Origin of the sequence: Panacagrimonas sp. (assembly GCF_965216805.1) — a bacterium.
In the GTDB taxonomy this organism is placed as follows: Bacteria; Pseudomonadota; Gammaproteobacteria; order Nevskiales; family Nevskiaceae; genus Panacagrimonas.
The window spans coordinates 2665215-2775904 of sequence record NZ_CBDCGN010000002.1; the positions used below are offsets into that span (position 1 = coordinate 2665215).

At 65.4% G+C, this 110690-nt stretch carries 115 protein-coding genes, 1 tRNA gene and 1 pseudogene (2 of these 117 cut by a window edge); 48 read left to right on the top strand and 69 right to left on the bottom strand.

All coding sequences use genetic code 11. The annotated features are described in order from the left end of the window. Both ACOOHP_RS12565 and ACOOHP_RS12570 read left to right on the top strand, forming a co-directional pair. Positions 1–76, top strand: partial view of an AMP-binding protein gene (locus tag ACOOHP_RS12565; protein ID WP_420466985.1) — the 3' portion only. Its footprint begins 1574 nt before the window's first position; 76 of the gene's 1650 nt are visible here — the last part of the coding sequence; its start codon lies off the left edge, out of view; its stop codon occupies positions 74–76. Positions 77–83: 7 nt separating this feature from the next. Further along, the gene (locus tag ACOOHP_RS12570; protein WP_420466764.1) at positions 84–698 is read left to right on the top strand and encodes a class I SAM-dependent methyltransferase; all 615 of its coding nucleotides are present in this window, start codon (positions 84–86) and stop codon (positions 696–698) included. Between the two features lie 15 nt (positions 699–713). On the opposite strand, the gene ACOOHP_RS12575 is transcribed toward ACOOHP_RS12570, so the two are convergent. From ACOOHP_RS12575 to ACOOHP_RS12640, 14 genes are all read right to left on the bottom strand, one after another. Further along, positions 714–2480, bottom strand: a complete 1767-nt coding sequence (locus ACOOHP_RS12575) for an SLC13 family permease (RefSeq protein WP_420466765.1) — start codon at positions 2478–2480, stop codon at positions 714–716. 15 nt (positions 2481–2495) lie between these two features. Next, positions 2496–4232 carry a phosphoenolpyruvate--protein phosphotransferase gene (gene ptsP, locus ACOOHP_RS12580; protein WP_420466766.1) on the bottom strand — a complete coding sequence of 579 codons (1737 nt, stop codon included), beginning with the start codon at positions 4230–4232 and terminating at the stop codon, positions 2496–2498. A gap of 85 nt (positions 4233–4317) precedes the next feature. Then, positions 4318–4584, bottom strand: coding sequence for an HPr family phosphocarrier protein (locus ACOOHP_RS12585; RefSeq protein WP_420466767.1), 267 nt, complete (start codon positions 4582–4584; stop codon positions 4318–4320). 131 nt (positions 4585–4715) lie between these two features. Next, the gene (locus ACOOHP_RS12590; RefSeq protein WP_420466768.1) at positions 4716–5105 is read right to left on the bottom strand and encodes a PTS sugar transporter subunit IIA; all 390 of its coding nucleotides are present in this window, start codon (positions 5103–5105) and stop codon (positions 4716–4718) included. A 103-nt stretch (positions 5106–5208) separates the two neighbouring features. Then, positions 5209–6069, bottom strand: coding sequence for an RNase adapter RapZ (rapZ, locus tag ACOOHP_RS12595; protein ID WP_420466769.1), 861 nt, complete (start codon positions 6067–6069; stop codon positions 5209–5211). Beyond that, complete coding sequence (locus tag ACOOHP_RS12600) at positions 6066–6638, bottom strand: hypothetical protein (RefSeq protein ID WP_420466770.1); 573 nt, start codon at positions 6636–6638, stop codon at positions 6066–6068. Before ACOOHP_RS12600 ends, rapZ begins: the two co-directional genes overlap by 4 nt. 13 nt (positions 6639–6651) lie before the next feature. After that, complete coding sequence (gene ptsN / locus ACOOHP_RS12605) at positions 6652–7116, bottom strand: PTS IIA-like nitrogen regulatory protein PtsN (RefSeq protein ID WP_420466771.1); 465 nt, start codon at positions 7114–7116, stop codon at positions 6652–6654. Positions 7117–7214: 98 nt separating this feature from the next. Next, positions 7215–7538 (bottom strand): ribosome hibernation-promoting factor, HPF/YfiA family, encoded by a 324-nt coding sequence (hpf, locus tag ACOOHP_RS12610; protein ID WP_420466772.1) that lies wholly within the window; start codon positions 7536–7538, stop codon positions 7215–7217. A 72-nt stretch (positions 7539–7610) separates the two neighbouring features. Continuing rightward, the gene (locus tag ACOOHP_RS12615) at positions 7611–9071 is read right to left on the bottom strand and encodes an RNA polymerase factor sigma-54 (RefSeq protein WP_420466773.1); all 1461 of its coding nucleotides are present in this window, start codon (positions 9069–9071) and stop codon (positions 7611–7613) included. A 137-nt stretch (positions 9072–9208) separates the two neighbouring features. Continuing rightward, complete coding sequence (gene lptB / locus ACOOHP_RS12620; RefSeq protein ID WP_420466774.1) at positions 9209–9940, bottom strand: LPS export ABC transporter ATP-binding protein; 732 nt, start codon at positions 9938–9940, stop codon at positions 9209–9211. Beyond that, the gene (lptA, locus tag ACOOHP_RS12625; RefSeq protein ID WP_420466775.1) at positions 9937–10533 is read right to left on the bottom strand and encodes a lipopolysaccharide transport periplasmic protein LptA; all 597 of its coding nucleotides are present in this window, start codon (positions 10531–10533) and stop codon (positions 9937–9939) included. Before lptA ends, lptB begins: the two co-directional genes overlap by 4 nt. Next, positions 10520–11071 (bottom strand): LPS export ABC transporter periplasmic protein LptC, encoded by a 552-nt coding sequence (gene lptC, locus ACOOHP_RS12630; RefSeq protein WP_420466776.1) that lies wholly within the window; start codon positions 11069–11071, stop codon positions 10520–10522. Before lptC ends, lptA begins: the two co-directional genes overlap by 14 nt. Continuing rightward, the gene (locus tag ACOOHP_RS12635; protein ID WP_420466777.1) at positions 11068–11583 is read right to left on the bottom strand and encodes a KdsC family phosphatase; all 516 of its coding nucleotides are present in this window, start codon (positions 11581–11583) and stop codon (positions 11068–11070) included. Before ACOOHP_RS12635 ends, lptC begins: the two co-directional genes overlap by 4 nt. Positions 11584–11629: 46 nt before the next feature. Then, entirely contained in the window at positions 11630–12604 is a 975-nt protein-coding gene (locus ACOOHP_RS12640) for a KpsF/GutQ family sugar-phosphate isomerase (RefSeq protein WP_420466778.1), read from the bottom strand. A gap of 98 nt (positions 12605–12702) precedes the next feature. Here ACOOHP_RS12640 and ACOOHP_RS12645 point away from each other — a divergent pair, with 98 nt between their 5' ends. Together ACOOHP_RS12645 and ACOOHP_RS12650 are read left to right on the top strand one after the other, a co-directional pair. Further along, the gene (locus tag ACOOHP_RS12645) at positions 12703–13440 is read left to right on the top strand and encodes an SIR2 family NAD-dependent protein deacylase (protein ID WP_420466779.1); all 738 of its coding nucleotides are present in this window, start codon (positions 12703–12705) and stop codon (positions 13438–13440) included. 66 nt (positions 13441–13506) lie between these two features. Then, positions 13507–14001: a nitroreductase family deazaflavin-dependent oxidoreductase gene (locus ACOOHP_RS12650; RefSeq protein ID WP_420466780.1), complete on the top strand. Its 495-nt coding sequence runs from the start codon at positions 13507–13509 to the stop codon at positions 13999–14001. On the opposite strand, the gene cofD is transcribed toward ACOOHP_RS12650, so the two are convergent. The 11 genes from cofD to ACOOHP_RS12705 all read right to left on the bottom strand — a co-directional run bounded on the left by cofD (position 13988) and on the right by ACOOHP_RS12705 (position 27025). After that, entirely contained in the window at positions 13988–14986 is a 999-nt protein-coding gene (cofD, locus tag ACOOHP_RS12655) for a 2-phospho-L-lactate transferase (protein WP_420466781.1), read from the bottom strand. The two genes, ACOOHP_RS12650 and cofD, sit on opposite strands and share 14 nt — an antisense overlap. Then, complete coding sequence (gene cofE / locus ACOOHP_RS12660; RefSeq protein ID WP_420466782.1) at positions 14983–15768, bottom strand: coenzyme F420-0:L-glutamate ligase; 786 nt, start codon at positions 15766–15768, stop codon at positions 14983–14985. Before cofE ends, cofD begins: the two co-directional genes overlap by 4 nt. Beyond that, a complete protein-coding gene (gene cofH, locus ACOOHP_RS12665; protein ID WP_420466783.1) occupies positions 15765–18191 on the bottom strand; it encodes a 5-amino-6-(D-ribitylamino)uracil--L-tyrosine 4-hydroxyphenyl transferase CofH in 2427 nt (808 codons plus the stop codon). Before cofH ends, cofE begins: the two co-directional genes overlap by 4 nt. Further along, positions 18188–18838: a 2-phospho-L-lactate guanylyltransferase gene (cofC, locus tag ACOOHP_RS12670; RefSeq protein ID WP_420466784.1), complete on the bottom strand. Its 651-nt coding sequence runs from the start codon at positions 18836–18838 to the stop codon at positions 18188–18190. The genes cofH and cofC overlap by 4 nt, the downstream gene beginning before the upstream one ends. A 4-nt stretch (positions 18839–18842) precedes the next feature. Then, positions 18843–19820 carry a phosphogluconate dehydrogenase (NAD(+)-dependent, decarboxylating) gene (gene gnd / locus ACOOHP_RS12675; protein ID WP_420466785.1) on the bottom strand — a complete coding sequence of 326 codons (978 nt, stop codon included), beginning with the start codon at positions 19818–19820 and terminating at the stop codon, positions 18843–18845. 85 nt (positions 19821–19905) lie between these two features. Further along, positions 19906–20622: a 6-phosphogluconolactonase gene (gene pgl / locus ACOOHP_RS12680; RefSeq protein WP_420466986.1), complete on the bottom strand. Its 717-nt coding sequence runs from the start codon at positions 20620–20622 to the stop codon at positions 19906–19908. 5 nt (positions 20623–20627) lie between these two features. Continuing rightward, positions 20628–21638 carry a glucose-6-phosphate dehydrogenase (coenzyme-F420) gene (gene fgd / locus ACOOHP_RS12685; protein WP_420466786.1) on the bottom strand — a complete coding sequence of 337 codons (1011 nt, stop codon included), beginning with the start codon at positions 21636–21638 and terminating at the stop codon, positions 20628–20630. A gap of 76 nt (positions 21639–21714) precedes the next feature. Then, positions 21715–22686 (bottom strand): LLM class flavin-dependent oxidoreductase, encoded by a 972-nt coding sequence (locus ACOOHP_RS12690; RefSeq protein WP_420466787.1) that lies wholly within the window; start codon positions 22684–22686, stop codon positions 21715–21717. A 161-nt stretch (positions 22687–22847) separates the two neighbouring features. After that, positions 22848–24497 (bottom strand): flavin-containing monooxygenase, encoded by a 1650-nt coding sequence (locus ACOOHP_RS12695; RefSeq protein WP_420466788.1) that lies wholly within the window; start codon positions 24495–24497, stop codon positions 22848–22850. A gap of 57 nt (positions 24498–24554) precedes the next feature. Next, the gene (locus ACOOHP_RS12700; protein ID WP_420466789.1) at positions 24555–25577 is read right to left on the bottom strand and encodes an LLM class flavin-dependent oxidoreductase; all 1023 of its coding nucleotides are present in this window, start codon (positions 25575–25577) and stop codon (positions 24555–24557) included. A gap of 188 nt (positions 25578–25765) precedes the next feature. Then, a complete protein-coding gene (locus ACOOHP_RS12705; RefSeq protein ID WP_420466790.1) occupies positions 25766–27025 on the bottom strand; it encodes an LLM class flavin-dependent oxidoreductase in 1260 nt (419 codons plus the stop codon). Between ACOOHP_RS12705 and ACOOHP_RS12710 the strand changes: the two genes are divergently transcribed. Then, the gene (locus tag ACOOHP_RS12710) at positions 27015–27494 is read left to right on the top strand and encodes a nitroreductase family deazaflavin-dependent oxidoreductase (protein ID WP_420466987.1); all 480 of its coding nucleotides are present in this window, start codon (positions 27015–27017) and stop codon (positions 27492–27494) included. The genes ACOOHP_RS12705 and ACOOHP_RS12710 overlap by 11 nt on opposite strands. Positions 27495–27515: 21 nt before the next feature. On the opposite strand, the gene ACOOHP_RS12715 is transcribed toward ACOOHP_RS12710, so the two are convergent. Further along, positions 27516–28982, bottom strand: a complete 1467-nt coding sequence (locus ACOOHP_RS12715) for a cryptochrome/photolyase family protein (RefSeq protein ID WP_420466791.1) — start codon at positions 28980–28982, stop codon at positions 27516–27518. Between the two features lie 67 nt (positions 28983–29049). Between ACOOHP_RS12715 and ACOOHP_RS12720 the strand changes: the two genes are divergently transcribed. From ACOOHP_RS12720 to ACOOHP_RS12745, 6 genes are all read left to right on the top strand, one after another. Then, positions 29050–29964 (top strand): ABC transporter ATP-binding protein, encoded by a 915-nt coding sequence (locus ACOOHP_RS12720; RefSeq protein ID WP_420466792.1) that lies wholly within the window; start codon positions 29050–29052, stop codon positions 29962–29964. A gap of 46 nt (positions 29965–30010) precedes the next feature. After that, positions 30011–30778 carry an ABC transporter permease gene (locus ACOOHP_RS12725; RefSeq protein WP_420466793.1) on the top strand — a complete coding sequence of 256 codons (768 nt, stop codon included), beginning with the start codon at positions 30011–30013 and terminating at the stop codon, positions 30776–30778. A 31-nt stretch (positions 30779–30809) separates the two neighbouring features. Further along, positions 30810–31028 (top strand): BolA family protein, encoded by a 219-nt coding sequence (locus ACOOHP_RS12730; protein ID WP_420466794.1) that lies wholly within the window; start codon positions 30810–30812, stop codon positions 31026–31028. 82 nt (positions 31029–31110) lie between these two features. Further along, positions 31111–32379 carry a UDP-N-acetylglucosamine 1-carboxyvinyltransferase gene (gene murA / locus ACOOHP_RS12735; protein ID WP_420466795.1) on the top strand — a complete coding sequence of 423 codons (1269 nt, stop codon included), beginning with the start codon at positions 31111–31113 and terminating at the stop codon, positions 32377–32379. A 20-nt stretch (positions 32380–32399) separates the two neighbouring features. Next, positions 32400–32954 carry an antibiotic biosynthesis monooxygenase gene (locus ACOOHP_RS12740; protein WP_420466796.1) on the top strand — a complete coding sequence of 185 codons (555 nt, stop codon included), beginning with the start codon at positions 32400–32402 and terminating at the stop codon, positions 32952–32954. Positions 32955–33074: 120 nt separating this feature from the next. Next, positions 33075–33320, top strand: coding sequence for a hypothetical protein (locus ACOOHP_RS12745; protein WP_420466797.1), 246 nt, complete (start codon positions 33075–33077; stop codon positions 33318–33320). A 47-nt stretch (positions 33321–33367) separates the two neighbouring features. On the opposite strand, the gene ACOOHP_RS12750 is transcribed toward ACOOHP_RS12745, so the two are convergent. Beyond that, positions 33368–33829: a nuclear transport factor 2 family protein gene (locus tag ACOOHP_RS12750; RefSeq protein ID WP_420466798.1), complete on the bottom strand. Its 462-nt coding sequence runs from the start codon at positions 33827–33829 to the stop codon at positions 33368–33370. 138 nt (positions 33830–33967) lie between these two features. After that, entirely contained in the window at positions 33968–35005 is a 1038-nt protein-coding gene (locus ACOOHP_RS12755) for an NAD(P)/FAD-dependent oxidoreductase (protein ID WP_420466799.1), read from the bottom strand. Positions 35006–35123: 118 nt separating this feature from the next. Here ACOOHP_RS12755 and ACOOHP_RS12760 point away from each other — a divergent pair, with 118 nt between their 5' ends. The 6 genes from ACOOHP_RS12760 to ACOOHP_RS12785 all read left to right on the top strand — a co-directional run bounded on the left by ACOOHP_RS12760 (position 35124) and on the right by ACOOHP_RS12785 (position 42480). Then, complete coding sequence (locus tag ACOOHP_RS12760; protein WP_420466800.1) at positions 35124–35714, top strand: GspH/FimT family pseudopilin; 591 nt, start codon at positions 35124–35126, stop codon at positions 35712–35714. Continuing rightward, entirely contained in the window at positions 35711–36334 is a 624-nt protein-coding gene (gene pilV, locus ACOOHP_RS12765) for a type IV pilus modification protein PilV (RefSeq protein ID WP_420466801.1), read from the top strand. Before ACOOHP_RS12760 ends, pilV begins: the two co-directional genes overlap by 4 nt. A gap of 25 nt (positions 36335–36359) precedes the next feature. Beyond that, entirely contained in the window at positions 36360–37502 is a 1143-nt protein-coding gene (locus tag ACOOHP_RS12770) for a PilW family protein (RefSeq protein WP_420466802.1), read from the top strand. Further along, on the top strand, positions 37499–38110 hold the full coding sequence (locus ACOOHP_RS12775; RefSeq protein WP_420466803.1) for a pilus assembly PilX family protein: 612 nt from the start codon (positions 37499–37501) through the stop codon (positions 38108–38110). The genes ACOOHP_RS12770 and ACOOHP_RS12775 overlap by 4 nt, the downstream gene beginning before the upstream one ends. Before the next feature lie 3 nt (positions 38111–38113). After that, complete coding sequence (locus tag ACOOHP_RS12780; protein ID WP_420466804.1) at positions 38114–41830, top strand: pilus assembly protein; 3717 nt, start codon at positions 38114–38116, stop codon at positions 41828–41830. 164 nt (positions 41831–41994) lie between these two features. Continuing rightward, the gene (locus tag ACOOHP_RS12785; RefSeq protein ID WP_420466805.1) at positions 41995–42480 is read left to right on the top strand and encodes a type IV pilin protein; all 486 of its coding nucleotides are present in this window, start codon (positions 41995–41997) and stop codon (positions 42478–42480) included. An 88-nt stretch (positions 42481–42568) separates the two neighbouring features. On the opposite strand, the gene lpxB is transcribed toward ACOOHP_RS12785, so the two are convergent. Further along, the gene (lpxB, locus tag ACOOHP_RS12790; protein WP_420466806.1) at positions 42569–43729 is read right to left on the bottom strand and encodes a lipid-A-disaccharide synthase; all 1161 of its coding nucleotides are present in this window, start codon (positions 43727–43729) and stop codon (positions 42569–42571) included. Positions 43730–43904: 175 nt separating this feature from the next. On the opposite strand from lpxB, the gene ACOOHP_RS12795 reads away from it, so the two are divergent. Both ACOOHP_RS12795 and ACOOHP_RS12800 read left to right on the top strand, forming a co-directional pair. Then, positions 43905–45029: an efflux RND transporter periplasmic adaptor subunit gene (locus ACOOHP_RS12795; RefSeq protein ID WP_420466807.1), complete on the top strand. Its 1125-nt coding sequence runs from the start codon at positions 43905–43907 to the stop codon at positions 45027–45029. Positions 45030–45190: 161 nt separating this feature from the next. Beyond that, entirely contained in the window at positions 45191–46531 is a 1341-nt protein-coding gene (locus ACOOHP_RS12800; protein ID WP_420466808.1) for a DUF1329 domain-containing protein, read from the top strand. Positions 46532–46744: 213 nt separating this feature from the next. On the opposite strand, the pseudogene ACOOHP_RS12805 reads toward ACOOHP_RS12800, so the two are convergent. From ACOOHP_RS12805 to ACOOHP_RS12815, 3 genes and pseudogenes are all read right to left on the bottom strand, one after another. Further along, a pseudogene (locus ACOOHP_RS12805) lies at positions 46745–47365 on the bottom strand (DUF4394 domain-containing protein); the annotation flags it as partial. A gap of 68 nt (positions 47366–47433) precedes the next feature. Continuing rightward, complete coding sequence (locus ACOOHP_RS12810) at positions 47434–48783, bottom strand: DUF4394 domain-containing protein (RefSeq protein ID WP_420466809.1); 1350 nt, start codon at positions 48781–48783, stop codon at positions 47434–47436. 76 nt (positions 48784–48859) lie between these two features. Then, complete coding sequence (locus ACOOHP_RS12815; protein WP_420466810.1) at positions 48860–49258, bottom strand: glycosyltransferase; 399 nt, start codon at positions 49256–49258, stop codon at positions 48860–48862. Between the two features lie 234 nt (positions 49259–49492). Between ACOOHP_RS12815 and ACOOHP_RS12820 the strand changes: the two genes are divergently transcribed. The 4 genes from ACOOHP_RS12820 (at position 49493) to ACOOHP_RS12835 (ending at position 52564) form a co-directional block, all read left to right on the top strand. Then, a complete protein-coding gene (locus ACOOHP_RS12820; protein WP_420466811.1) occupies positions 49493–50101 on the top strand; it encodes a glycine zipper 2TM domain-containing protein in 609 nt (202 codons plus the stop codon). A gap of 122 nt (positions 50102–50223) precedes the next feature. Next, the gene (locus tag ACOOHP_RS12825; RefSeq protein ID WP_420466812.1) at positions 50224–50445 is read left to right on the top strand and encodes a hypothetical protein; all 222 of its coding nucleotides are present in this window, start codon (positions 50224–50226) and stop codon (positions 50443–50445) included. Positions 50446–50475: 30 nt separating this feature from the next. After that, positions 50476–51153: a response regulator gene (locus tag ACOOHP_RS12830; RefSeq protein WP_420466813.1), complete on the top strand. Its 678-nt coding sequence runs from the start codon at positions 50476–50478 to the stop codon at positions 51151–51153. Between the two features lie 85 nt (positions 51154–51238). Further along, entirely contained in the window at positions 51239–52564 is a 1326-nt protein-coding gene (locus ACOOHP_RS12835) for an ATP-binding protein (protein WP_420466814.1), read from the top strand. A 21-nt stretch (positions 52565–52585) separates the two neighbouring features. Here the strand turns inward: ACOOHP_RS12835 and ACOOHP_RS12840 are convergent. From ACOOHP_RS12840 to ACOOHP_RS12925, 18 genes are all read right to left on the bottom strand, one after another. After that, positions 52586–52661: transfer RNA gene (locus ACOOHP_RS12840), tRNA-Lys, on the bottom strand. A gap of 71 nt (positions 52662–52732) precedes the next feature. Then, on the bottom strand, positions 52733–53443 hold the full coding sequence (queC, locus tag ACOOHP_RS12845) for a 7-cyano-7-deazaguanine synthase QueC (RefSeq protein ID WP_420466815.1): 711 nt from the start codon (positions 53441–53443) through the stop codon (positions 52733–52735). Between the two features lie 18 nt (positions 53444–53461). Beyond that, positions 53462–54196 (bottom strand): 7-carboxy-7-deazaguanine synthase QueE, encoded by a 735-nt coding sequence (gene queE / locus ACOOHP_RS12850; RefSeq protein ID WP_420466816.1) that lies wholly within the window; start codon positions 54194–54196, stop codon positions 53462–53464. Continuing rightward, positions 54150–54965, bottom strand: a complete 816-nt coding sequence (gene ybgF, locus ACOOHP_RS12855; protein WP_420466817.1) for a tol-pal system protein YbgF — start codon at positions 54963–54965, stop codon at positions 54150–54152. The genes queE and ybgF overlap by 47 nt, the downstream gene beginning before the upstream one ends. Before the next feature lie 50 nt (positions 54966–55015). After that, a complete protein-coding gene (gene pal / locus ACOOHP_RS12860) occupies positions 55016–55555 on the bottom strand; it encodes a peptidoglycan-associated lipoprotein Pal (RefSeq protein ID WP_420466818.1) in 540 nt (179 codons plus the stop codon). Between the two features lie 45 nt (positions 55556–55600). Continuing rightward, positions 55601–56890, bottom strand: coding sequence for a Tol-Pal system beta propeller repeat protein TolB (gene tolB / locus ACOOHP_RS12865; RefSeq protein WP_420466819.1), 1290 nt, complete (start codon positions 56888–56890; stop codon positions 55601–55603). A gap of 100 nt (positions 56891–56990) precedes the next feature. Beyond that, entirely contained in the window at positions 56991–57893 is a 903-nt protein-coding gene (gene tolA / locus ACOOHP_RS12870; protein ID WP_420466820.1) for a cell envelope integrity protein TolA, read from the bottom strand. Positions 57894–57899: 6 nt separating this feature from the next. Further along, positions 57900–58322 carry a protein TolR gene (gene tolR / locus ACOOHP_RS12875; protein ID WP_420466821.1) on the bottom strand — a complete coding sequence of 141 codons (423 nt, stop codon included), beginning with the start codon at positions 58320–58322 and terminating at the stop codon, positions 57900–57902. Between the two features lie 46 nt (positions 58323–58368). Beyond that, on the bottom strand, positions 58369–59049 hold the full coding sequence (gene tolQ, locus ACOOHP_RS12880) for a protein TolQ (RefSeq protein ID WP_420466822.1): 681 nt from the start codon (positions 59047–59049) through the stop codon (positions 58369–58371). Between the two features lie 93 nt (positions 59050–59142). After that, positions 59143–59604 carry a tol-pal system-associated acyl-CoA thioesterase gene (gene ybgC, locus ACOOHP_RS12885; protein WP_420466823.1) on the bottom strand — a complete coding sequence of 154 codons (462 nt, stop codon included), beginning with the start codon at positions 59602–59604 and terminating at the stop codon, positions 59143–59145. Beyond that, positions 59601–60632: a Holliday junction branch migration DNA helicase RuvB gene (ruvB, locus tag ACOOHP_RS12890; protein WP_420466824.1), complete on the bottom strand. Its 1032-nt coding sequence runs from the start codon at positions 60630–60632 to the stop codon at positions 59601–59603. Before ruvB ends, ybgC begins: the two co-directional genes overlap by 4 nt. A gap of 4 nt (positions 60633–60636) precedes the next feature. Next, positions 60637–61230: a Holliday junction branch migration protein RuvA gene (gene ruvA / locus ACOOHP_RS12895; RefSeq protein WP_420466825.1), complete on the bottom strand. Its 594-nt coding sequence runs from the start codon at positions 61228–61230 to the stop codon at positions 60637–60639. Between the two features lie 5 nt (positions 61231–61235). Next, entirely contained in the window at positions 61236–61745 is a 510-nt protein-coding gene (gene ruvC, locus ACOOHP_RS12900) for a crossover junction endodeoxyribonuclease RuvC (RefSeq protein WP_420466988.1), read from the bottom strand. 5 nt (positions 61746–61750) lie between these two features. After that, positions 61751–62467, bottom strand: a complete 717-nt coding sequence (locus ACOOHP_RS12905; protein ID WP_420466826.1) for a YebC/PmpR family DNA-binding transcriptional regulator — start codon at positions 62465–62467, stop codon at positions 61751–61753. A 151-nt stretch (positions 62468–62618) separates the two neighbouring features. Beyond that, on the bottom strand, positions 62619–63206 hold the full coding sequence (locus tag ACOOHP_RS12910; protein WP_420466827.1) for a YfaZ family outer membrane protein: 588 nt from the start codon (positions 63204–63206) through the stop codon (positions 62619–62621). After that, positions 63203–64645, bottom strand: coding sequence for a dihydrolipoyl dehydrogenase (lpdA, locus tag ACOOHP_RS12915; RefSeq protein WP_420466828.1), 1443 nt, complete (start codon positions 64643–64645; stop codon positions 63203–63205). Before lpdA ends, ACOOHP_RS12910 begins: the two co-directional genes overlap by 4 nt. 270 nt (positions 64646–64915) lie before the next feature. Then, positions 64916–65785 carry a metal-dependent hydrolase gene (locus ACOOHP_RS12920; protein WP_420466829.1) on the bottom strand — a complete coding sequence of 290 codons (870 nt, stop codon included), beginning with the start codon at positions 65783–65785 and terminating at the stop codon, positions 64916–64918. Positions 65786–66028: 243 nt separating this feature from the next. Continuing rightward, complete coding sequence (locus ACOOHP_RS12925) at positions 66029–67045, bottom strand: AraC family transcriptional regulator ligand-binding domain-containing protein (RefSeq protein ID WP_420466830.1); 1017 nt, start codon at positions 67043–67045, stop codon at positions 66029–66031. An 80-nt stretch (positions 67046–67125) separates the two neighbouring features. Between ACOOHP_RS12925 and ACOOHP_RS12930 the strand changes: the two genes are divergently transcribed. Further along, positions 67126–68484, top strand: coding sequence for a cytochrome P450 (locus tag ACOOHP_RS12930; RefSeq protein ID WP_420466831.1), 1359 nt, complete (start codon positions 67126–67128; stop codon positions 68482–68484). Between the two features lie 365 nt (positions 68485–68849). On the opposite strand, the gene odhB is transcribed toward ACOOHP_RS12930, so the two are convergent. The 13 genes from odhB to ccmA all read right to left on the bottom strand — a co-directional run bounded on the left by odhB (position 68850) and on the right by ccmA (position 82168). Next, positions 68850–70061, bottom strand: coding sequence for a 2-oxoglutarate dehydrogenase complex dihydrolipoyllysine-residue succinyltransferase (gene odhB / locus ACOOHP_RS12935; RefSeq protein ID WP_420466832.1), 1212 nt, complete (start codon positions 70059–70061; stop codon positions 68850–68852). Positions 70062–70089: 28 nt separating this feature from the next. After that, on the bottom strand, positions 70090–72954 hold the full coding sequence (locus tag ACOOHP_RS12940) for a 2-oxoglutarate dehydrogenase E1 component (RefSeq protein WP_420466833.1): 2865 nt from the start codon (positions 72952–72954) through the stop codon (positions 70090–70092). Positions 72955–73041: 87 nt separating this feature from the next. After that, positions 73042–73947 (bottom strand): UTP--glucose-1-phosphate uridylyltransferase GalU, encoded by a 906-nt coding sequence (gene galU, locus ACOOHP_RS12945; RefSeq protein ID WP_420466834.1) that lies wholly within the window; start codon positions 73945–73947, stop codon positions 73042–73044. Between the two features lie 157 nt (positions 73948–74104). Beyond that, positions 74105–74959 (bottom strand): MaoC/PaaZ C-terminal domain-containing protein, encoded by an 855-nt coding sequence (locus ACOOHP_RS12950; protein ID WP_420466835.1) that lies wholly within the window; start codon positions 74957–74959, stop codon positions 74105–74107. Positions 74960–74996: 37 nt separating this feature from the next. Beyond that, positions 74997–76220, bottom strand: a complete 1224-nt coding sequence (gene ccmI, locus ACOOHP_RS12955) for a c-type cytochrome biogenesis protein CcmI (protein WP_420466836.1) — start codon at positions 76218–76220, stop codon at positions 74997–74999. After that, the gene (locus ACOOHP_RS12960; protein ID WP_420466837.1) at positions 76220–76675 is read right to left on the bottom strand and encodes a cytochrome c-type biogenesis protein; all 456 of its coding nucleotides are present in this window, start codon (positions 76673–76675) and stop codon (positions 76220–76222) included. The genes ccmI and ACOOHP_RS12960 overlap by 1 nt, the downstream gene beginning before the upstream one ends. Then, positions 76672–77196, bottom strand: coding sequence for a DsbE family thiol:disulfide interchange protein (locus ACOOHP_RS12965; protein ID WP_420466838.1), 525 nt, complete (start codon positions 77194–77196; stop codon positions 76672–76674). The genes ACOOHP_RS12960 and ACOOHP_RS12965 overlap by 4 nt, the downstream gene beginning before the upstream one ends. Beyond that, positions 77196–79178 (bottom strand): heme lyase CcmF/NrfE family subunit, encoded by a 1983-nt coding sequence (locus ACOOHP_RS12970; RefSeq protein ID WP_420466839.1) that lies wholly within the window; start codon positions 79176–79178, stop codon positions 77196–77198. The genes ACOOHP_RS12965 and ACOOHP_RS12970 overlap by 1 nt, the downstream gene beginning before the upstream one ends. Next, the gene (ccmE, locus tag ACOOHP_RS12975; RefSeq protein ID WP_420466840.1) at positions 79175–79771 is read right to left on the bottom strand and encodes a cytochrome c maturation protein CcmE; all 597 of its coding nucleotides are present in this window, start codon (positions 79769–79771) and stop codon (positions 79175–79177) included. Before ccmE ends, ACOOHP_RS12970 begins: the two co-directional genes overlap by 4 nt. Further along, positions 79768–79935, bottom strand: a complete 168-nt coding sequence (ccmD, locus tag ACOOHP_RS12980) for a heme exporter protein CcmD (RefSeq protein ID WP_420466841.1) — start codon at positions 79933–79935, stop codon at positions 79768–79770. The genes ccmE and ccmD overlap by 4 nt, the downstream gene beginning before the upstream one ends. 130 nt (positions 79936–80065) lie before the next feature. After that, positions 80066–80839, bottom strand: coding sequence for a heme ABC transporter permease CcmC (ccmC, locus tag ACOOHP_RS12985; RefSeq protein WP_420466842.1), 774 nt, complete (start codon positions 80837–80839; stop codon positions 80066–80068). A 2-nt stretch (positions 80840–80841) separates the two neighbouring features. After that, on the bottom strand, positions 80842–81510 hold the full coding sequence (ccmB, locus tag ACOOHP_RS12990) for a heme exporter protein CcmB (protein ID WP_420466843.1): 669 nt from the start codon (positions 81508–81510) through the stop codon (positions 80842–80844). A 73-nt stretch (positions 81511–81583) separates the two neighbouring features. Then, entirely contained in the window at positions 81584–82168 is a 585-nt protein-coding gene (gene ccmA / locus ACOOHP_RS12995; RefSeq protein WP_420466844.1) for a heme ABC exporter ATP-binding protein CcmA, read from the bottom strand. A gap of 238 nt (positions 82169–82406) precedes the next feature. Between ccmA and ACOOHP_RS13000 the strand changes: the two genes are divergently transcribed. The 6 genes from ACOOHP_RS13000 to ACOOHP_RS13025 all read left to right on the top strand — a co-directional run bounded on the left by ACOOHP_RS13000 (position 82407) and on the right by ACOOHP_RS13025 (position 87271). Next, positions 82407–83609 (top strand): tyrosine-type recombinase/integrase, encoded by a 1203-nt coding sequence (locus ACOOHP_RS13000; protein WP_420466845.1) that lies wholly within the window; start codon positions 82407–82409, stop codon positions 83607–83609. 139 nt (positions 83610–83748) lie between these two features. Next, positions 83749–84135: a type II toxin-antitoxin system RelE/ParE family toxin gene (locus ACOOHP_RS13005; RefSeq protein WP_420466846.1), complete on the top strand. Its 387-nt coding sequence runs from the start codon at positions 83749–83751 to the stop codon at positions 84133–84135. Then, positions 84116–84421 carry a helix-turn-helix domain-containing protein gene (locus ACOOHP_RS13010; protein WP_420466847.1) on the top strand — a complete coding sequence of 102 codons (306 nt, stop codon included), beginning with the start codon at positions 84116–84118 and terminating at the stop codon, positions 84419–84421. The genes ACOOHP_RS13005 and ACOOHP_RS13010 overlap by 20 nt, the downstream gene beginning before the upstream one ends. 15 nt (positions 84422–84436) lie before the next feature. Beyond that, entirely contained in the window at positions 84437–85255 is an 819-nt protein-coding gene (locus ACOOHP_RS13015; protein ID WP_420466848.1) for a TIGR02391 family protein, read from the top strand. A 13-nt stretch (positions 85256–85268) separates the two neighbouring features. Continuing rightward, positions 85269–86552, top strand: a complete 1284-nt coding sequence (locus ACOOHP_RS13020; protein WP_420466849.1) for a hypothetical protein — start codon at positions 85269–85271, stop codon at positions 86550–86552. Further along, positions 86549–87271: a hypothetical protein gene (locus ACOOHP_RS13025; RefSeq protein WP_420466850.1), complete on the top strand. Its 723-nt coding sequence runs from the start codon at positions 86549–86551 to the stop codon at positions 87269–87271. The genes ACOOHP_RS13020 and ACOOHP_RS13025 overlap by 4 nt, the downstream gene beginning before the upstream one ends. Here ACOOHP_RS13025 and ACOOHP_RS13030 read toward each other — a convergent pair. Further along, positions 87234–89882 (bottom strand): AAA family ATPase, encoded by a 2649-nt coding sequence (locus tag ACOOHP_RS13030; RefSeq protein WP_420466851.1) that lies wholly within the window; start codon positions 89880–89882, stop codon positions 87234–87236. The two genes, ACOOHP_RS13025 and ACOOHP_RS13030, sit on opposite strands and share 38 nt — an antisense overlap. Before the next feature lie 359 nt (positions 89883–90241). Here ACOOHP_RS13030 and radC point away from each other — a divergent pair, with 359 nt between their 5' ends. From radC to ACOOHP_RS13055, 5 genes are all read left to right on the top strand, one after another. Beyond that, positions 90242–90748, top strand: coding sequence for a RadC family protein (radC, locus tag ACOOHP_RS13035; protein WP_420466852.1), 507 nt, complete (start codon positions 90242–90244; stop codon positions 90746–90748). A 529-nt stretch (positions 90749–91277) separates the two neighbouring features. Next, complete coding sequence (locus ACOOHP_RS13040) at positions 91278–92105, top strand: DUF932 domain-containing protein (protein ID WP_420466853.1); 828 nt, start codon at positions 91278–91280, stop codon at positions 92103–92105. A gap of 69 nt (positions 92106–92174) precedes the next feature. Further along, a complete protein-coding gene (locus ACOOHP_RS13045; RefSeq protein ID WP_420466854.1) occupies positions 92175–94205 on the top strand; it encodes a ParB/RepB/Spo0J family partition protein in 2031 nt (676 codons plus the stop codon). A 702-nt stretch (positions 94206–94907) separates the two neighbouring features. Beyond that, positions 94908–95216 carry a DUF736 domain-containing protein gene (locus tag ACOOHP_RS13050; RefSeq protein WP_420466855.1) on the top strand — a complete coding sequence of 103 codons (309 nt, stop codon included), beginning with the start codon at positions 94908–94910 and terminating at the stop codon, positions 95214–95216. 295 nt (positions 95217–95511) lie between these two features. Next, a complete protein-coding gene (locus tag ACOOHP_RS13055) occupies positions 95512–96309 on the top strand; it encodes a hypothetical protein (RefSeq protein WP_420466856.1) in 798 nt (265 codons plus the stop codon). Between the two features lie 43 nt (positions 96310–96352). On the opposite strand, the gene ACOOHP_RS13060 is transcribed toward ACOOHP_RS13055, so the two are convergent. Both ACOOHP_RS13060 and ACOOHP_RS13065 read right to left on the bottom strand, forming a co-directional pair. Next, positions 96353–97393: an endonuclease/exonuclease/phosphatase family protein gene (locus tag ACOOHP_RS13060; RefSeq protein WP_420466857.1), complete on the bottom strand. Its 1041-nt coding sequence runs from the start codon at positions 97391–97393 to the stop codon at positions 96353–96355. 86 nt (positions 97394–97479) lie between these two features. After that, positions 97480–97788: a helix-turn-helix domain-containing protein gene (locus tag ACOOHP_RS13065; protein WP_420466858.1), complete on the bottom strand. Its 309-nt coding sequence runs from the start codon at positions 97786–97788 to the stop codon at positions 97480–97482. A gap of 347 nt (positions 97789–98135) precedes the next feature. Here ACOOHP_RS13065 and ACOOHP_RS13070 point away from each other — a divergent pair, with 347 nt between their 5' ends. The 4 genes from ACOOHP_RS13070 (at position 98136) to ACOOHP_RS13085 (ending at position 100842) form a co-directional block, all read left to right on the top strand. Further along, positions 98136–98483, top strand: a complete 348-nt coding sequence (locus ACOOHP_RS13070; RefSeq protein WP_420466859.1) for a DUF2958 domain-containing protein — start codon at positions 98136–98138, stop codon at positions 98481–98483. Positions 98484–98828: 345 nt separating this feature from the next. Then, positions 98829–99611: a DUF7011 domain-containing protein gene (locus tag ACOOHP_RS13075; RefSeq protein ID WP_420466860.1), complete on the top strand. Its 783-nt coding sequence runs from the start codon at positions 98829–98831 to the stop codon at positions 99609–99611. Positions 99612–99694: 83 nt separating this feature from the next. Further along, entirely contained in the window at positions 99695–99985 is a 291-nt protein-coding gene (locus ACOOHP_RS13080; RefSeq protein ID WP_420466861.1) for a helix-turn-helix transcriptional regulator, read from the top strand. 26 nt (positions 99986–100011) lie between these two features. After that, positions 100012–100842, top strand: a complete 831-nt coding sequence (locus ACOOHP_RS13085) for a replication initiator protein A (protein ID WP_420466862.1) — start codon at positions 100012–100014, stop codon at positions 100840–100842. Between the two features lie 265 nt (positions 100843–101107). On the opposite strand, the gene ACOOHP_RS13090 is transcribed toward ACOOHP_RS13085, so the two are convergent. Further along, positions 101108–102070, bottom strand: coding sequence for an IS5 family transposase (locus ACOOHP_RS13090; protein WP_420464632.1), 963 nt, complete (start codon positions 102068–102070; stop codon positions 101108–101110). A gap of 150 nt (positions 102071–102220) precedes the next feature. On the opposite strand from ACOOHP_RS13090, the gene parA reads away from it, so the two are divergent. The 9 genes from parA to folE all read left to right on the top strand — a co-directional run bounded on the left by parA (position 102221) and on the right by folE (position 109800). Further along, a complete protein-coding gene (gene parA, locus ACOOHP_RS13095) occupies positions 102221–102859 on the top strand; it encodes a ParA family partition ATPase (RefSeq protein ID WP_420466863.1) in 639 nt (212 codons plus the stop codon). Next, the gene (locus tag ACOOHP_RS13100; RefSeq protein ID WP_420466864.1) at positions 102856–103107 is read left to right on the top strand and encodes a chromosome partitioning protein ParB; all 252 of its coding nucleotides are present in this window, start codon (positions 102856–102858) and stop codon (positions 103105–103107) included. The genes parA and ACOOHP_RS13100 overlap by 4 nt, the downstream gene beginning before the upstream one ends. After that, complete coding sequence (locus ACOOHP_RS13105) at positions 103104–103637, top strand: DUF2840 domain-containing protein (protein ID WP_420466865.1); 534 nt, start codon at positions 103104–103106, stop codon at positions 103635–103637. Before ACOOHP_RS13100 ends, ACOOHP_RS13105 begins: the two co-directional genes overlap by 4 nt. Continuing rightward, positions 103634–104173 carry a S26 family signal peptidase gene (locus ACOOHP_RS13110; RefSeq protein WP_420466866.1) on the top strand — a complete coding sequence of 180 codons (540 nt, stop codon included), beginning with the start codon at positions 103634–103636 and terminating at the stop codon, positions 104171–104173. Before ACOOHP_RS13105 ends, ACOOHP_RS13110 begins: the two co-directional genes overlap by 4 nt. 400 nt (positions 104174–104573) lie before the next feature. Beyond that, positions 104574–106511, top strand: coding sequence for a DUF3363 domain-containing protein (locus tag ACOOHP_RS13115; protein WP_420466867.1), 1938 nt, complete (start codon positions 104574–104576; stop codon positions 106509–106511). Positions 106512–106820: 309 nt separating this feature from the next. Further along, positions 106821–108062: a CobW family GTP-binding protein gene (locus ACOOHP_RS13120; RefSeq protein WP_420466868.1), complete on the top strand. Its 1242-nt coding sequence runs from the start codon at positions 106821–106823 to the stop codon at positions 108060–108062. A gap of 94 nt (positions 108063–108156) precedes the next feature. Then, positions 108157–108561: a MerC domain-containing protein gene (locus ACOOHP_RS13125; RefSeq protein WP_420466869.1), complete on the top strand. Its 405-nt coding sequence runs from the start codon at positions 108157–108159 to the stop codon at positions 108559–108561. A 77-nt stretch (positions 108562–108638) separates the two neighbouring features. Then, on the top strand, positions 108639–109172 hold the full coding sequence (gene moaB, locus ACOOHP_RS13130; RefSeq protein WP_420466989.1) for a molybdenum cofactor biosynthesis protein B: 534 nt from the start codon (positions 108639–108641) through the stop codon (positions 109170–109172). Positions 109173–109200: 28 nt separating this feature from the next. Beyond that, on the top strand, positions 109201–109800 hold the full coding sequence (folE, locus tag ACOOHP_RS13135; RefSeq protein WP_420466870.1) for a GTP cyclohydrolase I FolE: 600 nt from the start codon (positions 109201–109203) through the stop codon (positions 109798–109800). A gap of 15 nt (positions 109801–109815) precedes the next feature. Here folE and ACOOHP_RS13140 read toward each other — a convergent pair whose 3' ends face one another. Next, positions 109816–110205, bottom strand: a complete 390-nt coding sequence (locus tag ACOOHP_RS13140; protein WP_420466871.1) for a nuclear transport factor 2 family protein — start codon at positions 110203–110205, stop codon at positions 109816–109818. 41 nt (positions 110206–110246) lie between these two features. Beyond that, positions 110247–110690, bottom strand: partial view of a PepSY domain-containing protein gene (locus ACOOHP_RS13145; protein WP_420466872.1) — the 3' portion only. It continues 1119 nt past the right edge of the window; 444 of the gene's 1563 nt are visible here — the last part of the coding sequence; its start codon lies beyond the right edge, outside the window; the stop codon is at positions 110247–110249.

Here is a 110690-nt window from a genome sequence, read left to right on the forward strand (position 1 = left end):
CGAGATCGAAAAACGCTACGCCAACCTGATCGAAACCGAGGCGGCGCAGCGCACGCCGTTCGGCTGGGAGGCCTGAATCTCCGGTGGCGAACTACGAGTTCACCGTCGACTGGTTCACCAACAAGGCCGGCGCATGGGCGCGGCTACTCGATCCGAATCCGCCCGGCAATGTGCTGGAGATCGGCTCCTGGGAAGGTCGGTCCTCCTGTTACATCGTGGACCGCTTCGCCGCCAAGCATCCGCTGCAGCTTTTCTGCGTCGATACCTGGGGCGGCGGGATCGAGCACGGCAGATGGACGATGTCGGAGGTCGAATCGCGCTTTGACCGCAATCTGGCCATTGCCGTGGAACAGGCACCTCATCCGGTCAGGTTGCGCAAGATCCGTTGCCATTCGGCCGCTGCTCTGGCGCAGCTCATCGTCGAGTTCGCCGAGCCGCCGTTCGATCTCATCTATGTCGACGGATCGCACCAGGCCCCGGATGTGTTGACCGACGCCGTACTCGCCTTCCGGCTGCTGCGGGTCGGCGGCGTGATGATCTTCGACGACTATCAATGGCGCATGAAACCGCCGCTTGGGGACAACCCGCTCACGCGTCCTCGCCCCGCAATCGATGCGTTTGCGCGCCTGTTCGCCGACAAGCTGCGTCGGCTGGAGTGTCATCCGCAGCAGTACGCCGTACGCAAGACGGAGGCCTGAGGGAGGCACCCACTCCTACAGCGCCCAGAACATCGGAATGGTCAGCGACGCCAGCACCGCCAGCATCAGGCTCAGCGGCAGACCCAGCGGCCAATAATCGCGAAAGCGATAACCACCGGGGCCCAACACCAGGGTGTTCGACTGGTGGCCGATGGGGGTCAGGAAGGCGCAGGATGCACCGACCGCCACCGCCATCAGCAACGGATCGGACTGCACCTCCAGACTCCTGCCCAGGCCCAGCGCGATCGGACACATCAGCACCGCTGCCGCGGCGTTGTTGACCACGTTGGACAGCAACATGGTCACCACGATCAGCGCACCGACCGCCAGCTCCGGCGGCAGGTCGCTCAGCGCCGTCGACATCGCACCGGCGACCGACGCCGCGCCGCCGCTGGTTTCCAGCGCCATGCCCACCGGGATCATCGCCGCCAGCAACACCACGATGGGCCACTCGATGCTCTGGTAGGCCTCGCGCGCGGACACCATGCCGGTCGCGGCCATGGTCAGCGCTGCTGCGCTCAGCGATACCTGCGCCGGCAGCAGGTCGGTCGCCGCCGCCGCCAGCGCCGCAACGAACAAGCCCAGCGCGAGCCCGAGCCGGGAAGGCGAGCCGATCTTGAGTTCGCGATCCGCCAGCGGCAGACAACCCAGGTTCTGCAGGGCCGTCGGCAGGGTTTCGCGGTCGCCTTCCAGCAGCACCACGTCGCCCGGTTCCAGCCGCAGATTGCCCAGCCGCGCATGCAGCCGCTGACCCTGGCGCGACACCGCCAGCAAATTCAGGCCGTGCCAGATCCGCAGGCCCAGCGAACGCGCCGACTGGCCGGCCATGCGCGAACCCGACTGCACCACCGCTTCGGCAAGATTGAGGTCGCCGGATTCCAGCAGGTCGCGGGTCGGATCGCCGCGCCCGGCCAGCTCGAAGCCGTGCTTCTCCACCACATTCTTGAGGTCTTCGGCGTCCGCCTCGACGATCACCATATCGCCGGACTCCAGGCGCTCGTAGCGAGAATGTCCCGGCACCCGCCGCTCGCCGCGCACCAAGCCGGCCACCCGCACGTCCTCGCCCAGCTCGTGTGCCAGTGAGCCGAGCGCCTTGCCGACCCAGCGATTGTCTTCGGGCAGGCGCAGCTCGGTCAGGTAATCCTGAATGGCCAATGCCTTGCCGCCGCCGTCGCCCTGTCCCTGCGGTATCAGCCGCCGCGCCAGCAGCGCCACCAGAACCACGCCTGCCACGGTCAGGATCAGGCCCACCGGAGCAAAGTCGAACATCGAGAACGGTTCGGCCCCTTCGCGCGCACGAAAGGACGACACGATGAGATTGGGCGGCGTGCCGATCAGCGTGATCAGCCCGCCGAGCAGGGATGCGAAGGCCAGGGGCATCAACACGTTCGAAGGCGAAGTTTGGCGTTCGCGCGCCATGCGCATGGCCACCGGCATCAGCAGCGCCAGCGCACCGACGTTGTTCATGAACGCGGACAACAACGCCACCACCGCGCCCAGCGACGCGACCTGAATCCACACCGGCTTGCCGACGCCGGACAGTCGGCTGGCGATCAGATCCACCACGCCGGCATTGGCCAGGCCGCGACTGATCACCAACACCGCGGCCACCGTGACCACTGCAGGATGGGCAAAGCCGTTGAAGGCTTCGCCCGGGGGCACCGCCCCCAGCAGCACCAGCGCCAGCAGTGCGGCCAGCGCGACGGCGTCGTAACGGAAGCGATCCCATACGAACAGGCCCAGCGTCGCCAGCAGCACCGCAAACACGGCGTACTCGAGCATGGCGGGGTATTCCGGCTAGGGTGCGTTCAGCGCCGGCAACAGGCGCTCGAAGGTGTCGAGATCGGTGGCCTGGAGCAGCTGCTCGACCTGCGCGCGCAGATCGTTCACGGTCGACTCGCGCACCGCGCGCTTGACCTCCAGCACGTTGGCCGGATGCATGGAGAACTCGGTCAGGCCCATGCCCAGCAGCAGTCGCGTATAGCGCACGTCGCCGGCCATCTCGCCGCACATGCCCACTTCGATGCCGGCGCGATTGCCGGCATCGATGGTCATGTGGATCAGGCGCAGCACCGCAGGGTGCAGCGGGTCGTACAGATAGTTCACCTCGTCGTCCACACGGTCGATGGCCAGGGTGTACTGGATCAGATCGTTGGTGCCGATGGAGAAGAAGTCCACTTCGCGCGCCAGCAGCGCCGCGGCGATCGCGGCGGCCGGCACTTCGATCATGATGCCCACCGGAATGTGCGGCGCCACAGCAAAGCCTTCGCGCTCCAGCTCCTCGCGACCGGCCGCGATCAGCAGCTTGGCCTGCCGCAGCTCGCTGAGCGACGAAATCATCGGCAGCATGATGCGCACCTGTCCGTGCGCCGAGGCGCGCAGCAATGCACGCACCTGCAGGCGGAACAACTCCGGTTCCTTCAGGCACAGGCGAATCGCTCGCAGACCCAGTGCCGGGTTGTTCGGCGTGGGACCTTGGCGCTGCCCCGAGTCCACCTGCTTGTCCGCGCCCAGATCCAGGGTGCGGATGGTGATGGGCCCTCTGACCGCCGACACCACGCGCGCATAGGCCGCGTATTGCTCGTCCTCGGTGGGCAGGTCCTTGCGATTCATGTAGAGGAACTCGGTGCGATACAGGCCCACTCCGGCGGCGCCGTTGGACTCGGCGTCCTGACCGTCTTCGGGCAGTTCGATATTGGCCTGCAGGCGCACCGACACCCCGTCACGCGATACCGCCGGCTTGTCGCGCAACAACTGCAGCAACTGCCGATCCTGTGCCTGCTGCAACCGACGCTGACGGTAATGCGCCTGTGCCTTGTCGTCCGGATCGGCCAGCACGTGACCGTTCTCGCCGTCGACGATGATCTGCTCGCCTTCGCGCAGCAGCTTGCGGGCGTTGTGCAGGCCCACCACCGCCGGAATCCCCAGGCTGCGGGCCAGGATGGCGGTGTGCGACAAAGGCCCGCCGTACTCGGTGACAAAGGCCTGTACCGCCTGCTGCGACAACAGAATGATATCGGCCGGCGTGATGTCGTCGGCGACGATCACCGCGGGCTCGCTCAGCGGCAGGTCCTGCCCCGGCAGCTTGCGTTCGGCCTTGGTCAGCACTCGCAGCACGCGGCTCACCACGTGCTCGATATCGTTCTGGCGTGTACGCAGGTAAGGATCTTCCATCTGCTCGAACACCGCGATCAGTGCATCGCGCGAGCGCCGCAGCGCCGCCTCGGCGTTGCAGCCCCGACTGCGGATGTTGGCGACGGTGGCATCGGTCAGCGAGCGGTCGTCCATCATCAGCAGATGGGTATCGATGAACGCGGCGATATCGCCCGGAGTGCCGACCGGAATGCGATCCCGGATCTCGCGCAGCTCGATCAGGGCCAGCCTCTGCGCCTGCTCGAAGCGTTCGACCTCTTCGTCGATTGCCTCCGGCGCAACCGCATACTCCACCACTTCCGGATCGCCGCCGTGCAGCTTCTGCACGCGCCCGATGGCGATCCCGCGAGAAACCCCGATGCCGGCGAGCCAGAGGGACATGGCAGGCTTCAGGCGTCGGGCCGCAGACGTTCGCCGACGCCTGAAGCCTGCGCAGCAAATATCCTCACGCCTGACGCCCGCAACCTCACGCTTCCTCCCCGAACCGCTCGGCGACCAGTTCGGCCAGTTCCTCCAGAGCTTGCGCGGCGTCGTCGCCTTCTGCCACCAAGGTGATCTGGCTGCCTTGCGCGGCGGCCAGCATCATCACGCCCATGATGGACTTCCCGCTTACCTCGCGGCCGTCCTTGCGCACGCGCACGTCGGCCTGGAACTTGCCGGCCAGGGTGACCAGCTTGGCCGCGGCGCGGGCGTGCAGGCCCAGACGGTTGACGATGTCGACGGTAAGTTCCATGGGCGGTTCCGACGTTGTGCGTTAGACCTTGGGCCTCGGACATCGGGCGATGCACGTCGCTGACGAGCGACCGGTGCAGACCGCTGGCGTCGGCGACCGACGCCGCCGTGTGCCGATAGCCCAGGCCGGCCTCACCGCGGACACCGGATAATGCCGCGCTGACCGCCTTCTACCGCAAGGGCAGCGATCTCGTCGGAGTTCGCTTGCGGGTAGTTGAACACGCGGATGAGCATCGGCAGATTGACCCCCGACACCACTGGCGTGCCATGCACCACGGCCAGCTTGTTGGCGATGTTGCTCGGCGTGGAGCCGAAGGCATCGGTCAGCAGCAACACGCCGTCGCCGCTGTCCAGCCGTTCGATCATCTTGCTGCCCTGGTTGATCAGCACGTCGTGGTTCTGCACCCGGCGCACCTCCAGGACATCGGCGGCCAGCGGCAGTGGCCCGATCATGTCGCGCATGCAATCGAGCAGGAAATGCCCGAGCTTGCCGTGGGTGACCAGCAGAACGCCGACACTCATGACCGCCGGTTTCCCATTGCCGCACGGGGATCGCCAACCCGGCAGACCGGGCACCGGCAGCACATGCTCAGCGCAAACCGGCAGATGGAAAGCGATAGCGGCCTCATGTCAGTTCTTTGTGTTTGACGATAACCGGGTCGAAGTGCCGGCGAAAATGCTCGGCCAGCCGCTCCACCAGATAGACACTGCGGTGCTGCCCGCCGGTACATCCGACACCGATGGTGACATAGGCCCGATCCTGCGCGCGGAATGCCGGCAGCCAGGGGTCGAGAAACGCCACGATGTCGGCGCGCATGCGTTGCACCGGTTCGCGCGTTTCCAGCCAGCGCATGACCGGTTCGTCGCGGCCCGACAGCTCGCGCAGGCCCGGACTCCAGTGCGGATTGGGCAGGCAGCGCACATCGAACAGGTAGTCGCAGCCACTGGGCACGCCGTTCTTGAAGCCGAACGACAGGAACAACAGGGCAAGCTTGCCGCGCGCCGCCTCCGGCAGGCGCTCCAGGATGGCCTCGCGCAGCTCGTGCAGATTCATCGTGGTGGTATCCAGCGGCTCGTCGGCAAGATCGGCGATCGGCGCCAGCAACGCGCGCTCGAGCTGGATCGCCTCAACCAGCGAGGTGTGATCGTCCACCAGCGGATGCGGCCGCCGGGTGTCGCCATAGCGGCGCAGGATTACCTCGTCCGATGCGGTGAGAAAGATCACCCGCACGTCCACGCCGCGCTTGCGCAGGCGCGCCAGGTGCTGCGGAAAGCGACGGATCTCCTGCGGCAGTTCGCGCGCGTCCACACCGATCGCCAGACGCTCGTAGCGCGCCGCGTCGGTGCGCGCGAGTAGGCGCGCGATCATCGGGCCGGTCAGCGCCAGCGGGATGTTGTCGATGCAGACGTAGCCGAGATCTTCGTATTGTTTGAGCGCAACGGTCTTGCCGGCACCGGACAGACCGCTGACGATGACCAGCTTCATGTTCGGCCCTGGATGGAACGCATCTGGCGCGCGACGAAATCGTCGGCGGCATCGTACCCGTCGCGCTTGAGCGTCTGGTCGCGACAGGCGGCTTCCGCCAGCGTGGCCAGGCTTTGCCCGGGGCGCACCGGCAGCGAAATTTCGGGAATCGGTTTGCCGCACACGAGGGTGTCGCGACGCCGGCCGTGCAGGCGGTCCGGCGGGTCGGCGTAGTCGCCGACGGCGTGCAGACGCAGGATCAGGTCCAGCGTCTTGGAGGCGCGCAGCGCTGGTTCGCCAAACATCCGCCCCACGTGCAGCACGCCCAGACCCCGCACCTCCAGAAAACCGTAGAGCAGCGGCGGGCAGCGACCCACCACTCGACCGTCTCCGGCGAGTTCGAACTCGGCGGCATCGTCGGCGACCAGACGGTGGCCGCGCGCGAGCATTTCCAGCGCCAGCTCGCTCTTGCCGACACCGCTGCGCCCAGCCAGCAGTACGCCCAGGCCGAAGATCTCGATCAGCACTCCGTGCAGGGTCACGCGTTCGGCGGGGATGTCGGTCACCGGTGGCCGCGCGGCCGCGGGCATCCCCCGGAGCGCCTCAGCGGCCCGCCGGCACGTATCCGGACAACAGCGCGTACAGCGCGGCGTTGTCGCCGCCAGCGCGCAGCTTGGCGCAGAAATCGTCGTCGGAGAACATCTCGGCCACCGCCGCCAGATGCTTGAGGTGCTGGTCGTTGGCGCTTTGCGGCACCAGCAGGCCGAAGATCAGGTCCACCGGATTGCCGTCGTGGGAGTCGTATTCCACCGGGTGCTTGAGCCGCATGAACGCGCCCACGCTGCGCTCGATGCCGGCGACCCGGCCGTGGGGAATCGCCACCCCATGCCCCAGACCTGTGCTACCGAGCTTTTCGCGCCCGGTCAGGCTGCTGAACACCTCGTGACTACCGAGATCGGCGGCACCGCTGGCCAGCAGGTTGGACAGTTCTTCGAGCGCCTTCTTCTTGCTGGTGACGGTCGTGCCGCTGACGACTCTTTCGGCACTGAGAATCTCGGTCAACTTCATCGGTGATCGCTCCGGATGATCGGCTGCCGAATTATGGAGTGTTTGCCAACAAAAAACCCCGCCACCAGGGTGACGGGGTTTTCGAGGACCGCTGCGGGTTACTGCAGCGTGCGCTTGACCGGCTGCTTCACATGATGGCTGCGCAGCTTGTCCTTGTGCCGGCGGGTCTGGCGATCGAGCTTGTCGATCAGCGCATCGATGGCCGCGTACATGTCGTCTTCGACCACCGCCTCGGCGTGGAGGTCGGCACCGCTGGCATGCACCGTGGCCTCGGCCTTGTGGCGCAGCTTTTCCACCGACAGGATGACGTCCGCATTGATCAGGTGATCGAAGTGACGCTCGATCCGCTTGATCTTCGACGTCACGTACTCGCGCAGCGGCGGCGTCAGATCGAGGTGATGCCCGGAGATGTTCAGATTCATCGCTTACTACCTCCTGTCATGGGACCTTGGCAGGTCCCGGGAAAAACCGGTACAGCCATTCGCAGAGAGCGCTCAGGCCACCGCCTTGCGTTCGTGTGAGGGGGGGATGTGCAGCGCCTCGCGATACTTGGCCACGGTGCGGCGCGCCACCTGGATGCCTTCTTTCAGCAAGAGTTCTGCCAGGGTCGAGTCCGACAACGGCCGCGCCGGGTCCTCGGCGCCGATCATGCGCTTGATCATGGCCTGGATGGCGGTGGCGGAGGCGACGCCGCCCTGGGTGGTGGCGACGTGGCTGGAGAAGAAGTACTTGAGCTCGTACAGACCCCGCGGGGTCAGCATGTACTTGTTCGCAGTGGCTCGCGACACGGTCGATTCGTGAATCCCCAATGTCTGTGCGACGTCCCTAAGGACCAGTGGCCGCATGGCCTCCTCCCCATATTCCAGAAACGCGCGCTGTTCTTCAACTATGCACTGCGACACACGCAGAATGGTTTCGTTCCGGGACTCCAGGCTATTGATGAAATAGCGCGCCTCCTGCAGATGCTGCTTGAGCTGGAGTTGGTCCTTGGACTGGTCGGCGCGCTTGATGAAGCCCTGGTAGCGGCCGTTGATGCGCAACTTGGGTGCGTGCTCGGGATTGAGTGCCACTTTCCAGCGACCGTTCTTCTTGGTCACGATGACGTCCGGCATCAGGTAGTCGGATTCGTGCGCCTGGAACGGCCGGCCGGGATGCGGCTGCAGGGTGCGGATCAGATCCAGACCCTGGCGGATGTCCTCCGGCGTCAGGCCGGTGATGCGCATGATCGCCGCCTCGTCCTGGCGCGCGACATGAATCAGCCCGCACTCGACGATCTCCAGCGCCGCCCAGCGACCGCAGCGCGAGCGCGGCATCTGGCGGACCTGCAAGGTCAGACATTCGGCCAGATCGCGCGCTGCCACGCCGGGCGGGTCGAATTCCTGCACCCGCGACAGCACCGCTTCCACCTGCGCCCGCGCCACCCCGGGGTCCTGCGCCAGGCGTTCGCAGATACCTTCCCAGTCCTCCAGATAACCGTCGGAATTGATGGCGTCGATCAGGAACGCTGCGACCAGCGCCTCGACCTCGCTGAACGTCGCCACCCGCGCCTGGCTCATCAGGTGGTCGTACAGGCTAGCGGCGGTGTGCAGGTTGGCCTGCAGAAAATCGTGCAGGCTGTCGTCGTCGGAGGACGAGGACGACGTACTGCTGGGCAGGTCGTCAAACACATCCCCCCAGTCGGCATCGACCGGCATGTCCTCGGGGATCGTCTCGTCGACCCGCACCTCTTCGAGCAGGCCGCTGTCGGCGGCGGCGGGTGCCTCCGGCGCCTCCATGGTCTCGGTGGAAGGCTCCAGCGGGTCCTGGTCCTGCTCCAGCATCAGGTTGGACTCCAGCGCCTGCTGGATCTCCATCTGCAGGTCCAGGCTGGACAGCTGCAGCAGGCGAATGGCCTGCTGCAGCGCGGGAGTCATGGTCAGGCCCAGGCCTTGACGCAAAGCCAGCGATTGCTTCATCGGGCGAGGTCAGGGCTTCGAATGAGTTCTCATGGCCCGATTCTATACGCCGGTACGACTCTTGCTTCAATAACCCGCAGTGTGCTGGACCATTCGGCGGGTGAACACCGCCGTCCACACTTCCGGCTGCGTTGCTGTTACAGCCGGAATTGCTCACCCAAGTAAACCTTGCGCACAGTTTCGTCCTGCAGCAAGGCCTGCGGCTGGCCCTCGGCGATCACCCGGCCCTCAGCCAGGATATAGGCGCGCTCGCACAAGGCCAGCGTCTCGCGCACGTTGTGGTCGGTGATGAGCACCCCGATGCCGCGGTCGCGCAGGTGATGAACGATGGTCTGGATATCGCCCACCGCAATCGGATCCACGCCGGCAAAGGGTTCATCCAGAAGAATAAATCTCGGATTCGCGGCCAGCGAACGGGCGATTTCCACGCGCCGGCGCTCGCCACCGGACAGGGATTCGCCGACGCCGTCGCGAATGTGCTCGATGTGCAGGTCGTGGAGCAGGCGCTCGCGCTCATCCTTGCGCCCCGCCGCGTTCAGGTCCGGCCGCAATTCGAGTATGGCGTCGACGTTCTGAGTCACCGTAAGCTTGCGGAAGATCGACGCTTCCTGCGGCAAGTAACCCAGCCCCAGGCGCGCCCGCGCGTGCATCGGCAGACGGGTGACGTCGCGACCGTCCAGTTCGATCTTGCCGCCATCGGCCGGCACCAGGCCCACGATCATGTAGAACGAGGTGGTCTTGCCAGCGCCATTGGGACCGAGCAGGCCGACGATCTCGCCGGCCCGCAACTGCACGCTGACCTCGCGCACCACGGTGCGCTTCTGGTAGCGCTTGACCAAGCTGCTGGCGGTAAGCAGAGAACCGCTCATGGTGACGACACGGGCGCGTCGGGCGCGTCATCCGGCGCCGGGGTGTCGTCGTTATCCTGGCGTGGTGGCGGCTGGATCACGATGCGGACCTGGCCGCCATGACCGCCGTCGGCCTGGATGCGCCGGTTGGCCACGTCGTAACGGATGCTCTGGCCGCGGATCTCGTCGCTACCGCGGGTCAACAAGGCGTCGCCGGTGATCTGCACGATCTCGATGCGGGTGTCGTAGGTGAGTTCCTGGGCCCGCGCCGACACCGGGCGTCGCGGTTCGCCCGCTTCGGGCGGCAGTCCGGCATGATCGAGCAGCGCCGGCGAGCCCTCCACCCGCGCTTCGAACTGGCCATCCTCGAACTGGCGCAGGTGCAAGCGCGTGCCTTGCAGCTTCAATTCGCCCGAGTCCAGCCGCACGTTGCCGGAGTACACCATGGCGCCGCCCTTCTGCCACTCCGCGCGGTCGGCCTCGATGGTGACCGGACCGGTCGGCCGCAGCGAGGCGACGCTGCCGTCCTGCGCCGCCAGCGGCCCGGCCAGCACGCCCGACGCGGCCAGCAGCCCCAGGCCCAGTCCGCGGGCCAGCCGTTCAGCGCGGGACATACCGAATCTCCACGTCATTGAGCAGATCGACCTGATTGGCACGCCCGGCCACGCGCATGCCGCGGCTGCGCCCCTGACGCAGGGTACCGAGCACTTCCACCTCAGCCTCGGTGGCCAGGGTCTCCTGCTGCGCATCGATCCACAGCTCGGGCGTGCGGAACTGCAGGGGCACCCCGTCGGGCCAGGCGCCCTGTCCTTCGACCCCTCCGCGCAGCTGCAGCCGCGTATCGCCGCCACCCGGGGCATAGCCTTCCGGGGCGGTTGCCCGCCACGGCGTACCTTCGCGGCCGGCGATGCTGACCTCGAACTCGCGCATGCGCGCCGAATCGTCGTCGTAGTAGTCGATGGCCGCCGCGCTACCCCGCAAGCGCAGCTCCCCCTCGCTGTCGAAGCTGCGCCACTGCGCGCCGCGCACTTCGTAGCGCGGCTTCTCGGCCGCGGCCAGGGTCGGCGACTGCTGCGTGGCAGGCTCCCGCAGCAAGGCGGCGACGATCAGGCCCAGGCCCAGCGCAAGCAGGACGTAATAGGCGCGATTCATGCTTGGCCCTGCGCGGCCAGGATCAGGTCCGCTGCCTCGCGGATGGCGCCATCGCCGCCGCCGTAACGGGTCACCAGATGTGCCGCTGCGAGCGCGCGCTCATGGGCGTCGGCGGGGGCCATCGCCAGACCCACCCGACGCAGCAGCGGCAGGTCGGGCACGTCGTCACCCATCATCGCGCACTGCTCGTCGTTGAGGCCGAGCGCATCGCGGATGCGCTCATAAGCCGGCAGCTTGGTCTCGGTGTCCAGCACGATGAAGCGCAGACCCAACCATTCCAGGCGCTTCTGCATCGCCGCCGACGGGCGGCCGGAAATCACTGCCACCTCGATGCCGTGGCGCATCAGCGCCTTCATCCCCCAGCCGTCGCGCACGTTGACTGCCTTGAGCTCCTCGCCGTCGGGGGTCAGGTACAGCTTGCAATCGGTCATGACGCCATCGATATCCAGGAACAGGCAGCGAATCCTGGCTGCCCGGCGCTGAATTTCGGCCGTATCGAGTTGCGCACTCATGACCCTCGCCTCACGCCGCGTTCGCGCAGCCCGCCCCATTCCGACATCAGACCACCCCCGCGCGCAGCAGATCGTTCATGTGCACCACGCCCTGCAGCACGCCCCGGTCGTCGGTCACCAGCAGTGCAAGCACCCGATGCTGTTCCATCATCTGCACCGCCTCGGCGGCGAGACGGTCGGGGCCGATGCGGCGGCCGCCGCGGGTCATGAGCGGATCGATCAAGGCCACCCGCACATCGACACCCTGGTCCAGGCTGCGGCGCAGGTCGCCATCGGTATAGATGCCGAGCACCTGGCCCTGCGCGTCGACCACCGCGGTCATGCCCAGGCCCTTGCGGCTCATCTCCAGCAGCGCCGCCGTCACCGGCGTGCCCGGCGCCACCGTCGGCATCTGCTCGCCGCTGCGCATGACGTCGCGGATTCTGAGCAACAGGCGACGGCCCAGCGCTCCGCCCGGATGCGACAGCGCGAAATCCTCCTGGGTGAAGCCACGCGCCTCCAGCAGAGCCACTGCCAGCGCGTCTCCCATCGCCAGGGTCGCGGTGGTGCTGGCCGTCGGCGCGAGGTTCAGCGGGCAGGCTTCCTTGTCCACCGACACGTCGAGGTGCACGGTCGCTGCCGTGGCCAGGGTGGAAGCCGGCTTGCCGGTCATCGCGATCAGTGGCGCGCCCATGCGCTTGAACAGGGGCAGCAGGGTCAGCACCTCGGGCGTTTCGCCGGAATTGCTGATCGCCAGCACCACGTCCTGGCGGGTGATCATGCCGAGATCGCCGTGACTGGCCTCACCCGGGTGCACGAAGAACGCCGGGGTGCCGGTGGAGGCCAGGGTGGCGGCGATCTTGCCGCCGACATGCCCGGACTTGCCCATGCCGGTGACGACCACGCGGCCGGTGCAGGCGAGCATGATCCGGCAGGCCCGGGAGAATCCGTCGTCGATGCGCGCGATCAGTGCCGACACCGCGTCGCGCTCGATCTCGAGCGTGCGGCGGCCCAGGGCGCGAAAATCGACGTCAGCGTTCATGACCTACAGACAAATCAGGGCGGGCGCGGGAGTATAAGCGCTGACGATGCCGGCCCCAGACCGGCACGTACGACACCTGAACCGGTGGAGGAGAGCCCTTGGAGACGATTCGACTCGATGACCACGCCCGCGTCGTGTTCTTCACCGGCGCGGGCCTGAGTGCGGAATCCGGCGTGCCCACGTATCGCGGTCGCGGCGGTGTCTGGAGCCAGTACCGCTGGGAGGAATATGCCTGCCAGCGCGCGTTCGATGCCGACCCCGCCAAAGTGCTGGACTTTCACGAGCTGCGCCGCGCCAGAGTGCTGAGCTGCTCGCCGCACGAGGGCCACCGCCATCTCGCAGCGTGGCAGATACGCCATCCGAATCTGCACGTCATCACCCAGAACATCGATGGGCTTATGCAAATGGCCGGCATTCAGGTCAGCGCCGAGTTGCACGGGTCACTGTGGCGGGTCCGCTGCCAACGCCATGGCGTCAGCGAAGACCTCGGCGGGGCCCCCTACCTCAACCGGCGTTGCCCGCAGTGCGATTCCTGGCTGCGACCGGACATCACCTGGTTCGAGGATCCGGTGTCCGGGCGCGTATTCGACCACGCGACGGAACTGGCCAGCCGGGCCGATCTGTTCGTGTCGGTAGGCACTTCCGGCGTGGTGTGGCCGGCGGCATCGATTCCCGAACGCGCTCGGCGCAACGGGGCACGGATGGTGGAGATCAACCCCGAATCCAACGAGGCCTCGCGCCTGTACGACACCTGCATTCGCGACAGCGCCGCCCACGCGATCCCGCGGGTGTTTCCGCTGGGGCCAAGCATCGGGGCGAACCCTGCAGCGGTCTGATTGCACGGCTCGTCGCCGTAAGATCGGACCACTCGCGCATCCGCGCCTCGCAGCAGGAGTAACCCCATGAGCGACGACCGCAGGCCGGAGCCTCCGATCCTGAGCGACTTCCACAAAAAGACCCGGCAGCACGTGGTCCCGGACTGGATCGTCGAGCATCTCAAGGAGTACGCCGAGGATCCGGAAAAGGCGCACCTGTGGGACGCCCGCGCCTTCGGCGGCTCCGAGCACACCCCGACACTGCTGCTGACGACCCGCGGCCGCAAGACCGGCCGGCTGCTGACCACGCCGCTGATCTATGGCGCAGACGACGGCCACTACATCGTTGTCGGTTCCAAGGGTGGCGCGCCGCAGAACCCGGGCTGGATGTTCAACCTCGAAGCCGACCCCAATGTCGAGGTGCAGGTCGTCAGGGACCGCTTTGCGGCCGTGGCCCGCGTCGCTTCCGGTGAGGAGCGCGAGCGGCTATGGGAGATGATGGCCGCCATCTATCCGCCCTACCGCGACTATCAGGCGCGCACCCCGCGCGAGATCCCGGTGGTGGTGCTCACCCGCAGGTGATACCGGACGTGATCTGGCGCGCCGACGACCTGCGTCCGTCGGTGCGCAGTTGTTCCAGGCACTGCAGGCAGGCACGCGCCAGCGCGCTGCGGCCGTCATCGTCGCGCATGACGGTGTGGGCGACCGCGAAGCGCGGATCGCCGGCGACCTGCGCCGCGTCGCATTCGTCGACGATCACACAGTCGACGAAATCTGAGTAAAGCTCGGCGATCACGGCGGCGCTCGGCTCGACCCCGAGTTCGCGCATGATCTTGGCGGTCGGGCCCTTGATGGCCTGGCCACCGACGATGGGTGACACCGCGATCACCGGCACGCGCGCCGCGCGCAGCGCAGCTCGCAGACCGCTCACCGCCAGCATCGGCGCCACGCTCAGATAGGGATTGGACGGGCACACGATAATCCCCGACAGCGCGGGATCCGCCAGTGCTTCGAGCACGCCTGGCGACGGCTGCGCCGCGGAGGCGCCCTCGAACTCCAACGACTTCAGCGCCGGCGCGCAGCGACGCCGCACGAAGTAGTCCTGGAAACCGAGTACGCCGTCACCGGCTGTATGCACGCGCGTCCGCAGCGGCGCGTCGGTCACCGGTACCACCCGCGTGGCCACGCCCAGTTGCTGCGCAATCGTCTGCGTGGCCTGGCTCAACGAACACCCCGCCGACAGCAACTGCCGGCGTAACAGGTGCACCGCGATGTCGCGATCACCCAGCAGGAACCAGCTCTCGGCGCCGAGCGCGCGCAATTCCTCCAGCGTGCCCCAGGTCTCGTCGGCACGCCCCCAGCCCTGCTCCCGATTGACCACGCCGGCCAGGGTGTACACGACCGTGTCCAGATCCGGGCAGATCGGCAGCCCCAGGTGCTCGAAGTCATCACCAACGTTCACCGCGACGGTCAACTTATCGGCCGGCAGCACGCTCGCCAGCCCCCAGGCGAGCCTGGCGCCACCGACGCCGCCGGACAGGGCGAGCACGCGGGACGGCGCCGTCATCGGAACAGGTCTTCCGCCAGAGGACGCACCAGGGCTCGCGCGCCCCGCGAGGTCGACAGAAAGCGGCGCGGGACCCCGCGCACCAGTGCCATCGGCCGGCCCTCGGCCGCCTCTCCCAGCATCATCGACGCGGTGGCGCATAACTGGTCGGCAATCGCCAGCTGCGTCACCTTCAGAACACGCCCGTGACGGTCGACGCCCCCGCGCAGATCCACCAGCGATTCGAGTCCGGCGCAGCCAATGCAGACGCCGCAGACACCCTGGCGCCACGGCCGTCCGAAGCTGTCGGCAATCAGCACCGCGATCTCCACACTGAAGCGCGCGCGAACGCCTTCCAGCAGCGCCTGCGCACTGCGGTCGGGGTCCACCGGCAGCAACAGGGCGCGCTGATCGCCGTCCGGAACATTGGACTGGTCGATGGCGGCGTTGGCGACGACGAAACCCAGGCGATGCCGCGCAATCAATACCCCGGGTGCCACCCGTACGATCTCGGTCGACTCGCGCAGCACCAGCTCGACCAGCCGCGGGTCCTTGCCGCAGCGCGCGGCAAGCGCGTTGGCCTCGCCGCTCGGTTCGACCGCCGTCAGGTTCACGAAGCGGTTCTCGGACTTGGAGACGATCTTCTGCGCGACCACCAGCACATCGCCGTCGGCGAGCGCACCTACCCCCTCGTTACCCGCGATCGCTGCTGCCAGCAGGGTTGCCAGATCATCGCCCGGTTGCACTTCCGGAAGCCCGGCCAGCGGCAGGAAGCTCAGCGCGCTCGACCGATCCGGGTTCACGCCGGGAGCGGCCGCCGCGGCAGCGCCGCGTTGCTCAGCTCATGCAGCGGCGCGGCGCGCCAGGCCACACCCGCGCGCGCTGGGTCGACCGCGCCATACAAGGTGTTGCGCTGACGCGACGGACGACCGATCCCGGCGGCCAGCGCCTCCATCTCCGCAGGCGCAAACTCCTGCCCGTGCGCCGCGCCGGCGGCGCGACTGATCGATTCGTTCATCAAGGTGCCGCCCAGGTCGTTGGCGCCGGCCTGCAGGCAGCGCTGCGCCCAGGGCGGCCCGAGCTTGACCCACGAGGCCTGGATGTTGGGAACCAGCGGGTGCAGCACCAGGCGCGCAACCGCGTGCATCAGGATGGCCTCGCGCAAGGTCGGTCCCTTGCGCGCCTGCCCGCGCAGGTACATCGGCGCTTCCATGTGCACGAACGGCAAGGGCACGAACTCGGTGAGGCCGCCAGTCTCCCGCTGCAGGCGGCGCAGGCGCAGCAGGTGCCGGGCCCAGTGCGCGTAACCCTCCACGTGGCCAAACATGATGGTGGAGGTCGTGCGCAGCCCGGCCCGGTGCGCCGCGCCGACCACCTGCAGCCAGCCTTGCGTGTCGAGCTTGTCCGGCGCGATCTGGCGGCGGATCCCGTCGTCCAGAATCTCGGCGGCGGTGCCGGGCAGCGAGCCCAGGCCCGCCTCGCGCAGCGCCTGCAGATAGTCGGGCAGCGACAGGCCCAGGGTGCGCGCACCGTGGCTGACCTCGAGCGGCGAAAACGCATGGACATGGATGTCCGGCACCGCCGCTTTCGCCGCACGGCAGATGTCGAGGTAGGTGCGACCGGTGAACGCGGGATGGATGCCACCCTGCATGCACACCTCGGTCGCGCCGCGATCCCAGGCCTCGCGCACGCGGCGCTGAATTTCGTCCAGGTCCACCAGGTAAGGCCGGCCCCGCAGATTCTCGTGCGCACGGCCCTTGGAGAACGCACAGAAGCTGCACTTGTACAGACACACGTTGGTGTAATTGATGTTGCGCACCACCGCGTAGGTCACGGTGTCGCCGACGCTGGCGGCGCGCAGCGCATCGGCAGCGGCGCATACCCGCGTGAAGTCGCCGCCGCGTGCGTCGAACAACTGCTCGATCTGGGCGGCGTCCGGCACGCGCCCTTCCAGGGTCTGCGTCACGATCCGCGCGATGGGCGATGCGAGACGCGGCACGGGCAGTGCCACATCGCGCAGGTCGTCATGATCGCCGAAGCCCGGAACGCCGGCCGCCCACTGGCCGACTCGGGCCAGCCCGGCACCGTCCGACAGTCGCAGGACCGCTGCGTGCAGCTCCGGTGCGATCCACGTTGTCTTGTCCTGCACGTAGCGCGGATACACCGTGAGCCTCTCGGCCAGCATCGACCCGGCGCGCTCGGTGTCGGCGGCCAGCCGTTCCAGATTCGGCCACGGCGCCTCCGGATTCACGTGGTCCGGCGTCAGCGGCGAAACCCCGCCCCAGTCGTTGATCCCGGCCTGTACCAGGTCCGCCAGGTCACCCGCATACAGATTGGGCGGCGCCTGCAGACTCATGCCGGGGCCGAAGATCAGCCGTGCCGCAGCGATGGTCCAGCACAACTCGTCCGCGCTGGGCTCCGGCGCCGCGTGCATGCGCGTGCCAGGCTTGGCGCGGAAGTTCTGCACGATGACTTCCTGCAGGTGGCCGTAGCGATCCGCCAACGCGCGCAGCGCCAGCAGCGATTCGATGCGCTCGCGGCGCGTCTCGCCGATGCCGATCAGGATGCCGGAGGTCATCGGCACCCTGGCCTCGCCCGCCAGTCGCAAGGTTTCCAGACGCCGCGCGGGCACCTTGTCGGGCGAGCCGAAGTGCGGGCCGCCGCGCTGGCACAGCCGTTCCGAGGCCGACTCCAGCATCAGCCCCATCGACGGCGCCACGCTGCGCAATCGTGCGAGGTCTGCGGCGGACAGCAGGCCGGCATTGAGATGCGGCAGCAGGCCGGTCTCCTTCACCACCCGCGCGGCGACGTATGCGAGGTAATCGAGGGTGCGCGCAAAGCCCAGTTCGGCCAGCGCTGTGCGCGCTCTGGCATAGCGCAGTTCCGGCTGATCACCGAGCGTGAACAACACTTCCTTGCAGCCCATCGCCGCACCAGCGCGTGCGATCTCCAGAACCTCGTCGGGCAACAGATAAGGCTTTTCCAGTCTTCGCGGCGTCTTGGCGAAGGTGCAGTAATGGCAGACGTCGCGGCACAACTGGGTGAGCGGAACAAAGACCTTGCGCGAATAGGTGACCACCGACCCCCAGCCGGCGTCGCGCAGCGTCGAAGCCTCTACTGCCAGTTCCCGCCAGTCGGCGACCTCGGTCAGCGCCAATGCCGCTTCGGACGACAGCGGTGCCGCAGGTGCGCGCGTGGTCGTCAGTGGGGGCACGGGCGCGTTCATGCGTGACCGTCCGCGAACAGCCGCGTAGGTGGGACATGTGAGCGCACGGTCGGTACAGCGCTCCTGCGCTGCAGCAGATGGTCCAGATCCGCCGGCAGGTCGATATCCAGCGCCAGTTCGTCGATCTGCACTACACAGCTCCTGAGCTTGGCCGCCTGCGCAGCAGCGAGATGGCGCTGGCAGCTGTCTGCGCCAAAACAAGGCGCGATCGCATCGGGAGGTGAGCACAGCAGCGCATTGGTGCCGACCCTGCACCGATCCGGCGCGATGACCACCTCATGTCCCTTCCCCGCCTCGATCATCGCCTCGACCGCACGCGGCGCGATCAGGGGCAGATCTCCCGCCACCATCAGCAGGCGGTCAAGGTTTCGGCGCTGCAACTGCGCGATGGCCGCGGCAAAGGCCTGCGCGGTACCGGCGTCGCACGGCTCGCGCAGGATCATCGCATCGAAGCCCTGCGCGAAGCGCGCCACTTCCTCGCTGGCGGTGACCACCGCGACCTGCGAAATACCCGATGTCTCCTGCAACGTCGTCAACACCCGCCGGGCCAGCTCGAAGAACAGCGCGCGTCGCTGCTCCGGCGACAGCGCCTGAGCCAATCGAGACTTGGCGGTATCCGGCGACTTCAGCGGCACGATGGCCCACATGCGCTCAGCCCTTGCTCTCGACGTGACCGCCGAACTTGTAGCGCATCGCTGACAGGACCTTCTCGGCGAAGGTGTGGTCCTGGCGCGAACGAAAGCGCGCGTAGAGCGCCGCTGTGAGCACTTCGGCCGGCACGGCTTCCTCGATCGCCGCCTGCACCGTCCAGCGGCCCTCGCCGGAGTCCTCGACGACGCCATCGAACCTCGACAGGGTCGGATTCTCGGCCAGCGCCTCGGCGGTCAGGTCCAGCAGCCACGACGACACCACGCTGCCACGACGCCACACTTCGGCGATGTCGGCAAGGTTCAGATCGTAGCGGCGGTTCTCGGGAATGCTGGCTTTCGACACGTTGCGCAGGATGTCGAAGCCTTCGGCGATCGCCTGCATCATGCCGTACTCGATGCCGTTGTGAATCATCTTGACGAAGTGGCCGGCACCCGCCGCACCGCAATACAGATAACCCTGCTCGGCGCGCGCATCGAGGCCCTCGCGACTCCCCGTTGCAGGGATGTCGCCGCGACCGGGCGCCAGCGCCTTGAAGATCGGATCCAGCCGCTCGAACGCGGGCCGGTCACCGCCGATCATCATGCAATAGCCGCGCTCCAGGCCATGGACGCCGCCACTGGTACCGACATCGAGATAGCGGATGCCACGCGCGGCGAGTTGTTCGGCGCGGCGCACGTCATCGTGAAAATGGCTGTTGCCGCCGTCGATCAGCGTGTCGCCCGCCTGCAGGCGCTGGGCCATCGCCTGCACGTGGGCCTCGGTGGTCGGTCCATGCGGCAGCATCAGCCACACCGCGCGGGGTGCGACGAGCGCAGCGACAAAGTCATCGAGATCGGTCGCGCCGGTGGCCCCCTCGCTGGCGATCCGGCTCACCGCGGCGGCATCGATGTCGAACACCACCGCGTCGTGACCGGCGCGCATCAGACGCCGCACGATATTGGCGCCCATGCGTCCCAGACCGATCATGCCGAGCTGCATTACCGCTCTCCTCCTGTGCTGGTCGTGGTGAGCATTATGGGTAGGGCTTTCGTCTGACGTGCTGGCATCGTGTTGCAAGCGCGGTTCAGGGCGAGGTCCATATCTCCAACGGTACTCGCGTCTGGCGCAGCAGCGCACGAATCGGCATGTCCTCGACCGCGCCCGCCCGCTGCGCCTCGCGCAGCACTGCCAGCTTGGCGTCTCCTTGCAGCGGCAACAGTATTCGCCGGCTTGCGGTCAGCCCGGCCAGGGTGAGACTCATGCGCGGATGAGGTGCCTGCGGTGGCCGCGGCGCTTGCACCGCCGCACATAAGGGACCGTCGTTGCGCAAGGCCAGATCCAGTTCCGGTGCATGTGGAAACAGCGAGGCCGTGTGGCCGTCCTCGCCCATGCCCAGCAGCACCAGGTCGAAAGGCAGCGCCAGCGCGCGCAGGTGTGCTTCGCAAGCCGCCTGCCCGGACTCCGGCGTGTCGGCCGCGTTCTTCAGGGGCAGGAAATGTGCGGCAGCGGCGGCGTCGCGCAGCAGATGTTCACGGATCAGACGCGCATTGCTGTCGGGGTGATCGACCGGCAGCCAGCGCTCGTCGACCTGGGTCACCGTGACCTGCGACCAGGGCAATTCGACCTCGGCCAGATGCTCGAACAGGCGCTTCGGCGAGCTGCCACCGGATACCGCCATCAGCGCAGTGCCGCGCTCGCTGACCGCGCGGCGCAGCTGGCCGGCGATGTCGTCGACCAGCGCAGCGAGCAGGCCGTCTGCGTCTGCGAAGTGCCGATCAGCGATGGCGTAAGGGCCGTCCACGACGGTCAACTGAACGCCTTGCGCAGCCGCGGACCCAGTTGCTCGCCGAACAGCCTGAGGAAACGCGCCTGATCCGGTCCGGGGGCATGAAAGACCAGGTGATTGAAACCGAGCTCGACATAGGCACGGACCTTGTCGACGACTTGATCGGCGTCGTCGCTGACGATCCAGCGCGAGGCCGCACGCTCGATCGGCAGTGCGTCGGCCAGTTGCTCCATCTCGCAGGGATCCTCGACGTTCATCTTTTCTTCCGGCGACAGCGACAACGGTGCCCAGAAGCGGGTGTCGTCGCGGGCGCGGGTGCGATCAGTGTCGAACGACAGCTTGATCTCGATCATGCGATCGATTCCGTCGTGCGGCTTGCCCGCTTTGGCCAGGCCCGCCTCGACATTCGGCAGCAGGGTGTCGGTGTAGAGCGTCCATGGCTTGCCGCTGGTGCAGATGAAACCTTGCGCGTGCTCGCCCGCGAGCCGGGCCATGTAGGGTCCGGCGCCGGCGATGTAGATCGGCACCGGTGTTTGCGGCCGGTCGTAGATGGTGGCCCTGTGGGTCTTGTAGAACTTGCCGTCATAGCTCAGGCGTTCCTCGCGCCAAAGTCGGCGGATCAGATCGACGGCTTCCTTGAATCTCGCTGTGCGTTCCGACTGCTCCGGCCAGGCCATGCCGCTGGAAGGCACTTCGTTGAGCGACTCGCCGGTACCGATGCCGAGCACCACGCGCTCCGGAAACAGCACGCCGAGCGTGCCGAAGGCCTGCGCCACGATCGAGGGGTGATAGCGGAAGGTCGGCGTCAGCACGCTGGTGCCGATCAGCACCCGCGACGTGGCGGCGCCCAGCGCGCCCAGCCAGGCCAGCGAGAACGGGGCGTGTCCGCCGGCGTGCCGCCAGGGCTGGAAGTGATCGCTGATCCATACCGAGTCGAATCCAGCAGCTTCTGCCTGCACCGCGTAGTCGAGCAGCGCCCGCGGACCGAACTGTTCGGCCGACGCCTTGTAGCCCAGCTTCAGGAATGTCATCGGAAGCGCGTGCGCCCGGAGTCGCGCGCACACCGCGTTGGCGGACTGAAACAGGCTTGAACTGGCTGCACCGGCATCACCCGTTCAGCATCCTGGCGAAGGCTTCTAGTTCGCGCGGAATGTCCGGCCCCGCAGGCTGAAACGCGATTTCCGTCGCGCCCTTTTCCTCCAGCGCCGCCATCCGTTCGCGCCAGGCCTCGCGGCTCATCGACATGTGGTTGCGCGCCAGCAGATCGCCGCTGATGTAGGGCCGGTCGCGATCGTTGACCCCCACCAAGTGGCCGTCGTGCATCGCCAGGTGTCGCCTGGTCTCGGGCACGGCGTCGTAGAGCTTCTTCCACTCCTCTCCACCCGGAATCTGATCGAGCATGCGGTGTTCAAGAAAGTAATGGAGCAACACGCTGCCGCCGTGTCCTGCCGCCGCCATCGCGCGTGCCGAGTCGGGTGATTCGCCGGGTTCCAGCACGGTGCCGAACAGCAGCACCACGCTCCAGTCAAATCCGGGCAAGGGTTCGAACACGCCGAACACGCCCTGCCCCAGTTCCTTGGCCGTAGCGGCGCCCTTGGGTCCGCCGGCAGCAATCACGAATGGCACCTCGATGGGCCGCCGCGCGCCGTAGCCTTCCCACTGCAGCATCCGCGTTATGGCGCCTTCCCACTCGACATCCTCGCCGCGCAACAGGCCGCGCAGCGCGACGATGTACTCCGACACGAAGCGCCAGGTCAGGGGGCGCTGGCCCATGCTCACACGCGCCGTGAAGCCTGACCCGATACCGACCACGACGCGATCCTGGCCCGCGGCCGACACCAGGGTCGCAATCGCCGCCGCCGTCACCATCGGATGACGCAGATGCGGCACCAGCACGCCGGTACCCAGCGAGATTCTTCGCGTGCGATCCGCCGCACGGCAGAGCTGCACCCAGACATCCGGGTACAGCGCCGGTGAATCGTAGAACCAGGCCCGCTCGTAGCCGAGTTCCTCGGCGATGCGCGCATGCTCCGGGCTGTGTTCGGACGTTGCAAATGCACAAGCCAGCTTCAGTGCCATGGCATGTCTCCTCTTTGGTGGCGGACCAGCCGGTCATTTGCCGGCGCGGCTTTCGAGTGTCGCGCCGACTCGGGACAAGGCCTATTCGGGCACACACCCTAGGGCGTTGCGAAGCGCCTGCTGCCCGACGCAAGTCGCGGTTGAGGTTCGATCCCAGCGACTCATGCGGCCGACGCCCGCCGCTGTGCCACAAAACAGCTGCGCTCGCGGGCGGCGGCATCGCAATGTTCGACGTACAGCGGAAAGCCGCCGAGAAACAGGGGCACTTCGCGCGGCTTGCCCGGCACATTGCCACCGACAAAGTAGTTGTTGCCCTGGGTGAACAAGGTCGACTCCGCGATGGAATTGTGCAGCGCAGTCCACTCGGCCACCGCTTCGGCGGTGGCCTCCACCAGATCATCGGCGTTCTCGCGGCCGTCGAGGAAGCGTTCGATCTGGTGGAATTGATACTGCGCGTTGAGCATCGGGTTATAGAACAGGGAGCCAGGTCCCGCGACCCAGAACAGGTTCGGATACCCGTGCGTCATCATGCCGAGAAAGGTGCGAACGCCATGCGCCCATTCGTCGACCAGCCGGCGCCCACCACGGCCGCGGATGTCGATGCGCGAGAACGCGCCGGTGCCGAAGTCGAAGCCGGTCGCGAAGATGATGACGTCCAGCGGAATCTCGCGCTCGCCGACCACGATGCCGCCGGCGGTGAAGCGGCGGATGGGTTCGGCACGCAGGTCGACGAGTTCCACGTTGGGCCGTTCCATCGCCTCGCAGTAGCCGGTGTCGCCCGCCAGGCGCTTGGTCAGTGCCGGTTCCTCCGCACGCGGCGTGAGCAATTCGGCAATCCTCGGATCGGAGACGCGGCTGCGGATCTTTTCCTTGAAGAACGCCTCCAGCGTGCGGTTGGCCGCCGGGTCGGTCAGCAGATCGGTGAAGGTGTAGTAGAAGCACAGCCCGCCGGAAGCCCAGCAATCCTCGTAGATGCGACGGCGCTCCTCATTGCTGACTTCCAGCGCCGAGCGCGTCACCGGCGGCGCCGGACGCGAGTGCAGGTGGGTGAATCCAATCGCCGAGACGCGTTCGGCTTCCCGTGTCGGCGCGTAGTCGGCTTTGATCTCGCGCGTTCGTTGCGCATCGGCCGGATGGTTGCGCAGCGGCACGGTGTAGACCGCGGTGCGCTGTAACACGCTCAGGTGCGCGGCCTGCTTCGCCACGATCGGCGTGATCTGCACCCCGGAGGCGCCCGTGCCGATCAGGCCGACGCGCTTGCCGGTGAAGTCGACCGGCTCCTTGGGCCAGCTCGAGCTGCGCAGTTGCAGTCCCTTGAAGTCATCCAGGCCTTCGAACTGCGGCCGGTAGGGTTGCGAGTAGGTCCCGGTGGCCATGATCAGCGTCCCGGCCCGAACCGTTTCGCCGCGGTCGGTGCTCAGCGTCCAGCAATGGCCGACATCGTCGAAGTGCGCCGATTCCACGCGCGTGCCGAACGTGAAGTGCGACCGCAGCCCGAAGCGGTCGCAGACGTGGTTGAGGTAACGCTCGACCTCGGGCTGCGAAGGATAGCGCTCGCTCCAGGTCCACTCCTGCTGCAGCTCCTCGGAAAACGAGTACGAGTACTCGAAGCCCTCGATATCGACCCGGCAGCCGGGGTACCGATTCCAGTACCACGCACCACCGACACTCGATCCGGCCTCGAACGCACGCACGCGCCAGCCGCGTTGCAGCGCGCGATGCACGGCATGGATGCCGGACACCCCCGCGCCCACCACCACCAGGTCAAGAAGCTTCTGCCCCCGTGATTCCGGTTGTGCGTCTGTCGTCATGATTTTTCTCCTCGGCCGAGTCTTGCGGTCAGAGCAAACCGTGATCCGGCCGTCGACTCACTTCGTCTGGAAGCTGGGCATCACTTCCCTGGCAAACAGTTCCAGCGCGCGTGTAGTCTTGGCCGGATCGGCGCCCGGCATCTGCGTGCCCATGACGAAGTGCGTGCAGTCGTACTCGCCGCGGAACTTCTCCAGCTTGCGTGCGACCTGGTCCGGCGTCCCGATCATCATGCCTTCGGCATAGGGTGAATGGCGGATCTGGTCGGGCGGCGGAATCTGGCTCATCGCCGCATCGCCTTCGGCATCATTGGCCTCGGAGAGCCACACGCCGTAGAGCCTGAGCATGTGGTGCATATGGGGCGCGACTTCCGCCCAGGCCTGATCTTCGGTCGGCGCGGTATAGACCATGCGCAGTTGCGCGACGTTGAAGTCCTTCGGATCGCGACCTGCTTCCTTCAGTGCCTTGCGGTAGAACGGTGCCGGGTCCGGTCCGAGGGTCGCCATCAGGTGAAAGCCCATGCGCGCGGCGCGGGCGGTAGCCTTCTCGGCGCGGCAGCCGACCCAGATCGGCGGGCAGGGCTGCTGCACCGGCCGCGGATGGATCGTCATGTCCTGAACCTGGGTGAAGCGGCCGTCGAAGCTGACGCGCTCCTGCGTCATCAGCTTGTGGACCAGGTCGATGCCCTCCGCCATCCGCGGCGCGCGTTCCTTGCGCGGAATCTTCAATTGCTCGAATTCACCGGCGCGATAACCCTGCCCCACACCCAGGTCGAAGCGGCCGTTCGACAGGATATCGATGCTGGTGACGTCTTCGGCCAGCCGCACCGGGTTGTGGAACGGCATCAGCAACACGAAGGTGCCGATGCGGATGCGTTGGGTGCGGGCCGCAATGGCGGCGGCCACGGGCAATGTCGCCGGGTTGTAGCCATCCTCGACGAAGTGATGTTCGGTGAGCCAGCAGTTGTCGAAACCCAGCTGTTCCATCCGCACGATCATGTCGAGCTGCGACTGGTAGAACTGCGGATACGGCTTGCGCCACGGCTCCGGGTTGCGGAAGTCGAACATCACACCCATCTTCATCGCGACTCTCCTGGTCGTTGCGCTGCCCTGTTTCACATGGCGCAGCTCGTCCCTGCCGAACTCGAAGCTGGAACGATTCGGGAGCTCGATCCTACTTCAGGCACCGCGCGGCCAGAGCACGATAGGTGGATGCCCTCGGTGTATCGCGTGCCGATTATGTTTGCGCTCCGCCAACGGCCAGCACTGCGTCATTGCGGGTGCAGGGCCCGCTTGATCGCCATCACCGGCCGGTGCGCGTCGCACACGGTGCCGGCATCGGCACCGCCGACATTCAGATAGATGACTTCGTCGATCACCCCTTCGTACGCGCGCAGGCGCTGCGCGCATTGCGTGGGCGGACCGGCGAAGGCCAGGCGGTCAGCGACGGCATCATCGATTTGATCGATCGCCGCTTGCGTGTTGCCGCCGGGAACGAACTTGAGGCAGGCGTCAGCGGCTTTCGAGAACCCTTGCTCGCGGAGCAAAAAATCGTAGTAGGGATGCGGAATCGGATCGAAGAAACTGCAGATCGCTGCCTTGATCGTGGCACGGGCGCGGTCCAAATCTTCATCGACCGCGACCAGACCGCCCATCGGGAAGTAAAGCTCGGCGGGGTCGCGGTCGGCGGCTGACGCTGCGGCAGCCGCAACCGGCTTGATGACCTCGCGAACGTACTCCGGCGACAGCAGCACCCCCATGGCGACGCCGTCCGCCACCGAGGCGGCGACCTTGACCATCTTCGGGCCAATGGCGGCGAGCCACACCGGGATGCCGGCTCGCACAGGACTTACCCGAGGCTCCCACTGCATGCGATGAATCCTGCCCTCGTAACCCACCTTGCCGCCGAGAGGCGCATGCACGATCTTGCGCAGCAGCTCGGTGTACTCGCGCATCTTGGTGAGGGGGCGATCGGTCTCCAGCCCCTGGAACAGCTGATTGATGTGGCGGTTTCCCGGCCCGACGCCAAGGATCAAGCGCCCACCGGACAACTCGTCCAGATCGATTGCACTCAGGCCAGTCACGAATGGGGTGTGCCCGTATGCATTCAGGATGTAGGGGTCCAGCGTGATCATTTTCGTGGCGGCCGCGATTGCCGCCAGTGGGACGAAGGCGCTTCGATAGGCTTCGACGCAATACACCGAGTCCATGCCTTCGGCTTCCGCCACGCAGGCCGTCTCGACGATCTGGGCGAGCGGCACCCCGCCTCCCACGAACAGCAATCCCTGGCGCATGTTGCTCTCCAGCTCCGCAAGCGTGGTCGCCGTGTACCGCTCTGGTCCCTCCTTGTCAAAACGCCGCTGCGCTGGCGCGGCGGCGTTAGAAACCGTCCGACGATGACTGGCGGTGTCGCGGTCAGGCTGTGCAGCGCTTGTGCGCACTACTGTTTCGATTCCAGGGGGCGTACCCTCCGGCTGACTGATCGAACCGAGAATCGAAATGGACGACGAAAAATTTTCGATGGGCGACAATCCGGCCCTCAACGACGTGCACGAAAAGCTCAGTCAGCATCAACTGCCTGACTGGATTACCGAGCATCTGCAGCGCTACCGCAACGACCCCGTCGAGGGTCATTGGTGGGACGCCCGCGCTTTCGGTGGCGACGAGAGAACGCCCACCCTGCTACTCACCACCCGCGGCCGCAAGACCGGCCGCATGCTGGTGATGCCGCTGATCTACGGCGTCGACGGCGACCGGTACATCCTGATCGGCTCGAAGGGCGGCGCACCCGAACATCCGGCCTGGTACTTGAACATGGTTGCCGATCCGGTGGTCGACCTGCAGGTCTCAAACGACTGCTTCAAGGCGCGCGCCCGCACCGCAAAAGGCGCCGAGCGCCAGCGCCTGTTCGACATGATGACGAAGATCTATCCGCCCTTCCCTGCCTATCAGGAACGCACCGAGCGCGAGTTGCCGGTGGTCGTGCTGGAACGCATCTGACCGCCCGATTCTGCTGCGACTTCAAGTCGCCTTGATTCGCTCGTACGCCGCCAGCGCGCGTGCGCGCGACTCGGCGAGATCCACGATCGGCTGTGGATAGGTCTGTCCCAGCGCCACACCGGCGGCACGCAGAACCGCCGGCTTGGCCTGCCAGGGCGCGTGCAGCGCATCCCCCGACAGCTTGGCCAGCTCCGGCACCCAGCGCCGGATGTAATCACCGTCGGCATCGAACTTGGCGCTCTGCAGCACCGGATTGAAGATCCGAAAATAGGGCGCGGCATCGGCACCGCATCCCGCGCTCCACTGCCAGCCCAGGGTGTTGTTGGCCAGATTCGCATCCACCAGGGTGTCCCAGAACCATCGCGCGCCCTCCAGCCAGGGGATCAGCAGGTTCTTGGTCAGGAAGCTCGCCACGATCATGCGCACGCGGTTGTGCATCCAGCCGCTGCGCCACAGCTGGCGCATGCCGGCGTCGATGATGGGCACGCCGGTGCGGCCGCGTTGCCAGGCGCTGAGATCCGCCGCGTACTCGTGCCGGGCCCGCCACGGAAAGGCCCCGAACTTGTCGTACATCGGCACTTCCGGCGTGCGCGGAAAATGAAACAACAGGTGGTGGGCAAATTCGCGCCAACCCAGCTCGCGCACGAACCACTCGGCATTGGCGTGGATGCCGGCCACCGGTTTCGACGCCGACAGTCGCTGCATGCGCACCACCAGTTGCAGCGGCGAGACCTCACCGAAATGCAGTGCCGGCGACAGGCCGGAGGTGGCATCCACCGCCGGCAGATCGCGCTGCTCGCGGTAACGTGCCGCCGGACCCCCGGCGAAGCGCTGCAGACGCTCGTGCGCCTGCGCCTCACCGGGCTGCCAAGTCTGGTGAAACCCGGCGTCCCAGGCGATTCGCGGCAGCAGGTGCAAGCTCTCCAGGCTGGCCGAGTCCGGTAGCTTGCCCGGAGACGACAGCGCCGTCGGCGCCGGCAGGGGCACCTGACCGTTGGCCAGACGTTCCTGCAGTCGTGGTTGGGCATTGCGCCAGAACGGCGAGAACACGCGATAGGGATCGCCGGTCCCGGTCTTGAGCTGCCAGGGCTCGAACAGCAGGGCGCCGTTGAAGCTCTCCGCGATCAGCCCGGACTCGCGCAGGACTTCCTTGACGTGCTTATCGCGGCCAACGAAGGCCGGCTCGTACAAGCGGTTCCAGTACACCGCCTCGGCGCCCGTCAGGGTGACGAGCTGGCTCAACTGCTCCAGCGACCCGCCCCGGCGCAGGATCAGGCGCGACCCGAGCGCGCGCAGGTGGTGTTCCAAGCTGGCCAACGAGTGATGCAACCACCAGCGGCTGGCGCCGCCCGGCGCCCACGGCGATTCGGCGTCGGCGTCGTCGATGTAGACCGGCAGCACCTGCTCGTGCCGTTCCAGCGCCGCGGACAGCGCCGGGTTGTCCGCCAGACGCAGATCGCGACGAAACCAGACCAGGGCCGTACTCATGTGCGCATGCTAATCCGCCCGCAGGCGCCGCGGAGCAGCGGTCGCGGGACCGTATAATCCGCGCCCCATGATCCCTACCACTCCCGACGCGCTGCGGATCGACGCCGTGGCCAAGTCCTACGGCAGCCTGCAGGCGCTCAAGAACGTCAGCTTTTCGATCCGCGCCGGCGAATTCTTCGGCCTGCTCGGCCCCAACGGCGCCGGAAAATCCACTCTGATCAACGTGATCGCCGGCCTGACCCGGATGGATCGCGGCACGGTTTCGGTGATGGGCCATGACACCGTGAGCGATTTCCGCACCGCCCGGCGCAAGCTGGGTGTGGTGCCGCAGGAACTGGTGTTCGATCCTTTCTTCAAGGTGGTCGACATGCTGCGCATCCAGGCCGGCTACTACGGCTGTGGTCGCGAGGTGTGGCCCTGGATCGACGAAATGCTGGAACGTCTGGAACTTGACGACAAGCGCACCACGTCCATGCGCGCGCTGTCCGGCGGCATGAAGCGCCGGGTGCTGATCGCCCAGGCGCTGGTGCACAAGCCGCCAGTGGTGATCCTGGATGAACCCACCGCTGGCGTCGACGTGGAGCTGCGGCGCACCCTGTGGGAATTCATGCGCGACCTGCACGCCAAGGGCACCACGGTGGTGCTGACCACGCACTATCTGGAGGAGGCGCAGGAAATGTGCGAGCGCATCGCCATCCTCGACCACGGCGAGGTCCAGGCGCTGGAGACGACCCGACAGCTACTCGCGCGGCATCCGTTCCGCTTCCTGCGCCTGAAGCTGGCGGAGAACGGCGCATTGCCGGCCGATCTGTCGGCCCTCGTCACCGGCGAAAAGGACGGCTACACCGAACTGCGGCTGGAGTCCGGCAAGCATCCCATCGGCAGCGTGTTCGAGAGTCTCAAGCGCGCCGGGCTGGCGGTCGAAGACGTGCAGACGCGCGAGCCGGACCTGGAAGATATTTTCGTGGAACTGACCCGATGAACGGCCCGCAAAGTGAAGCGCGGTTGAGCAACACCCGGGCGAGCACATGAGTCCGGACACCCGTGGCTTCGTCACCCTGCTCAAGAAAGAGGTGATGCGTTTCACCTCGGTGCTGGCGCAGACCGTGACCGCGCCGGTGATCACCGCGGTGCTGTATCTGCTGGTTTTCGCGCAGGCACTGCAGGGGCGCACCTCGGCCTACGAGGGCATCAGCTATACGCAGTTCCTGCTGCCGGGACTGGTGATGATGACAGTGATCCAGAACGCCTTCGCCAACACCAGTTCGTCGATGATCCAGTCCAAGGTCATGGGCAACCTGGTGTTCCTGCTGATGGCGCCGCTGAGTCCGCTGCAATGGTTCGGCGCCTACGTGCTCGCGGCGCTGGTGCGCACGGTGCTGGTCGCCGTGACCATGCTGGCGGTGACGCTGCCCTTCGTGCCGCTGCCGATCGAGGCGCCGCTGGTGTTGATTGCGCATTTCCTGCTGGCGGGCGGCAGTCTGGCGGTGCTCGGGCTGATTGCGGGTATCGTGGCCTTGAAATTCGATCAGGTCGCCACCTTCACCAATTTCTTCATCACGCCGGCATCCTTCCTGTCCGGCGTGTTCTACTCGGTGCATGCGCTGCCGCCGTTCTGGTATCAGGTGTCGCACTGGAATCCGTTCTTCTACATGATCGACGGCTTTCGCTACGGTTTCTTCGGTCATGCCGACGTATCGCCCGCAGTAAGCCTCGGCTGGTCCGGCTGCTTCTTCCTGATCGCATCGGCCACCTGCCTGTTCATCCTGCAGCGCGGATACCGTTTGCGGCCTTGAACTTCATTCTCACTGCTCTCTGGAGGCCTTGATGACCAAGGACGAAATTCGCCAACTGATCCAGGCCGGCCTGCCGCAGGCACAGGTCACCGTGCACGGCGACGATGGCCAGCATTTTGAAGCCGACGTGGTGTGTGCCGACTTTGCGGGCAAGCCGATGCTCGCGCAGCACCGGATGGTCTACGCCACCCTCGGCGAACGCATGGGACGCGACATTCACGCACTGCAGCTCAAGACCCGCGCGGTTTGAACTGCACAAAACTTGCACGCAAGCGGCGCGCAGCGCGCACAGGCTGCTGTCATCCTCGGCACAGCCTCAACTGACCAGCCCCATGGACAAATTCATCATCGAAGGCAATGGCCCGCTGCGCGGCGAAATCACCGCCAGCGGTGCCAAGAACGCCGCCCTGCCCATCCTCTGCGCCTCGTTGCTGTCGGATCAGCCCTTGCATCTCACCAATGTGCCCAAGCTGTGGGACATCGGCACCACGCACAAGCTGCTCAGCCAGATGGGCGTGACCGTGGAGGCGCCTGTCGACCATGAGATGGTGATCGACGCCAGTTCCATCACCACCCACGTCGCGCCCTACGAGCTGGTGCGGACGATGCGCGCCTCCATCCTGGTACTCGGCCCCCTGGTGGCCAAGCGTGGCGAGGCGCATGTGTCCCTGCCCGGCGGCTGTGCCATCGGCGCGCGGCCGGTGAATCTGCACCTCATGGGGCTCGAAGCCATGGGCGCGGAGATCAAGCTCGAAGGCGGCTTCATCCACGCCAAGGCGTCCCGGCTCAGGGGCGCGCACATCGTCCTGGACACCGTCACCGTCACGGGCACCGAGAACCTGATGATGGCCGCGGTGCTGGCCGAAGGTCACACCGTGCTGGAAAACGCGGCACGCGAACCCGAGGTGGTGGACCTGGCGCGTTGCCTGCGCGCCATGGGCGCGAGGATCCAGGGTGAAGGCACCACCACCATCCGCATCGAGGGCGTGGACAAGCTGCATGCCGCCCGGCATGCGGTGATTGCTGATCGCATCGAAACCGGCACCTACCTGGTGGCTGCCGCGATCACCCGCGGCAAGGTGCGCGTGAACAAGACCGATCCTTCGATGCTGGACGCGGTGCTGGTCAAGCTGCAGCAGGCCGGCGCCAAGGTGTCCACCGGCACCGACTTCGTCGAGGTGGACATGCAGGATCGCCGGCCGCTGGCGGTCAACCTGCACACCATGCCGCATCCTGGATTTCCGACCGACATGCAGGCGCAGTTCATGGCGCTGAACTGTCTGGCCGAAGGCGTCGGCACCATCCGCGAAACCATCTTCGAGAACCGCTTCATGCACGCGCAGGAACTACTGCGCCTGGGTGCCGATATCCGCGTCGAAGGCAACACCGCCATCATCACCGGCCGCGAGCGCCTGGCCGCCGCCCCGATCATGGCCACCGACCTGCGCGCCTCCGCGTCGTTGGTGCTGGCCGCGCTGGCCGCCGATGGCGAGACCTTCATCGACCGCATCTACCACATGGATCGCGGCTACGAGGACATTGAGGGCAAGCTTGCCTCGCTGGGCGCGCGCATAAAGCGCGTCGGCAAGATGATCACCTGATCGACCCGCATTGATACGCCATGTCGGACTCCGGCCCCGTTACCGTCAGCATCGCCCGCCACGTTCGTGCCGGCAAAGAAGCCGAGTACGACGACTGGGTCAAGCGCATCATCGCGACCGCCTCGCGTTTTCCCGGACACCTGGGCGTCGACGTTCTCAAGCCCGCGCCGGGTTCCGGCGGCGAGTACGTGCTGCTCACCCGCTTCGACAGCGACGAGCACCAGAGAATCTGGGAGGCGTCCGCCGAGCGCGCGGCGTTTCTTGCACAGCTCAGCCTGCTGACCGAAGGCGAAGACAAGGTCACGAGGGTCTCCGGACTGGAATTCTGGTTCTCGCTGCCCGAGGTTCCAGCCCGGTCTGCACCGAGCCAGCACAAGATGGCCCTGGTGCTGTGCGTGGTCGTCTTCGCGCTGGTGCTGCTGATGAACCTGCTGTTCGGGAAGTACCTTGCGCAGCTGCCGCTGGTGCTGAGAGTGGCGGTGCTGTCGGTGGTCCAGGTGCTGTTGCTGACCTACGTTGTCATGCCGCGCGTGACCGGGCTGTTGAAGAACTGGCTGTACCGCCGGACACCGTAAGCCTCGCGCGCCGGCCGTCGCTGTCATCCGCCGGTCATGGCCCAAGCTTCAACCTACCGGTGACAGCGCTGGCCCGAGCAGGCAGCATTCACGCTCTTCTTCCTCCATCGGAGCAGACCCATGGCGTACGTGAGTATCAACGGCGAACAATACGAAAAGGAATTGCTGGACTTGGCCAAGCAACACACCACCGGCCAGGGCGAGGGCAAGCTGTCCAAGGACGAGGTGAAAGCGCTGTTCGCCTCGGCGCAGGATGGCCGCGGCGTGACTGACACCGAGAAGAAAACGCTCGCTTACATCCGCCAGAACTTTGCATTTACCGACGCGGCAGCCAGCGATTTCGACAAGGCCTACGCGGCACTGTGATCCCTGCGCGGCGCGCCGGCCAGGGTTTCGGCGCGCCGACGCGGTCGTTATCGGGGGATTGAATCCGGGCTGCCCAGTCCGCCCGGGCTGACGTGCGGCATCGCCCCCTCCAGCCCGGGCCAGCGCGTGGGCTCGAGGTAGGTGCGGTCCAGCACGATCTTTCCGTCCCGGATTCTGAGGATGGCGCAGAAGGGCGAATAGAATTCCGCCCGGGCGTCGTCGAGGATCACCGCCTCCACGATGGCGGTGTCCGCGCCGCTGAACAGGATGCGATCCACACGCATCCTGCGTGTAGGACAGGCGGCCAGCAGGCCCTTCACGACACTGGCGAGCTGGGCGTGACCGCGCACCTCCGCCATGTTGAAGCAGAGGTGGGCATCGGGCGCGTAGCAGTCCTGGACCAGCCGCTCCACGTCGGTGTTGTAGGTGTGCTCCCAGTGCCGCACCAGTCGCTGCAGCGCATCGTGGTGTGCCGTCGAAGTCCGGGTGTTGGCGGTCTGCTGGTTCATGGCGTCTCCCTGCACGTTGTATGCGCGCTCGACCGGGCGCGAGTTCGCAAGAGGGTGTGCAGCCTGAGGCCATCCGGCAATCCAGCAGTGGGGTGATCGTCGCAGCCCCGATCGGGCCCACGGCAGATATCGACACGCTTATCCGTTTGCCAGCACGAGGTCGGCGGCGATAACAGCGCTGGCCGGTGCCAAGGTGATGCCCAGGCGGTGATGACCCAGGTTCAGCAGCACGCCCGGTCGTGTATCCAACCATTCAATCCGGGGAATGCCTTGCGGCAGGCAGGGGCGCAGACCGGTCCAGTGGGCCAGCACCGGGCGCCCGGCCAGTGCCGGCATCAGCATTTCTGCGCTGGTGAGTATGGAGGTCTTCGCGACTTCGCTCGGCGCCGAGTCGAAGCCCACCTCTTCCACCGTGCTGCCCGCCAGGATCGGGCCGTCACGCCGCGGTATCAGGTAGCGACCGGCGCCCAGCACAATGCGATCCAGCTCGCCGGGCCGCGCGTCGATCAACAGCATCTGACCCTTGACGGGCTTGAGCGATGCCATCGGCGTCAGGGCAGCAGACCATGCGCCCGCACAGACGACGACGACGACGCAGGAATATCGATCACCCAGCGCCGTGCTCAGGGTGTGGCCGTAGGCATCGCCCCGGATATCGGTTACGGACTGCCCCTCAAGGATCTGCGCCCCTCCCGCCCGCAAGGCGCTGGCCAGGGACTTCAGCAATCGCGGACTACGCACCTGGGCCACGTCCGGGCATTCCAGCGCGCCAGCCATTTCATGCGAGGGCGCACTCCTGAATCCGCACTCGCGGCCCAGTTGTGCCCAGTGCTCGACCACCAGGGGTGGCCGCACTTGCATGCCACACACCTGGTACTCGGGATCAATGCCGCCGGCCGCGTGTATCGCGGCGCACCAGTCCGGGTAACACGCCAGGCTGTCGCGGATCAATGCGCGCACCTGCGGATGCGTGTCCGCAGGGTCCAGCGGCGCCAGGATGCCGCCGCCGGCCCAGGACGCACCGCCCCGACCCACCTTGCCGCGCTCCAGCACCGTGACGCCCAGACCGCGCCGCTGCAGCTCGAATGCGGTGGCCAAGCCGATGACGCCAGCACCGATCACGATGACGTCGGATGACTTGCGGGTGCCGGGACTAGCCAACGAAGAGAGTGCCAACAAAACAAAGGGACGCCATTATCGGCGTTCGGCTGCTTGAGGCCATTGAACCTGCCGGCACCCCCGCTGATCCGACCGCGAGCCGCCCTGTAGTGCGGGTGCCTGATATAAACCGGACATGACACGCGCCGCGGGATTTACCTTGCTCGAACTGATGGTGACCATCGCAATCGGCGCGATCCTGCTGGGCTTGGCGTTGCCCCAACTGAGTCGCTTCGGCCTGGCAGCGGCGCGCGCCAAGGGCGCGACCGAGCTGTACGCCGGACTCAATCAGGCCCGCTCCGAAGCCATCGTGCGCAATGCGCCGGTCACGGTGTGCCAGCGTGACTGGTATGCCGATGCCGCCTTCCCGCAGTGCGCAACCGGCGGCGGCACCTGGGCGCAGGGCTGGATCGTGTATCGGGATGCCGACGGCGCGTTTTCCGGCGACGAGCCAGACGATGCGTCGGCCATCATCGCGGTGTTCGATCCCGTCGGCCGCATCAGCCCAAGCGTGGACGACGACGCTTTTGCCGTCGCCACCACCCTGGACAGCAATTCGTACCTGATCTTTGGTCCCAATGGTCGCGCCGATCAGCGCGCACAGTTCACCCTGTGCGAACGTTCCGGCCGACTGCGTGACGCGCGGCTGGTGGACGTCGCGCTCAGCGGGCGCGTCAGTCTGGTGCCACTGGACCCGGACTCGGTCCCTGCAGGTTGCGGCGCATGAACGCGCTACGTCCAGGTCGTGATTGCGCGCAGCGCGGCTTCACCCTGATCGAGGTGCTGATCACCGTATTCGTGGCGGGGGTCGGGCTGCTCGCGGTGGCCGGCCTGCAGGCTATGTCGAAGAAATTCAATTACGACGCCATCCAGCGCACCGCTGCCGGCACCCTGGCACAGGCCATGGTCGAACGCATGCGCGGCAATCCGGGCGAACTGGAGGCCTATCTGACCCTGGACGCAGCGGCCTCGACGGCAGGCACCAGTTGCACTGGCGCCGATGCCGCGTGCACACCGCCGCAACTGGCGGCACATGACCTGTACACCTGGGGGCGCCTGCTGGCCGGCGACGAGGTGCAGGTCGATGGCCAATCGGTGGGCGGCCTGGTCGAACCCACGGGCTGCATCAGCGCCGATACCACGCCCGGACTGTACGTAGTGGCGATCGCCTGGCGCGGACTGACCGGCATCGAGGCGCCCGACGGCGACGACCTGACCGACCCCGCCCTGCACCCCTGCGGCCTCGGCAGCGGGCGCTATGACGACCCCAAGCAAAACGGCGACGACGACCGCATGCGCCGGGTGCTGCTGCTGCACGCCTTTGTGGCCGACCCCAATGCGCCCTGAATCCCGACTGCCACCGCGCCGCCGCATGCGCGGCTTCACCCTGATCGAATTGATGGTGGCGAGCACCCTCGGCTTGCTGCTGCTGGCCGCGCTCGGTGCGGTGTTTCTGGCCACCAGCCGCAGCTATCGCGAAAACGATCTGATCGCTGGCATGCAGGACCAGGCGCGCTTTGCCATGTTCACGCTGTCGCGCGATCTGGCCATGACTGGCTACTGGGGCGGCATGCTGGGCACCGACAATCTGATCCCCAACCTGGACGATCTGGACCCCGGCAACGATGTCACTTCCGCCACGCAGGCTTTGGCGCCCGCCATGGATTGCGGCCCGACCGGCGAAGCCTGGAGCTTTTCCTGGCGCACCGCGCTGGAGTTTCGCAATCACGACAGCGGCGATGCCATCAGCAGCCTGTGGAACTGCATCGGCGAACATCGCGCCGGCACCGATGCCTTCGCCATCCGCCACGTCAGCGGCCAGGAAACCGGACGCATGGAATTGGGTGACAGCGAGGTGCGCCTGCGTCCCTATCACTTCTACCTGCAGACCAACGCCACCGTCGGCACCCTGATGCGCTGGGGTCTGGCCGCGCTGGATGCGCCGGACGCGCTCAACCAGCCCAATACCGCACCCATGCGCTTTCATCGCTATTTTCCGCGCATCTATTACGTACGAGATCACGCGCTCACACCGGGCGACGGCGTCCCCGCCCTGTGCCGCAAGGAGCTGTGCCCCAGCGGCTTCGACCCCGGCGATGGCAGTGAGTCGGCGAGCTGTGGCGAGGCCGGCAGCGCTGCGGGCGAACTGGGTTATTTCTCCGAATGCATCGCCGAAGGCATCGAGGATCTGCAGATCGTGTGGGGCCTGGACAGCCCTGACGACAGCGACAACATCGTCGACCGCTACGTTGCCGATCCCAGCGCCGAGGAGTTGGCCACCCAGGCCCGCTCGGCGCAAATTCACCTGCTGGTGCGTTCGCGACGTTCGGACGGTCAGCACCTGGACGAAAAAACCTACCAGCTCGCAGACAAGCCGCCCTACACGCCCATCAGTATCGTCGACGATGCCGGCACCCCGGCCGACCGACAGACGCGCCACTTCTATCGGCGCGTCTACAGCACCACGGTGCAACTGCGAAACCTGGGCATCCAGGGCGAGGGCCCCAGCCCATGAGGCGGCCTGAGGACATCGCCAGGATTCAATCGAATCAGCGCGGTGCCGCCCTGGCCACCGCCATGTTCTTCCTGGTGGTCATCACCCTGCTCGGACTTGCTGCCATGCGCGCCGGGCGCATGGACATGCGCCTGGCACTTAACGAGGAAAGTCGCGTCAGCGCCTTGCAGAGCGCGCAGTCGCTGCTCGAAGCACTGTTGGCCGACAGCGGCAATCTGATCGTGGGCACCGGCTCCGGCTATGTACAGAATTGCTTTCTGGCGCCGGCGCTGGACAGCGCCAGCCTGAGCGCTCGCCAGGACTTTGTCTGCCCCAGCGATACCGCGGAGGTGTCCGTGCTGCCGGATGGCCCGCTCAAGCAGCACGCCTACACCCTGGTGCGACGTGAGAGTGTGGGCGGATCGGACTTCATGCCGGTATCCGCCCTGCGTCGGGGTGACAGCGGCGAGCGCTTTCGCCTGGCCAGCTTCACCGTAACGGCTGGATACGACCGTACAGCGGCCAGCCGCGCCACCGACGCCGATGAAGAGGGCAACTTCGCTGCAGCGGAAGTCAGCCAGGGCACTTTCGTGAAAGTCGACACTGTCGACGGCCTGTTCATGGAGTAGCCGATGCAATCCGTGCTGCGACACCTGCTTATCACTCTGCTGCTGGCCGGCAGCGTGATGGTGTCGGCAGCGCATGCCGACGACATCGAGATCTACACCCAGGCGCCGGACAATTCCCTGCGCCCGCCGATGACCATTATCGCGCTGGATTTGAATCTGCTCGGCATCTGCAACAGCGTGCTCACGCCCAGCAGCAATCCGGGCAACCCCGAGGCGCCGCAGCTTTGCCTGAACCTGAGCAATAACGCACTGCTGGGGGACGTGCTCGGCGGTGTCAGCAACAATCCGGCGCAGCTTCTGACTAACCTGCTGCTGGGCACCGGCGGTAACGACCGCACACGCGCGCAGGGGCTGTGCAATCTCTACGGCATTCTCGGCGTGCAATCGCCGGTGGTACAGATCCCGGCGGTGGGATTTCTGCTGCAACCGCTGCTCGGTGGGGTCAGCACGCTGAGCTGCGGCACCCTGAATTTCCTGCTCGGCATTCCCCTGCTCGGCAGCGTGGTGAACGGCCTGCTCGGCGGCTTCGTCGGCCAGCTCGTCGCCGGGCTGGTCAATCCGTTGCTGACCACCGCGGTGGGTCAGTTGCCCGCGACCGTCACCGGCCTGCTCAACACCACGCTCTCGGGTGTGCTCAACCTGGGTCAGGTCGGCCTAGTGTCGCTGCTCGAATCCATCCTCAACCAGCTGGTCAATTCGCGCGTGGCGATCGTGGTGTCGCACGCAGACCGCGCGTCCGCCGGTGGCGCACCCGGGAGCGCCTGCGCGTTCGGAGAACAGGCCTCGATTCCTACCACCCGACGTGAAACCCCCGGCTGCAGTAACGGCGCGTATTTTCTGGTCGGCTTCACGCCGCTGGTGGACCAGGGTTCGGTCACACAATTGCTCACACGGGTCACCGATCTGCTGCTGGACGCGCTGCAACCCGCCAACCTGCTCAACTCCACCACCGCCTTGCTGTCCACTGCGCTGACCACTCCCACACAATTGCTGCCGCCCTACCAGGGCAAGGAGATTTACGCCGAGATCGCCCATTACCTGGCCGGCGATGCGGTCTACAACGCGCCATTGAATCGCTGGGATGGTCTCACCGGCCTGCTCACGCGCGATCCATCGATCGAAAGCGGCGGCCAGTACCTTCAGCCGGACGCGCAGTGCGATACGGTCAATGTGCTCAACGTGCAGCTCACCAACGCGGATCGTCAGGACGAGTCCGACGACACCCTGCGCCATTACTTCCCCGGCGCCGAGGAAAACGGCGAGTTCGCGTTCGAGCGCGTGGTGCAGGAAGCGCAGGACGAGGGCTTTGTCGACGGCAACGGCAACCGCATTGCGCTGCGTTCGCACTTCGTGGTGCAGGAGAATCTGTCGAGCTTGAACGCGCTGACCCAGCTCGGCATCAATGCGACCACCTACGCCAACAACCTCGGCCTGCTCAACCTGGGTCAGACCCTGGCCGAATTCCTGCAACCGGTGCTGCAGGTGGACGCCAGCCTGCTCACCCCCAGCAACACCGCCGATCTGCTGCAGCCGGGCCGCGTGCGGGCCGAGGCATTCTTCAGCGGCTTCCGGCCCGAGCTGGAGCAGAAACCGCGCTGGCCCGGCAACCTCAAGAAGTTGGAAGTGCGCGCCGACGACAACGGTGTGTTCGGGTACTTCGACGCCAACGGCAATCCGGCCATCGCCGGCGACGGCCGCATCGACACCGACGCGCTGACCTACTGGACACGACCCGCGCAACTGGGCCCGAACGTCGCCGACGGTCGCGACACCACGCTCGGGGGTGCTGGCCAGAACATTCCGGGCCACCAGCTCGCGGGCGGCGGCAATCCCGGGCGATCCAACGGCGGTGGCGCGCGGACGCTGTTCTACGAACGTCATGACAACAACGGCGTAGCGGCGCTGGCCGCAATGAACGCCGACGACAGCGCCGTGCGCGACGAACTGCGTGATGCGCTGGGCGCGGCCAACGATAGCGAGGCGCACGCCCTGCTGCTGTACGCGCGAGGTTTCGAAGTCGGTCCGACCAGCGCGCCGCTGGGCACCGGCTCCGATCTGGAGGGCCGCGACTGGATGCACGGCGCCGTGTTGCATTCGCGCCCGGTGGCGATCAACTACGGTGCCCGCGCGGGCTACAGCGACACCAATCCCGACATCCGCGTGATCTACGGCGCCACCGATGGCTGGCTCAGGATGGTCGCCAACACCGCGGCCGGCGGCGCCCAGGCTGGCAGTGAAAGCTGGGCGTTCATGCCCCGCGCGGTGATGGATCAGCAGAAGCGGCTGCGCGACAACCAGCCGACCGCACGCTTCCCCTACGGCGTCGACGGCGCACCGACCGTGGTGCTGCGCGATCGCAGCCCTGATGGCGGCCCGGCCGACGGCCGCATCGACGCGAACAATTCGCACGACGGTGCTGCCGTGTACTTTGGCCTGCGTCGCGGCGGCTCGCACCTCTACGCCCTGGACGTGAAGAATCCGGACACCCCCCGTCTGCTGTGGCGCATCGGTCCTGACGGCCTGCACAACAGCAGTGGCCTCGTGCCTGGCTCGGAGGTGCAGTTCGCGGAGATTGCGCTTACGTTCTCCAACCCTCAGGCCGGGCGCATCCAGTACCGCGACAACGGCAACACGCTGACCCGCAGCGTCATCGTCTTTGCCGGCGGCTATCACGGCGGGCGCGATGGCGCGGGCGCACGCATCGGCAAGGATCTGGCGCGCGGCAGCGACGAGGAGCTCGGCGGCGACGACAGTCGCGGCAACGCGGTGTACATGGTTGACGCCGCCACCGGGGAACTGATCTGGAAGGCGCGACGCGGCGAGCTGGGCCTGGTCTCGCCCTACGACAGCGCCACCCGGACCTTCCAGCACCCGCTGCTGGCCGACAGCATCGCCGCCGATACCACCGTGGTGGACACCAACGGCGACGGCCTGCTCGACCGCCTGTACGCAGTGGATACCGGCGGGCGTCTGTGGCGCGCCGATTTTGCCGGCGTCGAGCGCAGCGCCTGGACCCTGACTGCGCTGGCCAGCGTCGGCCGCCACGACAGCGCCAGCCTGACCGCGGACCGGCGTTTCTTCCACGCCCCCGATTACGTGCCGTTCCGCGACGCCAACGGCGCCTACGACGCGGTGGTATTCGGCAGCGGCGACCGTGCCGATCCGTTCAACACCACGGCGCAGAATTTTCTCTACGTGTACCGCGACCGCGATGTCGGCAGCGGCAAGACCCTGGCGCAGATACTGGCGTCCGAATCCGAACTGGAAAAGCACGCCGATTTCGTCGACCTCACTGCCGCTTGCGCCAGCGGCGCCCAGGATTGCGGCGCGGTGGCGGAGGACGCCATCGGCTGGAAGTTGCGCCTCGGAGATCGCGGCGAGAAAACCATGTCGCAGCCGCTGACGACCGGCGGCACCGTGTATTTCACGACGTACCTGACGCCCGATCCCGACTCGCGCAACTGCGCGCCGCAGGAAGGCCGCAATCGCGTCTACGGGGTGTCGCTGGCCGACAGCCGGCCGCTGGTGGATCGGTTCATCAACGATGCCGACAACGACGGCCGCAGCTCGGATGGTGGCGCGCCGGGTCTGGCCGGCGAAATCAATACGCTGGCGACCAACACCATCTCCGCCAATACTCAGACCCTGGAAGCCCGCAGCCCGCGCTACTACCCGGTGTACTGGCGCGAGCGGCGCGGCGATGACGAAACCCCGCCGTAGATGAAGGTCAGGGCAGCTCAATCAGCCAATGCTGTCGCGGCCGGCCCGCAGGTCGGCATTCAGGCCGACACCCGGTCCTCGATCGAATGCGCGTTGTCGGCCTGAAGGTCGACCTGCGAAAAACCTGAGAATCTGCGCCGAGAATCCTTGGACCGTCACCCCAGATGAGACTCAACCTGTCGCGCGGCTTTTCGCTGATCGAAGTCATCGTGGCGATGGCCATCGTCGCCATCCTGGCCGCCATCGCGTTGCCCAGCTACCGCGTCTACGTCGAACGCAGCAACCGTGCAGTCGCCAAGAGCGCCCTGAGCGAGGTGGTCTCGCGCCAGGAGAGCTGGTACCTCGACCGCAAGCGTTACGCGACCAGCCTGGATCGCCTCGGTTGGGGTGGCGACCCGCTGTTCCTGGATCGCGAGGGCAGCCTCGCTGCAACCAGCGCCGCTCAGTCCATTTACCGCGTTTCGCTGGAGGGCAACCCCGCCTCGCTGGCCTGTCCGCCCGGCGGCGCGGTAAGCGCCAGTGGCTTCAGCGTCGTCGCTGAACCCATCGGCGCGCAAACCAGCGACACGCGCTGCGCCACCCTGTGCTTGAGTTCCACCGGCATCAAGTCGGCCAGTGGCAGCGAATCGGAATCCTGCTGGTCGCGCTGAGGCCCGGCTGGAGTGCATTCCGCATCGCACTCGGGCTGGGTTTGCTGAGGTCTGGCGTAGCCTAGGGAAACCCTGGGTGCACCCAGGCTTACGTTCTTAACAGCTCGCCGATCGCGTCCACGGCACGCTCCGCAGCATTGCAACGCAGGGTTTCGCGCACGGCGGCGAACTGTTGGAGTTGCTGCCGACGCCTGGCGGCATCGCCGAGCAGGCCCTCGACCTCTGCGGCCAGCGCCTGCGGGTTGGCCTGGTTCTGCAGCAACTCCGGCACGCAAGGCCGCTCAGACAACAGATTCGGCAGGCTCACGTAGCGCGTCTTGAGCAGCCCGAGATCCAGCATCAGCCACGCTGTGATCGGCGACGCGCGGTAAGCCACCACCATCGGCCGCCCCAGCAGCAGGCACTCGAGCGTGGCGGTGCCGGAGGCGATCAGCACCGCGTCCGCCGCGCGCATCACTTGGCGCGAGCAGCCCTGGATCACCGTCCAGTCGCATGCCGCAGCGTGTTGCGCCATCACCGCGCGCAGACCGGGTTCCAGCGAAGGCTTGGCGAGCGGCGTGACGAATCGAATGCCGGGGATACGCGCGTGCAGCAACGCTGCCGCGCGTGCGAACGGCTCTCCCAGATATCGCAGCTCGCTGCCGCGCGAGCCCGGCAGCACCGCGATCACCGGCCCGGACTCAGGCAAACCCAGTCCGCGACGCGCCTGCGCCGGTTCCACCGCATCGTCGAGTTCATCGGCCAGCGGGTGACCGATGTAGCGCGCGGCAATCGGGTGACCCTCGTAGCAGGCGGGCTCGAAAGGCAGCAGGCACAGCATCAGCTCGGCGGACTTGACGATGCCGTGGACGCGTCCGGCGCGCCAGGCCCAGATGCTGGGGCTGACCACGTGCGCCGTTCGGAGCCCGCGCTGGCGCAGGCGCTTCTCGAGTCCCAGGTTGAAGTCGGGTGCATCCAGTCCGATCACCAGATCCGGCCGGTCGGCACTCAGCCGCGCCACCAGCCGCCGCCGCAATGCCAGCAATCGCGGAATGGCGGGCAATACCTCGGCCAGGCCCATGACTGAGAGCTGATCGATGGACTCGATGGCCTCGCAACCGGCCTCGCTCATCTGCGGCCCGGCCACGCCGTAGATACGTGCCTGCGGGTAACGCGCGCGCAGCGCGCGCGTGAGCGCAGCGCCGAGCAGATCGCCGGACAGCTCGCCTGCAATCAGCGCAAAACTCCTGGGGTGCGGAACCGGGACCATGTTCGGCGCACATGATCGTCGATTTCCGGCGACGGCCGCGTCCGCTTTGGCCACGACGCGCAAAGGCCAGTCGGCGGTCGACCCGGCTGCCGGATTTCAAACTAAGCTTGCGTGCATGATCAGAACCTTGCGCCGCCGTCGCGGTCGTACCCCTGCATTCGCTCCCGACCCTCCTGTGATCCTCCTGCCGCCGTTGGCCCGTGCCCGCCCGTCTCTGCCTTCCTGGGCGATCCTGCTCGCCTGCGCCGCGCTGGTCGGCTGCGATGCGCCCGACGCCAAGGCCAGCCGCGGGTCGCCGGTCGCGCCGGCAGCGGCCGCCGGCACCCTGGTCGAGCTGGGTGAGGTGCGCGTCGGCACCATGCAACGCATCTGGTCGGCTGTCGGCTCGCTGCGCGCCGACGAGAGTGTGATCGTGCGGCCCGAGATCACCGGGCGCATCGTCGAGCTCGGTTTCGAGGAAGGGCAGCGCGTCGCCCGGGGCGATCTGCTATTCGCGCTGGATGCATCGGTGTTCGACGCCGAACTCGCGCAGGCAAAAGCCAATCTGGCTCTGGCCACGCGCAACGCCAGTCGCGCCGAGGAACTGTTCGGCCGCGAACTGATTCCTTCTGCCGAGCGCGACGCAACCACCGCCGCGCTGAACGTGGCCAAGGCGGCGGTCGCCCTGGCCGAAGCGCAGGCCGCCAAGGCGGTGATCCGTGCGCCATTCGACGGCCGCATGGGCTTGCGCAGCGCAGCGGTCGGCGACTACGTAACCCCGGGACAGGATCTGGTCTCGATCGAAAATCTCGATCGCATGAAGCTGGAGTTCCGGCTTCCGGAATTGGCCTTGTCGGACGTCGCCGAGGGCCAGCCCCTGGAAGTGACACTGGACGCCTACCCGGGTCAGACCTTCTCCGGTGCGGTGTACGCCATCGATTCGCGCGTCGCCGACGACACCCGTTCCATTGCCGCGCGGGCGCGCCTGGACAACGCCGACGGCCGTCTGCGACCCGGCCTGTTCGCACGAATCAACCTGGTGGTGGAAACCCGCAACGACGCGCTGCTGGTGCCGGAGCAGGCCATCATCATGCGCGGCGAGCGCGCCTTCGTGTTTGCGGTCCAGGACGGCAAGGCGATGGAACGCGAGGTGATGCTGGGCCAGCGACGCAAGGGCGAGGCCGAGGTGATGTCGGGCCTCGAAGCCGGCCAGGAGATCGTGGTCAGCGGCATACAGCAGGTGAGCAACGGATCGTCGGTGCGCACCGCTGCGCCGGCCGATCGAAACGGGCAGCCTGCGGCGAACGACAAGCTGTCCTGAAACCGCGCGGCGCGACAGCTTCATCGTTCGGGCCGTAGTCTGGCGCCGTGCAGGAATGTGCAAACGGGGTGTCGACCGGTCACGGTGTCTTCGCACAGTCGGCGGGTCCAAGCGCCGGCTTTCTACATGAGGAGCGATCAACGCGCCCAGGAGGAACCCGCATGCGCATTCGACATCGGCTCATCGGCCTGTCGCTGCTGTTCCTGAGTGCCGTAGCCGGTGCACGGGTAGACCCGGAACGCGCAGCCGAACTCGGCAGATCGCTGACGCCCATGGGCAGCGAAGCCGGCGCCAACGCCGACGGCAGCATCCCCGCCTGGCAGCCCATGATCGACCACGACTTCCAGCGTGGCGACAACCCTTACGCCGACGACGAGCCGCTCTACACCATCCGCGCCTCCAATCTGGCGAATTACGAGAACCTGCTCACCCAGGGACATCGCGCGCTGTTCCGAACGTTTCCTGAAACCTTCCACATGCCGGTGTATCCGAGCCGGCGCGGCGCCGCTTATCCGCAGTGGTTTCTTGATTCGACGCGCGACAACGCCACCACCGTCGAGCTGACCAACAGCGGTCACGGTTTCTGCTGTGCCGCCCAGGGGTTTCCATTTCCCGTCCCCACCAACGGACTGGAAGTGATGTGGAATCACATCATGCGTTACAACACGCGCGGCTTTCGCGGCTACGTCGCCGCAGCTGCTACCACGCCGGCCGGCGATCACGTGGTGGAGCGCGCCTACCTGGAACTGGCCTACGCCTACAACACGCCGGGCATGAGCGCCGAACAACTCGGCAACCAGAACCTGTACGTGATGAGCAAGACCGTGGCGCCCGCCAGCAAGGCCGGCTCGGCCTACCTGCTGCATGTGCCCATTGATCGGGTGACGCAGACCACCGGCGTATGGGTGTTCAGCGTCGGCGAGAACCGCACGCGCCGCATCGGCGAGGTGGGCTACGACAATCCGCTGTTCGACGGCCTGATGACCCAGGATCAGGTCGACATGTTCAACGGTCCGCTGGACCGCTACACCCTCAAGCTGGTTGGCAAGCGCGAACTGATCGTGCCCTACAACAGCTACGCCCTGTATGACCCCGAGGTGGCGTACGAGGACATCATCACGCCCGGCCATATCCAGCAGCAGCTCACCCGTTACGAGAAGCACCGCGTGTGGGTGATCGAGGCGCAGGTACGCGAGGGCATCTCGCATCGCTACAAGAAGCGCGTGTTTTACGTGGACGAAGATTCCTGGATCGTGCTGGCGCAAGACATCTACGACGAGCGCGATCAATTCTGGCGTTTCGCCGAATCCCACTCCGTCAACTTCCCGCAGGTACCGGTGATGATCAACGGCGTGCAGGTGCATTACGACCTGCAGTCACGGCGCTACGCCATCCTCAACCTCACCAACGAGGAGAAGGAGCTGATCGAATACGACTGGACCCAGACGCCGGGTTACTTCACCCCGAGCAATCTCAAGCGCTTCGCGGCGACGCGGCAGTGACGCGGCAGTGACGCGGCGGCGTAAAAGCCCCCGGGCTGCGCCCGGGCTACGGGTCCTGTCGTAGCCCGGGGAGGAAATGCCGCGACTCGTGATGCAGTGGAGTAGCAGCCCGGGGGTAACAGGGCACAAAAAAGCCGGCCCCGAAGGACCGGCTTGAATTGCAGCACTTCGGCGTAGCCGGCACCGCTGCGCGGTACCGGCTACGGCCTGCCTTTAGCGCAGGATCGGACCGCTGATCGCAGTCACCATCGGATCACCCATTTCTCCGATCGGACCCACCATCGTCGCCGCACCGGTCTGCAGGTTGATGGTGTACAGCACCGACTGCGTCCCGCCTGAGGGCACCAGCGCCGCCAGCTTGAGGGTGTCGCCGCTTGCGCCGCTGATGTCGAAGCTGCCGGCAGCGTCGGCGTCCGGCGTGACGCCGAGCGGCCCGACCGTGTCGATAGCACCGTCGTTGGGCACCACCACCCGTCCCAGCGAGTTGTCGCGTGCGTCGATGATGTACTGGAAGTCCAGCGGCACCACACCCGGCAGCGCTGCCCCACGGTAGGCCGTGGAGATCGCTTCCGGCAGCGGATCGCCCAGCCGCTTAGTGCCATCGACAAAGGCGAAGCCCGCTGCACGCGCTGACCCCGCAATCTCGCGATGCAGATTGACCCGCAGGTTCTGGCCGGTATCGCTGACGATGCGCAGCAGATCCGCGCGCGGGTTGAAGTCCACGCCGAAGTTGGTGCCAGCCAGGGCCTGCGGCGCGGGAGCGGGCGGGAAGCTCAGCATGGCGAATGGCGTGGCAACGGCGGTGCCCGGATCGATCCGGTAGACCTGTCCGGAACGCCCGACCGCTTAGAGGCCGTTGTCCGTCGTTACCGTCATCGCCGTGGTGCGGTTGTCCATACCGATCAGCCGATCACCCATATCGAGCCCGGTGATGGGGCATCGGCACCGACCGTCAGCACCCCTGTCATGAGCGTGGCGCTGACCAGCACGTCGCCAGCCGCATCCTCGCGCAGCAGGGTGAGATCCCGTGCGCCCAAAGCAACGCCCAGTTCCACGGTCAAGCCCTTGTAGAGACCGGCCGCCAGCGTCATACCGACCGGGGTTGCCGCTCCGTCGACCGGGTTGATCGTGTATAGGTTGGTGTTGCCTGGAGCCACGGTCAACAGCGCGTAATGCTCGTTGACCGTGCCGTCCCGCACGACGTCATGGCCATTGACGCTGCTGACATCACCGACGCCGAGCAGACCCCTTCCGACCAGAATCCCCTCGTTGGGCGGGTTCTGCAGGAACAAGCGGTCGTTCTGGGTATCGATCACAAACAGCTCGGTGCCGGTCGCGCCGGGATCGGGGTTGGTGTATCCCGCTGCGGTGACGCCCTGTCGATAGCCCAGGGTGCCGTCGACAATGGCCGGCAGCGCCAGGTTGGTCGGCACGCGCAGGTTCTGCGCTAGGTCGCTGACGATGCGCAGCGCGTCGGCTGCGGGGTTGAAGTCCACGCCAAAGCGAGCACCGGCGAGCAACGGTGGCGTCGCCGCTGACGCCACGTTGGCGTTGATCTCGGTCGCGGAGGCATCGACGGGACTGACCGGCAGCAGGCGCCCGCTGTTGGTCAGCGCAAACAGCTCATCAGTTGCGGGACGGAAGTCCAGGCCCACCACGGACTCGCCGCCGTTGAGCGGGATCATGCCGACGGGCAGGACGCTGTCACCCGGACTGTTGATCGTGAAGGTCACCAGCTGGTTGCCCCCGCGCACCGCAAAGACGTCCGGCCCGTTGCCGTTAGGGATCGCCAGGCCGATGGCCCATTGCGCGCCCGGCAGGTCCAGGTCGGTCAGGCAGCTCGCCGCGCCGCTGCGCAGGTTGATGCTGTACAGCCGCGAGTTGGTGGCGTTGTCCACGTTGAGGGTGGCCAGCGCGACGCCGGCGTTGCCCTCGATGTCAAAGCCGCCACGGTCGTTGAAGCTCACGCCGAGCGCGCCGACATCGGTCAGACGACCGCTGTTGGGGCTGATGGGCGCGCTGTCCACCGAGCCCTGGGTCTGCAGCACGTTGCGTTGCGCGTCCAGTACGTAAAGGCTGGTGTTAAGGAAGTCGCCGCCCGAACGGCCGAAGCTGTTGGTGTAGGCGGCGAAGCCAACGTTGCGGGCGGGGGTCAGGGTGGTGTCGGACATCCCAAGCGTGGGGCCCGCACCTATCGTGTAGTTGGTGGCATCAGTGAACGCGATGCGCAGATTGTCTTCGTTGTCGCCCACGAAGCGCCTGCAAGTATCCGCGACGAGGGTTGGCAACGTCACACTCAGGGTACTCGTGCAGTACCCCGACGAAACGTCAGCCGAGCGCTTCGCGGACCAGCGCGATGCGCCGATAACGAAGGTCGCTGTGAACGATCGGAAGCTCGTAGGCATCGAGGTCCAAGGTCGGCCAAGCGTAAGCCGGCGGCGCTTCGAGAATGTCGTCGGCATCCAAGAACAGCAGATAGTCCGCCGCGCCCCGTGCAAGCAGGATGGCCTCGCTGTGGTTATGCCCGAAGTTGCGCCAGGGGCGCTCGTGCAAGTGGCCGGGCACATCGCCCGGCAGGGAACGGATGAGCGCCTGGGTCCCGTCGGTGGAACCGGTGTCGACGACGATGACCCAGGTGTCGATCAGCGGCTTCACCGCTTGCAGGCAGCGGCCGATCACGTGTGCCTCGTCCCTGACGATCATGCTCAGGCACACCCGCGCGCTCATCGATGGCGCCCTGGTGCGATGACGCGGACCGGGACATCGCGCAGAGCGCAGTTCCGCGGGAAGGACGCAAAGGAATGCATGGCGCCCGAAGGGTACCCGGGTGCCTCGCCCGCCACGCACAGCGCTTTCGAATAGCGGCGGGGCGATGGCTTCTTCAGTATCAATTCATCTGTCGAGCCTAGCCTTCACCCTCGCAGACCGCCCGTCGGGCGGAATCGGACCACGGAGTCATCGATGAAAACGCTGATGCTTCCCTTCATGGCGGTCGCAACCCTGGTGGCGACGCAGTCCGTCGCCGGGCCGAAGCACGACTCCGCCAATCACGGCCGCTACGGAGGCGGGCCCGATTATGCGGACGTGGTTTCCGCCGAGCCGATCTACCGCACCGTTCGTATCGAAGAACCCCGACGCGAATGCTGGGACGAGCGAGTCGTGTATGAAGAGCGGCCCGACAACGGCTACTGGTTCGACAATGGCGTCGCGGGCAGCGTGGTCGGCGCCATCGCGGGTGGTGTCGCCGGACACCAGTTCGGCAAGGGCCGCGGCAAGGATGCCGCCACCGTACTGGGTGCCGTGATCGGCGCCGGTGTAGGCCAGCGGGTTGCCGTCAACAACTCGCGGCGCAACCCAGGTCCGGAAAGCTACGAGCGCGTCGCTTACGAGGAACGCTGCCAGACCATCACCGACTTCCGCACCGAGCAGCGGATCGAAGCCTATGACATCGCCTACCGCTACGGCGGGCGCATTTATCGCACCACCCTGCCCTACGACCCCGGCTCGCGGATACCTGTGGATGTCAGCGTTCGCCCGGCTGAAGCTGCTCCCTATCCCGTGAGTTATTGACCGATCCGGAGATGCTTCTCCGGATCCGCCATAGGATCCGATACGACGAGATGTTGAGGCGAACGCTCTGCATGCTGCTGTGCGCGGTGGGCTTGTTGTCCAGCCTCTCGGGGAGCGCGCGCATGAAGGATTTTTTGGGTGGCCTGCCCGGCACTGACATACGCCCCCCCGATTCGCTGATCGATCAGCGGTCGCGGGGAATGACACCGGCTCAGGCTGCACGAGAAGCACAGAAACGTTATGGCGGCGGCAAGGTGCTGAGCGTCGATCCGTCAGGCGACGGTTACCGCGTCAAACTGCTGCGCGACGGCGACGTCCGCGTGGTGTTCATTTCCGGCCGCTAGCCACTAAAAGCACAACACAAGGAGTTTTCCATGCGAGCCCTGGTTATCGAGGACGACCCGCACCTGCGCGGTCAAGTCACCCAGATGTTTGCCGATGAAGGTTTTGCGGTGGATCAGGCCGCGGACGGCGAGAACGGCATGTACATGGCCACCGAGTATCCGGTCGATATCGCCATCATCGACCTGGGACTGCCTGGCGCCAGCGGTATCGATATCATCCGCAAGGCGCGCAAGGCCGGCCGCGGATTTCCGATCTTGATTCTCACCGCGCGCGACGGCTGGCAGACCAAGGTCGAGGGCCTTGAAGCAGGCGCCGACGATTACCTGGTCAAGCCATTCCATCGCGAGGAGTTGCTGGCAAGGGCGCGGGCGCTGCTGCGTCGTTCCGGCGGCTGGGCACAGCCTCAGCTCAGTTGCGGTCCGGTGACGGTCGACACCACCGCCAAGTCGGTCACCGTCAACGACAAGACGGTGGAACTGACCGCCTACGAGTTCAAGGTGCTGGAATACCTGATCCTGCACGCTGGCGAGGTCGTTTCCAAGTCGACGCTGACCGAGCATCTCTATGCTGAAGAAGACGAGCGCGACAGCAACGTGATCGAAGTCTTCATCCGGCGCTTGCGCAGCAAGCTGGATCCCGACGGCAGCATGGCGCCCATCACGACCCTGCGTGGAAGCGGATATCGCTGGGACTTACCGCGCAGCTGAAGACCGTCGCGGTACGAACCCGAGGGTGCGACGCAACCGCCTGCGGGCGCCGCTTTGCGCGGCAGGCGGCGCCTAGAATGGCAGCATGAGTTCTCTGCGCGCGCGCTTGCTGGTGGCAGCCTCCGTCGTTCTGACGGCGTTCTTCCTGCTGACTGCGGCCGTGCTGGACAGCGCGTTCCGCGACAGCACGCTGCAAGCCCAAAGAGACAAGTTGGAGGGTCTGGTCTACTCCCTGCTGGCCGCAGCCAGAACCAATGCCGACGGCGACCTCACCGTGGCATCGGACGATATTTCAGATCGGCGCCTGATGCAGCCAGCCAGTGGACTGCAGGCCGCATTGTTCGATGAGCAGGGACTGCTGGCCTGGACCTCCACCGACTTCCTGGAAATGCCCGCACCGCCGGTGCCCGAGGTCGGACAGTGGCTGTTCGAACAAAGGGATCAGCCGTCCACGTTCGCGCTGAGTTACGGCTTGCGATGGATCGATCTGGAAGACGACCCCAAGCGTTACACCTTCGTCGTGATCGAGGACGCCACCAGTTTCAATCGCCAGCTGCAGACCTACCGCCGCGAGCTGTGGTTCTGGCTGGCGGCCGCCGCTGCCGGTTTGCTGCTGGTGCAGTACCTGGTGTTGCGTTGGGGACTCGCGCCCTTACGCAAATTGATTGCGGAGCTGCAGGCGATCGAAAAAGGCCAGCGCGGCGAAATTCAGACCGAATACCCGGACGAGCTGCAACCGCTGGCGCAGGGACTCAACGCCATGATCCGCAGCGAGCGCAACCAGCAAAACCGGTACCGCCATGCCTTGGGCGACCTTGCGCACAGCCTCAAGACGCCGATGGCAGTATTGCGGGGCATTGGCGAAGAATCGCGGATTCCGGAAGATCTACGCCCTGCGCTGCGCGACCAGCTCATGCTCATGCAACAGATCACCGACTACCAGTTGCGCAAGGCCGCAACGGCTGGACGACGGACCCTGGCCGAGCCGGTAGCTCCACGTCCCATCGCGGAGAAGATCGCCGACGCATTGCTCAAGGTTTACGCCGATCAGCCGATCCGCTTTGCCTTCGAGGCTCCGCCGTCGTTTCGCCTGCGCGCCGACAGCGGCGACCTGTTCGAGATGCTCGGGAACCTGCTGGACAACGCCTGCAAATACGGCGCCTCGCGCATCTCGGTCCGTTTCGGACAACAAGGAGCGTCGAACTTCATTCGCATAGACGACGACGGGCCGGGTTTTCCCGAAGAGGCCTACGAGCTGTTGCGGCGAGGTGTACGTGCCGATACGCAGAAGCCCGGCCAAGGCATCGGCCTGGCCGCGGTATACGAAATCATCAAGGCCTACGAAGGCCGGATCGAATTGGGCCGATCCGAAGCGGGCGGCGCGCGAGTCGCCATCTGGCTACCGGTGTAGCCCGCAGATCGACGACTGGATTGGTGGGTCGTGATGGGTTCGAACCATCGACCAACTGGTTAAAAGCCAGCTGCTCTACCGGCTGAGCTAACGACCCGTGGATGTCTTGATGTCCATGCTTGCGATCCTTCAGCCCAGGCAGCGCAAACGGGCCGCAATGATACCGGATCAAGGGGCGGACGAAACCCTTCCGTCCCGATAGCGGGTCGGATCTGCCACACCGGCCTCGCGGAAACCTTGCGCACGCAGTCGACATGAATCGCAGCGACCGCAGGCGCGCCCCTGATCGTCGGCACGGTAGCAAGAGACCGTCTCGGCGTAATCGACGCGCAAACGCACGCCTTCTGCGACGATCTGGGCCTTGCTCAGATGGATCAGCGGCGCGTGGACACGGAAACGACCGCCCTCAGTCCCCGTGCGGGTGGCCAGTTGCGCCAGGTTCTGGAAACTCTCGATGAACTCAGGGCGACAATCCGGGTATCCCGAGTAGTCGACGGCATTGACGCCGATAAACAGATCCTGCGCGCCCAACACCTCGGCGCAGCCCAGTGCCAGGGACAGAAAGAGCGTATTGCGGGCCGGAACATAAGTCGCCGGGATACCACTGGTAGGGTGGTTCGGCACTTCGATATGCGGGTCGGTCAGTGCCGAACCACCGAGCTGCGCCAGATCGACTTGCATGAGCCGATGCGTCGCGGCCTGCAAGCGCTGCGCAACGCGCTCGGCAGCCCGGACTTCCGCCAGATGGCGCTGGCCGTACGCGACCGCCAGCGTATGGGTTTCGTACCCTTGCTCGCGCGCCATGGCGAGTACCGTGGCCGAATCCAGGCCACCCGACAGCAGCACGATAGCGCGACGAATTTGCGGGCTTGGTTCCATGAGCGCCTGTGGCCTGCCTCAACGGCCCGGAGCAGCGCCCCAGAGAGCCTTGTGCAACTGGCTCTGGAATCTGACCGGGAGTTGATCGGCGAGAATCCAGTCGGCCAACTCGGCGCCCTCGACCTGCCCGTGACTGGGGGAGAACAACACCGTGCAGGCCCGGGCCAGGCCGCGTGAGCTCACTTGTTCCCGCGCCCATTCGTAGTCCGCGCGGTTGCAGATCACGAATTTGACCTCGTCGCTGGCGCGCAGGCGATCGAATTGGGCCCACAGATTGCGCTGCGCCTCGCCGGAGCCGGGCGTCTTTATGTCGATCACACGCAGTACGCGCGCATCCACTTGTCCGGCATCCAAAGCACCGCTGGTCTCCAGCGAGACGAGGCAACCCGCATCGCAGAGACGGGTCAGCAGCGCAAAGCAGGCCTTCTGTGCCAGTGGCTCGCCGCCGGTGACGCACACGTAGGGCGTGCGGAACCGACCGACTAGGCCCAGGATTTCATCGAAGCTGCTCCACTGTCCGCCGTGAAACGCGTACGACGTGTCGCAGTAGCGACAGCGCAAGGGGCAGCCGGTCAGGCGGATGAACGTAGTGGGCAACCCCACCCGGCTGCTCTCACCTTGCAGCGAGAAGAAGATTTCGCTGATTCGGACCCGGGCGGCGTCCTGTGCGGTCGACGACGCGCTATAGACCGGCGGGTGCTGTACTTCAGCCGCCAAGTTGTTGCAGCTTCTGCCGGGCGAGGTTGGCGGCATTCGAACTGGGAAACTCTTGCACGACACGTTGCAAGGACGCACGTGCCTCTGCATTCTGCTTGAGCTCGACCTGGGCCAGGCCCAGCTTGTACAGCCCGTCGGCCATCTTAGGGCTGGAACTGAAGCCGCCGATCAGCGAACGGAAGCTGCTGGCGGCTCCGGCGTAGTCGCGCTTGACCATCTGCGCTTCGCCCTTCCAATACCAGCCGTTGTCGGCATACCGACCCTGAGGCCACTGCTCCAGCATGTCGGCAAAGCCTCTGATGGCCTCGTCGTACTTGCCGTTCTTCAGCAGATCGAATGTACCCAGATACGCGCGCTCTTCCTCGGGGGTCGCCACTGCGGCCTTGGGCGTGTTGGCAGCAGCAATCGTACCCGGGATTGTGGTCGGTACCGTCGACCCGATCACCGCGCCGGTCGCCCCTTGCTCTAGCTGCTGCAGGCGGCGGTCGTAGCTGACCAGCAGATCTTTATTGCTGCGCTCGCGACTCTGCATGTCGAACTGCAGCTTCTCGATCTCTCCGCGCAGCACACGCAAATCCTCTCGGATACGCATCATCTCTTGATCGGTCTGCCCGGGATTCACAGAGTCCATTCGACGGATCAACTGAGCCGTCTTGGTCTCCACCTCCTGGAGGCGCCGTTCCTGCGGCGACAGCACATTGCTGGACGAATCGCTGATGGGACCGCCGAAATCCGCGCATCCCGCCAGCCATGTGGCGGCCAGGCAAACTGCGATCAATCGAGAATTCCGACGGTCCGACACCATGTCTAGCAGACTCCGAGGATCATGTGGAGGAGCAGCGAATCGCAATCGGATCAGAGCGGCATGATCTCGACGCGGCGATTCTTTGCCCACGCTGCCTCATCGTGGCCCGGGTCTGCAGGACGCTCTTCGCCATAGCTGACGAGCGCCAGCTGGGCTGCCGTAGCACCCGCCGACAGGAGCGCCGACTGCACCGCATTGGCACGGCGTTCGCCCAGACCTACGTTGTATTCACGGGTACCGCGTTCGTCGGCATGGCCTTCCAGGCGCACACGTGCAGTGGGATTGGCGGCCAGGTAGCGGCCGACCCGGGCAACGGTGGTCTGGCCGGCACTATCGAGATCGACGCTATCGAATTCGAAGTAAACGGATCGCTCGACCAGCGACATCGCCTTGATATCGTCCTGCGCCAAGCCGGTGCCCGCGCCGGCACCACCGGTATCGCCCGGGCTTGTGGACAGACCACTACCGGAACCGGCGTCGCCGGCTCCAGCCCCTGCGCCCGCTCCCGCAGACTTGTTGGACTTGCTGGCACACCCCGACATGACGAGACCGAGCGCAACCACGGACCCGAGAATTAGCTGCTTGACCATCTTGAAACTCCTGGAAAGTTTTTACGACTGATGATTGTTCGGAACTTAACGCTGCAATGGAGACCAAGCCGGTTCCCTGACGTCCCCAGACTGGCGCAGTCGTTGCCGAATGCGCCCGTCAGTGCTCACCGTCGCAAGCTCCGCTCCCTTCCCTCCCTGCGTGGCGTAAATGATCGCCGCACCGTTTGGGGCAAAGCTCGGACCTTCGTCGAACGGACCATCGCTGAGCATGCGCAGCGAACCGGAAGCCAATTCAAGCAGCGCAATACGATAGCGAGAATTGTTGAGGTTGACCAGCGCCAGAGTTTTGCCATCGGGGGAATAGCTGGCTCTCAGGTTCTGACGACCCTCAAAAGTCAATCTTTTTGCTTCGCCCCCATTGACCGACATCTGGTAGATCTGCGGCGGCCCGCCACGCTCGGAGGTAAACACCAGGGACTGCCCATCGGGCGACCAAGCGGCCTCGGTATCGATTCCGTCGGTGGTGGTCATGCGGCGTTTCACCCCGGTGCCGACATCGATGATGTAGATATCGGGATTGTTTTCGTACGACAGAGTTACCGCCACCTGAGTGCCGTCCGGAGACCACGCCGGCGAGCCGTTAATTCCCTTCTCCGACACCAGTTTACGCACCTTTCCGGTGGCGATCTCATGGATATAGATCGATGAACGGCCGCGCTCGTATCCAACGTATGCCAGGCGGCGGCGGTCGGGCGCCCACTGCGGCGACATCAGCGGCTCGCGCGAAGTGGCAATGGTGCGGGGATTCTCGCCATCCCAATCGGCCACCATCAGCGCGTAGGTTCGATCCAGTCCGAAACCCTTGGACGCAACGTAGGTGATCTTGGTGTTGAAAACACCTGGGATACCCGTCAGGTTTTCAAAAATTAGGTCGGCGATCTGGTGGGCGGTATAGCGCAACTGCGTGGGCTCGGCTGGCGGCATTTCAAACCCCAGGCGCTGCTCTCCGCGCAAAACGTCGTACAGGTAGAACCGCACCGAGACGCGGTCGGAGCCGGGATCTCGACGCACGCTGCCGATCACCACGTTGTCCATGTTGACCGCGCGCCAGTTGCGGTAGTCGATCTGTTTGGGATCGGAAGGACGCTCCAGCATGTCGGTCCGTGGCAGCGCGAAAAACAGGCCGCTGCGGACGAGGTCGCCCTCTACCACCTCGGCGATGTCCATCAGCCCTTCGTTGGCGGCGAACGGCACGATGGCAATCGGCTGGGCGCCGGTGGCGCCGCCGGTGACTTCAAACTGAAGCTGTGCCAGCGCGGTCTGGGCCCACCCCAGGCTCAGCAGGAGGAACAGCACTCTGATCGTGTATCGCATAGGAACGGTATCAGTCGGATTCAGGTTGGAAAATCGCAGACGCATTCTAAACCGACGGTCGCAGAAGTCGCCCGAATATGAACGAACATCCGCGGCACCATCAGTATCCGAGGCTCTCGGGCGTGAAGGTCGGCTCCAGCACGCGCTCGAATGCCTTCGGATCCGAGGGCAGCGGCAACGGGCTCGACTTGTAGACCGCGTTCTCGACCGAGACATCGAACGCCGCGTTTCCGGAACTGCGGATGATCGTCACCGCCACCACCTCACCGTTGGGCAGAATCTCGATGCGCACCTGGCAGCGCAAACCGGTCGGCAGCCCTGGTGGGCGCAGCCAGCGCGAACGGATGTGCTCGTTGAGTTCCTGCGCCCAGGTCTTCTGCACTTCGCCGATGCGGGCCGCCTCGGCCCTGGCCTCGGCCTCGCGAGCAAGCGAATCTTCCATCATCTGCTGCAGACGGCGTTGCTCTTCTTCCTTGCGCTTGCGTTCCTCGTCGGCCTTGCGCTTTTCCTCTTCCTTGCGTTTGCGCTCTTCCTCCTCTTTGCGCTTGCGCTCTTCCTCGGCCTTGCGTTTGGCTTCCTCGGCTTCCTTCTTCTTCTTTTCCTCTTCGGCCTTCTTGCGCTGGATTTCGGCCTGACGCTTGATCTCGAGCTCGCGCTTGACGCGCTCTTCCTCGATCTTGCGCTTTTCGATCTCCGGGTCCGGCTTCGGCGGTTCAGGTTCCGGCTCTGGCTCTGGCTCGGGTTCCGGCTCCGGCGGCGGCGGCTCGGGCTCGGGTTCGGGCGCAGGCGGCTCGGGTTCCGGTTCGGGCAAGGGCTCTTCCACCGGCGGCGGCGGCGGCTCGGTCTTGAGCTTGCCTTCCTTGTTCTGTCCGGTGATCACCAGCGCCTCGATCACCGGCGGCGGCGACATCTTGGGCGTGCACCGCACGCCGATCACCAGAAACACGAACAGCAGCAGGTGCAGACCCGTTGCCGAGAGGACGTGTCGAGAATGAAAAGGCATTTGGAGCTAGGGCGTACCTTCGCCAGCGATGTCGACCGGGTCGGTCACGAAGCCGATTTTCTTGACGCCAGCGGTCTGCAGCAACGTCATGGCCTTGGCCACGAACTGGTAGTCGGCCTGGCTGTCGCCTTCGACCAGCACCATCTGGTCGTTGCCGGGTTCGGCATTTCGCGCGATGGCTCCGGCGATCCTGACCACTTCGGCGTCTTCGAGGGGCTCCCCCGCTTTCTCGCCGCGATTGAGAAACATCTGTCCGTCGCGATTCACCGACAAAGTCAGCGGCTCGTCGTCGATGGTCAGCGGCGCCGCCTCGGTCTGCGGCAGCTGAACGTCAACGCCTTGCGTCAGCAAGGGGGCGGTGACCATGAAGATGATCAGCAGCACCAGCATCACGTCGATATACGGCACGACGTTGATATCGGCATTCATTCGGCGCTTGCCGCCTACGCGGCCGCCGGAGACCGATGCGCCCATTTCAGTTCTTCCCGCCGCGCAGACCGCGCTCGATGATGCCGATCATTTCTTCGGCAAAGGTCGAGTACTGGTTCTCCAGACTCTCCACGCTGCGTGTAAAGAAGTTGTAGGCGATGACGGCGGGAATCGCGGCAAACAAGCCCATGGCGGTCGCGATCAGGGCCTCGGCAATGCCGGGTGCCACCACCGCAAGCGTGGCCTGCTTCATGCTGCCGATGCCGATGAACGCATTCATGATGCCCCACACGGTGCCGAACAGGCCGATGTAGGGGCTGGTGGATCCGATGGTGGCGAGCAGTGCGAGGCCGCCTTCGAGGCGCTCGACTTCGCGCACGTGGGTGACCCGCATCTGACGATGCACCGCGGCGATGGAATCGTCGGGATCCGAATGTCCACCCTGCTGCTGGCGTCGATATTCCTCGAAGCCGGCGGAAAAGATCGGGACCAGTCCGTCGGTTTCCTTGTTGCGGGTCACCGATTCGTACAGATCGGCCAGATTGCCCCCGGACCAGAACCGCTCCTCGAATTTCTCGGAAGCCTGGCGCGTGCGAGCCAGCAGGGATCGCTTGGACAGGATCACCGCCCAGGAGACCACCGAGGCCAACACCAGGATGGCCATGACGGCCTGCACCAGCAGGCTGGCCTGCAGGATCAGATGGGTAATGGAGAGATCGGCATTCATGTGTTCTTTGAACGAGGGTCGATGACGACAGGGGTTGAGCGACCGGCATCCCACGCAAAGCCGGAGCCGTAACCGCGGATTCTATGCGAAGTGCTATCCAGACTCTGAAAACTTGCGGTCCGCTTCCCGGCCGATACCGAGTTCGGGCAATGATCGGGGCCGGAACGTGGCGGCATCCACGCAGCCCACCCGGACCCTGGCCTCGGACAGCAATTCACCATCGGCGACCCGATGCAAGCGCTGCAAGAATTCCAGGCTCGCGCGTCTGGCCTGCTCGATCTGCACCTGTACCTCGAGCGCATCGTCCAGTCGCGCCGGTCGTAAGTACCGGATTTCCAATGAAGCCACCGTGAACGCGATGCCCAGTTGAATGCGCATGGACTCTTGATCGTGCCCAAGCGAGCGCAGCCATTCGGTGCGCCCGCGCTCGAACCAGCGCAGGTAGTTGGCGTGATAGACCACGCCGGAGGCATCGGTATCCTCCCAGTAGGCACGGACGGGCCAGACGAATCCGCTCAGGCGACCGCCCTGTCCGTCCCCATTCCGGTGCCTCATGCGAACAGGTCCCCCGCTCCGGGGCGCTCCGGCGCCTTCAGCCCATAATGCTGGTAGGCCAGCCGACCGGCGACCCGGCCCCGCGGCGTGCGCATCAGATAGCCTTGCTGGATCAAGTAGGGTTCGATCACGTCTTCGATGGTATCCCGCGCCTCACCGATGGCTGCGGCCAGATTGTCGACCCCCGCCGGTCCGCCGTCGAAACGTTCGATCAGTGCCATCAGCAGTTTGCGATCCATCAGATCGAAGCCGTTACTGTCCACGTCCAGCATCCGCAGCGCATCCCCGGCGGCCGCTTGCGTCACCAGCCCGTCGCCACGAACCTCGGCATAGTCCCGTACACGGCGCAGCAGGCGATTGGCGATCCGCGGTGTACCGCGCGCGCGACGCGCGATCTCCAGCGCCCCCGGCGCCTCGATCGGCGTTTTAAGAATGCCGGCCGAACGCAGGACGATGTGCGCAAGATCCTCGACAGAGTAGAACTCCAGCCGCTGCACGATACCGAAACGGTCGCGTAACGGGCTGGTGAGCGCGCCGGCACGCGTGGTCGCGCCCACCAGGGTGAACGGCGGCAGATCCAGACGGATCGAACGCGCCGCCGGACCCTCGCCGATCATGATGTCGAGCTGGTAGTCCTCCATCGCCGGATACAGCACTTCTTCGACCACTGGCGACAGGCGATGGATCTCGTCGACGAACAACAGATCGCGCGGCTCCAGGTTAGTCAGCAGCGCCGCCAGATCGCCGGCTTTCTCCAGCACCGGCCCAGAGGTTTGACGCAGATTGACGCCCATTTCCGCCGCCAGGATGTGCGCCAACGTGGTCTTGCCCAGCCCTGGCGGGCCGAAGATCAGCACGTGGTCCAGCGCCTCGTTACGCCGACGCGCCGCTTCGATGGCGATGTCCATCTGCTCGCGCACTGCCGGCTGTCCCACGTATTCCGCCAGGCGATGCGGCCGGATGGCGCGCTCGATGCGCTCTTCGTCGCCAGTTTCCCGGGCGGATACCAGACGGCTTTCGCTGCTCATGGGTTCAGCGTACCGCACGCTTCAGGGCTTCGCGGATGATCTGCTCGGCGCTGAGGCCTTCTCCAGTAACGGCGTCGGCCAGGCGCTGCGCCTCGGCCGGCCGGTAACCCAGCGCCTCCAGCGCCGCACGCGCCTCCTGCAAGGGACTGCTGGGGCCGGCTATGCCAGCGACGGAAACGATGCTGCCGTCGCCGATCACCCCAGCCCGATCGCGCAACTCCACCACCAGGCGCTCGGCGGTCTTGCGGCCGACACCCGGCACTTTGGTCAGGCGGGTGATCTGCGCCTCACGCACGATCGCCCAAAAATCCGCCACCGAAAGCCCCGACAGGATCGCGAGAGCGATCTTGGGTCCAACGCCGGAAATCTTGATCAGGTCGCGGAACAGCTGACGCTCCGGCGCACTGCCGAACGCGTACAGCAAATGCGCATCCTCCCGCACCGTGAGATGCGTCAGCAGGCTGATCGTCATGCCCAGTTCCGGGAGCTTGTAGAACGTCGACATCGGCGCCTCGCATTCGTAGCCGACGCCGCCGACATCGATCAGCAATTGCGGGGGGGCCTTGGCAGCGAGTTTTCCGGTGAGGCGGCCGATCATTCTGCTTACCCCCAGGCCCGCTTGAGCGCATCGCCGGTCCGTCGCACGGTCGAGCCCACGTGCGCATGGGTCAGCGCAACGGCCAGGGCATCGGCCGCATCGGCCGCCAGTGCTTCGCGCGTGTTGAGCAACACCCTGACCATGTGCGCGACCTGATCCTTGTCGGCGCGACCGTTGCCGACGATGGCGAGCTTGACCTGCGCCGCCGCGTACTCGGCCACTGGCAGCCCCGCCTGCGCGCAGGCGCAGACTGCGGCGCCGCGCGCCTGCCCGAGTACCAACGCACTGGCGGCGTTGACACGATTGACGAAGGTTTCCTCCACCGCCGCCTGGTCAGGCCGGAACTCGCGGATCAAGTCGGCCAGACCCTCGAACACCGCCAGCAACCGCTGCGACATTTCACCGGCGCGCACGTCGAGGCGTCCGGCAACGATCAGACGACTACGTCCCTGCACGCATTCGATGACGCCATAGCCGGTATAGCGCGAGCCGGGGTCGACACCCAGGATACGCACGGCATTCAAGGCAGCTCGGCGTTGTGGAACACGTCCTGCACGTCGTCCAGCTCTTCCAGCCGGTCGATCAGTTTCTGCACCTCCACAGCGGTCTCGCCCGCCACCGCCACCGGGTTGCCGGGGCGCATGGTGACGCGTGCCTGCTGCGCCACGAAGCCGCCCTCGGCGAGATTTTTCTTGACCTGTTCCAGGGCGGCGGGCTGCGTCAGCACCTCGCACCAGCCGTCGACACATTGCACATCGTCGGCACCGGCCTCCAGGGCAGCCTCAAGCAGCCGATCCTCTAGCGCGGCGTCCGCACCGGTTTCGAACCAGAGCTGGCCTACCTGCGCGAACTGAAAGGCCACCGAGCCGCTGGTGCCCAGATTGCCGCCGACTTTGGAAAACGCATGGCGCACGTCGGCAACCGTGCGGGTGGGATTATCGGTCACGCAATCCACCAGCACCGCCACGCCACCCGGGGCATAACCCTCGTAACGAATTTCGGTGGAGGCGTCGGCGCCGGCACCACTGGCGCGCTTGATCGCGGCCTCAACCTTGTCGCGGGTCATGTTGGCGTCCAGCGCGCGGTCGACGGCCAGCCGCAGGCGCGAATTGCCCGCTGGATCGCCACCGCCCTGCTTCACCGCCAGCGCGATCTCGCGCACCAACTTGGTGAAGACCTTGGCCTTCTGCGCGTCGACCGCGTTCTTGCGGCCCTCGATACTCGGTCCACGTCCCATTAACACGTTCCTCGCGCAACGAGACTTCTGTCCCTCGCCCGCGCAGCGGGAGAGGGGGTTGAAAGCTCCGAAGGAGCTGAGGCCGACAGAGTCGGCAGTGGGGTGAGGGCCAGCACGGCCAGATCCATCACTACAGACATGACCATAGGTTTCAGAAGTTCAGCCGGATGCCGCCGTGTACGCCGTCTTCTTCGAGGTCGCGTGGACGATCGACATCGACCGACAGCTTGCGGTAACCGACGTACAGAGAAGCGTCGCGCAGTAACTGATAGTCCAGCGCGGCGGCGTACTCGAAGACGTCCTCGACGTCACCGAAGCTGGCGGGTTCCGGCCCGTACCAAGCATAGGCCGAAAAGCCGATCCGCTCATAGCCCGGCACGCGCACTTCCACCCTGCCACCCAGCTCCAGCGCACCACCATCGTCGCGATCACCGTTGATGTATTGGAGCCGCGCGCCCAAGCCCGCGGTCACGTTGGCTTGGCGTGCCCCGGCATCGCCGGTGAGCAGCGCACCGGCATGCACGGCGACGATGTTGTCGTCGCGGTCATCGTCGCCAAACAGGCCGCCGACGTCGTACTCGCCGTTGGCGCTGTTGATGACGCGCGACAGCGGACCGCTGATCGCCAGGCGCGCAGTGTCGCCGGAGAGATTGATGTCCAGCACTTCGGCGTGGGCGGTTCCGGTTGCGGCGATGAGAAGGGCGGCCAGCAGGCCGCAGCGCGTCCGATCCGCCATCATGCCGCCGCCTTTTTCTTGTTGATGGCGTGCACGGCGCGACCGTCCACCGCCAGATAGGCCTCGTGCAGCGCTTCGGCCAGGGTCGGGTGACCGTGCATGGTCAGCTGCAGGTCCGCCGTGGTGGCGCCGAACTCCAGCGCTACCACCACCGACTGCAGAATTTCCGACACGTAAGGCCCGACCATGTGCACCCCGAGGATGCGATCGCTCTTGGCGTCCGAGATCACCTTGACCGTCCCGGTCGCAGCTTCCAGGGCCTTGGCGCGGCCGTTGGCGGCGAAGGGGCTGGTGCCGGTCTTGACGTCAAAGCCGGCCGCCTTGGCCTGCTCTTCGGACAATCCCACCCAGGCCACCTCGGGCGCGGTGTAGATCACGCTGGGCACCGCGTTGTAATTGACCTCGGTCTTCTCGCCGTGCAGCTGCTCGACCAGCGCGACACCTTCTTCGATGGCCTTGTGCGCCAGCATCAGGCCGCCGATGACGTCACCGGTTGCGTAGACGCCCGCCAGATTGGTCTTGTAATTTTTGTCGACTTTCACGAAACCGCGCGGGTCCAGCTCCAGGCCCACGCCTTCGGCGTTGAGCCCCTCGGTGTATGGCCGGCGTCCCACAGCCACGATCAGCTTGTCGAACGACTCCGACTGCTTCTTGCCCTCGGATTCGTATTCGACCGCCACTTCCTTGCCCTTGGTCTTGGCGCCCAGCACCTTGGCGCCCAGACGGATATCCAGCCCCTGCCTGGCGAACTGCCGCTGCGCGTCCTTGGCGATGGTCTGGTCCACCATCGGCAGGAAGCTCGGCATGGCCTCCAGGATCGTGACCTTGGACCCCAGGCGCGCCCATACGCTGCCCAGCTCCACGCCGATAACGCCAGCACCGATGATGCCGAGCCGCTTCGGCACCGCCGTGAAATCCAATGCGTCCCAGGAGTCGCAGATGCGCTCGTGATCGAACGGTGCGATCTTCAGCTCCACCGGTTCCGAACCGGTTGCGACGATGATGTGCTTGGCGTTGAGCACCTTCTTCTCGCCACCGTGCGAGGTGTATTCGACTTTGCCGTCGCCCAGAAGGCGGGCAACGCCTTCCAGGCCGGTGACGCCGTTGGCCTTGAACAGCGCACCGATTCCGCCAGTGAGTGCGGCCGAAATCTTGTTCTTGCGCGCCTGCATGGCGGCCAGGTCGAGCTCCGGCGGGCTCACCTTGACCCCGTGCGTTGCCAGTTCGTGGCCGGCGCGATGGAACATCTCCGACGATTCCAGCAGTGCCTTGGACGGAATACATCCGGCGTTGAGGCAGGTGCCGCCGTAGGCCGGCTTGTTGTCGCGGTTGAGCCAGGCGTTGATACAGACGGCTTTCATACCGAGTTGGCCGGCGCGGATGGCGGCGGGATAACCGCCGGTGCCGCCGCCGATCACGATGAGATCGTAGGTGTCGCTCATGAGCGGGTGCAGATCCTCTGGTCTTGCAGACTGGGACCACATTGTAGCGGCCGGCACCCGATACCGCCCGGCCGGGATTGGTCCTATCCACGCGGCGCGTGGCGGCTCGGCGAACAATTCGGAAGCAGCCGGACCGCGGCGCTGCCGGCAGATGCGCCGGTGTCGTCGCCGTGCTTCGGCTGCCCGCTTGCTCAGCGGGCGCGAGGCCGGCGCCTCATCCGGATCTGCGCCCGGCGGCCGGGCGTCAACCGTCTCGGCAGCACGCCTGTTCTAGGCCGGCAACAGCGCGTTGGACGCAGCGATCGCGTCGCCGCCAGTGCTGTCGAAAACTTCGCGCCAGCGCGCGTAGGCTTGCGTATCCCCCGCTTTCCACGGATGAAAGCCGGGCCGGTAATAGGCCAGATAATGCGGCAGCAGGCGCGTCATCAGCCCGCGCCGCCCGTACAGCCACCACAAGCCCTTGGCCCAGGTCCGCGCACGGTTCGGCACGTCGTCCACCTCGAACATGTGACGCATGATCAGAAACGTGTGCAGCGGAAACATGACCGAGACGTACAGCATCGCCAGAGTCCGCGGCCCGTAACCGACATCGGCCACTTTCTGCATGACGTCGAAGGCCACGCCCTTGTGCTCGATCTCCTCCACCCCGTGCCAGACGTACAGGGCACGCATGCGCTCATCGGCGGCGGCGAACACCTCGGGATTGTTCATGAAGCCGTGCGCCATGATGGCGGTGGCGTGTTCCACCGCCGCCGTGTGGGCGATGGTGTATTCCTTCGGCAGATTGCGCCGAAACCAGCTCAGAATGCGCTTCTCCTGAGCCACGATCTTGTCGACCGCCACACCCTGGCGCGCGATGCGTTCGTTGTAGGCGTTATGCACCATGCCGTGCTGACCTTCCTGGTAGGTGAAGTCCTTCACCTGGGCCTGCAGCTCGGGGTCGCCGATACGGTCGCGAAAGTCGCGGACGCACTGGATGAAGAACTTCTCGCCTTCCGGAAACAGCAGTGACATGGCGTCGAAGAAACGGGTCTTGAACGCATCGCCACCGAACCAGTAGCGCGGGATGTCGCCGTCCAGGCCGAAATTCGGCCCCTGGCGCGGCACGATGCGGGATTCGAAGGGGCTGGAACCGTCCATTTGCATGCTCCTGAGGTCGTCCTGATGGGTCCGACTGTAGTGACACCTCAGGGAACCGAGAATGACAGACGACGACGCCAGGGAACATTTCGCGTCACGGCGCTCGGGCGTACTGGAACCGACCGAATCTCGGTCCCGACGGGATGTCCCGGAGACACAAGCCGAGGAACTGCGAAAGCCCGTCCGGGATTCGCCGGTTACGCCCTCAAATCCCGTTATCCAGTCGGTTGCTCAAAAGCCGCGCTACGCCCGCCGAAATCCGCTCGGGGTCTGCCCCGTCCACCGCTGGAACGCGCGCGTGAAGCTGCGTCGGTCGGAGAAGCCCAGCCGCTCGGAGATGGTTTCAATGTCCACCCCAGGGTCGGCCAGCCAGACCTTGGCCAGCTTCAGCCGCAACGCGCTCTGCAGGTCCGCGAAGCTCTGCTGCTCCATCGACAGGCGTCGTTGCAGGGTTCGCGCGTGCAGGCCCAGGTGGCGCGCCGTGTGCTCGATGCCCTGGCCCATCAATTCGGGGTGCGCCTCCATCAACTGCTCGACCCGACCCGCCATCGCCTGCGGCGCGACCCGCGTCGACAGCCGCTGCGCCACCCGTTGCTCGGCCTGCTGGTGCAAGCTGTCGAACGCCCCTTGCAGCGGCTGATCCAGCAATCGGCGGGGCATCTGCAGCTCGTTGTGCGGTCGCGAAAACGCCAGCGGCAGACGCAGAACCCGCTGCACCTCATCCGCGTAATCGGGACGGACGTGCAGAAAAGTGGCGCGCGCGAAATCGCCGCGCTCGCCCAGCAAGGCTCTTCCGAACTTGAGCACGGACACGAACGTTGCTTCCACGAACCACTGGAAACTGCGATTGGGGCGACCCTCGATCGGGTCCAGCCGCAGGCAGGCGACGTCGCCGGTCTCGTGCAGCTGCATGCGCAGATGTGGATTGAGCAGCACTCGCAGCCAGTCGAAGACCCGGGCGGACTCGCGCAGGCTGCGGCTGGTGGCCAGAAAGGTTTCCAGTTCCGGCAGATACTGGAAGGCAAAGGTCTCGCCTAGCACCAGCGGAAAATGGCGCTGACGCGAACGGGCCACGCAGGCCGTCATCAACCGCTCCATGTCGCTGCTGGAGGCCGTGGCGGTCTCCACATGCAACAGATCGGCTGCGATGCCCAGTTCATCGAGCACCGGTCCCAGGCCAAAGCCGCAAACTCCCGCCGCCTTGACCCAGTTGGGCAGGGTGATCAGCGGAATGGGCAGATCCTGGTCAGGCACGTTCACACCGACAGTGATGAAGGGGGCCGCTTGAATGCGGGTCGCATGCTGCAGACAATAAACCTGTCGTTCAATTTCCTTCCACCATGAGCGCATTGCAAACCTACTACTCGAAATTGCCGCGCATTGCGCCCTCCGCCCTGCAGCACATCCCCGGCACGGACGGCTGGCCGCTGGTCGGCAATTCGCTGGAGTTTCTGGCCAACCCCCTGCAGTACGCGCGCAACGTGCTGGAACGCTACGGACCGGTGTCGCGCGCGAACTTTCTGTTCGAGCGTCGGGTGAACCTGATCTCGGCCGAAGCCAACGAACTGGTCCTGCTGGATCGCGCGGGAAATTTTTCCGCCTATCTGGGCTGGGAGCCGGTGCTGGGCATGCTGTTCCCGCGCGGCCTCATGTTGCGCGACGCCGACGATCATCGCTATCACCGGCGTCTGATGCAGCCCGCCTTTCGCAAGGAAGCGCTGGCCGCCTACCTGGCGCGCATGACGCCGCGCATCGCCCAACGCATCGCGCAGTGGTCGGAGTCCTCGCATCTCAAGTTCTATCCCGAGGTGAAACGCCTGACTCTGGAAGTGGCGGCAGACGTCTTTCTGGACGTGCAACTGCAGTCCGAAATCGATCAGGTCAGCCGAGATTTCGTCGATCTGGTCGAGGCGTCCAACGCGCTGCTGCGGGTACCGGTGATCGGCCGCAAGTTCGAGCGCGGGCTGGCCGGACGCCGCCGGCTGGCGCAGCTGATCGCGTCGCGCATTGCGGCGCGGCGCGGCGGCCAGGGCACCGACCTGCTCAGTCAGTTGAGTCGTGCGGAGGACGAAAATGGTCAGCGCTACTCCGACACCGAGATCGTCGACCACCTGATTTTCCTGATGATGGCTGCGCACGACACCACCACCAGTGCGCTCACCACCATCGTCTATGCGCTGGCCACGCAGCCCGAATGGCAGGCGCGACTGCGCGACACCATCGTGGCCATGGGCAAACCGGCTCCGGAGTACGAGGATCTGGCCGCACTCGAAGAAATCGAATGGGTGCTGCGCGAATCTCTGCGCCTGTACCCGCCGCTGACCGTGATTCTGCGGCGCACCCTGCGCGACATCGAGTTCCAGGGCCATAGGATCCCGGCCGGCACTTCGATCAACATCTTCCCGGTCGCCACCCATCGCCTGGCGCAGTGGTGGAGCGATCCGGACCGCTTCGATCCTGAGAGATTCTCGCCGGCGCGCGCCGAACATCGGCGTCATCCGTTCGCGTGGGCGCCGTTCGGCGGCGGTGCGCACATGTGCCTGGGTCTGCATTTCGCCGAGATGCAGGTCAAAGCGGTGCTATACCCGCTACTCGCCGCCATGCGCATCTCGGTGGCGGAAAATTACGGCCCGCCGTTCAAGCTGGCCCCTATCGTGCACCCGCGCGACGGGCTGCCGGTGCGGCTGGAACGAAACTGAAGCGCGTTCCCGACCTGTGCCGGCGCGAGGCCTGACGGTCTTTTAGCCGCGGATCGACACCGATCAATACGGAAACGCGCCCGGCAGCGCCCGGGCGGGCGTCGCATGCCTGGATTCGTACCGATCCGTGAAATCCGCGGCGACAAGCTTGTCCGGCCAAGCTCGGACGAGCCCCTCGGGCCCCGTGTTGCCGAGTGCACCCGTCCGCTAGAGCATTTTCGATTTATGTACAAAGAAAACCGCTCTAGCTGTCGTCCTGAGCGAAGCCAAGGATCTATTCCCAGAGCATAAGCGCAGTTGGAAAGAAGATCCTTCGCTTCGCTCTGGATGGCAGTAGAAATATCAGCACTTAAACAAAAAACGCTCTAAATCGCGAGCAGCAGGCGCGCTGGGTCTTCCAGGCTTTCCTTGATCGTGCGCAGAAACACCACGGCTTCGCGACCGTCGATCAGGCGGTGGTCGTAGGTCAGCGCCAGATACATCATCGGTCTGATCTTCACTTCGCCGTTGACCGCGATGGGACGCTCGAAAATCCCGTGCATGCCCAGAATTGCGGCTTGGGGCGGATTGAGGATGGGGGTGGACATCATCGATCCGAACACGCCGCCGTTGGTGATCGAGAACGTGCCACCCGTCAGATCATCCATCGTCAGCTTGTTGTTGCGCGCCTTGACACCAAGATCGCCGATGGATTTTTCGATATCGCCAAAGGACAGCGTATCGGCGTCGCGCAGGATCGGCACCACCAGACCGCGCTCGGTGGAGACCGCCACACCGATGTCGTAGTAGCCGTGGTAGACGACGTCGCCACCGTCGATCGAGGCGTTGACTGCAGGAAACTTCTTCAGCCCTTCGATTGCCGCTTTCACGAAGAAGCTCATGTAACCGAGCTTGACCCCATGCGTCTTCTCGAAGCCGTCCTTGTACTTGGCGCGCAGGTCGCCGACAGCCTTGAGGTCCACTTCATTGAAGGTCGTGAGCATGGCCGCAGTGGCCTGGGCTTCCACCAGGCGCTCGGCGATGCGCGCGCGGATGCGCGTCATCGGCACCCGCTGTTCTTCGCGCGAACCGGCCATGCGGCGCGGCGCCGGCGTGGCGCTCGGCGCGGGTGCAGATGATGGCGCAGCACTGGGCGCCGCATCCTTCTGCTGGGTGGCGTGAGCCTTGACGTCTTCCACGGTCAGGCGCCCGCCCTTGCCGCTGCCGGGGATCGCGCTCGCCGTCAGATTCAACTCCGCCAGCAACTTCCGCACGGCCGGACTTTGCGCGTCATCCGCTGTCGCGGTGGCGGGCTTGCCCGCGGCCGCAGCCGCAGCCGCGGGCTCGGCCTTGGCAGCGGCGCCCTCTTCGAGGATGCCGATGATATCGCCGGCGTTGACGGTAGCCCCGGCGGCGATGCGCACTTCCTTGAGCACGCCGTCGGCGGTGGACGGCACTTCCAGCATCACCTTGTCGGTTTCCAGGTCGACCAGGTTCTGCTCGCGCTTGACGGCGTCACCGGCCTTGGCATGCCAGGTGGCGACGGTGGCGGAGGATACGGATTCGGGCAGCTGCGGGACGCGGATTTCGATGGTCATTGTTGTGAGATTCCGGTATGGATTTTTGTCAGCCGCCCTGCACAGGCTTGCCGCCGGTCAATGCTTCCCGGATCAGCTCCTCCTGTTCCTTGTGATGCACCTTAAGGTACCCCCCCGCGGTAGTGGCCATGCCCGGCCGCGTGGCGTACAGCATGCGGTGCTGCGGCTGCAGATAGATCTGCAAGCGGTGCTTGATCTGGTACCAGGCGCCTTGGTTTTCGGGCTCTTCCTGGGCCCAGACGACGTCCTTGGCCTTGGGGAACATGGCCAGCGCCGCCTCGTAATCGGCCTGCGGGAAAGGATAGAGCTGCTCGATACGCACGACGGCGACGGTGGAGAGCTTTTCCTTCGCGCGCGCCTGCACCAGGTCGAAATAGACCTTGCCGGAGCAGAACACCACGCGCTTGACCTTGTTGCGATCGAGTTTCTCGGTTTCGTGAATCAGCGGCTGGAAGCGGCCCTTGGTGAGATCGTCCAGCGACGAGGTCGACATGGGGTGACGCAGCAGCGACTTCGGCGTCATCACGATCAGCGGCATGCGCAGCGACCGCTTCATCTGCCGGCGCAACATGTGAAACATCTGCGCCGGGGTCGAAGGCACCACCACTTGCTGGTTGTTGCCCGCACACAACTGCAGCCAGCGCTCGAGGCGGCCGGAAGAATGCTCGGGGCCCTGACCTTCGTAGCCATGCGGCAGGAACACGGTCAGTCCGCACAGCCGTCCCCACTTGGCGTAACCGCTGGCGATGAACTGATCGAACACCACCTGGGCGCCGTTGGCAAAGTCGCCGAACTGCGCCTCCCAGATCACCAGGGTGTCCGGATCGGTGGTGGCGTAACCGTACTCGAAGCCAAGTACGCCTTCTTCCGACAGCAGCGTGTCGTTGACGACGAAACGGTACTTGTCGGAATCCAGATGCCGCAGCGGCGTACGTCGCTCGCCGGTGCGAAAATCGTGCACCGTGGCGTGGCGATGGAAAAAGGTACCACGCCGCGCGTCCTGGCCGGACAGGCGCACCGAGAACCCTTCGTTGACCAGCGCTGCATAGGCCATGGTCTCGGCGAAACCCCAGTCCATCGGCTGCTCGCCGGCCGCCATCTTGTTGCGGTCCTCGTAAAGCTTGACCACGCGCGGATGCAGGGTGAAGCCATCCGGCAACTTGCTCAGGCGCTCGTGCAGGGAGCGCATCAATTCGAGCTTGACCGAGGTATCGGAGGGGGTATCCCACTCGCCCTTGTTGTAGTTGGCCCAGTTCACGGTGTGCTTGTTGCCCACCAGGCCCAGCGTGGTGCGGGCAATGTTCTCGCCCTGGTCCAGTCCTGCACGGTACTGGGCGACAAGGTCCTCTGCTTCGCCCTTGGCGATGGCGCCCTCTTCTTCCAGGCGCTTGGCATACAGGGTCAGGGTCGTCGGATGCTGCTTGATCTTTTGATACATCACCGGGCTGGTCACAGCCGGTTCGTCGGCCTCGTTGTGGCCCAGACGGCGATAGCAGCAGATGTCGACGATCACGTCCTTGTGAAACTCGTTACGGAAGTCGATCGCCAGACGGGTGACGAACACCGTGGCTTCCGGATCGTCGCCATTGACGTGGAACACCGGGGCCTCGAGCATCTTGGCCAGATCGGTGCAGTAGCGCGAGGTGCGTGCCTCGCGCCCCGACGCCGCCTCGATCGGATTGGGCGTGGTGAAACCGATCTGGTTGTTGACGATGATGTGCAGAGTGCCGCCAGTCCCGTAGCCCTTGGATTCGGACAGCTGCATGGTCTCCATCACCACGCCCTGTCCGGCGAAGGCGGCATCGCCGTGGATCAGCACCGGCACCACCCGGGCGCCAGCTTCGTCGTTGCGGCGCGTCTGGCGCGCCTTGACGCTGCCCTCCACCACCGGGTTGACGATCTCCAGATGGGAGGGATTGAAGGCCAGCACCATGTGCAGGCGTTTGCCGCCGACTTCGATGTCCGCGGAAAAACCCATGTGATATTTCACGTCGCCCGAGCGCGACATCGATTCGGCGGAATACTTGCCCTCGAATTCCGCAAACAAATCCTTGGGCGATTTGCCCAGCGTGTTGATCAGCACGTTGAGACGGCCGCGATGGGCCATCCCGATCAGAATCTCCTCGACGTCGCGCTCGGCGCAGGCGCGCAACATTTCATCCAGCGCTGGGATCAGCGCATCGCCACCCTCCAGCGAGAAGCGCTTCTGACCGACGTACTTGTTGTGCAGGTAGCGTTCCAGGCCTTCGGCGGCAACCAACTGCAGCAGGGTGCTTTTCTTGCGCTCCGACGTGAGCTTGGGCTTGAAGGCGACGGTTTCCAGCCGCTTCTGGATCCAGCGCTTTTCGGTGGTTTCGGTGATGTACATGTACTCCGCACCGATGGTGTCGGTGTACACCGCCTTGAGCAGCTTGAGAATGTCGCGCAGCGGCAGACGATCGGCCGCCGCCAGCGTCCCTGTGTTGAACACCGTGTCCATGTCGGCCGCGGTGAGGCCGTGAAACGCCGGGTCGAGATCGGGAATCAGATCGGTGGGCGCAAGGCCCAGCGGATCGAGCCGCGCGACCTGATGGCCGCGCACCCGGTAGTAGTTGATCAGGCGCAGCACCGCAGCCTGCTTTTCGGCCGCGCGCGCGTCGAAGCCACCGTCGCTGATCACCACCGTACCCGGACGCTTGTCGCGGGCGATCGCCTCGAACTTGGCGACGACATCGCTGTGCGCCACTTCGCGCGGCGCGCTCTGGTCCTGGATATTGCGGAAATAGGCGCGCCAGGACGGCTCTACCGATTCCGGGTCTTCCAGGAACTGCTCGTAATAGGACTCGACGAACGCGGCGTTGTTGCCGGCGATGGAGGACGACGCGATGTAGCTCTGATACTTGCTGGCGGTCATATATCGGTTGCTGTTTGCCAGTTGGCTGTTGCCAGAACGGCGGGAAGCATGCTGCAGGTCTGGAAACCGACCACTGGAAACCGTCCTCTAGGTTCCGGTCTTGGGGAATGATTCCTGCTGCCAGGCGGACGTCAGCGTACCCAGATACTCCCGAAATTCTTCGGCCAGTTCCGGATGCTTGAGGCCGTACTCGACGTTGGCCTTGAGATAACCGAGCTTGGAGCCGCAATCGTAGCGGGTGCCCTCGAACTCGTAGGCCAGCACGGTCTGTTCCTGGATCATCGCCTGGATGGCGTCGGTGAGCTGGATCTCGCCACCCTTGCCGCGCGGCGTGCGCTCCAGCAGCTTGAAGATGCGTGGCGTCAGGATGTAGCGACCGACCACGGCGATGTTGCTGGGGGCGTCCTCCGGCTTGGGTTTCTCCACGATGGCGCGAATCTCGCCCAGACCCGGGCCCACCGGCTGCACCTCCACCACGCCGTAGCTGCTGACCTCTTCCTTGGGTACGCGCTCGCAGGCGATCACGCTGGTGCCGTATTCCTGATACACCCGCTGCATCTGCGCCAGACAAGGGCGTAGGCGGCCATCGATGAGGTCGTCGGCCAGAATCACCGAGAAGTCCTCGTCGCCCACCGCGGGCCAGGCGCAGAGCACGGCGTGGCCCAGGCCCAGCGCCTCAGCCTGGCGGATGAAGATGCAGGTGATGCCCGGCGGCAGGATCTCCTGCACGGTCTGCAGCAGTTTCTCCTTGCCCTTCTGGGCGAGCTCGGCTTCGAGTTCGTAGGCCTTGTCGAAGTGATCCATGATCGAATTCTTCGAACGGCCGGTGATGAAAATCAGCTCTTCGGCACCGGCGCTGATCGCCTCCTGCACGGCGTACTGGATCAGCGGCTTGTCGACGACAGGCAGCATTTCCTTGGCACTGGCCTTGGTCGCGGGAAGAAACCGCGTCCCCATGCCGGCCACAGGGAACACTGCTTTACGAATACGCATAGAGGGTCGTCCTGAGTTAGGGGCTTGCTTGAAGGAACGGCAAAGGACGGGACCGCCACCTGGACCTCGGCAACGCTCCTGCATTGACACCGCATAGTTTAGGCGCAGCGCAGCCGGAATGCAGCGGCGTGCAGCCCTGATGGGTGCGCCCTGCGGGCTATTTCAGAGCGCCGGTGAAATGAACTTTGTCGGCGGTGCGCGACAGCAGGGCAAAATCCGTCTGTTGCGCCGCGGCCCGATATCGCAGGGCGACCTTGCCCGGCAGCAGCAGCGGCTGGCGGAACTGCACCGCCAGATCGCGTGCCGGCCGATGGCGTACCCGCTCGATCGCCGCGGCCGCGCGCGCCACTGCCCACATGCCGTGCGCGATGGCGCGCGGAAACCCGAAGGCCTTGGCGCTCAGCGCATGCAGGTGGATCGGGTTGAAATCGCCGGCAATCGGCGCGTAGCGGCGACCGATGTCGGCCGGAGCGTCGAAGCTGAGGTAGTCGGCCAGGGTCGCCGGAGCGGCCGCCGGCTTTGGCGGCTTGGGAAGACCCTCGACCCGCATGCGGTAAAGCGGCGTCATCAGCGCGCGGTAGACGATCTCGCCCTGTACGTCGCGATACTCGGTGAGCAGATCGAACTCGTAACCCTGGTGGGTACGTCGACCCTCGACGATGCTCGCATCGACATCGAAGGTCCGATCGGCGGGCATCGGGCGCAGGCACTCGAAACGGTTGCGCAAATGCACGATGCCCATCAATGGCATCGGAAACTCCGGCTGCAGCATCAGCCACAGGTGCAGCGCCGACGCCTGTACCTGGGGAAAGGTGATCGGCAGCAGGCCGTCGTCTTCGAACCCGCAGATGGCGCGATAGGCTGCCAACCGCTGCGCATCGGCCTGCACCGCCGCGATGCGAACTGCCAGCGGCGGAATGCGGATGTTCTTGCCGGGCTTGCGCCCAAGAGTGGCGAGCGCCTTGGCATACAAGCCCAGTGCGCCGGGCATCTGCAGAAGAGTCTGGGTCATGTTGGGAGCGTGCGGTCGCGACAGCCGACGGGAATGCTCAAGGTACGACCTGGTCGATCTGCACGGCCAGCGCCGCTTCGCCCAGGGCCTCGCGCGCTACGGTCAGACTGCCTTGCAGATCGCCGCTGGCGGCCTGGGCACCGCCGGAGCGGCTGATGCGCGCCACCACCTCCCAGCGATCGAAAGCCGACAGTTCCAGGCCGGGTTGCATGGCCATGCCGTCGTGAAGTTCGATCTGCCCGGGCAGTTCCGACGCACGACCGCGATAGACCGCCAGCGGCATCGGCGGGCCGCCAGCGGCGCGTGCGAACACGAACAGCACCGCGTCTGCTGCCACCTGCGGCCGCAGCGCCGGCATCACACTCACCGCCAGGCGCAGGCGCAACGGATCACCGGCCGGCGCCGGAGCAGCCGTTGTCGCGGCCTCTGCCGCAGTCGCCGGCGGCGTATCGAGCTGGCCCAGACGCTCGTCCAGCACCCCGCGCATGTCCTCGGGCAATTCCTGTTGCGACAGGGCCACCCAATGGCGCCGGGCCACGGCGGTCTGCCCGGCCTGCTGCGCCGCCAGCCCTGCGTACCACAAGGCCTTGCCGTGGGCCGGATCGAGCGCGAGCGCGGCATCGAAGAGTTGCGCCGGCCGACCCTGCAGATTGCGGTCGCGCGCCAGCGCCAGCGCCTCGCCCTGGTTCACCAGCAGATCCGGCTCCTGCGCATCGACGATGCGGCTGCCCTCAGCGTAGGCGGCGGCGGCATCCGCATAGCGACCCATGACAAAGTAAGAGCGGCCCAACAGCACCCAGCCATCGACATCGTTGGGGTTGTCCTGCAGCCGCTGCGCCAGCGCGCCCACCATGGCGTCCACCGACTCCGCGCTCGGGACATCGGCTTGCGGTCCCTGCGCCACCTGCTGCTGGATGCGCCAGGACCCGCCCGCGAAATAACCCACGAAACCGCCGATGACGACCAGCAAGGCCAGCACCGCGCTGGCCCAGCGTGCGCGCGCACCGGAATGCGAAGCGGGATCGGCAGTGTCGGCATCGCGCAGCAAACGCACGTCCAGTTCCGACTTCAGCGCGCCTGCGGTATCGCCGTCGAGCAGCCCGGCGGCGAGGTCGGCCTCCAGCTCGGCCTGCCGCTGACGATAGGCGAGCACGTTCGCGGTGCGGCGACGCAGGCCGGCGTCGACCGCCGCGCGCCACAGCGGGCGGGTGGTCCAGGCGGCGGCGGCGGCGGCCAGCACGATCATCAAGGCCAGCAGCATCAGCGATCCTCGTTTCGCAGCAGACGCTGCAACTGCTCGGGGTCGGCGGCGGCCGGCGCAGGCATCCGGCTGCGACGGCGCGCGAACCGCACCGCAACGCCCAGCGCCAGCGCCAGCAGCACGAAAGGCCCGGCCCATAGCAGTACGGTACGGCCGCTCATCGGCGGTTTGTACAGCACAAAATCGCCGTAGCGATCGGTGACGTAACGACGGATTTCGTCATCCGACTCGCCACCGACGATGCGCTGGTGGACCTGATTGCGCAGATCGGTGGCCAGTTCGGCGTTGGAATCGGCGATGGTCTGGTTCTGGCACACCAGACAGCGGAACTCGTGAATCAGGCTGCGGTAACGGGCTTCCTGTGCGGCCGTCAGCGGCGCCTCCTGCGGCGTCAGCGCCCAGGCGGCGGAACCGACCGCCAGGCTCAGCAGCACGCCCATCCACAGGCGCCTCACGGCGCGCTCCTCACCTGCAATAGTGGCGCGATCGAGTCCTGCCAGGCCTGCACGGTCATGGGGCCTATCTGTTTGTAGAGGATGGTGCCGTCGGCGCCCAGCACATAGGTTTCCGGCACACCGTAGACACCCCAGTCCAGTCCGACCTGGCCGTCGCGATCCTTGGCGACGCTGCGATAAGGGTTGCCATGACGACGCAACCACTGCTGCGTCGCCTGCGGCTCATCCTTGTAGGCCAGTCCGACCAGTTCCACCCCCTGCTCGCGCGCCAGCTTCATCAACAGCGGGTGCTCGACCTGGCAGCCGGCGCACCAGCTGGCGAAGAAATTCACCAGCACCGTGCGACCGGCCAGCGTCTGCGGGGTCAGGGTAACGGTGTCGTCGTCGAGCAGCGGCAGCGCGAACTCGGGCACCGGCTTGCCGATCAACGGACTCGGAACCATGCTGGGGTCCTGGCGCAGGCCGATGCCGAGCAATACCAGCAGGCCCAGCAACAGCGCCACCGGTAGGGCGTAGCGCATCAGGCCACCGCCGCAGCCGGTGGCAGGTCAGCGGCGGTGCGCCGCTGCTCCAACCGGTAGCGCCGGTCGCTCGCCGCCAGAATGCCGCCGAAGAACATGAGCACCCCACCCAGCCATACCAGGCGCATCATCGGCTTGTAGTACAGGCGCAGCGCCCAGTCGCCGTTGACGTCGTTCTTGTCGATGGGCTCGCCCATGGCCACGTACAGATCGCGCAGCAGGTTGGCGTCCACCGCCGCTTCGGTCATCACACTACCCTGCGAGGGGTAGAGCCGCTTCTCGGGACTCAGCCGGGCGATCTCTCGACCGCTGCGCAACACCGCCACGGCGGCGGTATCCGACTGGTAATTGGCGCCGTCGACATGGGTGACGCCATCGAAACGGAACTCGTAGCGCCCGATCGACGCGCTCTGTCCGGGTCCCAGGCGCACGTCGGTTTCGACGCTGAAGGTCGACGTGAAAGCCACGCCCAGCGTCCACAGCCCCAAGCCGAAGTGCGCCATGGTCATGCCCCAGGCCCCGCGCGGCACCGAGCGCAAGCCCTGCATCAGCGAGTTGCGGGCTCGCGCGCGGCGCCAGACTTCCTGTACCGACGTGGTCAGCACCCAGATCGCCAGCACGCCGCCGGCCGCAGCGCCCCAGGACCATTCGCGCTGAGTGATCCAGGGCAGCGCCAGCCCCAGCGCCAGCGCCGCGATCGCCCAGGGGCGCAGCGGACGCAGGGCCGGTCCCAGCCGCGCACGCTTCCAAGACACCACGCCGGCCATGCCGACGAGCACCGCCAGTGGCGCCATCAGCGGCAGGAACACCGCATTGAAATACGGCGGGCCCACCGACATCTTGTAGCCGAAGACCTGCGCCGCCAGCGGGTACAAGGTGCCCACCAGCACCGCCGCCGCAGCCACCACCAGAAACACGTTATTGAGCAGCAGCAGGCCTTCGCGCGAGGCCAGCTCCATCTGGCCCTGCTGTACCAGCCGCGGCGCGCGAATGGCGTACAGGACCAGACTGCCGCCCACCACCACCGCCAGGAACATCAGGATGTAGACACCGCGCGCCGGATCGGTGGCAAACGCGTGTACCGATACCAGCACACCGGAGCGCACCAGGAATGTGCCCAGCAGCGACAGCGAGAACACCAGGATCGACAGCAGCAGCGTCCACGACTGCAGCAACCCGCGCTTCTCGGTCACCGCCAGGGAATGGATCAATGCCGTGCCCACCAGCCACGGCATGAAGGAAGCGTTCTCCACCGGGTCCCAGAACCACCAACCGCCCCAGCCCAACTCGTTGTAGGCCCACCACGACCCCAGGGTGATCCCCATGGTCAGGAACAGCCAGGCGGTGGTGGTCCAGGGCCGCGCCCAGCGCGCCCAGGCGGCGTCCAGGCGCCCGGTCACCAGCGCCGCAATGGCAAAGGCAAAGGCCACCGAGAATCCGACGTAACCCATATAGAGCATGGGTGGATGGATGATCAGGCCGGGATCCTGCAGTAGCGGGTTGAGGTCGCGCCCTTCCGCCGGCACCGGAAACACGCGGTCGAACGGATTGGACGTGAGCAGCATGAACAGCAGGAATCCCACTCCCACCGCACCCAGGGTGGCCAGCACCAGGCTGGAAACCTCGGACGGCAGCCGCCGGTTGAACACCGACACCGCGGCGCCCCAGCCGGCCAGCATCAGCATCCACAACAGCAGCGAACCTTCGTGCGCCCCCCACACCGCCGACAGCCGATACATCAGCGGCAGTTCGCTGTGCGAGTTCGACGCCACGTAGGCCACCGAAAAATCGTTGACCCAGAACGCCTGGCTCAGACACAGATAGGACACCACCACCAGCCCGAACTGCGCCTGCGCTGCACTCGCACCCAAGCCCATCCAACGGGCATCGCCGCGCGCATACCCGACCACCGGAACGAAGGTCTGCGCCAGTGCCACCGCCAGCGCCAGCCACAGCGCGTAGTGCCCGTACTCGGCGATCATGACTGCGCCGCAGCCTGCGGTTGGGACGCGGGCCTAACCGCTCCCCTCACCCCACCGTCCGCTCTGCGGACCTCGGCGCCTTCGGAGCCTTCAACCCCCTCTCCCTGCTGCGCAGGGCGAGGGGCGTCCGCCGCAGCCTGCGGCTGCGATGCGGATTTGAACGGCGCGCAGGAATGACCATCGGCGGTCTGCAGGCTGGCCGCCAGCTCGGGCGGCATGTAGTTCTCGTCGTGCTTGGCCAATACCTCGTCGGCGATGAAGCGGCCGTTCTCGACCCGGCCGGTGGCGACGATCCCCTGCCCCTCGCGGAACAGGTCGGGCAGGATGCCCTCGTAATCGACCGGCACATTGCGGCTGCAATCGGCCAGCGAAAAACTCACCTTCAAGCCTTCGCCGCGGGCCACGCTCCCCGCCTCCACCAGCCCGCCCAGGCGCAGCTTGGCGTTGGGCGGCACCTTGCCTTCGGCAATGTCGGTGGGGGTCTGGAAGTACATCAGGTTCTTGCTGAAGGCGGTGAAACCCAGCGCCGCGGCCGCGGCCACGCCCAGCACCAGCCCGGTAACGGCGAGCATACGTCCCTGTCGGCGTGTCATGCCGCGTCCTCCGTGTGGTCTTCTTCACTGTCCGGCTCTTCCCGCAGCAGCTCGCGACGCTGTGCGGCCGGAGCCCACAGATTCCACGCCAATACCGCCAGCGTGCAGCCTATGCTGCCCCAGACGTAAAGCTCGTAGCCGCCCATATCGAACCAATCGTTCATCGTTTCTCAGAGTACCGTCGCCAGACCGGCCCGCCCCGCCTCCCGGCCGGATCGAACGCCATTCTGAACGCGGCGAAGTATCTTCGTTCCGGCGGCGTGCGGGCGCGCCGGGCAGATCGCTCGCCGCGGCTCAGGCCCGCCCCGCACCTGCCGAGGGGCTGACCGCTCTGCCCGCCATCAGTTCGCGTACCCAGGTGCTGCGACGCTCGCGTCGCAGCAATTCGTTCTGCAGGCGGCGGATCGCCACATAACCGGCGAACAGATATGCACCCAGCAGCGACGCATACAGCGGCCAGCCCATCTCGGGGGTGATGTTGGGCTTGCCGAACTGCAGGATGGTCGAGCCCTGGTGCAGGCTGTTCCACCAGTCCACCGAATACTTGACGATGGGCACATTGACGGCGCCAACAATCGCCAGCAGCGCGCAGGCACGGGCCGCGGCACGCCGATCGGCGAAGGCGCTGTCCAGCCCGATCACGCCCAAGTACAGAAACAGGAGCACCAGCTCCGAGGTCAGGCGCGCATCCCACACCCAGTAGGTGCCCCACATCGGCTTGCCCCACAGCATGCCGGTGACCAGCGCCAGCGCAGTGAAGCTCGCGCCCACCGGCGCCAGGGCGACGATGGCGCACTCCGCCAGCTTGATCCGCCAGATCAGCGCAACCACCCCGGCGACCGCCATGCCCGTGTACAGCGACAGCGACAGCGCCGCCGCCGGCACGTGGACATAGATGATGCGGAACGCATCGCCCTGCTGATAGTCCGGCGGCGCCAGCCACAGGCCCGCGAACAGCCCGTAGCCCAGCAACACCGCCGCCAGCGCGCCCAGCCAGGGCGCCAGACGCTGACCCAGCGCATAAAAGCTGGGCGGCGAGGCCAGTCGGTGAAACCAGGTCCACATCATCGTCAGTCGAAGGCGTTTCTCAGGGCTGCCGCGGTCGCCCAGGGCAGCAAAGTCGTGGTCAGCACCAGCAGCGCAGCGACAAAGTATATCGGTCCCCAGGGGTCCAGCCCCGCCTGCGCCGCCCTGGCCGCGCCGCTGCCGAAGATCACTACCGGCGCCATCAGGGGCAGCACCAGCACCGGCAACAACAACCCCGCCCGTGGCAGCGCCACCGTCAGCGCCGCAGCAAAACCGCCGATCAGGCTCAACACCGGCGTACCGAGCAGCAGGCTCAAGGACAGCACGCCCAAGGGTATACCGACAGGGAAGCCGAGCTGCAACGACAGCGGTACCGCCAGCAGCACCAGCGGCAGTCCCGTCAGCAGCCAATGGGCGAGCAGCTTGCCGCAGACCATCCACACCGGCGACGACGGCGCCACGAAATTCTGCTCCAGCCAGCCGTCTTCGAGGTCGATCCGGAACAACCGATCCAGTGTGAGCAGTGCAGCCAGAAGACCGCCCACCCACATCACCGAAGGTGCCAGTTCCGCCAGGCGCGGATCGCCGGGGCGCCCCCCCAGGGCAAACAGCGTCACCACGATGCTGAAGAACAGTGGCGGCAGTACGAAAGATGCCTTGTGGCGCCAGGCAATGCGCAGCTCGCGCTTCAGGGTGGCGAACAGGCGATTCATGGTGCGACCCGCATCTTCGCCGTGGCGCACCCAGGCGGCCGGCTCCGGGCGCGGGGCCTGGCACCGAGCTCGCTCATCGCAGCTCCATCACCCGCAAGCGCGGCAAGCGACCCGGCAGCTTCTGATGACTGGTGATCATCACCGCACCGTCCGCGGCCACGTGTTCGTCGAGCACCTCGCCGAACCATCTCACGCCTTCGGCATCGAGCCCGCTGAGCGGCTCGTCCAGCAACCACAGCGGACGCGCATCGATCAGCAGGCGCGCCAGTGCCGCACGCCGCCTCTGACCGGCCGACAGCGTCCGCACCGGGCGATGCTGCAGCCGGTTGAGCCCCAGGCGCTCCAGCGCCGGTTGGAGGTGGGTGCTGGACAGACGCTGCAGTCCGCACCAATCCAGCAGATTTTCCCGCACGCTGAGGTCGGCGTTGAGGCCGTTACGGTGTCCGATCCAGTGCAGCGACGACGGCGGCGGCGCCTGCACTTCGCCGGCCAGCGGCGGGCGCAGACCCACCAGCACTTCGATCAGCGAGGATTTGCCGGCGCCATTGCGGCCGCGCACGTGCAACACGTCGCCCGGCTCGATGACGAAATAGAGCCCGCCGAGCAACTGGCGGTCCCCGCGTCCCACCGCCAGGCCCGATGCCGTCAGCAGTGCCATCGACCCGTGGTGCCCGAAGCCGGACTCGAACCGGCACGACTGTGAAGTCGGGGGATTTTAAGCCAGAGCATGTGTTCTGTACCGGATAATGCTGGGCTTGGATGGAGCTTGCTATGGCGGGTTTTCCTTCTGCGCCAAGCCTCAGATCATATCCCGGTGCGCGACACAAACCGCCCCGGTTCTCCTTCGCTTGGCTCTTGGCCGGCTCCTGGAAATCGGAGCTTTTCAGGAGCACATCATGGCGAAGATCAAACTTACCAAGACCGCGGTTGACGCTGCACAACCAAAGACCTGCGACGTGGAACTCCGGGATACGATCGTTCCCGGCTTCATGTGCAAGGTTACACCAGCCGGCCGCAAGGTATTCATGCTTCAGTACCGCACGAATTCCGGCGTGCGTCGCAAGCCGGCGCTCGGCCAGTTCGGCGAGCTGACCGTCGAACAGGCGCGATCCCTGGCACAGGACTGGCTGGCCGAAGTCCGGCGCGGCGGCGACCCCGGACACGATAAAGCCGAGGCCCGCAAGGCGCCGACGGTCAAGGAGTTGTGCGGCCGGTTCATGGAAGACCACTCCAAGCCGCACAACAAGCCGAGCACGCAGGACAGCTACCAGTACCAGATCGACAGCTTCATCATCCCGGCCTTCGGCAGCAAGAAGGTTCATGAGGTCACGCGCCACGACATCACCGCGCTGATGAAGCGCATGGAGAAGTCACCCACGCAGGCCAATCGTGTGCTGGCGCTTGTCCGCAAGATGTTCAACCTGGCCGAGCTGTGGGGGTATCGGCCTGACGGCTCGAATCCCTGCCGTCACGTCCCCAAGTACCCGGAGAAAGGCTCGACCCGCCTCATTACTGACGAGCAAATGGTCAAGCTGTTCGCCTACCTGGACAAGGCCGAGACCGAGGCACTGGAGCATCCGATCCACCTGCTTGCGGTTCGGCTGCAATTCGAGTTTGCGGCGCGTATGTCGGAGGTCCTGCTGTTGCAGTGGGATTGGCTCGACCTGCCCAACAGCCGGGTCGTCTGGCCGGACAGCAAGACCGGCGATATGTCGAAGCCGTTGAGCGAGGAAGCCCGTCGGTTGCTGACGAACTCGCCGCGCTACGGGAAGTCGCCCTATGTCTGCCCGGCCATCTTCGACCATGACAAGCCGCTCAGCCCCGGCTCGTACTACCACGCATGGCGGCGCATCCTCGATCGCGCCGGGGTGCCGAAGGTCGGCACCCACGGCATCCGCCACCGCTCGGCAACCGATATTGCCAATTCGGGCATCCCGGTCAAGGTCGGCATGGCGCTAACCGCGCACAAGACAGTGGCGATGTTCATGCGCTACGTCCACATCGAGGACGATCCGGTGCGCAAGGCCGCCGAACTGGTGGCGAACCGCCGCAGGTCTGTTGTCGGTGCGCGCCGGGAACCGGAGCAGGTGGCCGCGTGACCGCCGGCCAGTATCCTGCCCTGTCTGCCACGATTGTCGTGCCGATGGCACGACAATCGAGCTGGCCGCCCTTTCCACCTGAGCGCCGGCCCGGGGACTGGAAAAGTGTACCCGTATCGGGTATATTTCGGAGATCAAGATGACACGCACTCTCAAGCGCAAGGATTTTGCGCGGTGGCAGACGGGGGAGAAATTGCCCGATGCCGCCTTGTGCAAGGCGGTCCAGGAGATGGAAAGCGGTCTGATCGATGCGGACTTGGGCGGCTCCCTCTATAAGAAGCGGGTAGCGCGCCCAGGCGGCGGTAAAAGCGGCGGCTACCGCACTCTGCTATCGGCACGGCTCGGCAGCCGCTATGTATTCCTGCTTGGGTTCCCGAAAAGCGACAAGGCGAACATCACGCAGGACGAGAAGAAGGCGCTGCAATTTGCCGGCAAGGTGTTTCTGGAGCTATCCCCTGAAAACTTGCTGAAAGCATTGCAGGCCGGCGTATTACTGGAGGTGTGTTGTGACGAGCAAGATCATTGAATCCCTGCGCGGCGATCTGTCCGCACTGCACCGCGCTGGCGCGATCGGCAAGGTGACGATGCGCGAGTTCGACGCGATCTGTCCGCCGCCGGTGCGGGAGTTCAACGCCGATGACATCAAGCGTCTGCGCGAGGCATTGCACTTCAGCCAGCCGGTCTTCGCGCATCACCTGCATACCTCGGCCTCGACCGTGCGCAAGTGGGAACAGGGTGAGACCCGCCCGGCCGGGCCGGCCCTCAAACTGCTCAACATCATCGCCGACAAGGGTTTGGTGGCGATCATCTGATCGGAGGCATCGGCAGTGGCAGCAAGGATTGCCTCTTTCAGTTCGCAGCACCTTGAGGCCGCCTGCCGTGTTCTTGCCGACACCGTGCAAGGCCTGAGCGGCACGCAAATCGAGCGACTGCTGCAGGAGATCAAGGTCGATGACCCATCACCTGGCATGACGAAATGGAAGCGGCTGTTCAACGCGCTGGCAGGCGCACAGAACCAGCATCAGGTCGGCAACCATCTCATCATGTTCATCAACCGCGCGATGGACCCAGTAAATTACGCCCGAGATCCTGGAACTTTCGCCTGGCGGCGCGACGAACTCAATGTCGTGCTGGCGTTCTCGGGCTTCTATGTGCGCGAGGATGGCAAGGTCGGACATGCCGACAAGGCAACAACGCTCGACGCAGCCCGCGCGCGTGCCGGGCGGCTAAAGGCAGCGTTGGAGAGCCGCGCCGTGCATGCAGAAGTCCTGAACTACTGCCGCGAAGAACTGCTGGATGAAAACTATTTCCATGCTGTTTTCGAGGCAACAAAAGGCGTTGCTGAGCGGATTCGCCTGCTGTCGGGCCTGAGCGGCGACGGCGCAGACTTGGTGAACAAGGCATTTGCAGGCCAGCAGCCCGTTCTGGTCTTGGGGCCGCTCATCACCGAATCCGAAAAGAGCGAGCAAAAAGGTTTTGCCAACCTGCTGCTTGGCCTATTCGGGGCCGTGCGCAATCCGCTAGCCCATGCGCCCAAGACGAATTGGCCCATGTCCGAGCAGGATGCACTAGATATCCTGACGCTGATATCGCTGATTCACCGCAAGCTGGATGGCACCACGAAAGTAGCTACCGCATTGCCATAAGGGAGCAGCAAGAATGGATGAGGCGATCGTTGTCTTCTCCCGGAAAGGGATTTTCCAGACCACGATCTCCGCGCGCAACGTCCGTAGCCGGGAGCATGCACGCAAGCTGTGGCCCTTGGTATCTCCGAGCGCGTCACGGCAGATGGTGACATGGGTTAGCCCCTCCTTTGAAAAGGGGAAGCTGCGTCGGCGATCCCATTTCCGGGTACTTCCTGCCCGGCACACTTATAGCCCCAAAGCGCACTTCGACGATGAAGAAGCCAATCGGTGGCGCGCCGTGCAGGAAAGCGCCGAACACCGGTACGCGAAGGAACTTGTCGCGGCTGAACTATCCCGACGCTTGAATGCTGGGCTTGCGATGCCGTGGGCGTTCAAGGATGTGGACGCATCGGACTATCCGCTGGAAGGCAACCTGCTACTTGGTGCCGACAGGGTGGTGATCGAGCACCCGCTGGAGACACCTTTCGGCAGCAAATTCCGACTCGACGTTGCCGTGCTCGGGCCGCCTGTCCAGACCGAGCCGATGGTGCTGGGTGGCGTTGAAATCGAACTTGGGCACGTCTTCGATGGGCGTAAGGCGCTAATCGGAAAATCGCTCGGATTCCCCCTCATCTCCATTGACATCACCGAGATGACGCTGGCAGAACTCACGCCGGAATGGGCACAAAAGGTGCTGACCGCGACCACGCGGAGTCATGAGCAAGGACGCCGGCAGACGTACATCTATCTGCACGATCTCCTGTATCCCCTCTATGCCCAGCTACCGGCATTTCTCGACAACGAACAGCGCCACCAATTCCTTGTGTTTGCGGACGACAATACCCTGAGCAAGCTGGTGCGTTGGATGAACGCACTGGCCGAAAAGCTGGAGTACCCGAAGGGCACAGTCGCCGTTGCCCTGGTCAACGGCAAGAACGAGCAGTCGCGCAAGATGCTGGAGCGTGCGGGACAGGTCGTTGGCCCCGACTGGACCGAATTCAACAACCAGCGATGCCTACGTCTGACCCTTCCGCGGCCCCAAGGTCCCGCAGATCTGCAGGCTCATCGCCTCCACATGACCATGGCGCGCGTACTGCTGTCGCATGCTGATGCGCTCGTTGGCTACAAATATTGCAACGGCGTGGACAACAACAACCCCGAAGAAGACGTATGGGTTGCGCATCGCTGGATCGCTGACCTTAAAACTCATACCCAGCACCGCGTATTGCCGAAGCGACTGGCCGAACCGATCAACAGGTTGATCGCGGTGGTTTCGGACCTGCATCGCAATCACGCCGCAACCAGCCAAGAGGCGTGACCATCCCCATGCCGGAAATCATCCTGCGGGCAAACACTCCAGCGGAGCTAAGGGCCAGGCTAGCCGAGCTGGATATCGACGTCCCTCCGCGTTCAGACGGGCGCCGCAAGCATCATGCAGAGCGCTATTGCATCGCGCATCTGCTTGCGACTCTGCCGGCAGAACAGTTCTTGTTCCCACTGACCCTAACCCATTCCGATAAGCCGGATTTCCTCTTGGCAATGCATGGCGCTAACGTGGGGATCGAGCACACCGAAGCTGTACCGGAGAACATCGCCCACGCGGATTTCCTTCGTGAAAAGGAAGGTTTGGGGCCGGATGTCTACTTCACTCCTCACGTCAAGCCTGGGGAGCCGAAGAAAACGTCCGACGAACTCCGTCGTGAGATCGAGGCCGATGAATCCGGTTCTGGCTGGTGCGGCGATTCACCAGAGCGTGAATGGGCCGCAGCGATGGCGCACTATGTCAAGGAAAAGATGCCGAAGGCGACAGCAGAAGGCTTCGTTCGATATCCAGCCAACTGGCTGATCGTCTATGACAACTGGCCGCTGCCGGCCATTAACTATTCCAAGGCGGCAACGTACCTGACGCCGCTTTTGACGGAAATGGCCGCCTTTTCGGTATTCGATGCGATCTTTGTCCATGACGACTCGCATATGTCCGAGTTTCGTAATGTTCCAGTCACCCAGATGTTGCGGCCACTACAGGCACCGAAGTAGCAGCCGGTCCAGCCTTACGCTTCTTGGCCGTCTCCACGCTGCGTTTGTCGATCTGTGCGCGCCATGTCTCCAACGCTGTAATGTCGGCAAGCAGTTCATCAGGATCGGGGACTGCAACGCCACCCAGAAGCGCCTTGTCGTGCGCGTAGTTTGAGCACTTCGTCATGCCGGCATTGACCTGGGCGTAGTCCTCGTCATCGACCACCACTCCGGCGAGCCGCTGCGTTTCCACTCCCTTACGGAAACGGAGGATGACCTCGCGCAGTAGGACTTCTTCAACCGCGCGTTCCCATGCCATGCGTAACCGGAAATAGGCATCGACAGTTTGCCTGCGATGTTCCTGTTCCTCGCCGTCCTTGTGCAACTTGGCGATGGATTGCTGTTTCGCCTTTAGCGCACCGATCCGCTTGCTCGCATTCTTTCCTTCAAATGGCAGTTCTGGGTCGGCGATTCCGAATCCCTCGGCGCGGCGAATCAAGCTTTGGGTTGAAATCGTCACGCCGGCCAATTTCGCTTCTTCCACCAGGAGGCACAGAAAGTAGATGTCATGGGTGAACACGACGACCTGGCGGTGCGCGGCTTCGGTTGCTAGGCGCTTTGCCACACGCTCTCGCCTGCGATGATCGAGCGAAGACACGGGATCATCGAACACGATGCCACCCTTGCCGCCGCTCAATCCGACTTCGGCCAAAAAGGACCCGATCGCCACGGCGCGCTGTTCACCTTCGCTCAGGATGTCGCCAGGGCTGCGGCTTTGTGGCAGCTCTAATTTCAATTTGTGTAAAGCCTTTCCCTTGTCGGTGCGACTCTGGAGCGAAACGCTCAGCGTGCCGACACCCAACGCCTTGAATTCGCGGTTCAGTGCTTCTGCCAGTTCCTTGGACACGACCTTCTCGGCCATGTCCGATGCCTTTAGTGAGATGGCATTGGTCTTGACGGCCGAGAGGCACTGCGTGAGTTTCGCCTGATGACTGAGCTTGCCAACAGCCGTGACCACGGCATCCCTGACTTGGCTCAGTCGGACCCGCGCATCGAGTTCCGCAAACCGCCTCTGGAGGGCGGCGCGGGCCATTTCGTCCGATGCCTTCTCCAAGGTTTCGGCCTCAGCGTTCAATTTGTCGGCCAGTGCTTGAAGTTGCGCGGCCGGATTTACCAAAGCTTGATCGACACTGCCCCATTGGTGCGAGAGCACCGCCGCCTTGATGGCTTCCTGGCGAGTCGTCAGCAGCGTCTCGAACGCCTTGGCCTCGGCGGCCAGTTGCGGATCTAGGGTTTCAATCTCACCGTGGGTCACATCGTCGAGATTCAACGTCAGACTCTGTGTGATGAAAGGCTTGTATTCTGCGTAGAGTGCGGTGCGACGTGCCTGTGAGGTTTTCTCGGCTTCTTGCTGTATGAATGCCTCGAAACGCAGCAAGCGAGCGGCGCCTTCGGCCAGAGGTTGCTGGCATAGTGGACAAGGCGTATCCGAGCCCAAATCGGGAAACGCCTTATCCGGGTGCGATTCGACGGCGAACTTGCGGGCGGCATCGAACAACTCACGCCAGACTTCGCCGCCGGTGCCCGGCAGCAGGTTCTCGCCTTCCTTGAATTCCTTGGCTGCAAGCGCGGCTGCCGCCTGCGCAGTGCGATAGCTATCCGCCAAACCGTGGAGTTTGGCGACGACGGATCGATCCACCAGAGCACCTTTGCTGGTGGCATTCGTTGCGATGGCTGCGACACGGCGGGCGCGCAAGCGCAATTGAGCCGCCTTCTCCTTCGGGTTGTTCTCCTTCAGGCTCTTGTCCAGCGCTACGTGCTGAACCAATTCTTCCGGCGTCAGGGTGGCCAGTGCGTCGATCTGAGCTTGCGTTGTCTTGGCGGACAGTGACGCGATCAGCTTGCCGACTGCTGTGTCGCCTTGCAGCGGCACGAACGCGGCGAGGTCGGCGGCGGACTGCGCATGTTCTGCATCAATCGCGGTCTTCAACTGTTTACAGACTTTCGCCAGTGCCTCGAAGACATCAAGACCGTAAGGTACGTAGGAAAAATCGTCTTCGCTGTCGAGGTAGGCACGTGCGCATCGTGAGTCGAAGATCGCGAATGATGACAACTCAGGGGGCGCGGCTTTGCCGTGTGTCCACTGCACGTCCTTTGCAACACCGTCCACGGTAATTTCAAAGGCTGCTTCAGGAGCCCCTGCCTTGCCAGCGGGAAGATGGACATTCGGATGAATCGCTTCGGTCTGATCGCGAGCACGACAGGCTCGCTTGAGTACCCGCGAGTATCCCGATTTACCGGAACCGTTATCGCCGTAGATGACGGTCATTCCGGCGGCGCTGAATGCCAAATGTTGGTTCTCTGCAATCGCGTTGACGTGACGCATGTTCTTCATCGCGAGCAATTCGATGTGCGTCGTCACCTTGACCGGTGCCGGTATCTGGTCGGCAGTGAGCGGTTTGGGCGTGCGGCCTTTCGGATCGGGGATGCCGTGTGCCAACTTGAGCAACGCGAATAGATCGTCCTGGTCATCCGCTGTCAGTGTCTGTTTGGCCAGCAGGCGCGCGACTGCGTCGCTTTGCCATGTGGACAGCCCCTGAGTCCAAACCAGTATTTCTTGCAATATCGACATAGTCCCCTCCAGCCCTTGTTGTAGTTTTTACTCCAAGTAGACGCATTGTGCGTCCCGGCGTACCGCCGTCGGGCTCGCGGGCTGCGCCCCGCGCCTCTGCGAGTCGCGGCCATTCGGCTTTGATCCCTGACGCCTACGGCCCTTGAGGGCATGCGCGCTCCGCTTGCCTGTTTGCGTCTGCGTGGGCAGTGGTGGGCGGTCTTGCTGTTTCCCTTCACCGTATCACGGCGTTCTCGCCGTCAAGGGCTGCGCGTGCTTTGCACGCTTGCGGCCGTGGCCGTCGTGACCCTGTGACGGCTTGCGCTGCGCCGTGCCGTGCCGGTTCCGGGCAATTCCGCCCGAGCTACCGGAGCATGGTCATGTCGCAGTTCTCTTTCGTCTTCGATGCCTCTTTACTGGTACGTGATGGCCAAGGCCGTTATCTACCGGCGACTGCCGATCAGATTCTGGAGATCGCGCGCCAAGTGATCGACCAGAAGATCCAGCGCGGCGCGCTGCTTACGTCGCCAGTGCTGGTGAAGGACTACCTGCGCACCAAGCTCGCCGGTTTCGAGCACGAGGTGTTCGCGGCGCTGTTCCTCGATAGCCAGCATCGGCTGATCGAGTACGTCGAGATGTTCCGCGGCACCATCGACGCGGCGGCGGTATACCCGCGCGAAGTGGTCAAGACGGCGCTGCGTCTCAATGCGGCGGCAGTGGTCTTCGCTCACAACCATCCGAGCGGGAATCCTGAGCCGAGCCAGGCCGACAAGCTGCTGACCCAGCGGCTCAAGGATGTGCTGGCGCTCGTGGAGGTACGCACTCTGGATCACATCGTCGTCGGTGGCGAATCCACGGTGTCCTTCGCCGAACGGGGCTGGCTGTGATCGCGGGGGCTTCGGCCCCCTTTTTGCTGCGCCCGGCGCCGACGGTCTCCGGCCCTGCGGGCCTGCGCGCTGCGCTTGCACTCCAGGGGAACGGTTTACACCGATCCCCGCCGCACTTCGCTTGGCGCCCCTGAAAAGCTGCCGAACAGGCTGCGCCTGATCGGCCTTCGCGCCTGCGGCGCTGCGCGCTTCGCTTGCGTGGGATCGGCGCCCTCTGCGGCCGTTGCCTGTCGATCCGACTTTCCTGACTCCATCACCTTTTCGCGACTGTAGCCCGCGGCCGAGTGCCGTCAAGGCGCGCCGTGCCGTGTCCTCGCTGCGCTGCGGGCCGCACCAACCCGGCGCTTGTTTCCTTGACGGCACTCGGCCGCGCGCTCCTGACCGTCGCGGGCGATGAACTCAGGAAAGACGGTGGCAACGAGGCCGGCCCAGGTCTTAAGCGCCGACCCCACCGGAGAAGCTGAAAAGCGGGCTCCGAATCTAGGAATCCGGTGGGGGTTTCGACAGCAACCTCAATGGAGATAGCACCATGCAACTCGCATCCCGTTTCGCTTCACGTTCCCCGATGCTGCGCACCGACCATCCCTTGTCGGATGAGCAGATTCGCCGCGTGGCCCCATCCATTTTTGCCGAGGACAAGCACGCCAGCCGTTCCGAACGGTACAGCTACATTCCCACCGCCGCCGTGCTGACCGAGCTACGCAAGGAAGGTTTTCAGCCCTTCATGGTCTGCCAGACGCGCGTGCGCGATGAAGGCAAGCGCGAGCACACCAAGCACATGATCCGGCTGCGGCACGCCAGCCAGATCAACGGCCGCGAGGCGAACGAAATCATCCTGCTGAACTCGCACGATGGCACCAGCAGCTATCAGATGCTCGCCGGCATGTTCCGCTTCGTGTGCCAAAACGGCCTCGTCTGCGGCGACACCGTGGCGGACGTGCGCGTGCCTCACAAGGGCGACGTGGCGGGCCACGTCATCGAGGGCGCCTATGAAGTGCTGCACGGCTTCGTCGGCGCGCAGGCATCCCGCGATGCCATGCAGGCCGTCACGCTCGACAACGGCGAGGCCGAAGTGTTCGCGCGCGCCGCGCTGGCGCTCAAGTACGACGACCCCGACAAGCCTGCGCCCATCACCGAAACGCAGGTACTGGCCCCGCGCCGGTTCGACGACAACCGGGCCGACCTGTGGAGCACCTTCAACCGCGTGCAAGAAAACCTGACGCAAGGCGGGCTGGTGGCGCGCAGCGCCAACGGTCGCCGTCAGCACACCCGGCCCGTGCAGGGCATCGACCAGTCCGTGCGCTTGAACCGTGCCCTGTGGCTGCTCGCCGATGGCCTGCGCCGCTTGAAAGCCTGAACACCACGGAGGGGCGCGATGCCCCTCCGTTTCTCCCGTTTCGTTTTCTCTTTCGATAGGAGCTTCACCATGAACCCCATTGCCAACACCACCCGCACCGCCCGCACCGCCGCCACGCTGGAAGCGGCAGACCCGACCAAGAATCTGATTCTGATTCCGCTGTCGCAGCTTCGTCCTTCCAAGCGCAACGTGCGCAAGACTCACCGCAGCGTTTCCATCCCGGAACTGGCCGCGAGCATCCAGCGCGTCGGCCTGCTGCAAAACCTGATCGTCAGCCAGTCCGAGGATGGCGAGCACTACGACGTCGAAGCCGGCGGACGTCGCCTTGCCGCGTTGAAGCTGCTGGCGAAGAAGAAGCGCATTGCCAGCACCCACGAAGTGCCGTGCCTGCTGGTGGCAGATAGCAGCGCCCGCACTGTCAGCCTCACCGAGAATGTGCAGCGTGAAGCCATGCACCCCGCCGACCAGTTCGAGGCATTCGCTGCGCTGGTCGCGGAAGGTCGCCCGGTGGAAGACATTGCCGCCGACTTCGGCGTTTCCCCGCTGGTCGTGCAGCGCCGTCTGAAACTCGCCAACGTCTCGCCGCGCCTGATGGCGGAATACCGCGCCGATGTCGTGACGCTCGATCAGTTGATGGCGCTGGCGATCACCGATGACCACGCCGCGCAGGAAGCCGCGTTCTACGAGGCCCCGGAATGGCAGCGCAGTCCGTCTGCCTTGCGCAATCGCCTGACCGAACGCGAGATCGACGCGCAGCATTCGCTGGTGCGCTTCGTCGGGCTGGACGCCTACACGGCGGCAGGCGGCGGCACCCGCCGCGATTTGTTCGCCGAGGACGACAGCGGCGTCTATCTGAACGATGCGGCGCTGCTGGAACGGCTGGTGCGCGAGAAGCTGGACGCGCTGGCCGAGGATGTGCGCGCCGAGGGTTGGGCGTGGATAGAGGCCGTGCCACACCTGAGCCATGCCGATCGCCAAGCATTCCAGAACGCCCCACGCCAGCGGCGCGAACCGAACGCCCGCGAAGCCCGGCGCATCGCCTCGCTGCAAGACCGCCTCGACAAGACCAATACCGCGCTGGAAGACGCCTACGAGGCCGAGGACGAAGACAAGGCGGAGGCCTTGCACGAGCAGCGCGAGCGGCTGACGCATGAACTGGAAGCCTTGCAGGCTGATTTGCAGCATTACGCCCCGGACGTGCGCGCCGTGGCCGGTGCCATCGTCACCATCGACCGCGACGGTGAGGCCGCGATTCATCGCGGGCTGCTGCGCGAGGCCGAGGCCAAGGCGCTGCGCACACTGGAAAAGCTGCGCCACGGCTTCACCGGAACGGAAGGTGTGAGCGACGACGAAGGCGAGGACGCCGAGCCGCCCAAGGCCGCGAACCTATCCGACCGGCTGGCACAGCGCCTGAGCGCGCATCGCACGGCGGCGCTGCAAATCGAAGTGGCGCGGCATCCGCAAGTCGCACTGGCCGCGCTGGTACATGGCATGGTGCAGACCGTCTTGCAAGAAAGCCACTACGGCCGCGACCTGCCGCTCGGCGTGCGCCTGACCGTGCAGGATCGTCTGGAAGGCATGGCCCAGGACTGGCCGGAATCGCCGGCTGCCGTCGCGTTGCGCGAACTGCAACAGACGTGGCGCGGGCAGTTGTCGCAGGATAGCGCCGAACTGTTCGCTGCGTTGCTGGCAATGGAGCAAGGCGAACTGGTGCAACTGCTGGCCATATGCGTCGCCGCCAGCGTGGACGTGGTGACGCCGCGTACCGCGCAGGTCGCGCCCGGCGCGGAACTGGCGCAGGCCGTGGGACTGGACATGCGGGCATGGTGGACGCCGACCGCCGAAGGCTATTTCAAGCACGTCTCCAAGGCCGTGATCTTGGAAGCCGTGCAGCAGTTCGCGCCGTCGCACGTCACCCGGCTGGCGAAGCTCAAGAAGGCCGACATTGCCAGCGAAGCCGAGCGGCTGGCGCAAGGCAGCGGTTGGATGCCCGCCGTGTTCGCGGCCGAAAGCGGGACGGTGCAGGAAGGTGCCGATGACGTGCCGCAAGACGAGGCCACCGCCGAAGCGGAGGAAGTGGCCCAGGCGCTGGCGGCATGACGTAGCCGCGTGAGCATGGCCCCGGCACAGATCGCGCCGGGGCTTTTTGCTGTGCTGTTGAAAACGGGCGCGGCAGGTCTGCCGCGCCCGTTTTCAACAGCACAGCAAAACGGCAATCGGCGCCCACCAGCGGGCCAGGTTTCCACAGCGCCCCGCCACGGTGGGCGGGACGCGGGGCTACGCCCGACGTTGCTGCGCTGAGTTGTGCGAAAGCCTGCCGTCCTCGACGCTGGCAGCGGGCTTTTCAGGTCATCACGCCGGCCCGTTCATCGACATGCCGCGCGGCCTTGCCATGACGATTCCAGACCACGCCTCAAGCCGTCCACCGCCGAGTGCCGGGAGCATTCCCGCATGTCGCTGCGGAACCAACCTTGCCGGCATCAGGGTGCATGCCGGTGATGCCTTCCTGCGGGGAGCCGAGCCGGCCATCGCTCCGTTCGGGACGGTTTGGCCCTCTGCGTCCTTGCTTCGTTGTGAATCCTGGCGGGGGCGCGGCTGCGCCTCGGGCTTCATGGCTGCAACCGTCCGCCCCAAACAATTTCCCCGCTGCTGCGCAGCTTCCTCGCGGAACAAATTCTTCGTGCCTCCCGGTCCTCCACTGCGTTGCGGTCGCAAGCGATGTAGCCAGCCCGTCCCCCGCCGACCGGATCACAACAAGGACGCGATGGGCGCGACCTTGGTTAACCCGAAAGGAGCAACATCATGGCCAACATCGGCACCTTCACCGCACAGAACGACGGCTTCACCGGCACGGTTCGTACCCTGACGCTCAACGTCAAGGTCAAGCTCGTCCCCAACGACAAAGGCAGCGAGAATGCCCCCAACTTCCGCATCCAGGCGGCGGGCGGCTACGACATCGGCGCGGCCTGGAAGAAAGTCAGCCAAGCCGAGCGGCCCTACCTGTCGGTGACGCTGGACGACCCGTCGTTCCCCGCGACGATCTACGCCCGCCTGATCGAAGGCGAGGACGGCGCGCACAACCTGATCTGGTCGCGCAGCAAGGGCGATTGACCATCGCTCCCACAGCGCCCCGCCCACGCGGTGGGGCGCTGTTCTTTCGTTCGGCGCCGCGGGGTCGATTCAAGACGTCCCGATGGCTACGAATGGCTTGACCAGCCCCGGATGTGTCCGATACGTTGGAGCGGCTAGACGACAAGCATGCCGCCCACAGTGGCGAAGCCTTACGGGCAGTCGAGCTTTGCAAGTTTCTGGTTGTGTCCGATACCCGTCTGCTGGTGTCTGAGGAAGTGGGCTATTCGTTCCCATATTGCGGGAACTGCACCGGCATCATGTCGGAGATTGGAACATGCCATCCCCGCAGTATTTGAAGAAGCAGTCGAAGAATCTCGTCAAGATTTTTCCCTCCCTGGAGCAGCGGCGCGCGCCGCTTCAACTCTCCGAGGCCCAGGAAATTGTTGCCCGCCTCAACGGCTATCCGAGCTGGCACGCGGCGACATCCGCGGCGCGGGCCGAGTCGTCGACGCCCGATGCGGAAATCCGCTCCAGCGACGAGATGAAGCAGATCAACGACGCGCTCGCGGAGAAGATCGCTAGCGGTGAATGCAGCCTCGGCACGGCCCTATGGTCGCTGAGCATCAGTGCCCAGCAGTTCGACCAGTCCGTCGAAGTGCTCTATGGCGAGCCCAGGAAAATCGGAGGGCGCGAGTTCGTCGATACGATGCGTCAGCTCGCAGTCGTCGCCTATCGCTATCGGCTTTATGGAATGGTGGCCAGGCTTCAAACGGCGCTTCCGTTGGCCGATCCCGACCTCGCGGAAACCGCCATCCTGCTTTTCAATCATGCCAATACGCTGACCTTTCCCCTGGACGCGCCTGTACGAGATGTCTTCGTGGGGCGGCTGTGGGGGCCGATGGAGCGCTCCGGGATTCAGCGTGTCTCCGATCTTGTCGAGATCATCCGGACCCGCGGCGAGCATTGGCGCGATGCTTTCAGCGCTCGCAATCTGCCGGATCAGACTGACGCCAAGTGGATGTTCGGAACGCTAAAACGCCGTTGCGATATCACCTTTCCCGATGAGGCGCAGTTGGTGAAGCGGCGCAAGCGTTCCATTCCGGCGCCGAAGGCCACGCCGATGACGGCCTGAGCCGCAAACGGATTTCCGTTCGATTTGATCGCGCGAAATTCGTTCAGCCTAGTGAGTCGAGATAGGCATCGCCATCGTCGATGCCGAACTCGACCCACATCGGCAGGTGATCGCTCATGCGATAGGTACGCCAGTCCTTGAAGCTGCGGCCGGGCTTGGTCTCGCGTTCCTTCGCATACTCGGCTTCGTCATCGAGGCGGTAGGCGTGCTCGTAAAAGTCGAACACGCCGGCCTTGCCGGTTGGTTTCAGACGCGTCAGACGCTTGAGATAGGCGATCTGGTCGTAGTGCTTGTTCTTGCCGACGTTGGAGCCGGGCACGTTCTGCAATTCCGCCGGGACCACGAAACCGGCGCCAGTGATCGCCTGCATCGTCACGTCCTTGCGATTGAAGATGTTGAAGTCGCCGAGCAGGATCAGATTGTCCGGCACCGGCGGTTTGCCGGGCTCGTATTGAGGTGCGCTCGACAGCTTGCCGGCGTTCTTCGCCACGATCTTGCTGAAGGCGGTGATCTCCTCCAGGCGCCGCGGGTCCACGGCAACGCTCTTGCCGTAGTAGATATGTACCGTCGCCAGCGTGAGGTAGGCCCAGCCGGCGCGAAAGCCCGCGATGTACGGCGAGCGCGCCATCTGCACCGGCTCGGTCTTGGCGCCGCTTTCCTTGGGCAGAACCAGTTCGGCCGCCAAGCCGGTGAAGTTCACCTTGCGGCGATCGAACAGATACGCCATCCGCTCGGAGTTGCCGGACGTGCCAAGCGTGACGTCGGTGACGATGAAGTCCCACCAACTGCCGAGCATTCGCTGCAGGCGCTGCAGCGGATACAGCCCGTCGCGGACTTCCTGGATGGCGATCAGGTCGAAGCGGCTGAGGATCTCGGCGATGTAGTAGTAGCACTCGTCGGAGCGGTAGCCGTACTTGCCGGAATCGAACTCGCGGATGTTCCAGGTCGCCAGTAGCAGCGTGTCGGTGGCGGTTCTCGCTGGCAGCGAGGCGGATAGTGCCGGCCGCAGTCGCCGGAGTCCGTCGATCGTCCGCTGGCGCTGCTTGGCGTCCTTGATCTGCTTGAGCCCGGCGTAGTACGGCATGACACACCCCCGCTTTCCCGTCCCGACTCGGATGCTAGGCCGATTGACGCGTCAGGGCGATGACGCAGTTCGCAGAATCTCGTTCATCAGCTGCCGATCGACTGTTTCTGCCAGCGCTCCGGCAATCTGGCCTCAGTGTCCTGCATCAGCTCGGCCAAGCTGTACCCTAGCGCTCGCGCGATCTTGATGATGAGCACCAGCGTCGGCATGTGCTCGCCGCGCTCGATCTTGCCCATGTGCGAGCGTTCGATCCCGGCCAGGTTGGCCAGCGTTTCCTGGGCCACGCCGCGTTCCGTGCGCAGCGCACGCACCGCCGCTCCGAAAGCCCGTGCCGGTTCGGCCTCGAAGGTGGTGGCGCCGGCCGGGCGGCCGCGCTGGATTGGACGCTTCTGCATGCATAGAAGCGTCGATTCACGGCACAATTAAAACCACGTTAAAGATAACTCTTTCATCATTTCTGCCCTACCATGCAGGCAGCTTCCGATGGCCTGTTTCGGCGGTTTTGGGTGAATACGCAAAGGCGGATCGGCGCCTTTGTTCCTTCGTGGAATCTGTGGCTTCCGCAGGTACGCTTTCGTTAGCTTCCGTAAATGCGTAGTGCCGTCTCCCAGACTTTGCGTACAGCCGGCAAGCCGGCTTTGCGGATTGGCGCGCAAGCGCATTCGCGCATCGTCGGCTTTGCACGAATCGGTGCTATTACCTCGGTTCCCCGGCCGGGCGAACCTCTCAGGAGGCAGCGACCATGAAGACCCTCATCACCGGCGAACAACGCGCGCAACTGCTCGCCAATGGCCGCGCTCGCGCCGAAGCGCAGGCCATCGATCCGCAGCCGGTCGTTCGGCTGTTCACCCCGGATGCGCACGCCACCTGGCTGCTCGCCGCACTCGATCCCGAAGACGGCGACACGGCCTACGGCCTGTGCGATGTCGGCATCGGCATGCCGGAGCTAGGCACCGTGCGGCTGTCCGAGCTGGCGTCGATCGCCGGGCCGCGAAATCAGCCCATCGAGCGCGACCTGTATTTCGTCGCGCAGCGCACGCTGTCGGAATACGCGCGGCTCGCACGCATCAACGGATCGATCATTGACTGATCGATCGACTGCGGCAGGCCAGCGCAGCGCCGCCAAGCGCGGCGCATTGTGTCTATTTCGGTCCGGGTTCGGACCATCGGCGCATCAATCCGCACTCATGTGCCGGCAAAGCGCGGCAAGACGAAAACAGTCCGAATGCCCGGCACGGCCTGCGGCAACGTAGACGATGCTGCGCGACATCCATCCGCCCGCGCAGCCTTCGCATCGGACGATCCGTGCAATAGCCTGGAGCTGATTGGTCTTTGACATCGGCAGTCCATCCGACCCCGCGATGACCAGCCTGTAATGCCGTAGCTCCCGACGCCCGTGGCGATGAGTCCTGCCGTGCCGACAGGAGGTCGCGTCATGGAAAGCTCGGATTACTGGCATCCCGGTGCTGCCTACCTCTACGTCCTGCATCTCGACGGCCCCGCGCTGGCCTGGGAATACCTGCGCCGCCATCCCGACTACCGGCGCGACTGGCTGCACCGCCGGCGCCGTCCCGAGGCGGCGCAGCGCTGGGGCTTGCGCCTGCTGGAAGACTCGGCCCTGGACGCGCGCGACGCGCATCCGGCCTGGTTTCCCGACCACGACGGCGTGATCCAGCTCTATCCCGACGCCGACCCACCGCAGGATGCGGTGGCCTTCGACTTATGGAGCCTGCCGGGCGCCAAGTCCCTCCTGCACGACGGCCGGCGACTGATGCTGCTTACGCGCTGGCCAGGCTACAGCGTGCGCCTGATGCTCGCGCCCGGCCTGACGCACGGCATGGCCTACACCTATGCCGTGCGGGCATCCGCGCAGCCGTACTCGCGCTGCCGCGCATCGGCCGAGGAACTGGACAAGCTGGCGGGCGCGGCCGCTCCGGTGGCGGCCCGGCCACGTCCGGCGACCACTGCGCTGCTGGAGCTGCACACCCTGCAGGCACTCGACGGCACGCTGTCGGGAGCATCCTTGCGGACGATCGCCGACGTGCTGTTCGGTGCCAATGCCGTCGCCGCGGACTGGCACGCCGACGGCGCGCTGCGCGCTCGCGTGCGCCGTCTCGTGCGGCGCGGCCAAACGCTGATGCGCGGCGGCTACCGCCGCCTTGCTCAGCTTCCTGCACTTGAACAGGGACGTTCCGTCACTCGCGCAAAACGTCCCTGAGCAGGACGCCATCCTCTCCTGAGACTGCCTCCATCCGGCCGCGCTGTCGTGGCCGGCGATCCTGACCGATGGAGGTTCACCGCATGAGACCCGCACCGCTGCGACCGCAATCCGCACCCGCCACCTCGCAGCAGCCCGCTGCGCCTTCGCGCTATCTGACCAACGATGAAGCCGCCGCCCATCTGCGCCTGTCGCCACGCACGCTGGAGAAGCAGCGCGTCATCGGCGGCGGGCCGCGCTTCCGCAAGTTCGGCCGCCGAGTCATGTACGCCGTGGCCGACCTCGATGCCTGGGCCGACGCGCGCAGCTTCGAGGCCACGTCCGACCCCGAATACGCCGAGCGCCACGCCGGCGACAGCCGCTATGGCCGCTGACGATCGGCACGCGGGTGGTCTTCGGCGTGTCCGGCCTGGAACAGAAGCAGCGCGAACAGCTCGACCTGTTCCGCGCACTGCCGGGCGACATGGCGCCGCGCGATGCGCAGGACTTGATGGCCTATCCGTTCTTCTCGCTGGCGAAGTCTCGGCGCACGGCGCCGATCGATTTCCGCTCGGGCGGCGTCACCGTGCGCGTGGAGGGCACGCAGGAGCACGGCATCGCCACCATCTGGGATGCCGACATCCTCATCTGGGCCGCCAGCCAGATCGTCGAAGCACGCGACGCGGGCATCCGCCCGTCGCGCTGGATGCACGCCACGCCCTACGAGATCCTGCGCTTCATCGGCCGCGGCACGTCGCTGCGCGACTACCAGCGCCTCAAGGCCGCGCTGGATCGCCTGCAATCCACCACGGTTGCCACGTCCATCCGCGAGACGACCGGGCGGCGCCTGCATCGCTTCTCGTGGATCAACGAGTGGAAGGAGCGCGCGGACGCCAAGGGCGTGCCGCTCGGCCTCGAGCTGATCCTGCCGGACTGGTTCTATGCCGGCGTGCTGGACGAGGCGCTGGTGCTCACCATCGACCCCGCCTACTTCAAGCTCACCGGCGGCATCGAGCGCTGGTTGTACCGCCTCGTGCGCAAGCACGGCGGCCGCCAGCGCGATGGCTGGCAATTCGACTTTCCCTACCTGCACCGCAAGTCCGGCAGTCTCGCCAAGCCCTACGACTTCGCCTGCGATCTGCGCGCGCTGGTCGCGCGGCAGTCGCTGCCGGGCTATACGCTCGCCATCGAGCGCTTACCCGGACAGCCGGAAATCCTGATCTTCCGCTCCGTGCCGCCGACGGCACGTTGATAACGGCGGGACAAGCTGTGAATGGCCTCGTGCTATCGGGCGCGCCGAGGCTCGTGCTATCAGGCGTGTCCCTATCGTGCTATCAGGCGTGCGAAACGGTCGCCAACCCAATCACCACGCGGATTTCGGCGTCCCCTAAGGATTCTCTGATTTACCTGGTGACTGGCGCCCCAAGCCGATAAGAAATCCGAATTATGGGTGCTTGGATCGCCTCGGATGCCTCGTTTCTTGGCCTTTCGGCCTCAATCGCTGTGCAGCAGGCGGATTACGCCTGCTGCAGCTTCATCAATTGAGCGCGCGCCAGGTACAGGTTGGCCAGCGCGCAGGTCACCTGCAGCCGGTGCAGGTTCTTCGCCAGACCGCGGTAGCGGACCTTGGTAAAACCGAAGCGCAGCTTGATCACCGCAAAGACGTGCTCGACCTTGGCGCGCACCTTGGACTTGGTCCGGTTCTTCGCCCGCTCTGATTCGTCGATGACGCCCTTGAGACGGTAGCGCCGGTTGGTGAAATCCAGCGCCTGCGGGGCCTTCTCACGAATGACGCTGCCCTGACCGCGATACGCCTGATCACCCCACACCCGCGTCTCCTGGCCGTGCAGCAGTTCCGGCAATACCCGGCAGTCGGCCACGTTCGCCGCCGTGGCTTGTACCGAATGAATCAGCCGGGTCCGGCTGTCGACACCCACGTGCGCCTTCATGCCGAAGTACCACTGGTTGCCTTTCTTGGTCTGGTGCATCTCGGGATCGCGCTGCTGTTGCTGATTCTTGGTCGAACTCGGCGCGCCAATGATCGTGGCATCCACGATCGTCCCTTTGCTGATCTTGAAGCCCTGCTCCTGAAGGTAGCGCTGGACCTGGTCAAACAGCGGCTTGCCCAGGGTGTTGCGCTCCAGCAGGTGGCGGAACTTGCAGATCGTGGTTTCGTCCGGCGGCGCCTCCAGGCCCAGGTCAATCCCCGCAAAACGGCGCATCGACGCCGAGTCGTACAAGGCCTCCTCGGCCGCCGGGTCCGACAGATCGAACCACTGCTGCAGAAAGTAGATCCGCAGCATCCGCTCCAGTGCTATCGGTGGCCGTCCGCCGCTGCCGGTATCCTTGAAGTAATACGGCTCGATCACCTCGCACAGCGAGGACCACGGCATCACCGAGTCCATCTGCTCCAGGAAGCGCGCCCGCTTGGTCGTGCGCGCGTACTTCTCAAATCCACTGCCCAGGCTCTGTTGCTTCATCAAAGTCATCCGTCTGTCCGTTCCAGATTGAAACGCAAACAGCGTGCAACTTCGAGAGGTAAATCAGAGAATCCCTAACGTATCTAACTTCAAGTCTCTAACTTGTAGTAGCGCCGCGCAGCTGCAGTGGACAAGCTCCGGAGCAAGGCCATGATCGTCGCCTTGCTCAACCAGAAAGGCGGCGTCGGCAAGACCACGCTCGCCACGCACATTGCCGGCGAACTCGCACTGCGCGGTCAGCAGGTCATCCTGCTGGATGCAGACCCGCAAGGCTCGTCGCTCGACTGGACACAGCGACGCAGCCAGCAAGGACTGCCAAGGCTGTTCAGCGCCGTGGGTCTCGCCCGCGAAACACTGCACCAGGAAGCGCCGGAACTCGCACGGCGCGCCGATCACGTCGTCATCGACGGACCGCCGCGCATCGCCGCACTCGCGCGCTCCGCGCTGCTGGCAGCAGACCGCGTGCTGATCCCGGTGCAGCCGAGTCCCTACGATTTGTGGGCCAGCGCCGAGATGGTGGCGCTGGTGCGCGAGGCGCAGATATTCCGGCCTCAGCTCGCCGCGGCCTTCGTCATCAACCGCCGCGTCAGCACCACTGTCATCGGACGCGAAGCGCGCGGCGCGCTCGCCGAACAGCCGCTGCCGCCACTGCACGCGGAAATCCGTCAACGCATCGTCTTCGCCGACAGCGTGGCTGCCGGTCGGCTCGCGCGCGAAACCGCGCCTGACAGTGCCGCCGCACGCGAGATCACCGCGCTAACCGACGAACTGCTGCGGTGGCTGCCATGAGCAACGCGCGCGGCAAGCGCATCGCCATCGGCGCACGTCCGCCGACGAATCCGCACGCAGAAGCCTGGATTCGCCAAGGCGATAGCGCCGACCTCACCAAGGGCGATCTGTACACGGCGCGCCTCACGCTCGACGTGACGCCCGCCATGCGCGCACGCATCAAGGTCTCGGCCTTCACGCAGGGCGTGACCGTGGCCGAGCTGCTGCGCGCGCTGCTGGAACGCGAGTTCCCGGAGCGCACACCATGAGCAATACCGCGCAGGCGGCCACGGCTGCGCCGTCGCCTTCATCGCAGCCGCTCGCTGGCCTCACCGGTAGCGCGCTGCTGACGCACGTATCGCTCGCCTACGTCGAGCAGCGCATCAACCTCTATCTGCGCTTCGGTCATCCGGCACGCACCGTCCAGCTCGATCGCTGGCGGCGCTGTGCAGTGTTCCTGCCAACAGCGATCTTTTGCCGCATCCGCTGGGAAGCCAACGACTACGGCACGACGCGCTGGCAGCTCATGGTGATGCAAGCCTGCACGCCGCTGGATGCGGCGCAGCGCATTCCCGGCGTGTGTCCCGGCGCGCGCATCCTGCTGCACACCGAAGGCGAACGGCAGGTGCGTGCCGTGCTGGAGAAGATCGACGTCATCGAGGTGCTGGGCTTCGATCCGGCCGACGTGTCGCCCGCATACTGGCGCACGCTGGGCAACCGTCTGGCCGCGCGCCTGCCGTTGCCGGACTACAGCGCCGAACGTCATGCCGCTTGGCTGGCTGGAAGGACGCTGCAATGACAGCGCATACTCGCGTTCGCTTCGTGCTGTTCGCACTCGTCGCCTGTGGCCTCGCTGCGCTGGCCTGGGCGTCCTTCGTGCAACCCTCCGCGCGCATCGTCTACAACCCGTCCGACAGCGTGCCGGTCGGCTGGTATCGCATCGAACCAGCACACGCGCTGCCCGATGCCTTGCACGTCGGCAGCATCGTGCTCACCACATTGCCGACAGACGCGGCCACGCTCGCTGCGCAGCGCGGCTATCTGCCGTCGCACGTTCCGCTACTCAAGCGTGTCGGGGCTGTTGCCCCTCAACACGTCTGCATCACCGATGACATCGTGCGCATCGACGGCGTGCCGGTGGCCGCCGTGCTGCGTGCCGATCGATCTGGTCGGCCGCTGACATCGTGGTCGCAGTGCCGTCCGCTTGTCGCCGACGAATTGTTTCTGCTCAGTGCGACCCATCCGGCGTCGTTCGACAGCCGCTACTTCGGGCCGATTAACGCCGCCGCGGTGATCGGCGTAGCGCAACCGATTCGTCTGGAAACGCAGCCATGACGAAGCGCATCGTCGTGTCGCTCGACATGCAGCATTCGCGTTCATGCCGGTACGGCGCTTGTGCATTCGCACTGCGCAGTCCACGGCGTTCCCTCGTGCAGACTGCTTGCCCCGAGCGCGCCATGCTGCTGGCATGGCTGACGCTCGCCGGCGGCCGGGCTGCGCGTTGCGCAGCGCCGCCAGGGCATCGCATCCCCGTGCCTTCAGGCCGGGGACAGATGCAGGGCAAGATAAAAGGTCGCGGCACTTCGTTGCGCGAAAGGTCTGTCTGCACGTGGGGTTGGCGCGGCACGCGCCGGAGAGCGGCGCCGTGCCGCGCGTGGCCGCAGTGCCGCGTCCACGTTGAAGAAGTCGCGTGCTTCTCGCGCGGGGGCTTGCTGATCTTCGCCGGAGTCATCCCGTGAGCCGCCGCGGCGGCGACGACGCTGACCGCTTCCGCATCCGTCCCGGTGCGCCGAAGGACCGCACACAGCCCTTTATCAACCGCGTGCTCAAGCAGGCCAGCAAGGCCGGCAGCGGTGCGCGCAAGAGCGGCGGGCGTCCCGGTTCGCGCTTGGGACGTGGACACGTCGCCGCACGCTTCGCCGGGCAGTCGCTGGCATCCAACGCTCGGCGCGTGACGATCAAGACGCGGCTGGTGAATCTCGCCAAAGCGGGACCGCGTTCAACCACCACGCACCTGCGTTACATCGAGCGCGAAGGCGTCGGCCGCAGCGGTGAGCCGGGGCAGGCATACGGTCCAACGGCGGATGACGCCGACCTGGCCGCCTTCGAGGAGCGCGGCAGGGAAGACCGCCACCAGTTCCGCTTCATCGTCTCGCCGGAAGATGCCGCCGAGCTGGAAGACCTGCGGCGCTATACCCGCGACCTGATGACCCGCATGGAAGCCGACCTGGGCACGAAGCTCGATTGGGTCGCTGTCGATCACTGGAACACCAACAACTCGCACACCCATGTCGTGCTGCGCGGCAAGGACGACGGCGGACGCGATCTCATCATCTCGCGCGACTACATCGCCGAAGGCATGCGCTACCGCGCCAGCGAGCTGGCTACGGAATGGCTCGGTCCACGCACCGAGTTGGAGATCCAGCGCAGCCAGCAGCGCGAAGTCGATCAGGAGCGGTGGACGGGCCTGGATCGCACGTTGCAGCGCGAGGCGGTGGACGGCGTGGTTCGGCTGGATCGCCTACAACACCAGCGCCTGCTATTGGTCGGCCGCCTGCAACGGCTGCAACGCATGGGAATGGCGAGCGAGTCCCAGCCCGGCGTGTGGGTCGTCCGGGCCGAGGCCGAATCCACCTTGCGCGCGATGGGCGAGCGCGGCGACATCATCCGCACGATGCAGCGGGCGATGAGCGGAACGCAGCGCGAGCTGGCCGTCTTCAAGCCGGGCGAGAAGGCCCGCCCGGTCATCGGCCGCGTTGCCGCCAAGGGCCTGGACGACGAACTACACGACAAGGGTTATCTGGTACTCGACGGCATCGACGGCAAGGCGCACTACGTCGCCTTGCCGGCCAGGACCGAGCTGGAGCAGTACCCGATCGGCGCCATCGTAGAAGCCCGAGGGTCCAATGAAATTCGCGCCGCCGATCGCAACATCGCCGCGCTGGCAGCGGACGGCCTCTACCGCACCGATCATCACCTGTCTGTCGCCAATGCACAGGCCGCACTCGGCCGTGATCCCGACGAAGTGGTCGCGGCCCATGTCCGCCGGCTGGAGGCGCTGCGCCGCGCCGGCATCGCGGAGCGTCTGGCCGAAGGCGTCTGGCGCGTGCCCTCCGATTTGCCTGAGCGGGGCCGGCAATACGACGCGCAACGCTCCGGCGGCGTGACGGTGGAGCTGCGCTCGCACTTGCCCATCGAGCGGCAGGCCCGCGCGATCGGCGCTACTTGGCTGGACCAGCAGTTGATCGGCGGCGGACAGGGGCTGGGCGAGTTGGGCTTCGGCGGCGACGTGCGACAGGCACTCCAGCAGCGCGCCGACTTCCTCGCCGAGCAGGGCCTGGCCGAACGGCGGGGCCAGCGCGTGATCCTTGCCCGCAACCTGTTGACGACGCTGCGCGGACGGGAGACCGCGACGGCGGCACGAAACATCGCCGCTGAAACCGCTCTGACGCACCGTCCCGTGGGCGACGGCCAGCGCGTCAGCGGCATCTATCGCCGCAGCGTGATCCTCGCCAGCGGACGCTTCGCCATGCTCGACGACGGTAAGAGCTTCAGCCTGGTGCCCTGGCAGCCGGTGATTGAACAGCGGTTGGGGCAGAGCATGACGGCGGCCTTGCGGGGCGGCGGCGTCACCTGGACCTTCGGGCGGCAGCGGGGCATGGGCGTTGAATGATGCTGCGACACAGGACGGGGTCCAAGCAGAGCTACGTACTAGGACTGATTCGTCCGATTTGAACCGCCAGTGATGCCGTCGCTTGGAAGAACCAGAAGTCGGAGTAAGAGCAATTTGCTTGATATTGAAATGTAATGTTATAACAGTTCATCATCGATTCTAGATCCTGGCTAGTCCCGCGCTCGCCGCCTCTCGGTTGCCGCGCTGATCGCTGTCGGCGGCTTCGGCGCGCCGGTGAAGTTGCTCAAGACCCTCTCATCCACGTCCGGATTGCGTGCCGAGCGTGCTGATCCTCCAACACAGACGACCATGTCCTATACCGACCCCGCAGAGTTAAATCGGAAACTTCCCGTCACCGTCCTGTCCGGCTACCTCGGTGCCGGCAAGACCACGCTGCTCAACCATGTCCTGTCGAACCGGGAGGGGCTGCGCGTAGCCGTAATCGTCAACGACATGAGCGAGGTCAATATCGATGCCGCGCTGGTCGATGGACAGGCGCGCCTCTCGCGCACGGAAGAAAAGCTGGTCGAGTTCTCCAGCGGCTGCATCTGCTGCACGCTGCGCGACGACCTGCTCAAGGAAGTGACGGTGCTGGCCGGCGAAGGACGATTCGATCATCTGCTGATCGAATCGACCGGCATCTCCGAACCGATGCCCGTTGCCGCCACCTTTGCGGTGCGTGACGAGGCGGGCTTCTCGCTATCGGACATCACGCGACTCGATTCGATGGTAACGGTCGTGGACGCCGTGAACCTGCTGCGGGATTTCTGCAGCACGGATTTCCTGCATGACCGTCAGCAATCCTTGGGCGAAGACGACGAGCGCAACGTCGTCGATCTGCTGGTCGACCAGATCGAGTTCGCCGACACCATCGTCATCAACAAGATTTCGGACGTGGACGACGAGCAGCGCCGCGATGTGCTGGCCGTGGTCAAGGGCCTCAACCCCGGCGCACATCTCGTGCTGGCCAATCACGGGCGTGTGGCGATGAGCGAGGTGCTCGGCACCGCGCGCTTCGATCCGGAGCGGGCCGAGCGCAATCCGCGCTGGGCCCGGGAACTGGCCGGCGAGCACACGCCGGAGACGGAGGAATACGGGATCAGCAGCTTCGTCTATCGCGAGCGCCGGCCCTTCCACCCGCAGCGCCTGCATGCGCTGTTCAACTCCAGCTGGGAAAACGTCATCCGCTCCAAGGGCTGGTTCTGGATCGCCAGCCGGCCTGATTTCGTCGCCAACCTGTCGCAGGCCGGCGGAACCCTGCAACACGGAGCGACCGGCCTGTGGTGGGCCAGCCCGCTGGCGGACAAGGCGCCTCGGGCGACGATGGAGCGGCTGCGCCGGGTCTGGGACCCCACCTATGGCGATCGCCGCCAGGAACTGGTGTTCATCGGCATCGGTATGGACGAGGTCGCAATGCGCCAGCGGCTCGACGCCTGCCTGCTCGACGAGCATGAACTGGCTCTCGGGCACGAGCGCTGGGGCGAGCTGCCCGATCCCTTCCCAGAATGGCGGATGGCAAGCACTGACGAAACTTCCCAGTCGGTAGGCTGATCATGCTGCGCGCAGGGAAACTCGGCAAGGCCGATGGTGCCGCCGCGGCGCTCCGCGATCCGGATTGGCGCGTCGGTGCGGTGGACATTGAATCGTGAGCGCGATTTCACAACCAGCAGCAGCGCTCGGCGATCGCGGCGCCATCCTGCTCTCCGGGCTCTGCCTGGTGCATTGTTTGTTCCTGCCGATCATGGCCGCCCTGCTGCCGTGGCTGGCTTGGCTGGGCGGAAACGAAACCTGGGTTCACCGCGGGCTGCTGCTGACAATCGTGCCCATCAGCCTGCTTGCGCTGGCGAGCGGTTGGCGCCGACACCACGACCGGCGTGTGCTGCTGCTGGGCCTGGCGGCGCTCGGACTACTCAGCTGCGCGGCTCTGGCAGGGACCGCATTGCCGCGGCCCTGGCTCGAAACCGCATTGACCGTCATGGGTAGCGTGGCGCTGACGATCAGCCATCTGCTGAACCTGCGCGCGCTCGATCGGTGCCATCCGGCAGCTTGAAAACGGGCCTTCAAACAAACTTTAGTGCGACCATGCCACGCGGTAGCCACCGCATGAAATGTGACCAAGAGATCTCCATGCCCATCGATGAATCTCTGGCGTTCGTTCCAGTCAACGTCGCCATTCTCACCGTATCTGACACGCGCAGTCTCGCCGACGACTGTTCCGGACAGACTCTGGCCGACCGCATCGTCGCGGCCGGCCATCGGCTGGCGGAACGGCGTGTCGTCGCCGACGATGCTGATCTCATCGAATCCGTGCTCAGGGAATGGATCGCTGACACCGAAATCGACGTAGTCATCTCGACCGGCGGTACCGGCCTGACCGGGCGCGATGTTACGCCAGAGGCATTCGTCCGCGTGATCGATAAGGAGATCATCGGATTTGGCGAGCTGTTTCGTCTGCTGAGCTATCAGAAGATCGGCACCAGCACCATCCAGTCACGCGCCGTTGGCGGCGTCGCCGGGGGCACCTACCTGTTTGCGCTGCCGGGCTCTACCGGCGCGGTCAAGGATGGCTGGGACGACATCCTGCGCTTCCAGCTCGACGCTCGGCACCTGCCCTGCAATCTGGTCGAGCTGATGCCGCGTCTTCAGGAACAGCGGCGCTGACATCCACAATCCTCATTCAAGAGATCTCATGAACGCCCCCCATCCGAAAACCGTAGGCCGCCCCAACCGTGAGCAGGCCGAAGAGGCCGCGCGCACGCTGATCCGTTGGGCGGGTGACGACCCCGCGCGCGAGGGGCTCATCGACACACCCGCGCGCATGGTGCGTGCATACGAGGAGTTCTTCGAGGGCTATGCACAGGACCCGGATGCGCTGCTGTCGCCGACGTTCGAGGACGCCGGGGGTTACGACGAGATCGTGTGCCTGCGCAATATCCGTGTGGAGTCCCACTGCGAACACCACATCGTGCCGATACTGGGACGCGCGCATGTGGCCTACCTTCCGGACCGGCGAGTGGTCGGCATCAGCAAGATCGCGCGCTTGGTTGAAGTCTATGCGCGGCGCTTGCAGATACAGGAAAAGCTGACGGCAGAGATCGCCGACACCTTGCAGCGCGTGATGCAACCACGCGGTGTCGCTGTGGTGATTGAGGCCGCTCACCAGTGCATGACCACACGCGGCATCCGCGATGCGGGCGTCAGCATGGTGACCAGCCGCCTGCTCGGCGTCTTCCGTGACGACGCTGCCAGCCGACGCGAAGTGTTCGGGATGATGGGGCTTTCGGGTTGATGAGGTCCCCTGCTTCTACAGCATCCGCGGAATCTGCGAGGAGTGATGGTGCAGGATCGGAGCGGCCGCGGCGAGATTGATGAGATAGCTGAAGCGTGCTTCGAAGGCCAGTAGCTCCCCTTCAACCGCGAAGTGCCAGCAGTAGAGCCCATGGATCGAGCACAAGGCCTCACCGTGCATCTGCACCCTGACAGTTCTTTCGTGCAGGGTCACGTGCAGCCGCTCACGGCTGCAGAGTTGTTCGAAATAGGCGCGAATGTCCGTGGGCCGACTCAGCACGCGGTTGGAGAAAGTCGGGATCAGGGTAGCGTTTGGGTCGTACAGCCCGCTGAGCGCATCAGCATTGGCGCGGTTGGCGGTCTCGATCCAGCGGTTCAGCGCATCGGTCGGTGTCGTTGATTTCATTTGATGGTCAGGCAGCCTTTTTGAGGATGGAAAGCTTTCCGCTATCCGGTGCTTTGCAGCGACGATTGCTGTCGTCGGGCGCCCATGCGTAACCGCCGCCAGCCAATAACGACACCGGTCATCGATAGCGCGAAGCCGCCAAACGAAAAGCTGATGACCGCGATGTCCCATAGGGGCCGCCGCTCCCGAAGCCAGCGGATGTCCCAGGAATGCAAGCCGTTGTAGAGCCAGCGATAGAGGCGGTTGATGCGGGTGCTGCGATCGAGGATGCGGCCACGGGCCGGATCCAGGTGGAACCAAGTGGCGGCGGCATCGGCGAAGCGCACACGCAGCACCGGTAGCGGGTGCGAGCCGCGCTCCGGATGGCGCGTGTAGTAATAGTCGTCGTAGCGCGACAGCATCTGTACGTCCTGCAGGGACGCGTCCGGCAGCAGCAAGGCGGCGCGGGCTTGCATCGCCGCGGCATCGGGCAAGGTCGGCGGAAC

Bases quoted from the DNA above. Each gene is read 5' to 3' on its own strand.
- ACOOHP_RS12575 (WP_420466765.1), bottom strand. From the start codon at position 2,480: ATGCTCGAGTACGCCGTGTTTGCGGTGCTGCTGGCGACGCTGGGCCTG.
- ptsP (WP_420466766.1), bottom strand. From the start codon at position 4,232: ATGTCCCTCTGGCTCGCCGGCATCGGGGTTTCTCGCGGGATCGCCATC.
- ACOOHP_RS12585 (WP_420466767.1), bottom strand. From the start codon at position 4,584: ATGGAACTTACCGTCGACATCGTCAACCGTCTGGGCCTGCACGCCCGC.
- ACOOHP_RS12590 (WP_420466768.1), bottom strand. From the start codon at position 5,105: ATGAGTGTCGGCGTTCTGCTGGTCACCCACGGCAAGCTCGGGCATTTC.
- rapZ (WP_420466769.1), bottom strand. From the start codon at position 6,069: ATGAAGCTGGTCATCGTCAGCGGTCTGTCCGGTGCCGGCAAGACCGTT.
- ACOOHP_RS12600 (WP_420466770.1), bottom strand. From the start codon at position 6,638: ATGCCCGCGGCCGCGCGGCCACCGGTGACCGACATCCCCGCCGAACGC.
- ptsN (WP_420466771.1), bottom strand. From the start codon at position 7,116: ATGAAGTTGACCGAGATTCTCAGTGCCGAAAGAGTCGTCAGCGGCACG.
- hpf (WP_420466772.1), bottom strand. From the start codon at position 7,538: ATGAATCTGAACATCTCCGGGCATCACCTCGATCTGACGCCGCCGCTG.
- ACOOHP_RS12615 (WP_420466773.1), bottom strand. From the start codon at position 9,071: ATGAAGCAATCGCTGGCTTTGCGTCAAGGCCTGGGCCTGACCATGACT.
- lptB (WP_420466774.1), bottom strand. From the start codon at position 9,940: ATGAGCGGTTCTCTGCTTACCGCCAGCAGCTTGGTCAAGCGCTACCAG.
- lptA (WP_420466775.1), bottom strand. From the start codon at position 10,533: ATGTCCCGCGCTGAACGGCTGGCCCGCGGACTGGGCCTGGGGCTGCTG.
- lptC (WP_420466776.1), bottom strand. From the start codon at position 11,071: ATGAATCGCGCCTATTACGTCCTGCTTGCGCTGGGCCTGGGCCTGATC.
- ACOOHP_RS12635 (WP_420466777.1), bottom strand. From the start codon at position 11,583: ATGAGTGCGCAACTCGATACGGCCGAAATTCAGCGCCGGGCAGCCAGG.
- ACOOHP_RS12640 (WP_420466778.1), bottom strand. From the start codon at position 12,604: ATGAACGCTGACGTCGATTTTCGCGCCCTGGGCCGCCGCACGCTCGAG.
- ACOOHP_RS12650 (WP_420466780.1), top strand. From the start codon at position 13,507: ATGAGCGACGACCGCAGGCCGGAGCCTCCGATCCTGAGCGACTTCCAC.
- cofD (WP_420466781.1), bottom strand. From the start codon at position 14,986: ATGACGGCGCCGTCCCGCGTGCTCGCCCTGTCCGGCGGCGTCGGTGGC.
- cofH (WP_420466783.1), bottom strand. From the start codon at position 18,191: ATGAACGCGCCCGTGCCCCCACTGACGACCACGCGCGCACCTGCGGCA.
- cofC (WP_420466784.1), bottom strand. From the start codon at position 18,838: ATGTGGGCCATCGTGCCGCTGAAGTCGCCGGATACCGCCAAGTCTCGA.
- gnd (WP_420466785.1), bottom strand. From the start codon at position 19,820: ATGCAGCTCGGCATGATCGGTCTGGGACGCATGGGCGCCAATATCGTG.
- fgd (WP_420466786.1), bottom strand. From the start codon at position 21,638: ATGACATTCCTGAAGCTGGGCTACAAGGCGTCGGCCGAACAGTTCGGT.
- ACOOHP_RS12690 (WP_420466787.1), bottom strand. From the start codon at position 22,686: ATGGCACTGAAGCTGGCTTGTGCATTTGCAACGTCCGAACACAGCCCG.
- ACOOHP_RS12695 (WP_420466788.1), bottom strand. From the start codon at position 24,497: ATGACGACAGACGCACAACCGGAATCACGGGGGCAGAAGCTTCTTGAC.
- ACOOHP_RS12700 (WP_420466789.1), bottom strand. From the start codon at position 25,577: ATGAAGATGGGTGTGATGTTCGACTTCCGCAACCCGGAGCCGTGGCGC.
- ACOOHP_RS12710 (WP_420466987.1), top strand. From the start codon at position 27,015: ATGGGCGACAATCCGGCCCTCAACGACGTGCACGAAAAGCTCAGTCAG.
- ACOOHP_RS12715 (WP_420466791.1), bottom strand. From the start codon at position 28,982: ATGAGTACGGCCCTGGTCTGGTTTCGTCGCGATCTGCGTCTGGCGGAC.
- ACOOHP_RS12720 (WP_420466792.1), top strand. From the start codon at position 29,050: ATGATCCCTACCACTCCCGACGCGCTGCGGATCGACGCCGTGGCCAAG.
- ACOOHP_RS12725 (WP_420466793.1), top strand. From the start codon at position 30,011: ATGAGTCCGGACACCCGTGGCTTCGTCACCCTGCTCAAGAAAGAGGTG.
- ACOOHP_RS12730 (WP_420466794.1), top strand. From the start codon at position 30,810: ATGACCAAGGACGAAATTCGCCAACTGATCCAGGCCGGCCTGCCGCAG.
- murA (WP_420466795.1), top strand. From the start codon at position 31,111: ATGGACAAATTCATCATCGAAGGCAATGGCCCGCTGCGCGGCGAAATC.
- ACOOHP_RS12740 (WP_420466796.1), top strand. From the start codon at position 32,400: ATGTCGGACTCCGGCCCCGTTACCGTCAGCATCGCCCGCCACGTTCGT.
- ACOOHP_RS12745 (WP_420466797.1), top strand. From the start codon at position 33,075: ATGGCGTACGTGAGTATCAACGGCGAACAATACGAAAAGGAATTGCTG.
- ACOOHP_RS12750 (WP_420466798.1), bottom strand. From the start codon at position 33,829: ATGAACCAGCAGACCGCCAACACCCGGACTTCGACGGCACACCACGAT.
- ACOOHP_RS12760 (WP_420466800.1), top strand. From the start codon at position 35,124: ATGACACGCGCCGCGGGATTTACCTTGCTCGAACTGATGGTGACCATC.
- pilV (WP_420466801.1), top strand. From the start codon at position 35,711: ATGAACGCGCTACGTCCAGGTCGTGATTGCGCGCAGCGCGGCTTCACC.
- ACOOHP_RS12770 (WP_420466802.1), top strand. From the start codon at position 36,360: ATGCGCGGCTTCACCCTGATCGAATTGATGGTGGCGAGCACCCTCGGC.
- ACOOHP_RS12775 (WP_420466803.1), top strand. From the start codon at position 37,499: ATGAGGCGGCCTGAGGACATCGCCAGGATTCAATCGAATCAGCGCGGT.
- ACOOHP_RS12780 (WP_420466804.1), top strand. From the start codon at position 38,114: ATGCAATCCGTGCTGCGACACCTGCTTATCACTCTGCTGCTGGCCGGC.
- ACOOHP_RS12785 (WP_420466805.1), top strand. From the start codon at position 41,995: ATGAGACTCAACCTGTCGCGCGGCTTTTCGCTGATCGAAGTCATCGTG.
- lpxB (WP_420466806.1), bottom strand. From the start codon at position 43,729: ATGGTCCCGGTTCCGCACCCCAGGAGTTTTGCGCTGATTGCAGGCGAG.
- ACOOHP_RS12800 (WP_420466808.1), top strand. From the start codon at position 45,191: ATGCGCATTCGACATCGGCTCATCGGCCTGTCGCTGCTGTTCCTGAGT.
- ACOOHP_RS12815 (WP_420466810.1), bottom strand. From the start codon at position 49,258: ATGAGCGCGCGGGTGTGCCTGAGCATGATCGTCAGGGACGAGGCACAC.
- ACOOHP_RS12820 (WP_420466811.1), top strand. From the start codon at position 49,493: ATGAAAACGCTGATGCTTCCCTTCATGGCGGTCGCAACCCTGGTGGCG.
- ACOOHP_RS12825 (WP_420466812.1), top strand. From the start codon at position 50,224: ATGAAGGATTTTTTGGGTGGCCTGCCCGGCACTGACATACGCCCCCCC.
- ACOOHP_RS12830 (WP_420466813.1), top strand. From the start codon at position 50,476: ATGCGAGCCCTGGTTATCGAGGACGACCCGCACCTGCGCGGTCAAGTC.
- ACOOHP_RS12835 (WP_420466814.1), top strand. From the start codon at position 51,239: ATGAGTTCTCTGCGCGCGCGCTTGCTGGTGGCAGCCTCCGTCGTTCTG.
- queC (WP_420466815.1), bottom strand. From the start codon at position 53,443: ATGGAACCAAGCCCGCAAATTCGTCGCGCTATCGTGCTGCTGTCGGGT.
- queE (WP_420466816.1), bottom strand. From the start codon at position 54,196: ATGCCGCCAACCTCGCCCGGCAGAAGCTGCAACAACTTGGCGGCTGAA.
- ybgF (WP_420466817.1), bottom strand. From the start codon at position 54,965: ATGGTGTCGGACCGTCGGAATTCTCGATTGATCGCAGTTTGCCTGGCC.
- pal (WP_420466818.1), bottom strand. From the start codon at position 55,555: ATGGTCAAGCAGCTAATTCTCGGGTCCGTGGTTGCGCTCGGTCTCGTC.
- tolB (WP_420466819.1), bottom strand. From the start codon at position 56,890: ATGCGATACACGATCAGAGTGCTGTTCCTCCTGCTGAGCCTGGGGTGG.
- tolA (WP_420466820.1), bottom strand. From the start codon at position 57,893: ATGCCTTTTCATTCTCGACACGTCCTCTCGGCAACGGGTCTGCACCTG.
- tolR (WP_420466821.1), bottom strand. From the start codon at position 58,322: ATGAATGCCGATATCAACGTCGTGCCGTATATCGACGTGATGCTGGTG.
- tolQ (WP_420466822.1), bottom strand. From the start codon at position 59,049: ATGAATGCCGATCTCTCCATTACCCATCTGATCCTGCAGGCCAGCCTG.
- ybgC (WP_420466823.1), bottom strand. From the start codon at position 59,604: ATGAGGCACCGGAATGGGGACGGACAGGGCGGTCGCCTGAGCGGATTC.
- ruvB (WP_420466824.1), bottom strand. From the start codon at position 60,632: ATGAGCAGCGAAAGCCGTCTGGTATCCGCCCGGGAAACTGGCGACGAA.
- ruvA (WP_420466825.1), bottom strand. From the start codon at position 61,230: ATGATCGGCCGCCTCACCGGAAAACTCGCTGCCAAGGCCCCCCCGCAA.
- ACOOHP_RS12905 (WP_420466826.1), bottom strand. From the start codon at position 62,467: ATGGGACGTGGACCGAGTATCGAGGGCCGCAAGAACGCGGTCGACGCG.
- ACOOHP_RS12910 (WP_420466827.1), bottom strand. From the start codon at position 63,206: ATGATGGCGGATCGGACGCGCTGCGGCCTGCTGGCCGCCCTTCTCATC.
- lpdA (WP_420466828.1), bottom strand. From the start codon at position 64,645: ATGAGCGACACCTACGATCTCATCGTGATCGGCGGCGGCACCGGCGGT.
- ACOOHP_RS12920 (WP_420466829.1), bottom strand. From the start codon at position 65,785: ATGGACGGTTCCAGCCCCTTCGAATCCCGCATCGTGCCGCGCCAGGGG.
- ACOOHP_RS12930 (WP_420466831.1), top strand. From the start codon at position 67,126: ATGAGCGCATTGCAAACCTACTACTCGAAATTGCCGCGCATTGCGCCC.
- odhB (WP_420466832.1), bottom strand. From the start codon at position 70,061: ATGACCATCGAAATCCGCGTCCCGCAGCTGCCCGAATCCGTATCCTCC.
- ACOOHP_RS12940 (WP_420466833.1), bottom strand. From the start codon at position 72,954: ATGACCGCCAGCAAGTATCAGAGCTACATCGCGTCGTCCTCCATCGCC.
- galU (WP_420466834.1), bottom strand. From the start codon at position 73,947: ATGCGTATTCGTAAAGCAGTGTTCCCTGTGGCCGGCATGGGGACGCGG.
- ACOOHP_RS12950 (WP_420466835.1), bottom strand. From the start codon at position 74,959: ATGACCCAGACTCTTCTGCAGATGCCCGGCGCACTGGGCTTGTATGCC.
- ccmI (WP_420466836.1), bottom strand. From the start codon at position 76,220: ATGCTGCTGGCCTTGATGATCGTGCTGGCCGCCGCCGCCGCCGCCTGG.
- ACOOHP_RS12965 (WP_420466838.1), bottom strand. From the start codon at position 77,196: ATGCGCTACGCCCTACCGGTGGCGCTGTTGCTGGGCCTGCTGGTATTG.
- ACOOHP_RS12970 (WP_420466839.1), bottom strand. From the start codon at position 79,178: ATGATCGCCGAGTACGGGCACTACGCGCTGTGGCTGGCGCTGGCGGTG.
- ccmE (WP_420466840.1), bottom strand. From the start codon at position 79,771: ATGACACGCCGACAGGGACGTATGCTCGCCGTTACCGGGCTGGTGCTG.
- ccmD (WP_420466841.1), bottom strand. From the start codon at position 79,935: ATGAACGATTGGTTCGATATGGGCGGCTACGAGCTTTACGTCTGGGGC.
- ccmC (WP_420466842.1), bottom strand. From the start codon at position 80,839: ATGATGTGGACCTGGTTTCACCGACTGGCCTCGCCGCCCAGCTTTTAT.
- ccmB (WP_420466843.1), bottom strand. From the start codon at position 81,510: ATGAATCGCCTGTTCGCCACCCTGAAGCGCGAGCTGCGCATTGCCTGG.
- ccmA (WP_420466844.1), bottom strand. From the start codon at position 82,168: ATGGCACTGCTGACGGCATCGGGCCTGGCGGTGGGACGCGGGGACCGC.
- ACOOHP_RS13000 (WP_420466845.1), top strand. From the start codon at position 82,407: ATGGCGAAGATCAAACTTACCAAGACCGCGGTTGACGCTGCACAACCA.
- ACOOHP_RS13005 (WP_420466846.1), top strand. From the start codon at position 83,749: ATGACACGCACTCTCAAGCGCAAGGATTTTGCGCGGTGGCAGACGGGG.
- ACOOHP_RS13020 (WP_420466849.1), top strand. From the start codon at position 85,269: ATGGATGAGGCGATCGTTGTCTTCTCCCGGAAAGGGATTTTCCAGACC.
- ACOOHP_RS13030 (WP_420466851.1), bottom strand. From the start codon at position 89,882: ATGTCGATATTGCAAGAAATACTGGTTTGGACTCAGGGGCTGTCCACA.
- radC (WP_420466852.1), top strand. From the start codon at position 90,242: ATGTCGCAGTTCTCTTTCGTCTTCGATGCCTCTTTACTGGTACGTGAT.
- ACOOHP_RS13040 (WP_420466853.1), top strand. From the start codon at position 91,278: ATGCAACTCGCATCCCGTTTCGCTTCACGTTCCCCGATGCTGCGCACC.
- ACOOHP_RS13045 (WP_420466854.1), top strand. From the start codon at position 92,175: ATGAACCCCATTGCCAACACCACCCGCACCGCCCGCACCGCCGCCACG.
- ACOOHP_RS13050 (WP_420466855.1), top strand. From the start codon at position 94,908: ATGGCCAACATCGGCACCTTCACCGCACAGAACGACGGCTTCACCGGC.
- ACOOHP_RS13055 (WP_420466856.1), top strand. From the start codon at position 95,512: ATGCCATCCCCGCAGTATTTGAAGAAGCAGTCGAAGAATCTCGTCAAG.
- ACOOHP_RS13060 (WP_420466857.1), bottom strand. From the start codon at position 97,393: ATGCCGTACTACGCCGGGCTCAAGCAGATCAAGGACGCCAAGCAGCGC.
- ACOOHP_RS13065 (WP_420466858.1), bottom strand. From the start codon at position 97,788: ATGCAGAAGCGTCCAATCCAGCGCGGCCGCCCGGCCGGCGCCACCACC.
- ACOOHP_RS13070 (WP_420466859.1), top strand. From the start codon at position 98,136: ATGAAGACCCTCATCACCGGCGAACAACGCGCGCAACTGCTCGCCAAT.
- ACOOHP_RS13075 (WP_420466860.1), top strand. From the start codon at position 98,829: ATGGAAAGCTCGGATTACTGGCATCCCGGTGCTGCCTACCTCTACGTC.
- ACOOHP_RS13080 (WP_420466861.1), top strand. From the start codon at position 99,695: ATGAGACCCGCACCGCTGCGACCGCAATCCGCACCCGCCACCTCGCAG.
- ACOOHP_RS13090 (WP_420464632.1), bottom strand. From the start codon at position 102,070: ATGAAGCAACAGAGCCTGGGCAGTGGATTTGAGAAGTACGCGCGCACG.
- parA (WP_420466863.1), top strand. From the start codon at position 102,221: ATGATCGTCGCCTTGCTCAACCAGAAAGGCGGCGTCGGCAAGACCACG.
- ACOOHP_RS13100 (WP_420466864.1), top strand. From the start codon at position 102,856: ATGAGCAACGCGCGCGGCAAGCGCATCGCCATCGGCGCACGTCCGCCG.
- ACOOHP_RS13105 (WP_420466865.1), top strand. From the start codon at position 103,104: ATGAGCAATACCGCGCAGGCGGCCACGGCTGCGCCGTCGCCTTCATCG.
- ACOOHP_RS13110 (WP_420466866.1), top strand. From the start codon at position 103,634: ATGACAGCGCATACTCGCGTTCGCTTCGTGCTGTTCGCACTCGTCGCC.
- ACOOHP_RS13120 (WP_420466868.1), top strand. From the start codon at position 106,821: ATGTCCTATACCGACCCCGCAGAGTTAAATCGGAAACTTCCCGTCACC.
- moaB (WP_420466989.1), top strand. From the start codon at position 108,639: ATGCCCATCGATGAATCTCTGGCGTTCGTTCCAGTCAACGTCGCCATT.
- folE (WP_420466870.1), top strand. From the start codon at position 109,201: ATGAACGCCCCCCATCCGAAAACCGTAGGCCGCCCCAACCGTGAGCAG.
- ACOOHP_RS13140 (WP_420466871.1), bottom strand. From the start codon at position 110,205: ATGAAATCAACGACACCGACCGATGCGCTGAACCGCTGGATCGAGACC.